The organism is Agrobacterium sp. SUL3, assembly GCF_001263295.1.
Lineage (GTDB): Bacteria > Pseudomonadota > Alphaproteobacteria > Rhizobiales > Rhizobiaceae > Agrobacterium > Agrobacterium tomkonis.
Window position 1 is genome coordinate 7,320 of sequence record NZ_KQ414506.1, and the last position, 110,360, is coordinate 117,679.

A 110,360-nucleotide genomic window follows, 5' to 3' on the forward strand; every position below is an offset into this window, starting at 1 on the left:
CACGCTCATCACCGCCGCATGGGCGCCGAGGGTCGAGACGATGTTTTCCGGCTTTGGCGACCAGCCGTTCTGGGAAAGCCAGCGAACGCCCGCCATGCACCAGCTGTCGGGGAAGGAGCGGGCATAATTGGTGATGTCGTAGGTGTGTTCCCTGGTGACCGCCTCGATGTGCCGGGCGATCAACGGGCTTTGGCCGACATCCGGTGCTGCGGTCGTGTTCAGCCGGAATTCGGCGCTGGTGTCGATGGCGTGACGCGTGCTGCCGAAGGCCGCCGCTGCCGGTTCCATGGGTAAAGACGGGGCGGGGGTCTTGCGTTCATTGACATAGGTGCCGCGGCCCACTTCGCCGCTGACGAGGCCGCGCTCGTGGATGAGCGCATAGGCCCGGCCGATTGTGCCGATTGTAACACCCAGATCATAGGCAAGATTGCGCTGCGGCGGCAATTTCGAGCCGGCCTGCAGGGTGCCGTCGGAAATCGCGCCTTCGATACTGTCGGCGAGGCGAAGATAAATCGGGCCGTCGCCCTCGGTGATATTGGGAAGCCAATTTGTCATGGTGACAATTTATGCATTGTATCTATCGTCAAGTCAATTGTATTTATTGATTGCAGTCAATCAAGACAAACGCACGGAGACAATAGGTGCAATATGCGCAAGATGGATCAATACCTTTCGACAGCGGATACGCTTTATCCTGATGGTTACGAACGGGAACGCGTGTTCCGCGATGCCGGCGACATGGTCGCACCGGCGCCCTTTCCGGCCGAGATCGCCCGCACGCTTATTGGTCGCCTGATTATGGGCATGTTGCGCTGGCAGCAGAAACGACGGGGACGGCTCGCTCTGCGGGAATTGCCTGACGATCTTCTGGAGGATATCGGCGTTACGCGGGACGAGGCCTTGAAGGAGGCCGCGAAATCGCAGCTTTTCTCCTGGCCGTCGCGGTCTTTATAATTTTGTCGAAGAGCGGTGCCTTCTTTCCCCGGCGCCATCAAGCCATTCGGCAGCCCGCCACGCCAATCCCAACCGGCGTTGGCGGGTTTTTTATTGGATTTGCGCGGGAATGCAGGCAAACGGCCCCCGTCATCCTCGGGCTTGTCCCGAGGATCTGCGACGGATTGATTTTATTCGAGGTGATCAGATCCTCGGCACAGGGGCGAGACTGACGTCTTTAAAGTAGACGTATCTAGATCAGCAGCCTTTGCCGCCCTTCGCCCAGCGCTTGACGTCGGTTGCGATGCGGCCGGAGATGGCTTCGTTCATGACGGGTCCGAACGCGTCGAGCTTTGCCGGATTGCCTTCTGCCTGGACGACCAGCATGGGGCGGGATTCCGGGCTGTTGCGCGGCACGAGCAGGATGCGTGGACGGCCGGAGAAAGAATTGAGTTCCGGGGCCAGACGATAGGCCTTGAATGCTGCATCACCCGATTTGAACCAGCAGGCATTTGCGCCAAGAGCAATCCGTTCCATCGTCGGCAGGGCAGCACGGGAGACGGAGGCAGCCGGTTGCGATTTCGGCTGGCAGGCGGCGAGCGCGGCTGCCGCGAGCAGCAATGCGGTGGCTTTATAGGCATTGTGGCGAAGAAGACGAGGCATCAGGTCATCCAGAAGAGAAGCCGAAACTGAGCCGGAAGCCGGCATTAAAAAAGGCGGGCTCGAAGCCCGCCCGGTCTATCAGGCTGCGATGACGCCGAGCGCCGACGCAAAGAGGCCACGCCCGTCATTGCCGCCATGGGCGGCTTCGATGAGGTTTTCCGGATGCGGCATCATGCCGAGAACGTTGCCCTTGGCGTTGATGACGCCGGCGATGTCGTTCAGCGAGCCGTTGGGGTTGGTGCCTTCAGCATAACGGAACACGACCTGACCGTTGTCTTCCACGGACTTCAGCTCATCCGTATCGAGGAAATAATTGCCGTCATGGTGGGCAACGGGGCAGCGCAGAATCTGGCCCTTGTCATAAGCGCGGGTGAATTCGGTGTCGTTATTGGTGACTTCGAGCTTCACTTCGCGGCAGACGAATTTCAGCGAGGCGTTGCGCATCAGCGCGCCCGGCAGCATGCCGGCTTCGACCAATATCTGGAAGCCGTTGCAGACGCCGAGAACCTTGACGCCCTTTTCCGCCTTTTCGCGAATGGCCTGCATGACCGGCATGCGGGCGGCAATCGCGCCGCAACGCAGATAGTCACCATAGGAAAAACCGCCCGGGATGACGATCAGGTCGACGTCCGGAATATCCGTTTCCGTCTGCCAGATGGTGACGGGCGCGCTTCCGGAGATTTTCGTCAGCGCGGCGATCATGTCGCGGTCGCGGTTGAGGCCGGGAAGTTGGACGACAGCGGATTTCATCGGGACGGCTCCTGCGGCTTAGAGCGTTTCCAGTAAAAGCGGAAACGCTTTTACGTCCGGACAACGCGCAAAATCAAAGAGATAGATCGGTTTGGCGATTCGAAGAAAAGCCAAAACGATCTAGAGGATGGCGATAGCGTAGTTTTCGATGACCGTATTGGCCAGAAGCTTTTCACACATTGCCTTCAGGTCGGTCTCGGCCTTGGCCTTGTCGGCGCCTTCCAGTTCCAGATCGAAGACCTTGCCCTGACGGACATGGCCGACGCCACCGAAACCGAGGCTGCCGAGCGCGCCTTCGATTGCCTTGCCCTGCGGATCGAGAACGCCGTTCTTCAGCGTAACAGTCACCCGTGCCTTGATCACCTGATCTTCTCCTGATTTTACCTTAAGAGGCCAATATTACGTCACGAGGCCGATATTACTTTACCAGGACTGGGCCGGTGCCGCGGATCGGTTCGTTTTCATTGATGATGCCGAGACGGCGCGCCACTTCGGAATAGGCTTCCACCAGCCCGCCCATGTCACGGCGGAACAGATCCTTGTCCATCTTTTTCTGGGTCTCGATATCCCACAGGCGGCAGCTGTCTGGCGAAATCTCGTCGGCGAGAATGATGCGCATCATGTCGCCTTCGAACAGCCGGCCGCATTCGATCTTGAAATCGACGAGCTGGATGCCGACGCCGAGGAAGAGGCCGGACAGGAAGTCGTTGACGCGGATGGCAAGCGCCATGATGTCGTCAAGCTCGGCGGGGTTGGCCCAGCCGAAAGCCGTGATGTGCTCTTCGGAGACCATCGGGTCTTCCAGCTCATCCGACTTGTAATAAAACTCGATGATGGAGCGCGGCAGGACCACGCCCTCGTCAATGCCGAGGCGCTTGGAGAGCGAGCCGGCGGCGACGTTGCGCACGACGATCTCAAGCGGGATCATCTCCACTTCCTTGATCAACTGCTCGCGCATGTTGAGGCGGCGGATGAAGTGGGTGGGAATGCCGATCTTGTTCAGATGCGTGAAGACATATTCGCAGATACGGTTGTTCAGCACACCCTTGCCGTCGATGACTTCGTGCTTCTTCTTGTTGAAGGCGGTCGCATCGTCCTTGAAGAACTGGATAAGCGTGCCTGGCTCCGGACCTTCGTAGAGGATCTTGGCCTTGCCTTCGTAAATACGGCGGCGACGGTTCATAATGGCAGGTCTCTTGGTTGACGCCGATTCTGGTGGCGTTACGTTTCTGTCTTTGAGCGGTCCCATAAAGGAAAAGAGTGCATTCTACAATGCAGCTCGCATATCTTCCCTTCAATTCTTGTGTCGGGCCGGAAGGTTGTCCGGCCGGAAACCGGCCGGTGCGACTGGCAAGTGGCGGGACGGGTCTTGCCCGAACCTCCTGTCAGGGTTCGTTCGCCTTCAGTCGGCTCAGGAACTGGGCGAAGACCATGCCGCCCTCCGGCCACGGGCCATGGCCGGACTCGGCGTTGATATGGCCGGACATGCCGGCATCGATCAGCAGCGAACCCCAGGCAGCGGCAATGTCATCGGCATGTTCGTAGGTGCCGAAGGGATCGTTGCGGCTGGCGATGGTGATTGTCGGAAATGGCAGCGGATCGCGCGGATAAGGCCCGAAGGTCATCAGATGTTTCGGCCGGATATCCGGATTGGCGACATCCGGCGGCGCAACCAGAAGCGCGCCGGCAACCTTCTTGCCGATTTCCGGCAACGCATGGATGACGGTCGGCACACCCAGCGAATGGGCAACGATGACCACGGGCTTGGTCGAGGTGTTGACCTCTTCCACCAGCCGCGCCACCCAATCGTGCCTCACCGGTTTTGTCCATTCCGCCTGCTCGACACGGCGCGCGGTGGAAAGCTTGCGCTCCCAGCGGGTCTGCCAGTGGTCGGGGCCGGAATTGGTGTAGCCCGGTACCATGAGGATATCTGCTTCTGAAACTTTCATGCGCCCATATCTGTGTTGTGATGCCGCCGCGATCAAGGCCGCGGCGGTATTAACTTTGGAGACCCTGCCTTACGCCTTGCCGAAGACGCGCGCGAAGATCGTGTCGACATGCTTGGTGTGGTAACCGAGGTCGAATTTCTCGCGGATTGTCTCTTCGGGAAGGGCGGCGCGCACTTCCTCGTCACCCAGCAGCTCCTCAAGGAAATCTGCGCCCTGTTCCCAGACCTTCATGGCGTTGCGCTGTACCAGGCGGTAGGCGTCTTCGCGGGAAACACCGGCCTGCGTCAGCGCCAGCAGCACGCGCTGCGAATGCACGAGGCCACGGAACTTGTTCATGTTCTTCAGCATGTTGTCCGGGTAGATCACCAGCTTTTCGATGACGCCGGCCAGGCGGTTCAGCGCGAAATCCAGCGTGACGGTCGTGTCGGGACCAATGGCGCGCTCCACGGAGGAGTGGCTGATATCGCGCTCATGCCAGAGCGCCACGTTTTCCATGGCCGGGACGACCGACATGCGCACCAGACGGGCAAGGCCGGTCAGGTTTTCGGTCAGAACCGGGTTGCGCTTGTGCGGCATGGCCGAGGAACCCTTCTGGCCGGGAGAGAAGAACTCTTCGGCTTCCAGAACCTCGGTGCGCTGCATGTGGCGGATTTCGATGGCGACGTTTTCGATCGACGAGGCGATGACGCCGAGAACGGCAAAGAACATGGCGTGGCGGTCACGCGGGATGACCTGCGTGGAGACCGGCTCGGGGATGAGGCCGAGCTTTTCGCAGACATGCTCCTCGACGCGTGGGTCGATGTTGGCGAAGGTGCCGACGGCGCCGGAGATCGCACCCGTGGCGATTTCCGCACGAGCATTGACGAGGCGCTCGCGGTTGCGGTGCATTTCGGCATAAAAGCGGGCAAAGGTCAGGCCCATGGTGGTCGGCTCGGCATGAATGCCGTGGCTGCGGCCGATGCGCACCGTATTCTTGTGCTCGAAGGCGCGGGTCTTCAGTGCCGTCAGTACCCGGTCCATATCGGCGAGCAGCAGATCGGCGGCGCGCACGAGCTGGATGTTGAGCGTGGTGTCGAGCACGTCGGAGGAGGTCATGCCCTGATGCACGAAACGGCTGTCGGGACCGACGAACTCGGCAAGGTGGGTCAGGAAGGCGATGACGTCATGCTTGGTGACAGCCTCGATCTCGTCGATGCGGGCGACGTCGAAGGTGGCGCTGCCGCCCTTTTCCCAGATCGTCTGGGCCGCCGATTTCGGAATGACGCCGAGGTCTGCCAGTGCGTCACAGGCATATGCCTCGATCTCGAACCAGATGCGGAACTTTGTTTCCGGCGACCAGATGGCGACCATTTCCGGCCGGGAATAACGAGGGATCATGGCAATGACTTTCTTCGTAGAGAGGCTTGGCTTGGTGGAGGAACTTGGCTTTGTGGGAGTTTTGCTGCCCGTTTAGCAAAGTGTTCCGGTAATCTCAATCTAAAGCTACATGGCTATGTCGCTCGATACGCCCGTCGGCAAAGGATTGCGCCCGCCAGCGCCAGCGGAACGGCTGCAAACGGAAAATAGAGGCCGAGGCCGAGAATGCAAAATTGGTAGATCGCGCCGAGCGAGGTGAAAATCTGCTGAAAAAACCAGATGCGGGAAAAGAATGGCGCATGCCACTGCGCATAAAAGATGCGGTACTGGAAAGCGAAAAATATCGCTGCGACCGCCAGAGTGAAGAATGCGATGGCGAGACAGCTTAGCGCAAAGCGCAGCGTCAGGCTGGCAGAAGCGGGCAGGAAGCGCAGCGCCACCATGGCCAGCGGCCAGCCGAGAAGACCGCCGCAGAAGAACAATATCCCGATATCAGCGGCGTGGTCGGTTTCCAGCCGGTTTCTGAGATAGAGACCGAGGGCGGCGGTGGCCGCCGAACAGGCGGCCCAGACGAGCGGAGCGAGGAGCGGAAACAGCGATGCCGATACTGTATTGCGGAAATCCTGCCTGTCGCTGTCCATCAAGCCCTCATCCAAACGCCCCGTAGTCCTGCCTCCGGCGTGTTCGCTCCGTGGGTCAGGACCTTCCGGCCTCCGCCGCCGTGCGCAGCAACGACACCGTCTTGCGGTAGTCCTCGACGCCATCGCCCTTGAAGACCGCTGAGCCTGCCACCAATGCATTGGCGCCGGCGGCAATGATTGCACCGGCTGTCTCCGCCGTTACGCCGCCATCCACTTCAAGCTCGATCGGCCGGTCGCCGATCATCGCCTTTGCCGCGCGGATCTTGTCGAGCATGGCGGGGATGAATTTCTGGCCGCCGAAACCGGGATTGACGCTCATGATCAGGATGAGATCAACATCATCAAGCACGTTTTCGATGACGGAAAGCGGCGTGGCGGGATTGAGGGTCACGCCGGTCTTCCGGCCGAGTGTGCGGATGGTCTGCAGCGAGCGATGCAGATGCGGTCCGGCCTCCGCATGCACGGTGATGCTGTCGCAACCGGCCTTGGCGAAGGCTTCGAGATAGGGATCGACGGGGGCGATCATCAGATGGCAATCGAAAAAGGCGTTGCTGTGCGGGCGAAGTGCCTTGATGACGTCAGGCCCGAACGAGATGTTGGGCACGAAATGACCGTCCATGACGTCGAGATGGATCCAGTCGGCACCCGCTTCCGTGACATCGGCGACCTCCTGTCCGAGCTTGGCGAAATTGGCAGCCAGGATCGACGGGGCTATCCGGATAGGCAGGGACATGGGGCAAACTCCTCTCGACGCGTTGCGTAAGCTGCCTTTAGCATCAAGTATCCGGGTTTGAAACGGCCCGCCGCGCTGTTGCCGGCGGTTTTCAGACCCGCTTCCTCAAATTTCCCGCCGCACTGGCTCTGCCTATTGTTTTTCGGCCTTGTCCGCCGGTTCGAAGCGCTGGCCGTTCCAGCGCTGCAGGCGGTAGGGATTATCCGCAAGTTCGTGCGAGGGATTAAAGCTCAGATCGCCGATCACGGTTTTGAAGACGGTGCCGGTCGTCAATATTTCCGGCGTGGGTTTCGACTGCGCCTGCGCCGCCTCCGTGAGCGCTGCCGTCAGTTCCGCTGCCGCATAGGCGGGCAGGACATAGCCTTCCGGTTCAATGCCGGCGGCGCGCAATTCACCGGTGACGGCCTGGGCCGATGGCAATGTGTCGTAGGCCGGGCGGGTGACGGCGAGCACATTTGCCGTAAGTGCTACCGGCGCGTTGGCCGCATTCATGGCGTCGCCGCCCATGATGGTGAGGGGGGAATTCTCCGAGGCGGCGTCGCGGGCGACAATGGCGACGTCGTTGCGTTCCGCGCCGATGAAGACATGGGTGATGCCGGTTCGCGCCAGCCGGCGCACCAGCGCCACCTGTTGTTCCTGGTTGGGGCGCATCGTGTCGGTGAAGGTGGGTTTCAGCCCGTTTTCCTCCAGCTTCGAGCGAATCCTGTCGACCAGTTCGCGGCTGTAGATCGTGCCGTCATCCACAAGTCCGATGGAATGTCCTTTCCAGTCACGCAGGATGATTTCCGCTGCCCTTTCCGATTCGGCCCTGTCCGATGGGGCGAGGCGGAAAAGCGGCCAGCCGTATTTCAACGCATCTTCCATAAGGATAGGTGCGCGGCTGGAGAGCGTGATGACCGGGATGGCGGCCGCTTTCAGTGGCGGCAGAACATCCTGGAGCGTTTCGGTGCACAGGAAGCCGATCGCGGCGCTGACTTTGGCGGCCACGAGGCCATCGGCGATGGCGCCGCCGCTGCCATCCTCGCAGCTTTCATGGATTTCGACGACATCAAGCCCAAGTTTGGCGGCAGCGGCCTTCGCGCCCTGCCGCACCTGCTGCCCCAGAAGCTCATATGGCCCGTTTTGCGGAGCAACAATGCCGATCGACGCCGCGCTTGCTGAGCCCGCAAAGGCAAAACCGGCGATGATCGTTAGCAGGCGAAGTGAAAGCATGACGTGAGCGAAATCCTGTTGTCCCGCTTGATGTTTATCGGCAACAAACGGTTTTCCAAAGGAAAAATCGCCTGAACCCCAGCATAATCGCATATCGCGGTGCGCGAGACGGCGGATTTGATCGCCAATTGTTCGATTCAAGGAAACAGGGCCTCAAGACACGTTGTAGTTGCTGCCATTCAATATAATTGTGCGCTACTGTCTTCATTGCGGATTCATTTTTGCGGATCGGCAAGTCGCTCTTGAAATGCGTGAAAGGAGAAGTAACTCCATCGCCTGTTCAGAGGATTTTTACTTTATAAAACTGTAACATGCGATGCGTATAAGCACAGTTTAGCAACGGCCTGTGCGCTGTTTTGCCCTTTAAAGTGCAGCCGCGAAAAGTGCACATTTTATTTTCATATATTTAAATTATTGATATTTAAAGAAAAAATCCATGCTTTTCGCCCAACGTCGATTTTTCTTAGTGTCTTTTTTCGCATTTGCGAGAAGATTTGCTTGACGGAAAGTAAATGTTTAGCTTAGATATACGTGTTTCAGGGGACGACTGAAATTGGCTGTAACCAGCCTCGGAAAGTGTTCCGATTATAAGCACTGCCAGACTATATTACATTCTATATTCTATTATTTTCATTACGTATAAACCGCTTCGGGAAACTGGGGCGGTTTTTTACATGGAGCTAATTTAAGCAATTTAAAATTGAATCTGAAAAGCTTCACGCAAAGCTATTCTCTTATTATTATATTTACGGAAAAGAAATCGCTCTGCCAGGTTGCCTTCATTGTAGGCAGGCGAGGCTTCGCCCCCTTTTTTTGACGCCCCCGTTTCAGAGTGGAAGACGCCCGGTCTGCGGCAATGTCGCACTTGCCGGTCCCTTGTTCGGATTTATTTCAGGGCGGCCAGCGCGTCCTTCGCGAAGGCGGAAATGGGTGCGGGAAGATTGTCGGGATAAAACCAGCCTATATCGGAAAGCTTGTCCGGTTCGGTCAGTGCCGGCTCGCCACGCGTATCGCGGGCGACGAAGATCAGCGACACCCAATGGTGCCGCTCTTCGGTATCGATATATTCACTGTGGCAGAGAAATTCGACATCGCCGATTGTCAGCCCGGTCTCTTCTTCGGCCTCTCGCCTTGCGGCGGCGAGGGAGGATTCGAGGTGATCAACCTTGCCGCCCGGAATACTCCAGTATCCGGCTTCCGGCGCTTTCAAGCGCCGGCAGAGAAGCAGCTGGCCATCGCGCAATATGGCAAGGCCCACGCCGACACCCGGAAAATCAAGCCCTGGTTTGATTGTCGGCGTCATATTTGTACTGGCCTCAGCCCTTGGCGTTGGCCACGATCAGCATGAAGGCGGGAATGTCGTCGCCGAAGCCGACCGGGGTCGGGCCGTCATCATGGTCGCGATAGTGGCGGCGGCGCTCGCGGTTGTCGTCATTGGCGTGCAACGGATTACGGCTGTTGCGGTCGGAATTGCGCGGGGTCTTTTCCGGTCTGCGTTCTGCTTTCACCTTGTCGTCTCCGTGAGCCACGATCTCGGTAACCGCAGCGGATTGTGCATCCTGATTGATGTTTTCGACCGGAGCCGCATCACGACGGTTCCTGTCGCGACCCCTGCCGCCCCGTTCCTTGTTACCCCGACGGCCGGAATTGCTTTCAAAGCTTTCCATGGGCGCGGGCAGCGTGGAGAGGTCGCCATTCAGCCACTCGATCTTTTCGCCGATCAGCTTTTCGATCGCGTCGAGATATTTTACGTCGTTTCTGGTGACGATGGTGAAGGCCTTGCCCGAACGGCCCGCACGGCCGGTACGGCCGATGCGGTGGACATAGTCTTCGGCATGAATGGGAACGTCGAAGTTGAAGACGTGGCTGACATCGGGGATATCAAGTCCGCGCGCCGCAACGTCAGAGGCGACGAGCAGCGTCAGATTGCCGTCCCTGAAGTTCTGCAGCATCGTCGTGCGCGAACGCTGGTCCATGTCGCCATGCAGCGCGCCGACGGAAAAGCCGTGACGGTCGAGCGAACGGAACAGGTCGGCGACATCCTTCTTGCGATTGCAGAAAATGATCGCGTTTTTGAGTTCGGCCTCTTCGGCGCGGACGAGATCGCGCAGGACAGCGCGCTTCTCATAGTCCTTGTTATGCGCAGCGACGATGTTCTGCGTAACGGTTTTCGCCGTGGAGGAGGGCTTGGCGACCTCGATGCGTTCGGGGTTCTGAAGGAAGCGGTCGGCCAGCTTCTGGATTTCCGGCGGCATGGTGGCCGAAAAGAACAGCGTTTGCCGGGTAAAGGGAATCATTTTCACGATACGTTCGATATCGGGAATGAAGCCCATGTCCAGCATGCGGTCGGCTTCGTCGATGACGAGGATTTCAACGCCGGTCATCAACAGCTTGCCGCGCTCGCAATGGTCAAGAAGACGGCCGGGGGTGCAGATGAGAACATCGGCGCCACGCTCGAGCTTGCGATCCTGATCTTCGAACGAAACGCCGCCGATAAGCAGGGCGACGTTCAGCTTGTGATTCTTGCCGTATTTCTCGAAATTCTCAGCCACCTGCGCCGCAAGCTCACGGGTGGGTTCAAGGATCAGCGTGCGCGGCATTCTGGCGCGTGCGCGACCCTTTTCAAGCAGGGTCAGCATCGGCAGCACGAAGGACGCGGTTTTGCCCGTGCCGGTCTGTGCGATACCGCAGATATCACGCTTTTCCAGCGCGGGCGGAATGGCGCCGGCCTGAATGGGTGTCGGCGTCGTGTAGCCGGCATCTGCAATAGCGGAAAGAACTTTTTGGCTCAGGCCAAGATCAGAGAATGTTGTCAAAGGAAGAACTTTTTCCGTTCTGGTTCGGTAAGAACACCTGCGTGCCGCTGCGACACTTGCAAAGACTTGGCGCGGGGATATGCCCAAATTGCCGGAAAGTCAAGGAAACAACGGGAAAAGCACGCGAAACGTCGTGGTTCTGACGAGGCTTTTCAGCCTGTGGCGCAGTTTCATGCGATTTATCGTAAAAAGCGCAAAAAAAGCGTTAAATTTGGCCTGTCATTTCAAATAGGTTTTAAGCTCGGCGCCGGCGATCAGGAACCGCATCGGATCGACCGGCGTATCGTTGCGGCGCACCTCGTAATGCACATGGGGGCCGGTTGAACGACCGGTGCTGCCGGCGCGACCGATGATGTCGCCGGCCTCCACCTTGTCGCCGGCCCTGACGAGGATCGCGGAGAGATGGCCGAATCGCGTCGAGACGCCCTGACCGTGATCGATCTCGACCATATTGCCGTAACCGCCGGAATTTTCCGCCACCGTCACCTTGCCTGCGCCGGTGGCTTTGACGTCAGCACCGGTTTCGGCGCGAAAATCGATGCCGGTGTGCAAAGCCGGCCGTCCGAGAAACGGATCCATGCGATTGCCGAACCGGCTGGTGATCGTTCTGCCGGGAGCCGGGTTGCCGAAGGGCAGGGCGGTTGCACTTTCCTTGACGATATCCAGCCGGTTCAGCGCATTGTCGAGATTGGTCAGCGACAGGTTGAACGGATCGGTTTCGCTGCGCTGGGGAGCCGCATAGGGGCCGCCGATATCGTCCGCGCCGCTTTCGTCGATCTTCAATCCGGCCTGCCGGATGATGTCCTGCATCGCGCTTGCCTTGTCTTCGGCATCGTTGGTCAATCTGGCGATGCGCGATATCTGCTGGCGCTCGATATCCTTCAGCGAAATGGTCACTTTGGAAAACACCCGATCGGCCCGGTCCGAGGGTGTTTCGCCGGATTGAGGCACGTAAGCGGCGCGTCTGTCGGGTGCGGCTGGCTTTTCCGGCTGCGGCGCGCGCGGCGCCATCAGCTTTTCAATTGCTGACAGGCCGCCCGTCAGCTCCGCGCGCTTTTCCGGCGCCATGGCGTTCGAAAGGGAAGAGGGCGCGGCGGGTGTTGCTGCGACGCCGGAATTTTCGGCGCGTTCCAGCAATTCGCTCATGCGCCCGTGCCTGGAGGTCAGCGCCGCCTGCTGTTCCAGCAGCTTTTCCACTTTCTTTTCAACGACCTGCTGGTCAAGCAATTGTCGGGAGGTGACCCGGTCCACCTGAGCCCTCAGTGCTGCGATACGGTCTTCATAGTCGTTCTGCATGCGGGTCTGGCGCGCCATGGTCGCACCGATCAGGTCGTCACGCAAAATGAGGTAGCCGGTAGCGCCGAGATAGCCGAGCGAAAACAGGCCAATGGTGCAGCCGGCCAGAGCGGCCATCCACGGCCGAATGGTCATATGCCGAACTTTCTCGCCGCTCGCCAGAATGAGGACGTGCTGCGGCCGCTTTTTGCCGAATACCCGGTTTTCCGCTGTATCAGTCAAAATCTCTCTCCGGACTGGCCGATTTCTCACAGGAAATCATAATTCGTTAAGGTTAACGAAGTTTTGCCGGAAGCATCTATCTGCGCTTATGCCGTGTTGCCTGGTGCGGTTTTAGCTGTGGCTGACGGATGTCAGCGAGCGGTAGAAGGACGGCGTCAGGCCGGCCTCGGCGCGGGCGAGGTCGTTGAAGGGCGGTTTCAGGGGACCGCGAAAATTGGCACGCACCAGTTGTTTGAAGGTTGCGGCCGGATCCTTCTTTTCACGGGCGCAGAGGAACCGGAACCATTTGGCGCCGATGGCGACGTGGCCCTTTTCGTCGTTATAGATAACATCGAGAACGGCGGCGCTTTCGAGATCGCCGGTCTCCCGCATTCTCGCCTGCAGGGAAGGTGTGACGTCCAGTCCGCGCGCTTCCAGAATGAGCGGCACGACCGCCAGCCGGGCGGTCAGGTCGTTGCGGGTGGAATGCGCCGCCTGCCAGAGCCCGTCATGGGCCGGCAGATCGCCATAATCCGCTCCGAGGCTTCTGAGCCGGTCGCGCACCAGCCGGAAATGTTTCGCCTCCTCGAAGGCGACCTGCATCCAGCCGTCGAAAAAGGAATGCGGCACCGGTTCGCTCGCATAACGCGCGACGATGTCGAGCGCGAGATCGACGGCGTTGAGTTCGATATGGGCGATGGCGTGCAGCAGGGCGATGCGGCCCTTCACCGTGTGAAGCGAACGGCGCTCGACGGCGGTCGGCGGCACGAGCTCCGGCTTTTCCGGTCTGCCCGGACGTTCGGGCAAGGGCGGATCGAGCGGCGAGCGCAACGACAGGCGACGCTCGAACCACCGTGTCGCCGTTTCCTGTGCCAGCGCGGTTTTACGGTCGAGATCGGCGCTCGCAACAGCATCCGTCGCCCCGCCGCGCAGCGAGATGATTTTGAACGGGGGCGTCACATCGGATCCGTTTTTTCAGAGCTTCTTTGCAGCCTCAAGAACGGCCTGCGCGTGGCCCGCAACCTTCACCTTGTTCCAGATTTCCGCGATTGTGCCATCCGGTGCGACGAGGACAGTGGTACGTTCGACACCCATGTATTTCTTGCCATACATGCTCTTTTCCTTCCAAACCCCATAGGCTTCGAGAGCCTTGCGGTCTTCGTCGGAGGCCAGCATGACGGAAAGCGCGTGTTTTGCGGCAAATTTGTCGTGGCTTTTGACGCTATCGGGCGAAATGCCGATGACGACGGCGTTGGCGGCCTCGAATTCTGCGCCCAGCGCGCTGAAGTCGATCGCTTCTGCTGTGCAGCCTGAAGTATCGTCCTTAGGGTAGAAATAGAGAATGACGGCCTTGCCTTGAAGTTTGGACAATGTCACCGTTCCTTCACCGTTGCGGGGCAAAGTAAAGTCGGGAGCCGGGCTGCCAATCGTCAAGTCTGTCATAATCTACCTTTCTTTCGCCGGGATGTTGAGTGAAAGTCGCCACATTCGATATATAGCGAAACCGCGCGTCGTCCAGATCACGATTGAGATTTCAGGTCGAATTCACCTGTAATCTGAATCGTCATCTGGGTTAAAGAATTTGGAGCGGGGTTCCGGACGAAAACCGCTTACACTTTTCGCCATCCCGCTCCGGTGTTGCGGCGAAACAAAAGCTATTCAGGGGCAAGCACGGGCGTATGGCTGAAGTCAGGGGTGAAAAGGTCAAGTTCGGCAGGCGCGATATCATTGCCCTGCATGATCTCCCTTCGGCACAGGCCGAAGATCCCATCATCGTGCATTGCCCTGCGCCGCGTTCCATGGCGCGCGCTCTTATCAAGATTTTCGCGGCTCTCTTTGTGCTGGCGTTCCTGTCCATCGGCGGCATTATTCTTTCCGTCGAGACGGGATCGATCGACAAGACGCTCTCCAGCCAGGCGCAACAGGCGCTGGAGAGGGCGCTTGGGCCACATTACAGCGCCCGGATCGGCTCTTCGGCCATAAGGTTCTCCACCGGGCTGCGGCTGGCGCTGGTGGCCGAGGATGTGGACATCGTCGAAAAGGACTCCGGCCAGCATCTGAGCAGGGCCCGGGCGATCGGCATGGCGCTTGATCCGCTTGCGCTGCTGACCGGCCGCATCTCGGTACAAAGCCTCGAAGCCGATGGTATGGAGCTCGACACGGCGCTTTTGCCCAAGGGTAACGGTTTTGATCTTTCCAGCATCAAGCTTGACGCCGTACCGCAGCAATTGCAGGCCGCCTTCGGACAGCTCGACAAGCTCGCCCAGGCTTTTCTGAGCAGCGGCACAGAGGAAATCGATATTTCCAGTGTTTCGGTGCATCTGCCGCCCGGTGAGCTTGGAAAACCACGTACCATCGAGATACGCGAACTGTCGCTCACACCCGACCAGCAGGGTGGATATTCGCTTGATGGCGAGACGCTGTTTAACGGTGAGATCGCCAGCCTATCGCTGACGACATCCGGATCCGGCGGCGTGATCGACGGTTTTCAGGCGCGGATCGACGGTTTCGATATCGGGCCGTTTCTGGAAAAATTCGATCCGCAGGGCAATCTGCATGAGGGGCTGAACGTCAAGACCGGTGTCAGCATTGTCGCCCGGCGTGCTGCGGAAGGGCAGGAGCCACAGCTGGAAGCTTCGGTCGGCATGGGCAACGGAACGCTTCTGATTGGTGGCGAGGCCCAGCCTTTCACGGCAGGCAGCGTCAATGCGCGCTATGATTTCGAAAAAAGTACCCTGGTAATCGCCAATTCGCGGCTGGAGCTGGGACGTACGATCATACCGGTTACCGGTGAAATTCGCGATACGGAGGAAGGTTTCGGTCTTTCGCTCCGGGTCGACAACGGGATTGCTTCGGCCGAAGCCTCTGGCGAGGAGCCGGTTCCCTTCAGCCTGAAGGCGGATGGGCAATATACGGCGGCGACAAAGCAACTCGACGTTCCCTCGCTTTACGTTACTGGCCCGCTTGGAGACATGGCGGGCTCGCTGAAAGTCCGCTTCGGTGAGGGCTCGCCGGAAATCAGCTTTGGCGGCCAGATTCCGAAGATGGAGGCCACGGCGGTCAAGCAGCTCTGGCCGTTCTGGATGGCGCACAAGCCGCGTGACTGGGTGGTAACCAACCTTTATGGCGGCACGGTCACCAATGGCTCGATTGCGATATTCATTCCGCAGGGGCGAATGTGCGGTCCCGGCTGCCCGCTGGTGCTCGGCGAGAGCGAAATGCAGATCCGCTTCGATATTGACGATACGCGGCTGAACACCACTGGCGATATTCCGCCGCTTCGGGATGTCGATGCACATTTCAACCTGGTCGGCGGCGGCATGACCGTCGACATCGAGCGGGCGACATCCTATTTCCCCTCCAACCGGTCGCTTGCGCTGGAGAACAGCCGGTTTCTGATCTCCAACGTTTATGACAAGCCGCTGCTTGGAAATGTCGAGTTGAATGTGGCCGGCTCTGCGGATGCCGTTGCCGAGCTTGCGACGCTGAAGCCGATCAATGCGTTGAAGGATACGCAGTTCAAACCGGAGGATTTCACCGGTGACGTGAAGGCCAGTGCAAAACTGACCGTCGGACTGCTGTCCAGCCAGAACCCGCCTCCGCCGGTGTGGACGGCTGATCTGGACCTGAAGAACCTGTCGCTGACGAAGCCCTTTGCCGGCCACAAGGTGGCGGCGCTTGACGGTTTCATGGCTTTGAACGACCGCCAGCTCAAGCTTCAGGGCAAGGGCCGCGTGGACGACGTGCCGATGGATATCGAGATGACGGAGCCGGTGCGCAAGAATGGCGATGTCCCCTCGACGCTGTCGTTGAAGGCGACCCTGAACGAGACACAGGTTGCCAAGCTTGCGCCGGAACTGTCCTCGGTTCTTGGCGGCACGACGGTGATGGAAGTCGATGGCGCAGACCCGAAACGGCAGGACATCCGGCTCGATCTGACCAGGGCGTCGATCATTCTGCCGGGGCTTGGCTGGAGCAAGGGCATCGGCATTCCGGCAAAAGCCGCCTTCACCACCGAGACGGTGGATGGCCGCACGACGATCAGTGATTTTTCCCTCGACGGGGACGGTTTCGGCGCCGCCGGCGATATCGCCTTCAGCAAGAACGGGTTGATTTCAGCCGATCTCAGCCGAGTGCAGCTGTCGCCCGCCGACAATTACGCCGTTTCCGTCGCGGCCTCCAAAAACGGCTATATCATCAATGCCTCGGGAAAATCCGCGGATGTCCGGCCGTTCCTTTCGAAACTGCGCAGTTCTTCCGGCGGCGGTGACGGCACATCGCGTTCGCAACCATCGCTTGCCATCAAGACACAGTTCGACAAGGTCTATGGTTTCAACGACGAAATCCTCGCCAATGTCAGTTCCGATATCAGCGTGCGTGACGGCAAGGTGCGTTCGATCGATTTTCGCGGGGTCACCGGCAACGGCCAGGCGGTGGTGGCGCAGACCACCAATCGCGGCGCGACGGGAACCGTGACGCTGACCAGCAGCGATGCCGGTTCGCTTGCCCGTTTCGCCAATATCTACAGCCGTATCCGCGGAGGCCTTCTCAATCTGGCGCTGACGACCGCCAATGGCAGCGACTGGAGCGGTTCGCTGGACCTGCGCAATTTTGCCGTGGTGAACGAAGCGAAATTGCAGGATATCGTTGCCACCCCCGCTGGTGAAGACGGCAGAAGCCTCAACAACGCGGTTCGCCGCAATATCGATGTCAGTTCTGAGAAGTTCCAGCGCGGTTTTGCCCGGGTGGTCTACGTTAATGGCTCGGTTGCGGTGGAAAACGGCGTGGTGCGCGGTGAACAGATCGGTGCGACCTTCCAGGGATTGCTCAAGGACCAGAGCGGCCGCATGGACATGACCGGCACCTTCATGCCCGCTTATGGCCTGAACCGGCTGTTTGGTGAGTTGCCTTTCATAGGCATCTTCCTCGGCAACGGCCGCGACCGGGGTCTGCTCGGCATTACTTTCAAACTGTCCGGCCAGACGGACCAGCCGAAGCTGACGATCAACCCGCTGTCGCTGATCGCGCCGGGTGTTTTCCGACAGATTTTCGAGTTCCAATAAAAAGGGCCGCTTTCGCGGCCCTCGATAACAGGTTTTGCGTGGGTTTTTCAGGCCGGGCGCACCAGAACATGCTTCTTCTTGCCGACCGACAGCTTGATGACGCCGTCGCCGGTCACTTCACCGGTGCCGATCATCTGGCGCTCATCGGAAACGCCCTGGTCGTTGATCTTCACCGCGCCGCCCTGAACGTGGCGGCGGGCTTCGCCGTTCGAACCGGCAAGGCCGGCGCGGACGATGAGGGAGAGGACGCCAAGGCCGGCTTCGAGTTCGGATGTCGGAACCTCGATGGAGGGCAGGTTTTCAGCCAGCGCGCCTTCCTCGAAAGTCTTGCGGGCGGTTTCGGCAGCTTCTTCGGCCGCAGCACGGCCATGCAGGATCGCCGTCACTTCTGTTGCGAGGATTTTCTTCGCTTCGTTGATTTCCGAGCCGCCAAGCGCCGCAATGCGGGCGATTTCGTCCATCGGCAGCGTGGTGAAGAGCTTGGCGAAGCGGACGACATCGGCATCTTCGGTGTTGCGCCAGTATTGCCAGAAATCATAAACCGGCAGCAGGTCCTTGTTCAGCCACACAGCGCCGGAGGCGGACTTGCCCATCTTAGCACCCGAGGAAGTGGTCAGAAGCGGCGAGGTCAGCGCATAGAGCTGCGGTGTCCCCATACGGTGACCGAGGTCGATGCCGTTGATGATGTTGCCCCACTGGTCCGAGCCGCCCATCTGCAGCCGGCAGCCGGTGCGCTGGTTCAGCTCGACGTAATCGTAGGCCTGCAGGATCATGTAGTTGAATTCGAGGAAGGACAGCGACTGTTCGCGGTCGAGGCGCGTCTTCACGCTGTCGAAGGATAGCATGCGGTTGACCGAGAAATGGCGGCCGACATCGCGCAGGAATTCGAGGTAGTTCAGACCGCGCAGCCAGTCGGCATTGTTGATCATCAGCGCCGGGTGATTGGCGCGGTCGTAATCGAGGTAATTGGCGAAGACGTGCTTGAGCGAGGTAATGTTGTCCTCGATCATGTCGATCGTCATCAGCTTGCGGGCCTCTTCCTTGAAGGAGGGATCGCCGACCATGCCGGTGCCGCCGCCCATCAGCGAGATCGGCTGGTGGCCGGTCTTCTGCATCCAATGCAGCATCATGATCTGGGTGAGGTGGCCGACATGCAAACTCGAAGCCGTCGGGTCATAGCCGATATAGGCGGTCACGGTTTCCTTGGCGAACAGTTCGTCGAGACCTGCCTCATCGGAGATCTGGTGAATGAAGCCGCGCTCATCGAGCGTGCGGAGGAAATCGGACTTGAACCTGGACATAACCTTTTACTTTCTGGTTTGATCTTTGCCGTCGCTGGAGCGCCGCACGTCCTTTCGGACGCGCAAAGGACGCTCCACAATGCTGTAAGCAGCCAATGAACGTCGCGGCTTTATCATTGTTTTTTGAAATGTGCACCCGTTTCGGCCATGAATATCGGGATTCACATCATCATGATTCGATATTGCAGGGGAGCGGCAGGTGGGCGAGATCAAAACGGCGATCGGGCTGATGAGCGGCACATCGATGGACGGCATCGATATCGCCCTGTTACGCACGGATGGCGAAAGCGTGGTACGGCACGGGCCGAGCGGTTATTTCCCCTACGATCCGGGCCTGCGCGCCATCTGGCAGAAGGCGCTAACGACAGCCAAGGCCATCCGCGAACGGCGTGAGCGTCCGGGCGATTTGGGCGAGGCCGAGCGCAAGCTGACGCTTGCCCATGCGGCGGCGGTGAAATCCTTCCTGCACCGTCACCGGCTTGAAGCCGGCGATATCGACGTCATTGGTTTTCATGGCCAGACGGTGCTGCACCGGCCGGATGAGGCACTGACCGTGCAGATCGGTGACGGACTGCTGCTGGCAGAGGAAACCGGCATCGATGTGGTCTATGACATGCGCGCCAACGACATGGTACATGGCGGGCAGGGCGCGCCGCTGATCCCGGCCTATCACATGGCGCTTTCCGCCAATCTGCCTGACGGGTTCGAAACGCCCGCCGTTTTCGTCAATATCGGCGGTATCTCCAATCTGACTTATATCGGCGAGGCGGGGCGACTTGCCGCCTTCGACAGCGGCCCCGGCAATATGCTGATCGACCAGTGGATCGAGGCCCATACCGGCAAAGCCTTCGACAAGGGCGGCAGGACGGCGGCGGGCGGCAGCGTCGTTGCCTCGCTGGTGGCGCGTTATATGGAAAGCCCGTTTTTTTCAGCCAATATCCGCCGCTCGCTCGATCGCGGCGATTTCGTGCCGCCGAAAAAGGGTGAGGTTTCCCTCGCGGATGGGGCGCGGACACTGGCTCATCTGACGGGGGCTGCCATTCTGAAGTCGGCGAGCTATCTTCCGGAGGCGGCAAAGACCTATGTCGTTTGTGGTGGCGGTCGGTTGAACCCGGTGATCATGGAAGAATTTGCGGACCTTGCCGCAAAGGTTGGGGCGCGCGTGATTGCGGCGGAAGAGGCGGGTTTCGATGGCGGGGCGATGGAGGCGGAGGCCTGGGCCTATCTGGCAGTGCGATCGCTTAAAGGTTTGCCGCTGACCTATCCCGGTACCACGGGGGTGAAGGAGCCGGTGATGGGTGGGGTTTTGGTGCGGCATAAGGGATGACGGTGGGTGTGGCTCACCCCCCTCTGCCCTGCCGGGCATCTCCCCCTCAAGGGGGGAGATCAGCATGAGGCTTACTCTTCGTCTCAGCTGGAACGTTCAAGATGGCCGAAAGGCTGTGCTACGATTCGATCTCCCCCCTTGAGGGGGAGATGCCCGGCAGGGCAGAGGGGGGTGAGCCACACCCGCCATCGATCATTGCAGCCAGATCAAGACCGACCTGAAAACGCGCGGCCAATCACCGAATGCGTTTCGCCGCCGGTTCCGGAACCAGTTCGCCGTTCAGGCGGCGGTCGAGGTAGTCCTCGCATTCGCCCATCAGCTCATCCACCTTGCCATTAAAGAAGTGGTTGGCGCCGGGAAGCGTGCGGTGGGTGATGAGGATGCCCTTCTGGGTCTTCAGCTTTTCGACGAGGCCGTTGACGTCCTTCTCAGGTGCGACCTTGTCGGAATCACCATTGATGATGAGGCCGGAGGACGGGCAGGGAGCCAGGAAGGAGAAGTCGTAGGTATTGGGCTGCGGCGCAATCGACATGAAACCTTCGATTTCCGGACGGCGCATCAGCAGCTGCATGCCGATCCAGGCGCCGAAGGAATAACCGGCAACCCAGCAGCTTTTCGAATCGGGATGCAGGCTCTGCACCCAGTCGAGGGCGGAAGCGGCATCGGAAAGTTCGCCGGCACCATGGTCGAACTCGCCCTGGCTGCGGCCGATGGAGCGGAAATTGAACCGGAGCGTCGTGAAACCGCGCTTCTGGAAAAGATAGAAGAGCTGATAAACGATCTGGTTGTTCATCGTGCCGCCAAACTGCGGGTGCGGATGAAGGATGATCGCTATCGGCGCGCTCTTTTCCTTGGAGGGTTGATAACGGCCTTCGAGGCGACCCGCAGGGCCGTTAAAGATGACTTCGGGCATTGGTACTCCGGTCGTGTTTTTTCATTCTCCAACCGCATTCTGCCTATGAGAAGACTTGACGAACTCTGTCATCTTTTCTAGAACGCAGTTTAGAATAATTCGAAACTTTGCGTGTGCTTAAGCACTCGGGTCGTGTCATAAGGCAAGCGCAACTGTAATTTCAAGAAAAATGCGTTTTTACGCATTGAAGATTGGATAAAGCCTCACCGCCATGACGGTTTTGACGCGCACATATATGGACTGGAACGCCACGGCGCCGCTTTTGCCCGCCGTGCGTGATGTTCTTGTGTCTGCGCTCGACCTTTCGGGCAACCCGTCTTCCGTTCATCGGGAAGGGCGTGCGGCCCGCGCCGCCATTGAGACCGCCCGCCGCGAGGTTGCAGCGCTTGCCGGTGCGCAGGCCGCCCACGTTACCTTCACCAGCGGTGCGACGGAAGCCGCCAATCTGGTGCTGACGCCTGAATTCAAGATGGGGCGCGCTCCCGTGCGTTATGGCCGTCTTTACGTCTCCGCTATCGAGCACCCTGCTTTTCGCGAAGGCGGCCGGTTTGGCAAGGCTGACGTTACGGAAATTCCCGTTACGTCAGCGGGTGTCATCGATCTTGCCGCACTAGAGGCGCTTCTATCTTCGCATGATGCTTCCACCGGCCTGCCGATGGTTGCCTGCATGTTGGTGAACAATGAGACCGGCATCATTCAGCCGGTGGCGGAAGCGGCGCGGCTGGTGCATGCGGCGGGCGGATTGATGGTGGTCGACGCCGTGCAGGCGGCAGGTCGTGTCCCGCTCGATATCAATGCGCTCGATGCCGATTTTCTTGTTGTCTCGTCCCACAAGCTCGGTGGTCCCAAGGGTGCGGGCGCGCTGGTGTCGCGCGGCGAGGTGATGATGCCGAAGCCGCTGATCCATGGCGGCGGGCAGGAGAAGGGGCATCGTTCCGGCACGGAAAATACCCTCTCGGTCATTGGTTTAGGTGCCGCTGCTGCTGTGGCGGCCCGAAATCTCGAGATTGAAGCGGCGCGTCTTGCCGCTCTGCGGGCGCGGCTGGAAGACGGCATGCGGGCGAGCGCGCCTGACGTGATCATTCACGGCGAGGATGTCGCACGCGTCGGTAATACGACCTTTTTCACCCTTCCGGGCCTGAAGGCGGAAACGGGGCAGATCGCATTCGATATTGAGGGCATTGCGCTGTCGGCCGGTTCGGCCTGCTCATCCGGCAAGGTGGGGGAAAGCCATGTGCTGAGCGCGATGGGGCGTGACCCCAAGCTCGGCGCGCTCAGGATTTCTCTTGGCCATGCGACCGACGAGGCGGACATAGAACGGACGCTTGCGGCGTTCACGAAAATTGCCGGGCGGCGCAAGCTTTCCGGTCAGGCCGCGTAAAATGCGGCAAAGAATTGCGGAATCGCAAATTTCCGCTTGCCGGGATGTGTGAAAAGCGCCATCCCGCACCTACATGGGTATAAGCTCCGCCCCGGCTGACGGCTCGGAACGATTTGCCCGAAGATGAATAAGGCGGCTTTCCGCCTTGATACGTTGACAAGCCACCGGACCTTGGCTCCGGCGAGATTGGAGAACGACATGGCAGCGGTTCAGGAAACGATCGATCAGGTACGCCAGATCGATGTGGACCAGTATAAATACGGCTTCGAAACCAATATCGAAGTCGACAAGGCCCCGAAGGGCCTTTCGGAAGAGGTGATCCGTTTCATCTCGGCCAAAAAGCAGGAGCCCGAATGGATGCTGGAATGGCGTCTTGAGGCTTACAAGCGCTGGCTGACGATGGAAGAGCCGACCTGGGCGCGCGTCAGCTATCCGAAGATCGACTTCAACGATCTCTATTATTATGCTGCGCCGAAAAGCACGCCCGGCCCGAAGTCGCTCGATGAAGTCGATCCGGAGCTTCTGAAGGTCTATGAAAAGCTCGGCATTCCGCTGAAGGAACAGGAAATCCTCGCCGGTGTTGAAAAGCGCCAGGTGGCGGTGGATGCCGTGTTCGACAGCGTCTCTGTCGTCACCACCTTCAAGGCGGAACTGGCCAAAGCCGGCGTCATCTTCATGTCGATTTCGGAAGCCGTGCGCGAGCATCCGGAGCTGGTGAAGAAATATCTCGGCTCTGTCGTTCCGACGACGGACAATTTCTACGCGACGCTGAACTCGGCTGTCTTCACCGACGGTTCCTTCGTTTTCGTGCCGAAGGGCGTGCGTTGCCCGATGGAGCTTTCCACCTATTTCCGCATCAACGAAAAGAACACCGGCCAGTTCGAGCGCACGCTGATCATCGCCGAAGAGGGTGCTTACGTCTCCTATCTGGAAGGCTGCACGGCGCCTCAGCGCGACGAGAACCAGCTTCACGCCGCCGTGGTCGAGCTTGTGGCGCTCGATGATGCCGAAATCAAATATTCCACCGTCCAGAACTGGTATCCGGGCGACAAGGAAGGCAAGGGCGGCATCTACAACTTCGTGACCAAGCGCGGCGATTGCCGTGGCGACCGTTCGAAGATTTCGTGGACGCAGGTGGAAACCGGCTCGGCCATCACCTGGAAATACCCGTCCTGCATTCTGCGCGGTGACGACAGCCGTGGTGAGTTCTATTCGATCGCTGTTTCCAACGGCCATCAGCAGATCGACAGCGGCACCAAGATGATCCATCTCGGCAAGAACACGTCGAGCCGCATCATCGCCAAGGGCATCGCCGCCGGTTTCTCGGAAAACGTCTATCGCGGCCAGGTTTCGGCTCACCGCAAGGCGACCAACACGCGTAACTTCACGCAGTGTGACTCGCTGCTGATCGGCGACAAGTGCGGCGCGCATACCGTGCCCTATATCGAGGCGAAGAACTCCTCCGCGCATTTCGAGCACGAGGCGACGACGTCGAAGATTTCGGAAGACCAGCTGTTCTATTGCCTGCAGCGCGGCATCCCGGAAGAAGCGGCCATCGCGCTCATCGTCAACGGTTTCGTGAAGGAAGTCATTCAGGAACTGCCGATGGAATTTGCCGTGGAAGCGCAGAAGCTGATCGGCATTTCGCTGGAAGGAAGCGTGGGATAAGTTTTCCTCGTCATCCTCGGGCTTGTCCCGAGGATCTGCTGCGGTAGCTGTTAGAATGAGTGGCTTCGTCTACATGATGTCTGACAAACCGCGCGGGGTAATTTACACCGGTGTCACTAGCGATTTATCGGGACGGGTATGGGAGCATCGAAACGCTGAACGGAAGGGTTACACAGAAAAATACCAGGCGAAAAATCTCGTCTGGTTTGAAACCCACCCGAACATTGTGTTGGCAATCCAGCGGGAGAAATCGTTGAAGCGCTATCTTCGTGAGTGGAAAGTCAATTTGATCGAAGAGCTGAACCCAACGTGGCTCGATCTTTTTGAGCGCATTGATGAGATCGAAAATGCTTATGTGCCGCACCCGAATACGCTGGCGTCGGATGACTATAATTGATGTGATTAGATCCTCGGGACAAGCCCGAGGATGACGGATGTGAAAGTTGAGACGGGCCCTCAGGGGTCTTCGAGGCGGTCCTTGAAACCGCACCATGAACAGGAACAAAACCATGCTTGAAATCATCGACCTGCACGCAAAGATCGCCGATACCGAAACCGAGATCATCAAGGGCCTCAACCTGAAGGTTGCCGCTGGTGAAGTTGCGGCCATCATGGGCCCGAACGGTTCCGGCAAGTCGACGCTGTCCTACATCCTGTCGGGCCGCGAAGATTATGAAGTCACCTCCGGTGACATTCTTTATAACGGCGAAAGCATTCTGGAGCTGGACGCGGCCGAGCGCGCGGCCAAGGGCATCTTCCTTGCATTCCAGTATCCGGTCGAAATTCCCGGTGTCGCCACCATGCAGTTCCTGAAGGTCGCTATGAACGAGCAGCGCAAGGCGCGCGGCGAGTCTGAACTGACGACGCCGGATTTCATCCGTCGCGTCAAGGAAGCCGCTGGCGACCTGAAGATCGACATGGAAATGCTGAAGCGTCCGCTCAATGTCGGCTTCTCCGGCGGCGAGAAGAAGCGCGCCGAAATCCTGCAGATGGCGCTCCTGGAGCCGAAGCTCTGCGTTCTCGACGAAACCGATAGCGGCCTCGACATCGACGCGCTGAAGATCGTGGCTGACGGCGTCAACGCGCTGAAGTCGCCGGATCGCGCCACCGTCGTCATCACCCACTATCAGCGCCTGCTTGATTACATCGTGCCTGACAGCGTTCACGTTCTCTACAAGGGCAAGATCATCCGCTCGGGTGACAAGGCTCTGGCGCTGGAACTGGAAAACAACGGTTACGCCGACATCATCGGTGAAGCGGCCTAAGTCGGGCCAGGAGGTGATGTCCATGAACATTCAAGCTACCAACCGGCTGACGCCAGCGGAAACCGCGCTGGTCGACGCTTACACCGCCAAGTTCAGCGAATTGCCGGGCGACGGCGCTGTTGTTGCCGCGCGTGACGTGCTGTTCGACGATCTGAAGACCGGTGGTCTTCCGACCCGCCGCATCGAGGCGTGGCACTATACCGATCTGAAGAGCCTGCTGCGCGCCGTTCCGGAAGACCGGCCTGCGCCTGTTATCGAAAAGCAGACACCCACGGTTGCCGGTTCGCTGGTCGCCTATGTGCAGCATGGCACGGCCGATATCGGCAAGATCGAAGACATCCGCGTGTCGCGCTTTGCCGAAAGCCTGCTCGATGGTTCCGCTGCCGCCGGTCTTGCCGAAGCCAGCAAGGATGATGCGATTGGCCGCATCAATGGCAGCTTCGTGCGCGATGGTCTGGTGCTCGAGATTCCTGATGATGCCGAGATCGAGAAGCCGATCGAATTGCAGGCGGTCCATGGCGCAGGCCAGGTTCACAGCCGCTTTCCGGTCCGTTTCGGCAAGGGTTCCAAAGCGACCGTCATCGAGCGTCACCTTTCGGTGACTTCGGATGCAGCCTTGGTTTCCTCCGTCAGCGATATCGTTGTCGAGGATGGCGCGGAAGTGACCTGGATCATCCTGCAGCAACAGGGTGCGGCCGATATCCATCTTGGCCAGCTGCGCATGAAAATCGGCGCGGATGCCAAGATTCGCCTGTTCATTGTCAATGCCGGCGGCAAGCTGGTGCGTCAGGAACTGCGCATCGATGTGGAAGGTGAGGGCACTGATCTCATCGTTCGCGGCGTCAACCTCCTGGGCGGGGAAACCCATACCGACGTGACGATGGTTCTCGGCCACAACGTGCCGAACACGACCTCGACGGAAGTATTCCGCAACGTGGTGTTCGACCGTGCAAAGGGGATTTTCCAGGGCATGATCCGGGTGGCGCCCGATGCCCAGAAGACCGACGCGAAAATGGCGTGCAATACGCTGCTGATGTCCGACGATGGCGAGTTCTCGGCAAAGCCGGAACTGGAAATCTTCGCTGACGACGTTCAGTGCGGCCATGGCGCGACGGTTGCTGATATCAGCGACAACCATCTCTATTACCTGATGGCGCGCGGCGTGCCGCGGGCGAAGGCGCGGGCGATGCTCGTCAACGCCTTCGTCGCCGAGATCGTCGAGGAACTGGAAGAAGAAAATCTGGTAGAGGCGCTGGAGACGATCATCTCCGGCTGGCTGGAAAAACACGCTTAGCAACTTCTCCGTCGTCATCCTCGGGCTTGTCCCGAGGATCTACGCCGGTTCGACAAACGTGGACGTGGATAGATCCTCGGGACAAGCCCGAGGATGACGTAGAGCGGCGGTAACGCCGCGCGAAACCCGGAGCTCTTTTGAAGAGCGCCATGAAAGGGCCTGAGAAATGGACCAGACCGCAATGGCGGCCCCCTATGACATTGAAGCCGTGCGCAAGGATTTCCCGATCCTGTCGCGCGAGGTCTATGGCAAGCCGCTGGTCTATCTCGACAACGGCGCGTCCGCTCAAAAACCGCAGGTGGTGATCGACGCCGTTTCGCATGCTTATGCCAATGAGTATGCGAACGTGCATCGCGGCCTGCATTTCCTCTCCAATGCCGCAACCGACGCCTATGAGGCGGCGCGCGAAAAGGTGCGTCGTTTCCTGAATGCCGGTTCGGTGGACGAAGTAGTCTTCACCAAATCCTCCACGGAAGCGATCAATACGGTCGCTTACGGTTATGGCATGCCTGTTATCGGCGAAGGCGACGAGATCGTCATCTCGATCATGGAGCACCATTCCAACATCGTGCCGTGGCATTTCATCCGCGAGCGGCAGGGCGCCAAGCTCGTCTGGGTGCCTGTGGACGATGATGGCGCGTTCCATATCGAGGCTTTCGAGAAGAGCCTGACGGAACGCACCAAGCTCGTTGCCATCACCCATATGTCGAATGCGCTCGGCACCATCGTGCCGGTCAAGGAAATCTGCCGTATTGCCCATGAACGCGGCATTCCGGTGTTGATCGATGGTTCGCAGGGCGCGGTTCACATGCCGGTCGATGTGCGTGATATCGATTGCGACTGGTACGTGATGACCGGCCACAAGCTTTACGGTCCCTCCGGCATCGGTGTGCTCTATGGCAAGGCTGACCGCCTGCGGGAGATGCGACCGTTCCAGGGCGGCGGCGAGATGATCCTCGAAGTTTCCGAGGACAATGTCACCTATAACGAGCCGCCGCACCGTTTCGAAGCCGGCACGCCACCCATCGTGCAGGCCATCGGCCTCGGTTATGCGCTTGATTACATGGACAATCTCGGCCGTGCCGCGATTGCAGCGCACGAGGCCGATCTTGCGGCTTACGCTGCCGAACGGTTGCGCGACATCAATTCGCTGCGCATCATCGGCAACGCGCCTGACAAGGGCGGCATCTTCTCCTTCGAGCTTGCGGGCATCCATGCCCATGATGTCTCGATGGTGATCGACCGGCGCGGCGTTGCCGTGCGGGCCGGCACCCATTGTGCCATGCCGCTCTTGAAACGGTTCGGCGTCACCTCCACATGCCGGGCATCGTTCGGCCTTTACAATACCCGCGCCGAAGTAGACTCTCTTGTTGAGGCGCTGGACTATGCGCGCAAATTTTTCGCCTGATATCGGCATAAAGAGATCAGGATTGAGGATCAGACCATGACTGCGGAAGCCACTGCAAAGACACCCGATGCAACCGAAGAAACGGCGAAGCCGTCTTCCATTCCGCCTGACGAACTGGCGCGTCTCAGCGACGACGTGATCTCGGCGCTGAAGACCGTCTACGACCCGGAAATTCCGGCCGATATTTTCGAACTCGGTCTGATTTACAAGATCGACATCGAGGATGACCGGATGGTCAAGATCGTCATGACGCTGACAGCACCCGGCTGCCCGGTGGCCGGTGAAATGCCGGGCTGGGTGGAAAACGCGGTCGGCGCCGTCGAGGGTGTTTCCGGCGTTACCGTCGAAATGACCTTCGATCCGCCTTGGACACCGGACCGCATGTCGGAAGAAGCACAGGTCGCTGTCGGCTGGTATTAAGTCTGACGCGATTTTGACAGGTGTCATCTCTTGATGACATTGTCGGGTGCACTTAAATTGAATTCCATAAGCATCGAGCCTTGAACTCGATTGTCGAAGGAGAATGGGCCCATGGGCTTTGCGATCATGACCATGACCGGGGCTGCCGCCTCGCGTGTTAAAGCAATCGTCGAAAATTCCGGCCCGGACGCCAGGGGCGTGCGCGTCGGCATCAAAAAGGGCGGCTGCGCGGGCATGGAATATACCATCGACCTCGTGACCGAGCCGGATGCGAAGGACGATCTGGTTGAATTCGAAGGCGCCAGGGTCTGGGTTCAGCCGTCCGCCGTGCTTTATCTGCTTGGCACCCAGATGGATTTCGAAGTGACCAAGATGCGCTCTGGCTTCACCTTCAACAATCCGAACCAGACATCCGCCTGCGGCTGCGGTGAATCGGTCGAGCTGAAGCCCGCCGATCTGGCGGCGCTGGCGAAGCAGCGTGAGGCTGAAGCCAGCGTTTGATTGGTTACGCTATCTCTGCGATGGAGAGGCAGACCTTTCTTATGCACACAGCGCTCCCACAAACGCGACGTCATCCTCGGGCTTGACCCGAGGATCCATCCCCGTCAAATCCCTTGAGACGTTTGTAGATCCTCGGGTCAAGCCCGAGGATGACGGATGAGAGGTTTCAGATTCTTTTTCGCAGACTGCGCCCCGCGCAAATCAGCTTTCGAAGGATCATGACTGCTGTTTCAGCGTATCGATAAAATCCGCCAGCGGATGGATTGATGGCGTCGTCATCAAAAGCGGTTCGAGAGTGGTGGCGATCATCCGGCAATCGTCTGCGGAGAGCGGCCGAAGGCTCGAGTTGACTTTATTATAATCGGGCGTCCCGCGTGACGCGAGGGAGCGATTGATCACAAACAGCTCCGTCTGTCCGTCAATCCGTTCGACGAAGAGGGCGAGCGAACCGCCGTCTGCCGCAGCAGCGCTGTCCGATACCGATTTGAACATCCAAACTCCATCCGGTAAACTTGAGGGTGAACCTATCCGATTGACGCCCTGACGCAAGATCAGCAAGGTTATCGGATATTCCGCGAGGTTTGGCGGGAGGTGCGGGACCGCCTGCCGCCCATGCTGAAAAGGCGTGTCGCCGGCTGGATTGATCGTGGGGAGTGAACCGGCATGGACATCAGCAGCGCCTCGACTGATATCTGGACGATAGGTCTGATCGTCGCCAGCGTCGTGGCGGGCCTGACGCTGATCGTCGGTATTATTTGCCTTGCGTTTTATTGGGAGGAGAGAGCGGGATCTGCGGCATCCAAGGGTGACACGTTGAATAGTCCCCCGCTCGAACGGACCGAGGGTGGAGACTGGCCGACAGTGCATGGTGACGGGAGTGGGGGAGCCCATCATTGAACAGGCAGACTATGTGATGAGGTCGGAATCCGATAATATTGCGAATGCGAAAGCTGCGGTGCGAGAGGCATTCGCGGGTGTTACGCTGGGCGGCGGCGTCGGCCTCTCCGAGGCGCAGGCGCTTGACGATTATGCGAGCAATGAGGTTCGCGCCGCATGTCGCGCTGGCGATGAGAAGAATGATTGGGCCGCGATCCCGCTGAAGGACCTCAACAGACATTCCGGCAGCCCCGCCTTCCTTGATGCTGAAGGAATGCGATTTCATCTGCCCGCCTATATGATCGCTGATCTCGATGGCGACTACAGGCACGAATTCGCACCCTATTTGTGCGGACGCCAGGAGACGTTTTCCTTACTGACCCCGCTGCAACGGAATGCCGTGGAAGCGTATCTCCGCGCCATCAGCGAGAAGGAAAATCTGCCGTCCTATCAGTACGACGTAGAGCGCGCGCTTGAAGAGTGGGTGGATAGTGCGCGCTCCCCGGCCAGCGATTAAAGCGGATCGGGTCGATGCCTGGGAAGGGTTCTTCGCACGCAAGGCCGGTTGCGGCTTGAACTCGACCCTTCATTCATGCCGCAGCGCCTCGATCGGGCTCAGGCTCGCTGCCCGTCGTGCCGGGAAATAGCCGAAAATCACCCCGATGGCCGCCGAAAAGGCGAAGGCGAGGAAGATGATCGACGGGCTGGTGACGAAGGGCACGTTGAGATAACCGACGACGGCATAAGCAAGGCCGAGGCCGGTGAGGATGCCGACAAGGCCGCCGAAGGCCGACAGCATGACGGCTTCCACCAGAAACTGCGTCAGCACCTGTTTTTCCAGCGCACCGATGGCGAGACGAATGCCGATCTCGCGGGTGCGTTCGGTCACAGACACCAGCATGATGTTCATGATGCCGATACCGCCGACCAGCAGGCTGACGGCGGCAACCGCGCCCAGAAGACCGGTCAAGAGCGTCGTTGTGCCGGTCATGGCCGAGGCGATCTGCGTCATGTCGTTGACGGTAAAATCATCCTCGCGGCCGATGTTGATGCGGCGGCGCTCGCGCAGCAGGTTTTGCAGGTCGCTCTGTACCTTGGCGGTCGAAACGCCATCCTGCGCCGACACCATGATCGAGGAGATGGTGGTGGTGCCGCCGATGCGCCGCTGGTGGATTTTCAGCGGCATGATGATGGTGTCGTCCTGATCGTCGCCGAGGCCGGACTGGCCTTTTCGGGCCAGAACGCCAATGACCGGACAGGAGATGTTGCTGACGCGGACCGTCTGCCCCACCGGGTTTTCCGCGCCGAAAAGTTCCTGCCGCACCGTTTCACCGATGATGCAGCCGATCTGGCCGCCGCGATCTTCGGCCGGCTGGAAATCGCGCCCGAGCGCGATGGTCCAGTCCTGCGCGATCAGATAATCGTTGGTGGTGCCGATGACGCTTGTCTGATGGTTCTTGCCGCCGAAGATGACCGTCGCGGCCGAGCTGCGGTTTTGCGGCGCAACGGCGCGAATGCCTGATATCTGGTTGCGGATGGCTTCGACATCGCGGTCGTCGAAACGTTTCGCCTCAGTGCTGGCGCGGCCGGGGCCGAACTGGCCGGGGCGCACGAACAGCATGTTGGTGCCGAGCCGCGACAATTCCGATTTTACCTGTTCTGTCGTGCCGTTACCGATGGTGACCATGGCGATGACGGCGGCCACGCCGATGACGACGCCGAGCACGGTGAGGAAGGAGCGCAAAAGGTTGCGGCTGATGGCGCGCAGCGCCAGACGCGACGTTTCAAAGAACATCGGAGCTCTCCTTCTTTTCCGCCGCGCTGTCTGAGGCGAGATGCCCGTCAACGAAGCGCAGCAGGCGCCCCGCATGGGCGGCAATATCCTCTTCATGCGTGACCATGACGACCGTGATGCCCCTGTCCCGATTGAGCGCGGTTATCAGTTCCATGATCTCGTTGCTGGTTTTCGTATCGAGATTGCCGGTCGGCTCGTCGGCCAGAAGCAGGGCAGGGCGGGTGACGATGGCCCGTGCGATGGCCACACGCTGCTGCTGGCCGCCGGAAAGCTCCTGGGTGGTGTGATCCTCGCGGCCCGTCAAACCGACCTGTGCCAGCGCCTCCATGGCGCGGGCGCGCCGTTCAGACGCTTTCATGCCGCGATAGACCAGCGGCAGCTCGACATTTTCCACCGCCGAGGTGCGTGACAGAAGGTTGAAGCCCTGAAACACAAAACCCAGCATGTGGCGGCGCAACAGCGTCAGGTGCTCATTGTCGAAGCCGCTGGTCGGCACGCCCTGAAACAGATATTCGCCGGCTGTCGGCACATCCAGACAGCCGATGATGTTCATCGATGTGGATTTGCCCGAGCCTGATGGACCCATGATGGCGACGAATTCCCTCTCGTGGATCGACAGGCTGACGCCATCGAGCGCGCGGATGGTTGCTTCGCCGCGGCCATATTGCTTGACGACGTTGCGGAATTCGATGAGCGGCGGCTGTTGCATCAGGTTTTCCTCCGTCAGCCGGCGTTGCGGGCCGTTGCGTCGGTAATCACCAGATCATCGGCTTTCAGCTCGCCCGATTTTACCACGGTGTGCTGGCCGTCGGTGGAACCGGTTTCGATGGAGACGGAGACCGGATTGTTGTTGCGCAGCACCCAGACCGTTCTTTTGCCGGTCGCGGCCTGACCGGCGTCGCGGTTCTGTGACCGGCCCATGCGGGGCGGGCGGAAAAGGCTCATCAACCCGCCGCCACGGGAGGCGGATTCGCGCGGCGGTGTATAACGAAGCGCTGAATTCGGCACCAGCAGCGTATCCTTGATTTCCTCGACGATGATATTGGCCGTCGCCGTCATGCCCGGGCGCAGCAACAGCTCCTGATTGTCGACAGTCAATATGCCCTTGTAAGTCACCACATTGGACACGGTTTCCGACGCGAAGCGCACGGTTTCGATCTCGGCCGGGAAGCTGCGGTCGGGATAGGCATCGACATTGAAGGTCGCTTTCTGTCCGGTTTCGACCTTGCCGACATCGGCCTCATCCACCGACACCTGCAACTCCATATGCCGCAGATCGCCGGCAATGGTGAAGAGAACAGGAGCATTCAGCGAGGAGGCGACGGTGGCGCCGGGATCGACGCTGCGGGTGAGGATGACGCCATCTATGGGCGAGACGATCTTGGCCTTGCCGAGATTGACTTCGGCGAGCCTGAGGTCTGCCTCGGCTGAAAGCACGGTCGCCTCGTTCACCTCAAGCGTGGCGGCGGCGGCATCGTGGGTGAACTGCGCAGCGTCCAGATCCTGTTGGCTGGAGACCCGGTTCTGCACAAGCGATCTCAGCCGCTCCATGGAGGTTTTTGCCGAGCCAAGATCGGCGCGCGCCTTCAGCACATTGGCCTTGGCGGAGGCAAGCTTGGCGCGGGCGCTCTGCACGTCGGCTTCCAGCTTGTTGGTGTCGAGTTCGGCAAGGATGTCGCCGGATTTTACCGGGGTATTGTAGGTGACGTTGACCTTGCGCACCGTGCCGGACAATTCGCTCGATATATCGACCTGATCCGTCGGCTGAACCGAACCGGTGGAGGTGACGATGACGGAAAGATCGCCCTGACGTGCCGCTTCCGTGGTGTAGTTATAGGCAACGCCTGCTGCACGGGACTGGTAATAATAGCCAAGTCCGCCGCCGATCAACACGATAGCCGCTGCGGCATAGAGATACCGGCGCGACTTCTTCTTGCGGCCGGATCTGTTCGTACCCAGAATCTCCCGCAGATCGGGCTGGTTGTTTTCCGTGTCACGGCCTTGGCTGTTGGCGTCATTCATTCTCGTTACCCGCAAAATTCAAAACACGACAGGGGATTGGTGCCACCCCGTGTTTTCCGCTCGGTTCATTGCTATTTATATTCCTCTGATTGTGGGAAGTGACATAGCTTGCCCTAAGGGTGAAGTGAAAACTTGGTAATATTTATGATAGTTCTGGTCTGTTAGAGATAATTCCGGAAAGGCCGATGCCAGCTATAAAGCGGAGGCTTCGCAGCGAAATTCAGGACGATGATAGAATGAACGACAATGTGGTGAAGTTCCGCAAACCGGTTCCGCCGAAAAAACCGCGCGAACCGCTTGGGCCGAAAGCAAAAAAGGCGCTGACGATTGTGGCTGTCATCGTATTTTTCGCAGCTGTCTGGGGTTACTTCACGCTGTTCGGGCAGGGGTAGCTGGATGCGCTGCGTTCATCGCATCCCCTGTGCAGGTTTTGCGCGGAACAGGGAAGCAGCTAAAACACGACCTTCCAGGCTGATTTGACCCACACGGTAGGATCGTCGCCCTTGGTCGTGGCGTTGAGGGTGAGGGATGCGGTGCCCCCGGCGATGTCGACTTCTGCGCCAAATCCGCCACGCAGCCAGAACTGATCGATATCCTGTCCTTCGAAGCGGAAGCCGGACAGGCCGATCATATCGCCGGTGATGGGCGCCGACTTGTCCTCGAAACGGTAAGCTACTTCCGCGCGTGTCAGCAATCTTGATTGCCCGCTCAGCGGTACAACCCCATCGAGACCGACGCGCATCACCGTTGCTTGGTCTGAGATGGCGTCGAAACTTGCCGGGAAGCTGCCGCCGCTTTCAAAATAGGCTTCCATGCGCGCCTTGACCCAGGTGAGGCTGGCATAGGGCGTGAAGACCGCATCGCTGAGGGTGAAGGCATCCTTCCAGTCGAGCCTGAATTTTGCGCCCCAGTTTTCCACATCCGTCTTGCCGCGCGAATAGTCCATTACGTCGCCGTTCCTATAGCCGCGCTGAATGGAAAGATGTTGGGGAGCGTAGAACGTGCCGAATGTCGCATGGATCGGCCCGGCAACGGAGGCGGTTACTTCCGGCGCGATATAAAAACCCGTCTGGTTGAAGTGGCCGCCGGCTTCGAGATCCTGTCTGTTGTAAAGCCCGCCTGCCGCGAAACGTGCGGTGATATCGCCTTCGAAGCCTTGGGCATAGGTGATGTCGGATGCAAAAATCCCGCCCCTGGAGGACGAGCCATTGTCATAACCGGTGTCGGAGGTGACCATAAGGGAGTGCTGGCCGGGTGTGAGCAGGTTACGCATCGGATCGCCATGCGCGCCATTGAGGATCGTGCCGGTAATGTCGAGGCCGTGCTGGACCAGCGGAAGGCCGGCAAGGCTATGCGCATATTGCGTGAGGTCGACGATGCCGGATTCGGCCACGGCGGGAGGAGGGGACGTGGCGACGGTTTCATCGGCCCCTGAGGCTGTCGACTGGTTCGTTGTGCTTGTGGCTGGTGTCGGGGGCGAAATCCCGGCGCCGGTTGTGTTCATGCCGCCTGTTGCGCTGCTATCGGTTCCGGTGTCGGTTTGCGTCGGCGCGACGCCATTGTCCGTTGTTGTCGACGGGTTAGCCACAGGTTCCGAATTCTCGTCCGTGGCTGGCGCAGGGCGGGTTTGCTCCGGAGACACGATGCGCGCCAGGAAGATGCCGCCGCTTACCGTGTTTCCCACGATGACGTTACCGTCGCCGCTCACGCCTTTTGCGTCGCGGACAAAATCATCCGCGATGGTCACGCCGCTGTTTCTCAGCCATTCCTCTATGGATATCATGCCGGTCGCCTCTGACCAGCGAAACCCATGATCGCCACTAACGCGACTTGAAAAGCCGACTATAACCGAGCCATCGGCGTTGACGCCGTTGGCATTGGAATTGGTGCCACCCGGGAGCACGCCGATATCCGCCATGCCCGCCGTTTCCGTCCAGCGAAATGCGCGGCGATATCCGTCTGCGGTTGTCGCTGTGCCAACGACGACATCGCCGTTGGCGCTCACGGCGCTGGCGCTGGAGTGAATGCCGCCAGGGAGCGTGCCGAGGCTTTGCATCCCGGTTGCTTCTCTCCACCGAAACGCGCCTACCGCAACGGCTGATCTCGTCCAGCCGACAATAGACCCGCCATCGGCACTGATTGCCCCTGCTTGTGCTTCCCCAGCCAAAAGCGGGTCCAGCAGTGTCATCCCCGTCGTTTCACTCCAGCGGAAGGGGCGATAACCATCGATGGTTTCAGTGGAGCCGGCGACAACGGTACCGTCTGCGCTGACCCCGGAAGCATAGCTGTACCCGGCGGTTCCAACATCGATGATATGCATCGTCTGCGATGCTTCCTTCCAAAGAAAAGGACGCATCGAAGTCCCGGCTTCGGTAATCCCGACAATGATTTGGCCATCCACGTTCGTCGCGAGGGCGGCAGCCGACAGGTCGCCCAGTGGCCGGATGTTCGGCGAGCCTGCTGTCCAGGCGAAAGCCCTTTCGCCATCTGGCGTAGTCGACCAACCGATGACAACCCTGCCATCCGCACTGACGCCGCGGACGTCCAGCGCCTGATAACTCGCATCCGGTTCCATCGTTTTATAACCGGTGGCTTCCGCAGCCAGCGCTGTCGTGTCTCCAAAATCGACGGCAAGCGTCAGAACAGCCAGCGCGATCAAGAGAATATTATTGCGCGCAACGGTTGATTCTTGAATGAAACGATAATAACCACGGATTTTCATGCATATATCCAAATATAATAAATAAAACAATAAGAGAATCGGCATTTTTATTTGGATATATTGTCATGAATTATGGTTAATAAATCTCTATTTTTTGTATATTGTATATTTATAGAATATTATAGTTCTGATATTTGCCATGAGGAAATGGTTGGTTTTGCCGTGTTTGGGCCGAATCTCCACGCCTGACGATCGCTTTTAGAGGGCGTTCAGGGGAGCAAGGACTGATGAAGGGCAAAAGCCGTACAGTCGGAAAATATGGATAGGGAAATATCTAATTTATTGGTTTTTGGCGACCCCTGCAGGACTCGAACCTGCGACCTACTGCTTAGAAGGCAGTTGCTCTATCCAGTTGAGCTAAGGGGCCGTCACACCGGGCAATCGATGCTCCGGCAAAAACTTTGGTCGTCGTGTTTCAGTGCGTCCAGGGCTGGGTGCGGTTGAAACGGAAATTGTCGGTGTAGGAAACCACCTTGCGGGTCGCTTCCTTCGGCAGAATGACGCGGTATTCGATGCCCTTGCGCTGTGCATAGGCTTCGGCCTGTTCCTGTGTCTCGAATGTCAGCTTGACCTGCTGCTTCATGTCGGAACTGGAGGTGTAGCCCATGATCGGGTCGATCTTGCGCGGAACTTCGGCGTCGAATTCCAGAACCCAGACATTGGTCTTCGCCGTGCCGGATTGCATGGCGGTTTTTGCAGGGCGGTAAATCTTCGCAGACATGTCGAAACTGCTCCGGTTGGGCGGCGGGGCATGGCACCCCGGATTATTCTTCACGTACCTGAATAGAATAACCAAATCGTGTCAGGAACGTTGAATTTGGAATGGACTGACTTCCCGTAAGAGTCAAGATGATTATCCCCTCGCTTTCCCCTGGCGATCTTCCCACGTCAGCACCGCGCTCTGTTGATCGAGACAATGGCTGAACAAAGATGAATTTCCCTGTTGCGGACTTCAGGTGAACCGTGTATTCCCCAGCCATCGCCTCGGCGGAGTGTAGCGCAGTCTGGTAGCGCATCTGGTTTGGGACCAGAGGGTCGGGAGTTCGAATCTCTCCACTCCGACCATTTTAAAGCAAAACATCAGCTTTACGGCGTAACCCCTTCAAACAAGCGTCTGTTCAGTCTGTGGATGGTCCGGCCAATGTGCTTTCGGCCGTGCCGATTGTCATGACATTGCCGCGCCAGGCCACTGCGCTGCCGATCCAGCTGCGGGCCCAGACGACGGGCATGATCATATCCCGGGCGATCATGGCGGGCAGCGTATGGAGGGATAGCGGCCAGCGGTTGAGGGCTGCGAGCACCAGTTCCGGGACATACATGATGGCAAGCACGGCAAAAGCGGTGATGGCGAGGTTCATGTCCATCATCGCAGCGGCAGCGAGCGCAAGGAGGAGCGGGGGAAGCGCGCCGGTCAGGATTTCCGGTGCGAAATATTGCGGGAAGGTCACACGCCTCAGTCGCGCCCAGCGGGTCTGGCGCGACCAGATTTCACTGGGGTGGCGCTGGCCGAGCGGTTGTTCGAAAGGCTGCGAGACCAGATGCACCCTGCGGCCGGCGTTTCGGACCAGTTTGGTCGAGGCGGCGTCTTCGGCGATTTCGGCGGCGAGTGCCCGGATGCCGCCGTGGTCTTCCAGGAAGGGCTTGTTCCACAACATCGACTTGCCCTGTGCGAAACCGATGCCGATCGCTTCCGCGGCATATTGCCAACGGCCCTGCGAACCGTTGAGGAAGGCGCATTCCACATGCGCCCAGAAGCCCGCCGGACGTGAGCCGAGGGGCGGCGAGCAGACCAGCCCGCTATCCGGCCGCCAGGCCGACATCATGGTCGCTATGTAGGATTTCGGCATCAGCACGTTCGAATCGGCAAGGATGACCCATTCATGCCGGGCGGCGCGCCAGCCCTTGACGCAATTGTTCAGCTTCGGATTGGCGCTGATACGGTCGTCGCCGAGGAGCACCTGCGCCGGGATCGCCGGGAAGGCGGCGCTCGTCCGGCGCACCTCGTCGATTACCGGATCGAATTCATCGGCAACGCAGAACAGCAATTCATAATCCGGCCAGTCGAGTTCAAATGCCCGCAACAACGTCAGCGACGTGAAGTTTTCCACGCCGCGCAGGGGCACCACGATCGAGACAGGCGGCTTTTGTCGCACAAGCGCGTTTTCCGTGTCGCGCCGCCTCAGGCGCCAGCCGGCGAGAACAATGCCGAGAAGATTGAAGGCAAGCAGCAGAATTGCGCAAAGGGCAAAGACAGTTTCCATGCTGGCCAGTTCCACTCCCTAGCTTCCGGCGGTTCACCCCGCCAACCGATTCCATGGAATTCGTCTTTGCCGATTATAACGTTTAGGTGACAGTTACATGTCATCATCGGCAGGGCGGGCAGGCTATGTGGTGCGGGAAACGGCGCTCAAGCATCTGGCGTGCCGCAAAGAAAAGCCCTTCGCGGAGAAGGGCCCAATCGTCACCATGGCATGAACTTTAGTGGATGTTCAGAATATGTGCGTGACTGCTTGCGACGAGAAACGATTCCCGGGCTTTTTCGATGTCGCACCTGCCGGCGATCGCATCGAGGCAGTTTCTTCGCGCTTCTTCATATTCCGGCCCATGTTCTTCTGGCCAGCGGTACATCAGCATGTCCAGCGCCACCAACGGGCTGTAGATTTCCACGGCTACGCACAGCGGCAGGTGGATGGCAACGGGCTTCATCCACGAGGCATGGTGACACGGCTCCGTTCTGTTAATCAGCATGTCATTCCTCCCTGTTTTCCGCGCCTTCATGGCGGTTTTCATTCCCATGCGCGTAATGCCCGCCTCACGAAATGGTTCCCGATCACCTAAAATGTGATCGATTGGGGGGTTCCAATTTTCCAAGATGAATGGAAGATGAACAGAATGATGAACCGGAGATGAACAAAACCGCTATTGGCGCGTTGTAATGTCCATAAGAAGGAGAACCCACATGTTCAATTTGTCAGGCATTCAGGAAAGCTTCTTCGGAGACCGCATGGCGGGTGTTTGCCAGGCGATCACCTCGGCTCTGGCCTTCGAAACAGGTCTCGAAAAGTCGCGTATTTCGGCAAGTGTTGAAAACGACGTGATCTATCTGGAAGGCACGGCTGATTCGGTCGAGGCGATCGATATCGCCATCAACCTTGCCGCTTCGATCTCCAATTGCCGGATTCTGAGCCATATCGAGCCGGTTTACTGAACATTGCACCAGCCGGGCGAAACATCGTCCGGCACTATTCAGATGCAATAACGCGGCAACGTTATTTCCGGTTGCCGATTTGCCCACTGCGGACCACATCGCCCGGCTTGATGCCATAACGTTTTGCGGTGCCGCCATTCAATTCAAGCACAAATTTAACCGGACCACGGGAGCTGATGATCGCTTCCGAATGCGGAACTGCGTTTTCGTGAATATGGGTGATACGCCCGTCGCGGGCGATGAACAGCATGTCGAGCGGGATGAGCGTGTTGCGCATCCACATGGCCACGTCGCGTTCCTGGCCGAAATCGAACAACATGCCGCTTTCAAGCGGCATGGCTTTGCGGAACATCAGCCCCTGTTCGCGCTGGGCATTGCTAAGGGCCAGCTCCGCCGTGAAATCGTGGTTTTTTCCTGAGGCGGTTTCGATCGTCAGTGGCTCGGACGTGAAGGTCTGTTGCTGAGCCTGAACAATGCCTGCGAGCGAGAAAAAAAGAAGCGCCATAACGGCGCTCTTCATTATTTTAGGCAACAGGCGGGCCATCAGTGCGACATCCCGACTGAGACCGGGTTGTCGGGGTGAATTTCAGCCGCCATCAAACCCTTGTCGCCATCGCCGAAACGCACCAGCACCACCTGGCCCGGGCGCAGTTCCGTCAGGCCGAAACGACGCAGCGTTTCCATATGCACAAAAATGTCTTCCGTTCCTTCGCCACGCGTCAGGAAGCCGAAACCCTTGGTGCGGTTGAACCACTTGACGATGGCGCGCTCCAGCCCGCTTGAGGGTGTGACCTGCACATGGGTGCGCACCGGCGGCAGCTGCGAGGGGTGAACGGCGGTCGATTGATCCATCGACAGGATGCGGAAAGCCTGAAAGCCGCGGTCACGACGCTGGATGAGGGCGACGATGCGGGTGCCTTCGAGAATGGTCTGGTATCCGTCCCGGCGCAGGCAGGAGACGTGCAGCAGCACATCCTGCGTGCCGTTATCGGGCACGATGAAGCCGAAACCCTTGGCGACGTCGAACCATTTCACGACGCCGGTAATTTCGGTCAGGTCCACGGCATCGCCCGAAAGGTCCTCGACATCGACTATCGTTTTCGATGACATCCTATCAGCCATATCCTGCCAACCCCTCGATTACGCGCCATACACCGGTCAACTGATTCCTGTGTACCAGATTAACATCTTGGTAACGGTTCCACGCAAGCCCTAGTTTTTGATTTGCGCAGCTGCTTTTATGTCGCCGTCCTTGTCCGGGGCTTGCGATCATGCGTTTAACGGCTCCGGACCCGTGTATTGGAGAGGAAGAAAATGCGGTATCTGCACACAATGGTTCGTGTCAAAGACCTTGGCGAATCAATGAAATTCTATTGCGACCTCATGGGTCTCGAGGAAATACGCCGAATCGAAAACGAAAAAGGCCGATTCACTCTGGTTTTTCTTGCCGCGCGTGATGACATTGCTGTGGCCAGGGAAAAAAAGGCGCCGAGCCTCGAACTCACGTATAATTGGGATACCGAGGATTACACCGGCGGCCGCAATTTCGGCCACCTGGCTTACGAGGTCGACAATATCTACGACTTCTGCGCCAGGCTCCAGCAGAATGGCATCGTGATCAACCGGCCGCCGCGTGATGGGCACATGGCCTTCGTCCGTTCGCCTGACGGTATTTCTTTCGAGATTCTGCAGAAGGGCGAAAGCCTCGCACCAGCCGAACCGTGGATATCTATGCAGAATACCGGTTCCTGGTAAGGGATTTTCCCGGCCAACAGCGGCGTTTTCGGGCGCTCTTGCCTTATCCTGATGGGATGAGGCATATTCCGCGAATCAAAACGGCCCGTTCCGTTTTGGGAAAGCACACGATTCCGTTCCCGTGCTGCTGTTGGAAATGCAAGATACGGAGGCCACTCATGAAAACTGTCGAGGGCGCGAAAGGACGCGTTTCCTGTCAGCGTCTCGTTATTGCGGTTTCGTTGCTCGGGCTTTCCGGCTGCGTTTCGGCGGTGACGGATGATGAGATGGCCGCCAATACCAAGAAGCCGGAAATTGCCGCGCAACAACCGTCACAGACGGCCGCAACGGCCGTCGCCGCGACCGCGGCTGGCGCTCGGCCGGGGCATTATGTGGACCCTGCCGTTGCATCGGCGTCCGGTGGCGCCGTGCCGGCTCAGCCGCAGGCGCCGGGTGGCCCGGCGCAGGGTTATGGTGCCGCCGCCGATATTGGCGGGCTGACGACGCAGCCAACAGCAATTTCCGCCGGCACATCCAGCATCTATTCCACCGCTCGTGCGGCAACCCCTTCCGTAGCGGCAGACGGTTCCGTCGCCGCCCCATCGCAGAAGATCATTCCCGCCGTCAGCAGCGTTTATTCAGCGCCGGCGCAGCCGCAACTCCAGCCGCAGCCTGTCTCCGCGCCAGTTCCGGTGCCGGAACAGCACAGCGAAAACCGCCAGCCTGTTCCCACACCCGCGCCGCAACAGCTTGCAGCCGCCGCCGCTGCGCAACCCGCGACAAACGTGGTGCCCGCAGGTGAGAAACAGGAAAGCGAAGGCACAGGCGTAACGCTTGCGGCATTTTTCGCCGGAGCCGCCAAAAAACGGCTGCCGAAAATGATCGAGAACGGCACCGCTGCAAATACCGAGGTTGCGGCGCTATCGGGCGCAACGGACCGAACGATGGGCATTGCGCTTTCGGGTCGCTCGATGATGTCTGAGGAATTCGACGATGCGCATCTCGAAGATGAGGATGACGAACCGACCGGCCTCATGAAGCTGGCGTCGCTTTCCGGCCTGACCCGTGTTTCCCCGAACGGTCTTTTCCTGCAGACGGATCGCGTCGAGGTTGGCTGCTTCAAGCCGGAACTGGTCCGCATGATCAAGGATATCGAGCGGCATTATAACAGCCCGGCGATCGTCACTTCGGGCTATCGTCCGCCAAAGGGCGTGAGGCAGGGTTCCAAGCACTATACCTGCGATGCCGCCGATATTCAGATCAAGGGCGTCTCCAAATGGGAGCTTGCCACCTATCTGCGTTCCCTGCCTGAACGCGGTGGCGTCGGCACCTATTGCCACACCGAATCGGTTCATTTGGACACGGGCGAGCCGAGAGACTGGAACTGGCGCTGCCGCCGTACCGCCGCGCGCAAGTGAATACCAGCGACCCCATGTGTTTCGGGTCTGAAACCCCCTGCTGCCGCAAATCCCTGTATTCCACCTGACGAGATCGCGCCTTCTGGGTGTCCGAATGGACGTCGCACGCGCCTTGCTGTAGGAGACGGTCTCCCGTCTTCATGCGCATGGTGTGTTCTGAATGCTGCCGATTTCCACTTTCCCCATCTACATCATTTCCATTGCCCGGGCGCGTGCGCGGCTTGAGAAGATGCTGGAGGGCGCTGCCGGCCTCGGGCTGGATCTGCGCCCGGTGGAAGGCGTCGACGGCAAGACTGTTCCACCCGCCAAATGGACGGATTTCGACCGGCGCGGTTTCGAGCAACGCAACGGCCGCCATGCGCTCGCCGGTGAATATGGCTGCTATGCCAGCCATATAAAGGCACTGGAGATATTCCTTGCCACCGATGCGCCGGTGGCGGTGATCGTTGAGGACGACGTCGCCTTCACCCCGGAGTTTTTCGAACGGGTCAAGGCAACGGTTGCTGTAATGCCGGAAAATGCAATCGTCAAACTGACCAACCACCGCCGCAGCGGTTTCAAAGGCCGGAAAACCAGCGCGCTTGGCGATACGCTTGGGCGCTGCATCTACGGTCCGCAGGGATCATCCGCCTGCTACATCATCTCGCGGGGCGGGGCGGCGCGTTTTCTCAAAACGGCAAGGGTGATGACGCTGCCTTTCGACCGCGCCCTGGAATGCGGCTGGGGCTACGGCACGGAAGTTTATGTAACCGACAAGGATTTCCTGCCGTTCGGCGACCCGGACACGCTGGTCGGCACCCGGGCCGAATATCGCGGCAGCAAGTTCGCCCGTATTAAACGGATTCCGGCCTATCTCTCCAGCTTCTATGACAATGTTGCGCGGTATGTGTATGCGTATCGCTAGCGCGGCTGTCATGGCTGTTCGCGCGCAGGCTGCATGATCGGGTTTTGCCGCAGAGGCTGAATTGGAAAAGAACGGTGGGGCGAGCGCGGTTACTTCTGCGCCGTGAAACTGCTGGCGGAGATTTCCAAGTCACGACGGCGCTTGGCTATCGGTATCGACAAACTCTTGTAAATTATTGGGAAAATAAATCTGAGGTGGTGAGAGCGCAGGGATTCGAACCCTGGACCTACTGATTAAAAGTCAGTTGCTCTACCGGCTGAGCTACGCTCTCCCATGTCGGGGCTGATTTGCCCTTCGGAAGTGCGCGGAACATATGTAGAGCGATCCGTTCGGTCAACCCAAAAAAAGCGCTTTCTACAATCAATCTGGTTTTTTTTGTCGCACCCCCAAAAAGGTGATTGGAGAGAGGGGGCGGCTGGGGATAAAACCGGCTTCAGGCGTGTCGCGCAAACGGGTGAAATCGTTTTGCAGCAATGACATGCGCGAAAATGAAGCGTGAAGTGGCGGCGAATCCTCAAAATCGTCGCGGCTTTGCGGGATGCGGAGTTCTTCTTGTCGATTGCCGATATTTCCCTGTTCAGCGCGCTCCTGGCCGGCGCTCTTTCGTTTCTGTCGCCCTGTGTGCTGCCGCTGGTGCCGCCCTATCTCTGTTATATGGCGGGTGTTTCCGTCGAGCAGTTCAAGACGGAGGAGACCGCGCCGCGGCCGGAGATTCGCAGAGCCGTGATGTTTTCGGCTTTCTTCTTCACCCTCGGTTTCGCCACTGTTTTCGTGGCGCTGGGGGCAGGCGCTTCGACGATCGGCACGTTGCTGCGGCAGAATATCGATATTCTCGCCAAGATCGGCGGTTTCATCATTATCCTCATGGGCCTGAACTTTCTCGGCGTTTTCCGTATCGGCCTGTTTTCGCGTGAGGCGCGGTTTCAGGGGGCGGGCAAACCCGCCACGCTTTCCGGGGCTTATGTCATGGGCCTTGCCTTCGCCTTTGGCTGGACGCCCTGCATCGGCCCGGTTCTGGGCGCCATTCTCGGCGTTGCCGCCGCGCGTGACACGGTGGGTGACGGTGCAATGCTGCTCGCCGTCTATTCACTCGGTCTTGCGGTGCCGTTCTGGATTGCGGCAGCTTTTTCCGGCTCCTTCATGCGTTTCCTTGCGCGTTTCCGCCGCCATCTCGGTCTTGTAGAAAAGGTGATGGGTGTACTTCTGGTGTTGACCGGTATCGCTTTCATGTCCGGTTTTATCACCAATGTGGCGATCTGGTTCCAGGAGACCTTTCCGATCCTGATGAAAATCGGTTAAGCCTCCCGCGGAGATTATAGGCGGGGGAAAGATCGTGGCCGATATCGTGGGATTGCTGTTGCCGTTTTTCGGCCTGATCTTCATCGGTTACGGCGCGGCGCGCATCACGAAGCAGCCGGTCGAGGCGATGGGCTGGCTGAACACCTTCATTATCTATGCGGCGCTGCCGGCGCTGTTTTTCAAGCTGGTGTCGAAAACCCCGGTGGAGGAACTGGCGCGGATGGATTTCGTCGCCGCCAGCCTTGCCTGCACCTATGGCATTTTTCTGCTGGTGTTCCTGATTGGCCGGTTCGTACGCAAGAACAGCTTCGCCGAAACCACGATCCAGAGTTTCGCGGCAAGCTACGGCAATATCGGTTACATGGGGCCGGGGCTTGCGCTGCTGGCGCTTGGCGAAAAGGCGGCAGTGCCGGTGGCGCTGATCGTCTGTCTCGAAAACGCCGCCCATTTCATCGTCGCACCGGCGATGATGGCGGTGGCTGGGGGCGACAAGCGATCGACTGCGAGGCTTGCGCTGGATGTGGCGCGCAAGGTCATCACTCATCCGTTCATCGTCTCGGTAATTGCCGGATTTCTTGCCGCTTCGCTGTCATGGCAACCGCCGGAGGCGGTGCAGCGGCTGGTGGATTATCTGGCGCAATCGGCCGCCCCCTGCGCGCTGTTTGCCATGGGCGTAACGCTGGCGCTCAGGCCAATGAAACGGGTGCCGGTGGAAATCAGCTATATCGTGCCGGCAAAGCTGATCCTGCATCCACTTGCCGCCTATCTGGTCCTGTCGTCGCTCGGGCGGTTTGAGCCGGTGTGGATCTATTCCGCCGTTCTGCTCGCTGCGCTGCCGACCGCGACGAATGTCTTCGTCATCGGCCAGCAATATCATGTCTGGCAGGAGCGGGCGTCGGCGACGATCCTGATCTCCACGGTGCTTTCGGTCTTCACGCTGACCGGCGTGGTGTATTTCATCCAGCCTTTTTGAAGCTGCCGAACAGCAGCGAGGGCAGGGCCTTCAGCCCGCGCCCCGGCTCGATGCCTTCGCGCATGACCATGCTTCTGAGCGTGCCAATGCCGGAGAGCACATGCAGGCCGGCCGCGCGCACCATCTGCACCGGCAGGAAATCCGAAAGCAGCGAGCGGTTCAGGAGATCGACGCTCAGGGTGCGGCTATAAACATCCGCCCGCCGTTTGCGGTCGAAGCTGCTGCCGGCGTCCGCCGCAATCGGCCGGTCGGAGACGGCGCCCAGCAGTTCCGTCAGCACGATGATGTCGCGCAGGCTGAGGTTCAGTCCCTGCGCGCCGATGGGTGGAAAACCATGCGCCGCCTCGCCGATCAGCGCCACGCGGCCCTTGCCGAAGCGGTGCGCCGTCATGGAAGACAGCGGCCATGCCTGGACGCTGTTTTCGACGGTAACCGCGCCGAGCATGGATTGCATGCGTTCCTCGACCTTCAGGCTCAGGGCTTCCAGCGGCAGCGCCGTCAGTTCCTCGGCCTGCTGTGGCGTGACGACCCAGACGAGGCTGGAACGGTTGCCGGGCAGGGGAACCTGGGTGAAAGGTCCGGTTGGCGTGTGGAATTCCGTCGAGACGTTGCCGTGCGGCCGGCTGTGGCCGAAATTCAGGACGACGGCTGTCTGCGGGTAGGACCAGGATTTGACACCGATACCGGCCGCATCCCGCACCATCGATTTCCTGCCATCCGCGCCGATCAGAAAATCGGCCGATAGTGTTTCGCCATTCGCCAGCGTCACCGTTATGCGATCGTTACCGATGTCGATCGTTTCCGCCGAGGTATCGAGACGGGTAATATTGTGTTCCTGCTCGACCGCCTCTGCGAGAACGCCAAGCAGCGCCTCATTGGGAATATTCCAGCCGAAAGCATCCAGCCCGATTTCTGAGGAGCGGAACTGTACCGTCGGCGCGCGCAGCAGCCGGTCGGTCCCGTCGATGATCTGCATGGTGGAAAGGCGCGCGGCGGCAGGCGCGATGCGTGACCAAAGGCCGAGGCGGTCCATGAACCGGATGGACTGATCCATCAGCGCGGTGGTGCGCTGATCCTTCCTGTCGCTTGAAGGAGCAACGAGCGCCACGTGGCGGCCGGCCCGGGCGAGCGCAATAGCGGCAATCTGGCCCGCAAGTCCCGCACCTGTTATGGCGATATCGAAGTGTCTCATGGTCCTGATCCGTTGTTATTTCCACAGCATCATAGAGGCTTTGCGCAGGTAAATCCACTTGGACGCCGGAACATCCGGGCGCAAACATTCGTTGGTTGCGCCACTATATTAGTCTTAGGATAAGCGGATTGAGCCGGTTGCAAAGCGTGGTGAATGGCCGCATACCGGAATGAACAGGGCGGATGAAAAGCGGGGCGCAGACGCTGACCATGAAAATTTTCAACTACAAGCGTGTTCCCTACGCGGAAATCCGCGCCTTTTCCGTGCATATGCTCACGGCATCCGGTTCGTTTCTGGCTTTTCTCGGCGTCGTCGCCGCTGCCGAGCATCGTTTTGTCGATATGTTCTGGTGGCTGGGGCTTGCGCTTCTGGTCGATGGTATCGATGGACCCATCGCCCGCAAGGTGCGGGTGAAGGAAGTTCTGCCCAACTGGTCCGGCGATACGCTCGACAATATCATCGACTATGTCACCTATGTGCTTCTGCCAGCCTTTGCGCTTTACCAGAGTGGCATGATCGGCGAGCCGTTATCCTTCGTGGCGGCTGGCATGATCGTGGTCTCGAGTGCCATCTATTATGCCGATATGGGCATGAAGACGGACGAATATTTCTTCTCGGGATTCCCGGTGGTGTGGAACATGGTTGTTTTCACGCTGTTCGTCATGGATGCGAGCGCAACCACGGCCATGATAGTCGTCACCGTCTCGGTGTTCCTGACATTCCTGCCGATCAACTTCCTGCATCCGGTGCGGGTTAAGAGGTTGCGGCCGCTCAATCTGGCCGTCGTGTTCGTCTGGTGCGCGCTTGGCGGTTATGCGCTGCTGACGCATTTTGAAACGCCGACATGGGCAGTGATCGCATTCGTGGCGAGCGGCATCTATCTTTATTGCATCGGTGGAATCTTGCAGTTCTTCCCCTCGCTCGGCGCGAAGTAAGAAAAATCTAAAGCCGTTTATTGCTTGTGCAAATTGCATTTAAGCAGTTTCTTTTTCGGTTGTGCGCAGCAGCAAAACGGTTATCAATAAATCATGGTCCCGTAGCATTGCATACGCATTGCCACCGGATTGGGAACAATGACCACGGTTGTTGAAATGCTTCAAAGAAAGCATGGACAGCCGGTGAAAGAGGGGATCCGTGACTGGAAATCTGGCGCCAGAGGCCATGCCTCTTCTGTCCGTTCGCAAGCTGACAAAGCTGTTCGGCAATTTCGCCGCCTGCAACGGCATCGATCTCGATATTGCGCCGGGCGAAATCCATGCGCTTCTGGGTGAAAACGGCGCCGGTAAGTCCACGCTGGTCAAGATGCTGTTCGGTGTCCTTTCGCCGACGGAAGGCGACATCATCTGGCAGGGTCAGCCAGTTTCCGTAGGTTCGCCAAGCGAAGCCCGCAGGCTTGGTATCGGCATGGTGTTCCAGCATTTCTCGCTGTTCGAGGCGCTGACGGTTGCTGAAAACATCGCCCTGTCGCTTGACCCGAAAATCTCTCTGAAGGAAATCGCCAGGGAAGCCGAAACGCTGTCGCGCGCCTATGGCCTGCCGCTCGATCCCAATGCGCATGTGGCCGATCTTTCGGTTGGCGAGCGTCAGCGGATCGAGATCGTGCGCGCGCTGTTGCAGAACCCGCGTCTCATCATTCTCGACGAGCCGACCTCGGTGCTGACGCCGCAGGAGGCCGACAAGCTGTTCGAGACGCTGGAAAAGCTGAAGGCCGAAGGCCGTTCGGTGCTTTATATCAGCCACCGCCTGGAAGAGGTGCAGCGCATCTGTGATCGCGCCACCGTCCTGCGTCACGGCAAGGTGACGGGTGCGTGCGATCCGCGCAAGGAAACGCCGGCATCTCTGGCGCGCATGATGGTCGGCAGCGATGTCGCAAGCGTTTCGCGGTCAACGGGCGAAGCGCTCGGCGTGCCGCAGATAGAGGTCATGGCGCTTTCGGTCGCGCCGCGCACGCCTTTTGCCGTGGCCTTGAAATCGATTTCCATGAATGTGCGTGCAGGCGAGGTGCTGGCGATTGCCGGTGTGGCCGGCAACGGGCAGGGCGAACTGTTCGATGCGCTTTCGGGCGAATATCCCGTCTATAATAATGACGCCATCCATCTGCGCGGCAAGCCGGTTGGCCGCACCGGTATTAATGGCCGCCGGCTGATGGGCGCGGGTTTCGTGCCGGAAGAGCGCCACGGCCATGCCGCCGTTCCCGGCATGAGCCTTTCCGACAATCTTCTGCTGGCGCGGGCGCGTTCCGATCGCAAGGCGTTTCTGACCGGCGGTTTCCTGCGCATCGTCAGGGGGTCGGCCATCAGGGCGGCGGCGCGGCGCATTTCGGAAACCATGGATGTGCGCAAGAGCGGGGCCGATCCGCTGGCCGGATCGCTTTCCGGCGGCAACCTGCAAAAATTCATCGTCGGGCGCGAGCTTGACCGTCAACCCGCCGTGCTGGTGGTCAACCAGCCGACCTGGGGCGTGGATGCCGGTGCCGCAAGCCGCATTCGCCAGGCGCTGGTCGATCTTGCCAAGGCCGGCTCGGCCGTCATCGTCATCAGCCAGGATCTCGATGAAATCTTCGAGGTCGCCACCAATATCGCGGTCATTTCCGACGGCAAGCTCTCCGAGGCCCATCCGGTGGAAGAGATGACGCTTGAAAAGATCGGTCTGTTGATGGGTGGCATCCATACGTCACATTCGGGAGCCGCCCAGCATGCGCATTGAGCTTGAAAAACGCGCAGGGGTCTCCCGGCTTTTCACCCTGCTGTCGCCGCTTCTGGCGCTGGTGCTGACTCTCCTCGTCGGCGCTGTCATGTTCGCCATGCTCGGCAAAAATCCGGCTCACGCGCTTTACGCCTTTTTCGTGGAGCCGCTGCTGGAGGTCTGGTCGCTGCACGAGCTGGCGATCAAGGCCGCACCGCTGATCCTGATCGGCGTCGGACTGTCGATCTGTTATCGCTCGAATAACTGGAATATCGGCGCGGAGGGGCAATTCACCATCGGCGCGATCACCGGTTCCATCCTGCCGGTGCTTTATCCGGACTGGCATTCGCCGCTCATCCTGCCGCTGATGATGGTGATGGGCGCAATCGGCGGCGCGCTTTATGCGGGTATTCCGGCGCTGTTGAAGACGAAGTTCAACACCAATGAAATCCTCGTCAGCCTGATGCTGGTCTATGTCGCGCAGCTTTTCCTCGACTGGCTGACGCGCGGTATCTGGCGGGATCCCGGCGGTTACAACTTTCCGCAGACAAAGCCATTCAACGACAGCGCCGTTCTGCCGGAAATGCTGGCCTCGGGCCGGGCGCATTGGGGCTTCGTTTTCGCCATCGTCGCGGCCGTCGCGCTGTGGTTCATGATGCGCTACATGCTGAAAGGCTTTGAAGTTACCGTGCTTGGTCAATCGGCGCGGGCAGGGCGCTTCGCCGGTTTCTCCTCCAGCCGCATGGTGTGGTTTTCTTTGTTGCTCTCCGGTGCGCTAGCGGGGCTTGCAGGCATTTCGGAAGCTTCCGGTTCCATCGGCCATCTCCAGCCCAGCATTTCGCCGGGTTACGGTTTTACCGCCATCATCGTCGCCTTTCTCGGCCGCCTCAATCCGCTTGGCATCATCCTTTCCGGGCTGGTACTGGCGCTGACCTATCTCGGCGGCGAGGCGGCGCAGCTTTCGATCGGCGTCTCCGACAAGGTGACGCGGGTGTTTCAGGGGTTGATGCTGTTCTTCGTATTGTCCTGCGATACGTTGATCTTCTATCGCATCCGGGTCGTTTTTGCCGGCAAGACACATCGTAAAGAAGGAGCGGCATGATGGATATGCTTCAGGCCATTCTTCTCACCGTCATCACCGCCGCCACCCCGCTTGTCATCGCCGCTTCGGGCGAGCTTGTGGCGGAGCGTTCGGGCGTGCTCAATCTCGGCGTTGAGGGCATGATGATCATGGGCGCGGTCTGCGCCTTCGCCGCCACGCATATGACCGGCTCTCCCTATCTCGGCATTCTGGCCGGTATCGCCTCCGGTGCGGTGTTTTCGCTGCTGTTCGGCTTCCTGACGCTGACGCTTGTCACCAACCAGGTGGCGACGGGTCTTGCCCTCACCATTCTCGGCCTCGGCGTCTCCGGCATGCTGGGTGAGAGTTTCGTCGGCCTGCCGGGCATCAAGCTACAGCCCATCGTCTTTCCGGTTTTGTCGGAGATTCCCTTTTTCGGTCCGCTGCTGTTCCGGCAGGATCTAATCTTCTACATGTCCATCGCGCTGGTCTTCGGCATCAGCTGGTTCCTGTTCAAAAGCCGCACGGGCCTGAAAATCCGCGCCATCGGTGACAATCACGCTTCGGCCCATGCGCTTGGCATCAACGTCATCCGTACGCGGTATCTGGCGGTCATGTTCGGCGGCGCCTGCGCCGGTCTTGCGGGCGCACAGCTCTCGCTGGTCTATACGCCGCAATGGGTGGAAAACATGTCGGCCGGGCGCGGCTGGATTGCCCTGGCGCTCGTTGTCTTCGCCTCCTGGCGTCCATGGCGCCTGCTGGCGGGCGGTTATCTGTTCGGCGCGGTCACCATCGGCCAATTGCATGCGCAGGCATTCGGTATCGGCGTGCCGTCGCAGCTGCTTTCGGCGATGCCTTATCTCGCAACTATTGTCGTGCTGGTCATCATCTCGCATAATCGCCGCACGACCTTGATCAACACACCGGCATCGCTGGGCAAATCCTTCGTGCCGGACAGGTAGAGCATCGGACCGAAAAGTGTAATGCGGTTTTCGGAAAATCCGATGCTGAGTCAGTCAATCCTCAAGTCTCCAAACCAACAGGGGTAAAAATGAAAAAACTGGTCATCGCACTTGCCGCTTCCGTCGCGGCGCTCGGCGGCGTCGTTTCCTCGGCTGAAGCCGCCGACGCCAAGAAGGTCTGCTTCATCTATGTCGGCAGCCGCACCGATGGCGGCTGGACACAGGCGCATGAAATCGGTCGCGAAGAGCTGCAGAAGCACTTCGGCGACAAGATCGAAACGCCGTTCCTCGAAAGCGTTCCGGAAGGCCCGGATGCCGAACGCGCCATCGAGCGTATGGCCCGTTCCGGCTGCGAACTGGTGTTCACTACCTCCTTCGGCTTCATGGATGCGACCGTGAAGGTTGCCCAGAAGTTCCCCAAGGTGAAGTTCGAGCACGCCACCGGCTTCAAGACCGCTGAAAACGTCGCGACCTACAATTCGCGCTTCTATGAAGGCCGTTACATTCAGGGCCAGATCGCCGCGAAGATGTCGAAGAAGGGTCTTGCCGGTTACATCGCTTCCTTCCCGATCCCGGAAGTGGTGATGGGCATTGATGCCTTCGTGCTCGGCGCACAGTCGGTCAACCCGGACTTCAAGCTCAAGGTCGTATGGGCCAATACCTGGTTCGACCCCGGCAAGGAAGCCGATGCCGCCAAGGCGCTGATCGACCAGGGCGTCGACATCCTGACGCAGCACACCGACACGACAGCACCGATGCAGGTTGCAGCTGAGCGTGGCATCAAGGCCTTCGGCCAGGCTTCCGACATGATCAAGGCCGGTCCCGAGACGCAGCTCACCGCCATCAAGGACACCTGGGGTGCTTATTACATCAAGCGCACGCAGGCTCTTCTCGATGGAACGTGGAAGTCCGAATCCGTTTGGGACGGCCTGAAGGATGGCATCCTGACCATGGCGCCCTACACCAACATGCCTGACGACGTGAAGAAGATGGCTGAGGAAACCGAAGCCAAGATCAAGTCGGGCGAGCTGCATCCCTTTACCGGCCCGGTGAAGAAGCAGGACGGCTCGGAATGGCTGAAGGCTGGTGAAAAGGCTGAGGACAAGGTTCTGCTCGGCCTCAACTTCTATGTTGCCGGCGTGGACGACAAGCTGCCGCAATAATCGGTGATTTCGCCAAACTCAACGTCATCCTCGGGCTTGACCCGAGGATCCACGCCTTTGACGGTCCATGGATTCTCGCCTCAAGGGCGAGGATGACGCGGGAGAGGCTAACCCCTATCAAGGTTCTGGCCGCGCATGAAATTCATGCGCGGCCTTTGTTACTTTCATATGTTTTACGCCGGGGATGCAGTTTGCCTTTGCTTTTCATGCAACTTGATGTTTTTCACTATAATCTGACTTGAGATACACACGTCTGGCGCGATTTTTTAAGGTCGCCAACCGAACGGAAGGACATGGCACTTGCAGCGCGGAATGCTCGATGCGGCGATCGGTTTTCGAAAGCTGCGGACAAATCATGCACAGGTCGTTCACAAGCTCGGGCTCGATATCGTCTCCGGCACCTTCAAGACGGGTGACATCCTGCCGGGCGATGCCGAGCTTATGGAGCGGCTGAAAGTATCGCGCACGGTGCTGCGCGAAGCGATGAAGACGCTGACCGCCAAGGGCATGATTTCCCCCAAGGCACGCATCGGCACCCGGGTGACGGAGCGCGAAAGCTGGAACATGTTTGATAGCGAAGTGCTTCTCTGGCACTTCGAGGCGGGCGTCAGCGACGAGTTCCTGCTGCATCTCTATGATATCCGTCAGGCTTTCGAGCCCTATGGCGCGGGGCTTGCCGCTCTCAGGGCAAAAGATGCCGATATCGCCAAGCTCGCCGCTTACGCCAACGAGATGGGCAACACAGCCTATTCCAAGGAAAAACGGGCGCTGGCGGATATGAATTTCCATGTGCTCATCACCGAAATGTCTGGCAACCCGTTCATGCGCACCGTCGGTTCGCTGATCAAGGCGGCGCTGGCGGGCATTTTCCGGATGAGCAACCCGGAAGCCGATCCCAACGAGATTTCCGATGTGTCTGCCTCTCATTTAAGGCTGGTCGAAGCGTTTCGCCTGCGTGATGAGGCCGCGGCGCGCCGCGAAATGGGCAGGCTGATTGAAAATGGTCGCCAGCAAATCTTGCAATTCACTGCCCGTCACCCGCTCTGAATAAATCACCTCATCCCGCCGCTGATCACGTTTGATGAAAATCGGTGCGGAAATTTGGTGCGGGTTTGCATGGTTTCTTAAGTGGGCCGCCGTTATAGCAATGCCGGAACGCAATTACCGAAGCGCCTGTCTGTTCAACCGGCTGGCGTAAAGTCAAACATATGCCACTGTTCCGGCTGCCCTGCGGCCGGTAACGGGGTGTTGGAGGTCTTATGGAGCGCAGCTCTCTAGCCGTTATTCTCGCTGCGGGCGACAGCACGCGCATGAAGTCGTCGAAATCCAAGGTGCTGCACACGGTTGCCGGGCGACCGATGATTGCGCATGTGGTGGAGGCTGTGGCTGGATCGGGTGTCGGCGCGGTGGCGCTGGTGGTCGGGCGTGATGCGGATAATGTCGCCGCGGCCGCGAACCTTAGGAATGTTCAGGTTGAAGCTTTCCTGCAGACGGAACGCAAGGGCACCGGCCATGCGGTTCTTGCCGCACGCCCAGCCATCGAACGCGGTTTCGACGACCTGATCGTCGCTTATGGCGACGTGCCGCTCATCACTTCCGCGACGCTCGATCGGGCGCGCGAGGCGATTGCCGCCGGTGCCGATGTGGCCGTGATCGGCTTTCACACCGAGCGTCCGACCGGCTATGGCCGGTTGCTGGTCGAGAATGGCGAGCTGGTAGCGATCCGCGAGGAAAAAGACGCAACCGACGAAGAGCGCAAGGTGACCTGGTGCAATAGCGGCCTGATGGCGATCAACGGCCGCAATGCGCTTGATCTGCTTGACCGGATCGGCAACGGCAATGTGAAGGGCGAATATTACCTCACAGACATCGTTGAAATCGCCCGTTCGCTTGGCCGCCGCGCCGTTGCCATCGATGCGCCGGAAACCGAGCTGGTCGGCTGCAACAACCGTGCCGAACTGGCTTTTATCGAGAGGTTGTGGCAGGAGCGCCGCCGCCATGAATTGATGGTGGACGGCGTTTCGATGATCGCGCCCGAGACGGTTTTCCTCTCCTTCGATACGAAGATCGGGCAGGATGCCCTGATCGAGCCGAATGTCGTGTTCGGTCCCGGCGTGACGATCGAGCCGGGTGCTGTCATTCATGCATTCTCGCATCTGGAAGGGGCATATGTCGCTGAAGGTGCGACGGTCGGTCCCTATGCGCGACTGCGTCCGGGCGCGAACCTGCATGCCAATTCCAAGGTCGGTAATTTCTGCGAGGTCAAGAAGGCCGAGATCGGCGAGGGTGCCAAGGTCAACCATCTGACCTATATCGGTGATGCCTTCATCGGCGCCGGCAGCAATATCGGTGCGGGCACCATCACCTGCAATTACGACGGTTACAACAAGGCTGAAACGCGGATCGGTGCGAACAGCTTCATTGGCTCGAACTCGTCGCTGGTTGCGCCCGTAACGATTGGAGAAGGCGCTTACATCGCATCCGGCAGCGTGATTACCGATGACGTGCCTGATGACGCGCTGGCCTTCGGGCGGGCGCGTCAGGAAGTGAAGCCGGGCCGGGCAACCGTGGTGCGTGAGCGGGCGAAAGCGCTGAAAGAAGCCAAGAAAAAGGCCTCTTGAAAGACGTTACCGAGCGATACCGAAAGTGACCGGCGAGATAATTGCTGATTTCGGGGAAACGGTTAGTAGTTTCGGCGAAGAGATCGCCGTCTGGAGAAATATATGTGCGGAATTGTCGGAATTGTCGGAACCCAGCCTGTTGCTGAACGGCTTGTCGATGCGCTGAAGCGTCTCGAATATCGCGGCTATGATTCGGCTGGTGTCGCCACCATCGACAATGGCGCGATGGACCGCCGCCGGGCGGAAGGCAAGCTGTTCAACCTGGAAAAGCTGGTTTCGGAAAAGCCGCTGCCGGGCGTTGTGGGTATTGCCCACACCCGCTGGGCGACCCATGGCGTGCCGAACGAAACCAATGCCCACCCGCATTTCGTCGAAGGCGTTGCCGTCGTCCATAATGGCATCATCGAAAACTTCGCCGAACTGCGCGAGGAACTGACCGCCGGAGGTGCGACCTTCACCACCCAGACGGACACCGAAGTGGTGGCGCAGCTTCTGGCGAAATACACCCGTGAAGGCCTTGGCCATCGCGAAGCGATGCTGAAGATGCTGAACCGGGTGACGGGCGCCTATGCGCTCGTGGTGATGTTCCAGGACGATCCCGGCACGCTGCTTTCGGCCCGTTCCGGCCCGCCGCTTGCCGTCGGTTATGGCCGGGGCGAAATGTTCCTTGGTTCCGACGCCATCGCGCTGTCGCCCTTCACCAACGAGATCACCTATCTGGTGGATGGCGACTGCGCCATCGTGACCCGGCAGGGTGCTGAGATCATCGATTTCTCCGGCAAGCCGGTGAAGCGTGAGCGACAAATCTCGCAGGCGACGGCTTATGTGGTCGACAAGGGCAACCACCGCCACTTCATGGAAAAGGAAATCTACGAGCAGCCGGAAGTCATTTCCCATGCGCTCAGCCACTACGTGGATTTCGCTTCCAAGACCGTGAAGCAGGCCGACACCGCAATCGATTTCGCCAAGCTTTCCGGCCTTGCCATTTCCGCCTGCGGCACGGCCTATCTGTCCGGCCTGATCGGCAAATACTGGTTCGAGCGTTATGCGCGCCTGCCGGTGGAAATCGATGTCGCCTCGGAATTCCGCTACCGCGAGATCCCGCTTGTTCCCACGCAGGCGGCCCTGTTCATTTCGCAGTCAGGCGAAACCGCCGATACGCTGGCGGCCCTGCGTTATTGCCAGCAGGAGGGGCTGAAGATCGGCGCGGTGGTCAATACGCGTGAATCGACCATGGCGCGCGAATCCGATGCGATCTTCCCGATCCTTGCCGGTCCGGAAATCGGCGTCGCCTCCACCAAGGCCTTCACCTGCCAGCTTGCCGTGCTCGCTTCACTGGCCGTTGCCGCCGGCAAGGCGCGCGGCACGATCACGCTCCAGCAGGAAACCGAACTGGTTCGCCATCTGACCGAGATGCCGCGCATCATGAGCAAGGTTCTCAACAGCATCCAGCCGCAGATCGAGGCGCTGTCGCGCGATCTGTCGCGTTTCAAGGATGTGCTTTATCTCGGCCGTGGCACCAGCTTCCCGCTGGCGCTGGAGGGCGCACTGAAGCTCAAGGAAATCTCCTATATCCACGCCGAAGGTTATGCCGCCGGCGAGCTGAAGCATGGGCCAATTGCGCTGATCGACGAGAACACGCCTGTTATCGTCATTGCGCCGCATGACCGCTTCTTCGAAAAGACCGTGTCGAACATGCAGGAAGTCGCCGCGCGCGGTGGCCGCATTATCTTCATTACCGATGAGAAGGGGGCTGCCGCCTCCAAGCTCGACACCATGGCGACGATCACGCTGCCTGATGTGGACGAGCTGATCGCGCCGATGGTCTTCTCGCTGCCGATCCAGCTGCTTGCCTACCACACCGCCGTCTTCATGGGCACGGATGTGGACCAGCCGCGCAATCTGGCGAAATCGGTGACGGTGGAATGATCATCCGGCCGGAACGGCAGGATGATGAAGGTGCGATTGCCCGCGTTACGGAAGATGCCTTCCGTAACGTCGATTACAGCGACAAGACCGAACATCTGATCGTCGAGCGGCTGCGCAAGGCGGGTGCGCTCACCGTTTCCCTGGTGGCGGAGGATAGTGAAGGCATCATCGGCCATGTCGGTTTTTCGCCGGTGACGCTCACCAGCGGCGAGGCCGGCTGGTTCTGCCTCGCGCCGCTTTCCGTGATACCGGAGCGACAGGGGCAGGGTGTCGGTTCAAGGCTGGTGCGGGACGGGCTTGCCGTTCTGGAGCGTCTGAATGCTTCCGGGTGCGTCGTGGCAGGTGATCCGGACTATTATGGCCGCTTCGGTTTTCGCCATGTCGAAGGGGTGAATGCGGAAGGGATTCCTGACGAATATTTCACAGTTCTTCGCTTGCATGGCGGAACTCCATCCGGCATTGTCGGTTTTCATCCGGGTTTCGATGGCGACAACGCTTAATTCCGAACGGTAAATGACTGAAATTCCAGTAAAAATATCCTTCGCAGCCCGTCTGCGCAACAGCTTCCTCACGGGCGTTCTCATTCTCGCGCCCGTCACCATCACCATGTGGCTGGTGTGGAGCTTCCTGCAATGGGCGGATAGTTGGGTTAAACCCTATATTCCCGCCCGTTATGATCCCGAGCAATATTTCGATGTGGCGATCCCCGGCTTCGGGCTGCTGATCGCCGTCGTTGGCATCACACTCATCGGTTTTCTCGGTAATAACCTCATCGGCAAATGGATCGTCGGCGTCGGCGAGTCCATCCTCAACCGCATGCCGCTGGTGCGGCCGATTTACAAGAGCATCAAACAGCTGTTCGAATCCGTTCTGAAGGAGCATGCGAACTCCTTCAAGAAGGTCGGCCTGATCGAGTTTCCATCCCCCGGCACCTGGGCGATGGTCTTCGTTGCCTCTGATGCCAAGGGCGAGCTTGCTCACCGGTTCAACGAGATGGGCCAGGAGATGGTCGCCGTCTTCCTGCCGCCGACCCCGGTACCGACGGCGGGTTTCCTGCTGTTCGTGCCGAAAGACAAGATCGTGATGTTGGACATGACGCCGGAAGATGCGGCGAAACTGCTGATATCAGGCGGTCTGGTGGCGCCGGATTTCACGCCGCCGAAGATGATTGCGCCGGTTTGATGATATTCGCGCCTATACGATCCCTTGCTCCATTGTCACTCAGGGGTGAAATGTCGCGCGGTTGACGAACCAATGTGGTTCACCAATAATCACAGTGAACCGAAATAGGCTGCAACCATGACTGCGTTTACAGTACGCCTGCCGGACGAGGTGGCTGTCAAGCTTGATCAGCTGGCAGAAAAGCTCGATCGCTCACGGTCCTACATGGCGGCGCGGGCGATTGAGGACTTTGTCGCCCGCGAAGAGTGGCAGCTTGCCGAGATCGAGGCAGGATTGGCGGAGGCCGATCGCGGCGAGTTCGGGACGCCGGAAGAACTGGCAAACATCGTCGGAAAATACGTCAGGTTTACGCGGTCGTCATGAGCGGTCGAAAAATTCGATGGACATTGCGGGCGTTGCGACGGCTCGATGAAATCGGTGCGCATATCGAAACGGACAATCCAGCCGCTGCGGCCCGTGTGATTTCCCGCCTTGTCTCGGCAGTCGATATGGTGCTTGATCAGCCTGTTATGGGACGGGTGGGGCGGATCAAGGGAACGCGGGAAGCCGTGCTTTCCGACATTTCCTGCATCGTTGCCTATCGCGTTGGCCGGGATATCGAAGTTTTGACGATTATCCACACATCGCAGCGGTGGCCTTCGGCGCTTTAGCCAAACAGTCCCTCAGACTTCATGGTCAATCCTCGTCATCCAGATCATCAACCTCTGTGCCCGTCGTTGTGGCGTGAAACACGGGAACGAAAAGCCGCATATAGACCAGCCGCACGCTCCAGCCTTCCTCCAGCGCTTGGCCCCACGCTTTCTTGCGGCCGGGTTTCTTGAAGGCCTTGCCGATCGCCTTTTTTTGGCTTTTTGCAAAGGTCTCGGGTTGCAGGATATTCTGCGGCGAACACAGCGCGTAGCCCTTGCGGAAGGCGGGTGGCGGGCGGCGTGGGTCGATCATGTTCATGAAGGTCAAAACTTTCAGCCGGCGTGCAGGAAGCGGATCGCTTCGTCGCGGCGGTGCAGATAGAGCAGGGTGCGCAGGCTTTCGCCGCGCGGGCCTGTCAGTTCGGGATCGCGCTCGATGACATAGGCTGCGTCCTTGCGGGCGATTTCCAAGAGGTCGGCATGGGCCTCGAGGCTGGCGATACGGAAACCGGGCGTGCCGGACTGGCGGGTGCCGAGCAGCTCGCCTTCACCACGCAGCTTCAAATCCTCCTCGGCGATCAGGAAGCCGTCCTCGCTGTCGCGCAGGATGGAAAGCCGGGCGCGGCCATTTTCGCTGAGCGGTCCTTTATAGAGCAGGATACAGGTAGAGGCCTCGTCGCCGCGTCCAACCCGGCCGCGCAGCTGGTGAAGCTGGGCGAGGCCGAAACGTTCGGCGTGTTCGATGACCATGATTGTCGCATCCGGTACGTCGACGCCGACTTCCACCACCGTCGTTGCCACCAGCAGCCGGGTTTCACCGCTCTTGAAAGCGAGCATGGCGGCGTCTTTTTCCGGGCCGCTCATGCGGCCATGGATAAGACCGATATTGGCGCCGAGCATCTGCGAGAGAACCGCATGGCGCTCTTCCGCCGACATCAGGTCGGATTCTTCCGTTTCCTCCACTAGCGGGCAGATCCAGTAGGCCTTCTTGCCATCCTTCAGCGCTGAACGCAGTCGCTCGACAATATCGCCGATCCGTTCGGTTGGGATCGTAACGGTCTGGATTGGCTTGCGACCGGCGGGTTTTTCTGTGAGTTTCGACACATCCATGTCCCCGAAGGCGGCCAGAACCAGCGTGCGCGGAATGGGCGTGGCGGTCATGACCAGCATATGCGGCGTGATGCCCTTGGCGGTGAGGCGCAGGCGCTGGTGCACGCCGAAACGGTGCTGTTCATCCACCACGGCAAGCACGAGGTTCTTGTAAGCGACGCTGTCCTGAAACAGTGCATGCGTGCCGATGACGATCTGCGCTTCGCCGGAGGCGACGCGCTCCTCGATCTCGCGACGCTCCTTGCCCTTGGTGCGACCTGTCAGCACTTCGACGGTGATGCCTGCTGCGAGAGCGAGTTTGGAGATGGTGGCATAGTGCTGGCGTGCAAGGATTTCGGTCGGGGCCATCAGCACCGCCTGTCCACCAGCCTCCACCGCCGTTGCCATGGCCATCAGCGCCACCAGCGTCTTGCCCGCGCCGACATCGCCCTGCAGCAGCCGCAGCATACGGTCTTCGCCGGCCATATCGGTCAGGATGTCCTTCACCGCAGCGCTCTGGCTTGCCGTCAGCGAGAAGGGCAGCTGCGACAGAATTTTTGCGGCAATGTCACCTTTGGCGCGGATCGGCTGGCCCGCCACCTTGCGCAGCCGCTGGCGCACCAGCGCCAAGGACAATTGCCCGGCGAGGAATTCATCATAGGCAAGCCGCCGGCGCGCCGGTGCCTGCGGCTCGATATCGGCGCTGTCGCGCGGATCGTGCAGCTCGCGGAAGCTCGATGCCACATCGCCAAAACCCTGCCGGGTTTTGAGCGTTTCGTCGATCCATTCGGGAAAGGCGGGCAGCTTTGAAAGCCCGCCTTCGATTGCCTTGCGCAGCACCTTGGCAGACAGCCCGGCAGTCATGGGATAGACCGCTTCCACCAGCGGCAGGTTCTCGGCCTCGGAAAGCTTCACCATGAAATCCGGATGCACCATGGAGGCGCGGCCGTTGAACCAGTCCACCTTGCCACTGACGAGAACCTCTTCATCGACAGGCAGGGCCTTGGACAGCCAGTCGCCCTTGGCGCGGAAGAAGGTCAGCGCCAGTTCGCCGGTCTCGTCATGCAGGAAAACCCGGTAGGGTGCGGAACGGTTGCCCGATGGCGGTGGCTGGTGGCGGTCGACGCGTCCCTGAATGGTGACAATGGCGCCGGGGGCCGCCAGCGCAATGCCGGGGCGGTTGCGGCGGTCGATGACATTTGACGGCGCATGGAACAGAAGATCGATGACACGGGTGTCGTCCGCGCTTTCCCGGTTCAAGAGCTTGGCAAGAAGATCGGCAAGCTTCGGCCCCACACCCGCAAGGGTGGAGACGGAGGCAAACAGCGGATCGAGAATGGCCGGGCGCATGGGTCAGCAAAATCGGGGAAGGGGACGCGTTATGCAAGACTTGGGGGCGGACAAAGGCGGGTTATCACCGGCAGATTTTCACTACTGCGGCATTATTTCGATAAAAACCGGTTCCCAAGCGTTCGCCTCCTGTTCTATAGGAGGTCGCAGTCAACATCCTGTTGAATAGCCAACCGAAAGGTGAATGCGATGACTGGACTGGTGCGCACAAGTGCCGACCTCGATCCGAGACGCCGGCGGATCCTTTACCGCTGCTGGCACCGGGGCATTCGCGAGATGGATCTGGTGCTCGGGCAATTCGCGGAAGACAATATTGCCGGACTTTCCGAAGACCAGCTCGATGAGCTGGAAATCATCATGGATGAAGAGGATAACGACCTCGTCAAGATGGTGACGGGCGCGCTTGCCATACCGGAAAAGTTCCAGACGCCGCTGTTTGAGAAGATCGCTTCCTATCGTCCCGATTTCGATCTCGTCACAGCCGAAACCCTGAAAGCCTGAAACATGATAGCCGGATTCGATGCAAAGCTGGTGACGTCGGCAGATACGCCGCTGACCATCGGAAATGTGCCTTCCGGCATGGAAGCCCTGCTGCTTGCAGATATGGCGCGGGCGGGCACATCGGTGGCTTACGTGATGTCGGATGGCCAGCGGGTTGCCGATCTCGAACAGATCCTCGGTTTCGTCGCGCCGGATATTCCGGTCATGACGCTGCCGGCCTGGGACTGTTTGCCCTATGATCGCGTGTCACCGAGCGCCGACACTTCGGCGCGCAGGTTGGCTGCGCTCTCCGGCCTCATCAGCCATGCGAAGAAACCGCATCCGGCCATCGTGCTTGTTACCGTCAACGCCATGCTGCAGAAGATGGCGCCGCGCGACATTATCGAAAGCCTCGGCTTTTCGGCCAAGCCCGGCAACCAGATCCGCATGGAAGAGATTGCCGCGCGGCTGGAGCGCAACGGTTTCGACCGGGTGGCGACGGTGCGCGAAGTGGGTGAATTTGCCGTGCGCGGCGGCATTCTCGATGTTTTCGTTCCCGGCACGGAAGAGCCGGTGCGGCTCGATTTCTTCGGCGATACGCTGGAAAGCATCCGCACTTTCGATCCGGCCAGCCAGCGCACCATTGCCCAGGCGCGTTCGCTTGATCTCAACCCGATGAGCGAAGTGACGCTCACGCCGGATACGATCGGCCGGTTCCGCAAGAATTACCTGTCGCTGTTTGGCGCTGCGACCCGCGATGATGCGCTTTACCAAGCCGTGTCCGAGGGCCGCCGTTACGCCGGCATGGAGCACTGGCTGCCGCTGTTTTACGAGCAGCTGGAGACCGCCTTCGACTACTTGAAGGGTTTCCGTATCGTCACCGACCACACGGCGAAGGAGGCGGCGAAAGAGCGCTCCAAGCTGGTGCTTGATTATTACGAGGCTCGCCGGGCCTCTGGCGAAACCAAGGGTTCGACGCAGGGCGCGCCCTATAAGCCCGTTTCGCCCGGACAGCTTTATCTCGACGGCAAGAGCTTCGATGCGATGCTTGCCGGCGTCAACGCGGTGCGCCTGACGCCCTTCAACGAACATGACAGCGAAGGCCGCCCGGTCGCGACGCTCGATGCCCATGTCGGCCCGCGCTGGGCGCGGCCTTTAAGCGAAGGCGAGAGCGAAGAGCGGGTCAATGTTTTCGATCTGGCGGTGAAGCATATTGCGGATCGCCGCGCCAAGGGCTGGAAGGTGCTGATCACGGGCTGGTCGGAAGGCTCGCTCGACCGGCTGTTGCAGGTGCTCAACGAACACGGGCTTGAAAACATCAAGCCGGTAACATCGCTGAAAGAGGTGGAAAAGCTCGGCAAGGGAGAGGCGGCAGCAGCGGTGCTGAGCCTTGAAGCCGGCTTCGAGACCGGAACGCTGGCCGTCATCGGCGAGCAGGATATTCTCGGCGACCGCATGGTGCGGCGCTCCAAGCGCCGCAAGCGCGGCGCGGATTTCATCTCCGAAGTGGCGGGTCTGGACGAGGGTTCGCTTGTCGTCCACGCCGAACATGGTATCGGCCGCTTCGTCGGCTTGCAGACCATCGAGGCAGCGGGTGCCCCGCGCGCCTGCCTCGAACTGCATTATGCCGATGATGCCAAGCTGTTCCTGCCGGTCGAAAACATCGATCTTCTTTCCCGTTACGGCTCTGACGCAGCGGAAGCGACGCTCGACAAGCTGGGCGGCGGCGCATGGCAGATGCGCAAGGCCAAGCTCAAGAAGCGCCTGCTCGACATGGCCGATGAGCTTATCCGCATTGCGGCGGCTCGGTTGGTGCGCCACGCGCCGGCGCTGGTTGCGCCGGACGGGCTTTACGATGAATTTGCCGCCCGTTTCCCCTATGACGAGACCGAGGACCAGCTGAACGCCATCGAGGCGGTGCGTGAAGATCTCGGTGCTGGCCGGCCGATGGACCGCCTCATCTGCGGCGATGTCGGTTTCGGCAAGACCGAAGTGGCGTTGCGCGCCGCCTTCCTTGCCGCCATGAATGGCGTGCAGGTGGCGGTGGTGGTGCCGACCACGCTGCTGTCCCGCCAGCATTTCCGCACCTTTTCCGAGCGTTTTCGCGGATTGCCTATCCGCGTGCAGCAGGCTTCGCGGCTTGTCGGTTCCAAGGAACTGACGCTGACAAAAAAGGAAGTGGCAGACGGCAAGACGGATATCGTCGTCGGCACGCACGCGCTGCTTGGCGCTGGAATAAGCTTCGCCAATCTCGGCCTGCTCATCATCGATGAGGAGCAGCATTTTGGCGTCAAGCACAAGGAACGGCTTAAGGAGCTGAAAAGCGACGTCCACGTTCTGACGCTGTCGGCCACGCCCATTCCGCGCACGCTGCAACTGGCCATGACGGGTGTGCGTGAACTCTCGCTCATCACCACGCCGCCGGTGGACCGCATGGCGGTGCGCACCTTCATTTCACCCTTCGATCCGCTGGTGATCCGCGAAACGCTGATGCGCGAGCATTATCGCGGCGGCCAGAGTTTCTATGTCTGCCCGCGCCTTGCCGATCTCGCCGATATTCATGCTTTCCTGCAATCGGATGTGCCGGAGCTGAAGGTGGCGGTTGCGCATGGCCAGATGGCGGCGGGCGAACTCGAAGATATCATGAACGCCTTTTATGACGGCAAATACGACGTGCTGCTGTCGACCACCATCGTCGAATCCGGTCTCGATGTGCCGACCGCCAACACGCTGATCGTGCATCGCGCCGATATGTTCGGTCTCGCCCAGCTTTATCAGCTGCGCGGCCGTGTCGGCCGTTCCAAGGTGCGCGCCTTTGCGCTGTTCACCCTGCCGGTCAACAAGGTGCTGACGACGATGGCGGAGCGGCGGCTGAAGGTGCTGCAATCGCTGGATACGCTGGGGGCAGGGTTCCAGCTGGCGAGCCACGATCTGGATATTCGCGGCGCGGGCAATCTGCTTGGCGAGGAACAGTCCGGGCATATCAAGGAAGTCGGTTTTGAACTTTACCAGCAGATGCTGGAAGAAGCTGTCGCCGAGGTGAAGGGTGACGAAGAGGTGCGCGACAGCGGCTGGTCGCCGCAAATCTCTGTTGGCACCTCCGTGATGATCCCGGAAGACTATGTGCCGGATCTGCATCTGCGCATGGGTCTCTACCGCCGTCTCGGCGAGCTTGCCGATATCAGCGAGATCGACGGTTTCGGCGCGGAAATGATCGACCGTTTCGGCCCGCTGCCGAAAGAGGTGCAGCATCTCCTCAAGATCGTTTACATCAAGTCGCTCTGCCGCGTTGCCAATGTCGAGAAGGTGGATGCCGGGCCGAAGGGCGTGGTGCTACAATTCCGTCATAAGGAATTCCCGAACCCGGCGGCGCTCGTCGCCTATATCGGCAAGCAAGGCTCCATGGCGAAAATCCGGCCCGACCACAGCCTGTTCCTGACGCGCGATCTGCCGACGCCGGAAAAGCGTCTGGCGGGTGCGGCGATGATCATGACGCAGCTGGCGGAATTGGCGCGGTCCTAGATGTGAGCCTTCGGCGGGCATTCACAACGGATTGAGGGTGCGTGGGGCTTACCCCCCCTCTGTCCTGCCGGACATCTCCCCCTCAAGGGGGGAGATCGATCTGCGGCAAGGTCTTGCTCATCTCGGCGCTTGAGAATGAAGTGACGGCAGCGCCTCTTGCCGATCTCCCCCCTTGAGGGGGAGATGCCCGGCAGGGCAGAGGGGGGTAAGCCCCACACGCCTCGTCCGCTGTCAATCGACAACCTCCCCAAAGCCAACACCCCAAGGCTCTGCAAACATTACCGGGATGTAATGAAACGGACATGCGCCGGTAGCTTCGGCGGGCGTAGTCTTGTTTTCATCTCCTGCACTGCGCCTAATATGATGCGCGAGTGGGAAGACGAAGGAGCAAGACAATGTGGACCAGGATGAACAGGTTCGTCTCCGCAGGTCTGGTTGCTTTGACAATTGCGGGCACCACAATTGCCACCACCAGTCAGGCGGAAGCACGCGGCCATTTCGGACACGGACATGGCGGCGCCGGCATTGCCGCAGGTATCGCCGGAGCAATTATCGGCGGCGCCATCATTGCCGGGGCGCGGCATTCCTATGGCGGCCCTTATTATGGCGAGCCTTTTTACGGCCCGCCGGTTTATGGCCCTCCAGTGATCTATCAGCCGGCCTATCCGCGCTGCCACGTCGTCTGGCGGCAGAATGGCTGGGGCGACATGTATCGCGCACGGGTCTGCGACTGAGTTCGCTGCCAACAGTATAATAGCTATGGAAGAACGCGCCGGGACTAAAGCGGTCGCGGTGCTTCTTCCGGCGTGATGCCGACTGCGACGTTCTGGTCGGTGGCCGCGATCGAGGCTGGCATCGGCACTTTTCGCTGCTTTTCACGGATGAGCGTCAGCATTCCGGAACCAACGATGAGGGCGATGCCGACCAGCATCCAGCCATCGATGTGGTCACCGAAGATCAGGTATCCGAAGAAGATCGCCCAGAGCATCTGGCTATATTGCGTCGGGCCGATCATGGCGGCGGGCGCATAACGGGCGGCATACATGACCAGCACGTTGCCGACGGCGGCAAACAGGCCGTAACCGGCCAGAAGCAGCCATTGCTGACCGCTGGGCGGCACGAAGGTGGGGATCATGGCAAAGCCACTGATCGCCAGACAGCCCAGCACGCCCGCGCCATACAGTGACACATTCTTTTCGGAGGGCCCCATGGCGCGGAAGATGACGATGGACAGCGCGCCGCTCATGCCACCGAGGATGGCGCCCAGATGGCCGATGCCCAGCTCGCGGAAACCTGGTCTGAGAATGATCAGCACGCCGATGAAACCGATAATGACTGCCGACCAGCGCTTGATGCCGACCTGTTCCTTCAAAAATACCACCGACATGATGGTGACGAAGGAAGGAAGCAGGAAGATCAACGCAAAGGCTTCGGCCATGGAGAGGTGCGTGAAGGCGGTGACGCTGCCGACCGCGCCGATGCCGGAGGCAAAAAAGCGGATGAGCCAGAGCGGGCGGTTCGTCGTCTTGATGACATCCGCCCAGCGGTCGTTGCGCTTGCGGATGAAGGGCAGGGCGGTGAGGCCGAAGACGGCGCCGAAGAAGGCCGATTCGATCGGCGAAATCTGGCCTTCTATGAGTTTAACGCTCGCGTCGCTCCATGCGTAGGCAGCGAAGGCGGCAAAGGCAAGCAGAATGCCTTTCAGGGTCTGGTCCGACACGGGAAAACACCAACAGTTTATCGGTTAGGGTAAGCTGCCGGTGGTTCGACCGTCAGTTCATCGACTTATGCTCGTCCGTCTTGATTTTTGCAATATCCCGCAGTGCAGCAATCAATACATCAGGCGTTTGCGCGCCGCTGATGGCATATTTCTGGTCGAGGATGAAAAACGGCACGCCTGCAACGCCCATTTGTTGCGCCGCATCAATTTCAGCGACAACCGTATCCTTGTCCGCGTCGGATGCCAGGAGCCGCGCCACGACCTTGGCGTCCATGCCGGCCTTTTCGGCTATATCGGTCAGCACGGCGTGATCGCCGATATTGCGACCTTCCTCGAAATTTGCCTTGAACAGACCGGTGACGATCTTTTCCTGAATGTCGCGGCCTTCCGAATGGGCCCAGAGCGACAGGCGGTGTGCGTCGAGTGTATTCGGGCCGATCTTGATCGCATCGAAATCATAGTGGATGCCGACTTCCTTGCCGAGCTGCACCAGGCTGGCATGCGCCTGCTCCAGACGCTCCTTGCCGAGCTTTTCCTCGAGAGCGGCTTTCTGGTCGACGCCCTCAGGCGGATAGTCTGGATTGAGGCGATATGGACGCCAGTTCACGTCGACGCTGATCTCGTCCTGCACCTCGGCAATGGCAAGATCGAGCCTTGCCTTGCCAAGATAACACCAGGGGCAGACCATATCCGATACGACGTCGATAACGATGCGTTCCATGGTTTTATCTTCCCTTGTCTGGACCGGTTATTGCGCCCGCGCATCCCACCAGGTCTGTTTCTGATTGCCTGATATCGGGGTGATATCCGGGCGGTCGATATATTTCCAGCGGGCGATCCACTGCGCACCGATGTAATAGAGCGGAATGACGTAGTGACCGGCAACCAGCAGGCGGTCGTAACCGCGCACGGCTGCCTGGAAATCTTCCGTCGAACGGGCCTGCAGCAGGGCCTCGATCATCCGGTCTATATCGGGATTAGCGGCCCCCGCATAGTTGAAGCTGCCCTGCGCATCCCGCGAGAGCGAACTCCAGCGGTTGAGCTGCTCCGCCCCCGGCGAAAGCGAGGAGGGCAGGGAGCGGATGATCATGTCATAATCGAAGCTGTTTGAGCGGGCCTGATATTGGCCGTCATCAACCGAGCGGATGCCCATGGCGACGCCGATCAGGTTGAGGGAGCGCTGATAGGCAAGCGCTATGCGCTCCTGCGCCGGGTTCTGCGTCATGATCTCGAAGGCGAGCTGACGGCCATTGGCGTCGGACATCCTGCCGTTCTTGATGCTGTATCCGGCCTCTTTCAGCTTATCGACGGCCAGTTTCAGCACCTTGCGGTCCGCACCCGTGCCGTCGGTGGTGGGCATGGCATAGGTTCCCGCCAAAAGCTCCGACGGCATGGTTTTCGCCGCATCGCCCAGCAGTGCAAGTTCGCGCGCATCAGCGGCATTGCCGAAGGCGCCGAGCGGCGAATTCTGCCAGTAGCTCTGCGTGCGCTTGAACGCGCCACCGAGAATGTTCCTGTTCATCCACTCGAAATCGAGCACATAGGACAGTCCCTCGCGCACCTTTTCATCGGCAAAGACGGCGCGGCGGGTGTTGAACACCAGGCCGAACATGCCTGAAGGCAGCCGCGGCTGGAACACATCCTTGACGATATCGCCGCGATGAACAGCGGGGAAATTATAAGCCTGCCCCCAATGCGAGGTATCGGAGGTGCCATTGATGGCGTCGCCTTCGGGGTAAATGTCGATATCGCCCTTCTTGAAGGCCTCGAACATGGTGGTGACCTGAAGGAAATAGGTGACGGTTATCTCGTCGTAATTCTCAAAGCCGACCTTGCTCGGAATATCCTTGCCCCAATAGTCCGGGTTCCGCTCCCAGGTGATTCGTTCTCCCGGCCGCAGCGTCTTGATTCGGTATGGACCCGAGCCGACGACCGGCCCGAGGCCCGCCTGTTCGAATTTTTCCGGGTCGATTGCATGTTTCGGCAAAATGGGGGTGGAGGAGGCGAGAATGAGCGGCGTTTCGCGGTTCGCCTTCTCATTGAAGGTGAAACGCACGCCGTGATCGCCGATTTTTTCCATCTTCGCCACGCCGTCGAGACGGCTGTTGAAGGGGGGGCGGCCTTTCTCCTTCAGGAGATTGAATGTGAAGATCACGTCGTCGGGCGTCACCGGCTCGCCATCCGACCATTTCGCCTTCGGATTGATGTTGAACTGGATGAAGCTGCGCTCCTCATCCCACTCTGCCGTTTCGGCCAGCAGGCCATAAAGGCTGAAGGGTTCGTCGCTGGAACGTTGCATCAGCGGTTCGTAGAGCAGGTTGCCGAATTCCGGGTCCCACACGCCGCGCGCGGTGGTGCGCATTCCCTTGAGAACGAAGGGGTTGAGGCTGTCGAAGGTGCCGACGACGCCATAGGAGATGCGGCCGCCTTTTTTAACGTCCGGATTGACGTAAGGGAAGTGCCGGAAGTCCGCCGGCAGCGCCGGTGTGCCGTGCATGGAAATGCCGTGAAGCGGCTGCGCCTGGGCGCTCCCGGCGGGAAGCAGGGATGAACCCAAAAGAAACAATGCGGGGATGAGGGCCGCAAGGTTGCGCATGTTATTATCCTGTCTCAACTGTCCGTCCGATTTGTCATGATGATCGGTTTATCGTCATGATTGGTTTTTTCGTTATGATTGGTTTTCGTTATGATTCTGGCAAATATGTAGCACAGGCCCATGGCTGGACCCATGCGCGGGCGGGAAATCTTGGCCCACCTCAAGAAAAAGTTAAAGAAGTGCTGGATATCGCCGCGATCGGCATGTAACAGGGTGGCCGGAAGAGACGGGTCACGCATTTGCCTCATTTAAACGACAGTTGAACGGGCAGAAGGATACCGCCATCGGCGAACAGGACCTTAGCGGTTCTGTTCTGGCAGACATTCAGGAGACGGAACTCTTATGATGCAAAAGGCAAACACATTCACCCGGACGGCTCTGTCCGCTCTGGTCCTTTCTCTCGGCGCAGTGTCCGCTCCGGCCATCTCGCAGGCACAGGATGCTGCTCCCGCCGCTCAGGGCGCCGGCGCTCCGCCGCTCGGCTGGTTCAAGACCTGCTCCAAGCAGGAAGACAACGATGTCTGCGTCGTGCAGAACGTGGTTCTCGCCCAGAACGGCCAGATGATCACCGCTGTCGGCCTCATCACCGTCGAAGGCAAGGTCAACCGCAAGCTGCTGCAGGTTTCCGTTCCGACCGCGCGTCTCATTCCTCCGGGCGTGATGATGCAGATCGACGGCGGCAAGGGCCAGAAGCTCGATTACGCCGTTTGCCTTCCCGACAAGTGCACGGCTGAAGTTCCGCTGACGGACGCCATGATCGCTTCCCTGAAGAAGGGTAGCGAGGTGGTCTTCACCTCCATCAACTTCCGCCGCGCGCCGAACCCCATCAAGATCGCGCTGACCGGTTTCACCGGTGCTTATGATGGTGCTGCCATCACTCAGTCGCAGCTGGCCGAAAGCCAGCGCAGCCTGCAGGAAGGCATGCAGAAGAAGGCAGAAGAGGCCCGCAAGAAGCTGGAAGCCGCTCAGGACGCCGCCAAGACCGCGCCGAAGCCCTGATCGCTGCACCAGCGTCAAGAATAATAAAACCGGTCTGGCGACAGACCGGTTTTTTTATGCCCTGGGAGGGGTAGGGATTTCAGACTTGCGTCAATGCGCCGTCGACATCTTCGGACGCCATTCACCATTCGGCGCCTTGTCAAAGATGCGGCCGATATTGGGATTTCTAAGCGGCGTCTCGTTTTCGTCGTGGACGAGGTTCTGCTCGGAAACATAGGCGACATATTCCGTCTCCTCGTTCTCCGCCAGAAGATGATAGAAGGGCTGGTCGCGATCCGGCCTGATATCGGCGGGAATGGCGTTCCACCATTCCTCGGTATTGGCATATTCCGGGTCCACGTCGATGACCACGCCGCGGAACGGAAACACCTTGTGGCGGACGATCTCGCCAAGCGTGAATTTTGCGTCTCTTTGTTTCATGGCATGAACTTCCTTTCCCACTAATAGTTGGGGGCGGAATGCGAAATATCAAGGGCTAGGGGGTATCCCGCCCATATTGCCGTCCGCCGTTCAGGCCCTTCGGCCGATTGGCGCGGTGGCGATGACCACGCCGCCGGTGACCAGCACGATGCCGATGGCGTGATAGGTCTCGAAGCTCTCCCCAAGGAAAAACGTTGCCATGATGATCGAGACCGGCGGCATCATATAAAGCGTGATGCCGGCCGTTGCCGGGCCGAAAACGCGCACCGTATGGGTGAAGCAATAAAAGGCGAGCAGCGAGGCGAAAAGAATGATGCCGCCAATCTTCGCCCAGGCCATCGGTGTGGCGGGCAGCATGCCGCCCTGCGCCAGTTCGAGGGCCGCTGGCGGCAGAAGCACCAGCGCGCCGGAAAGCGCAATCAGGCCGAAGAGGCTGAAGGAGGCCATCTGCCGGGCCGCCGGGTCGCGCAGCAGCAGCGAATAGATCGCAAAGGCGATGGCTGCCGTGAGGATCGCGAAATCGCCGATGTTGAAATTCATGTGCCAGAGAGCGGACATATCGCCCTTGAGCACGATGGCCGCCACGCCGGCAAAGGCGATGATCATGCCCGCCACTTCGAGCTTTCTGATGCGACGGCCCTGAAAGATGCGCTGGAACAGGATGATGAACAGCGACGATGTCGTGTAGATCAGCGTGCCGTTGGCAGCCGTCGTCATGGTCAGGCCCCAATAGACCACGCCGCCGCAGATGCCCATGCCGAGAATGCCGAGTACGAGCCACAGCAGCGTTTTGTGGCGCAGGAAAGCCAGGCAGTTGCGCCAGTCGGCGATCATGAACGGCGCGATGATGAGGGTCGATCCGATCCAGCGGATGAAGGCGGCGATGAAGGGTGAGACCTCACCGACGACGCCGCGGCCGAAAATGACGTTGCTGGAGAAAAAGAACGGCACAGCCAGAAAGATGAGCCAGTCCGTGAGGCGGGTTTGCTGAGAGGCTGGCTTGTTTGACATTCTTCGCGATATGGCTGGGCTTCAAAAGCAAACGGCGGCTTTCCGGGGAAAACCGCCGAGATGAATCGAGCGCCCCGGGGAGCGCTCGATAGGCCGATCAGGCCGAGTAGTACATGTCGAATTCGACCGGATGCGGGGTCATTTCAAAACGCATGACTTCCTGCATCTTCAGCTCGATGAACGAGTCGATCTGGTCGTCGTCGAACACGCCGCCGGCGGTCAGGAACTTGCGATCCTTGTCGAGGCTTTCGAGCGCTTCGCGCAGCGAGCCGCAGACGGTCGGGATCTTTTTCAGTTCCTTGGCAGGAAGGTCGTAAAGGTCCTTGTCCATCGGCTTGCCGGGGTGGATCTTGTTCTTGATGCCGTCGAGGCCGGCCATCAGCATGGCCGCAAAACCGAGATAGGGGTTCTGGGTCGGGTCCGGGAAGCGGACTTCGACGCGCTTTGCCTTCGGGTTGGAGCCGAAGGGAATACGGCAGGAAGCCGAACGGTTGCGGGCGGAATAGGCCAGCAGAACCGGCGCTTCATAACCCGGCACCAGACGCTTGTAGGAGTTGGTGGTCGGGTTGGTGAAGGCGTTGATGGCCTTGGCGTGCTTGATGATGCCGCCGATGTAGAAGAGGCAGTTTTCAGACAGGCCGGCATATTCGTCGCCTGCGAAGGTCGGCTTGCCGCCCTTCCAGATCGACTGGTGAACGTGCATGCCAGAGCCGTTATCGCCGAAGATCGGCTTCGGCATGAAGGTTGCCGTCTTGCCATAGGCATTGGCGACCTGGTGCACGACGTACTTGTAGATCTGCATCTTGTCGGCGCTGGAGACCAGCGTGTCGAATTTCACGCCCAGCTCGTGCTGCGCGGCAGCCACTTCGTGGTGGTGCTTTTCGACGACGACGCCCATTTCGGCCAGAACCGTCAGCATTTCGGAGCGCATGTCCTGCAGGCTGTCGATCGGCGGAACCGGGAAATAACCGCCCTTGACGCGCGGACGGTGGCCGAGGTTGCCGGTTTCATAATCCGTGTCGTCGTTGGACGGCAGTTCGGACGAATCCAGCTTGAAGCCGGTGTTGTAAGGGTCGGCCTTGTACTTCACGTCGTCGAAGACGAAGAATTCAGGCTCGGGGCCGACGAAGACGGTGTCGCCGATGCCAGATGCCTTGAGGTAGGCTTCGGCCTTCTTGGCGGTGCCGCGCGGGTCGCGGTTATAGGCTTCGCCCGAGACCGGGTCGAGAATGTCGCAAAGGACGACCAGGGTGGACTGGGCGAAGAACGGGTCGATATGGGCGGTGGCCGGATCGGGCATCAGCACCATGTCGGACTCGTTGATGGCCTTCCAGCCGGCGATCGAGGAGCCGTCGAACATGACGCCATCGGCGAACATGTCTTCGTCCACACAGACAATATCCATGGTGACGTGCTGCAGCTTGCCCTTGGGGTCGGTAAAGCGCAGGTCCACGAACTTGATGTCGTTATCCTTGATCTGCTTCAAGATATCGTTTGCGGTCGTCATTTAAACGTTTTCCTTGAGTGTGATGATGACGAGGTGAAAAGCCTGAGCCTCCCCGGCCCGGGACCTTCTTGATTATATGGCGTCCACGCCTGTTTCACCGGTACGGATGCGGATGACTTCCTCGATATTGGAAACGAAAATCTTTCCGTCGCCGATACGTCCGGTCTGGGCCGCATTGCGGATCGCCTCAATGACGGCTTCCGCATTCTCGTCCGCCAATACGACTTCGACTTTCACTTTCGGCAAAAAGTCCACAACGTACTCCGCACCGCGGTAAAGTTCCGTGTGGCCCTTCTGACGACCAAAGCCTTTTGCTTCCGTGACCGTGATTCCCTGAAGTCCGACTTCCTGAAGGGCTTCCTTCACTTCATCGAGCTTGAAAGGCTTAATGATCGCTTCGATCTTTTTCATGAGAAAATATCTCTCCGCTTCTCCCGTTAAAGCAGGTTCTTCCCGCTCTGCCACAAGAATGCACGTATTGTGCCAGATCGGAAGCGGGCTTGAAGAAAAAACTTCGCCCGGTCGGCTTTCCGGGACAAAATGCATTCGCTTTTGGCGGGTTTCCGGCGAATTTCTCTCGGAAATCCCAAAAATCCATCCGCATTTCTATTGATTTGTATTATTTTAGTAATCTCTTATATTTTGAGTTTCGGCACGGGTGTTTTGCCGGTCTGTTTATATTTTGTGCATTTGACTATTATTCAGTCACGCGGATCTGCTTATTTTTGTATCGATTGCCTTTCCGGCGTTTTGAAGGGATGATCGGCCCATGACATCCCTTCCACAGCTCTTCCTGATCGACCCTGACGTGATGGCCCGCATCGATGCGGCGGCCGGGCAATCCGGCATTCCGCTGTATGACCTGATGGAGCGGGCGGGGCAGGCGGTTGCCGCCTCGGTCCTGCGCCATTATCCGCAGGCGCTGCGTTTCGTCGTGCTTTGCGGTGGCGGCAATAATGGCGGAGATGGTTATGTGGCGGCGCGGGTGCTTTTGCAGAGCGGCGCGGCCGTTGCGGTTTATCATCTCGGTGATACTGCCGCGCTGAAGGGCGATGCGCGAACGGCATTTGAGCGGAGCGGGGTAACGCCGTTGCCGCTTGGCGATTATGTGCCTCTTGGCGGCGACATGGTGATTGATGCGGTTTTCGGGGCCGGATTGTCGCGTGATATTCCAAGCGAACTTGCCGATGTGATCGAGGCGGTGGCAAAGGCGGGCGTTCCTGTGCTTGCTGTTGATCTGCCTTCGGGCCTTTGCGGCCGCAGGGGTGCGCCTCTCGGTGCCTCATTCAAAGCGCAGCGCACGGTGACGTTCATGGCGCACAAGCCCGGCCATCTGCTGATGCCGGGGCGGGAGCTGTGCGGGGCGCTGGAAGTCTTCGATATCGGCATTCCCGCCCGCATCCTTGCCGCACATGCGGGATCGGTGGCTGAAAACCATCCGCTTGTCTGGGGGCACGCCTTGCCGCGCGCCGATATGGAGACACACAAGTTCCGGCGTGGGCACCTGACCGTCTTTTCCGGCCCGGCCCATGCGACGGGCGCAAGCCGCATGACGGCGCTTGCGGCGCTGAAGGCGGGGGCGGGGATCGTCACTGTCACTGCCCCGAAAGCGGCGCTCGACGTGCTTTCGATGACGCTGACGGCGGTGATGAACGCGCCCATGGACAATAGCGACGATCTTCGGCTTTGGCTGGAGGATCGGCGTCACGGCACTTTCGTTCTCGGTCCGGGTTTTGGTGATCTGGACAAGGCGCGGCAATTCGTGTCGCTGCTCGGAGACAGGGCAGTGGTGCTGGATGCCGATGCGATCACGGCTTTCAAGGATCATACGGAGGCGCTGTTCGAGCGCGTCACGTCCGGCACGGGAAAATTTGTCCTGACGCCGCATGAGGGCGAGTTTGCGCGGCTGTTTCCCGATCTTGCCGCAGATGCCGGATTGAGCAAGATCGAGAAGGCGCAGGTAGCTTCGGCGCGCAGCGGTGCGGCGCTGGTCTACAAGGGCGCGGATACGGTGATCGCCGCGCCTGACGGGCGGGCGCTGGTCAATACCAATGCGCCGGCGAGCCTTGCAACGGCGGGTTCGGGAGATGTGCTGGCCGGTATCATCGGCGCGTTGCTGGCGCAGGGCGCGCCTGCCTTCGAGGCGGCGGCTGCCGGGGTCTGGCTGCATGGTGAGGCGGGCCAGAGGGCGGGCATTGGCATGACGGCGGAGGACCTTGCCCACGCGGTTCGGCCGTTTAGGTGAGTTCCTCTGATGGTGTTGGGGTAGGGATTTGGGTCGGGTTTCTGCGGGCAGCTAGCAGCTCGTTGAACTTGTGTTTTTTTGGCACAGTTCCATCATCCGTACTCCGTCACCCCGGACTTGATCCGGGGTCCAGCGCGATCAAGTCCTTGATCGCGAGAGACTCTTTCACGGCGCAGACGCGCCGTGGCTGGATGCCGGATCAAGTCCGGCATGACGGAGGTGCTTTGTCTTCGATCTGCCTGCCATCGTGCCCGAGGCTTAAGGCCGCGTCTTCAATGCGCGGCTTTGCCACCCTGGCTCGCCATCGCCATTCGCGAGGCGCTGATCAAGAGCTTGCGTTCGGCGCGTTCCTGTTGCGGCGTGCGATTGTAGATTTCGCGATAACATTTGGAAAAATGCGAGGCTGAGACGAAACCGCAGGCGACGGCGACTTCGACCACCGGCATGGCCGATTGCACGAGCAGGTGGCGGGCGCGGTCGAGGCGGATTTCAAGGTAATAGCGGGCGGGCGAGCGGCCCATTTCCTGACGGAACAGGCGCTCCACCTGCCGGCGTGACAGATCGGCGGCATCGGCTATGTCAAGCAGCGACAGCGGCTCGGCGAGATTGCCTTCCATCAATTCGATGATCGACAGGACCTTGCTGTTCTGCACGCCGAGGCGGGCGCGCAGCGGCAGGCGCTGGCGGTCATTGGGGCTGCGCACCCGGTCGGTCAATTGTTGTTCGCAGACGCGGTTGACGAGGTTTTCGCCGAAATCCTGGCCGATCAGGCTCAGCATCATGTCAAGCGAGGCCGTGCCGCCGGCACAGGTGTAGATGTTGCTGTCGACTTCGAAAAGGTCGGCATAAACTTCCACCTGCGGAAAGGCTTCTGAAAAACCTGGCAGGTTTTCCCAGTGGATTGCGCAGCGCTTGCCGTTCAGCAGGCCAGCCTGCGCAAGGATATGGGCGGCGGTACAGAGGCTGCCGATGGCGATGCCGCGATTATAGGCTTCGCGCAGCCAGGCGTTGACTGACTTGTTGATGTGCTGATCCACATCGATACCCGAACAGATGATTGCCATTTCTGCGCGGTTCTCGCCGGTAACATACCGACGCTCATCAGCGAGACAGGTGTCGACCTCGAGACAGATGCCGCTCGATGACATGACCTTCTGGCCATCGAGTGAAGCGATGCGCCATTCATAGGCTTGATAGCCCAACATTCGATTGGCGATGCGAAGCGTTTCAACCGCTGCGGCAAAGGGCAGCATGGTAAATTGCGGAATGAGAAAAAAGACGATTGAGCGTTTCTTCTGGGAGTTTTTGCTCATTTGCCCGTGCTCCGTTGCGAATACGCAATTCCTCCCTTGGAATCGGTCTTCTGGATGTCCTGTTTCCGACATCTTTAACGAAAAATACGCCGTGGAATCGGGGCTGTCAAAAAATCGCTTTTGAAATATGCAAAATTTGCGACAAGCCTTTTAAAAAGGCGTCGTGTCGCATGTAAAACAGGCAGGCTTTTTTACGCCGTTGCCGGAGCGTATTGGCACGGGAAGAGATGGCTCGCAAGTCTTAAAATGGCTGCGAGCCACCGGTCAGAGGTCATTTGCGGATGGCGTTTGTGCGGTAATTGTCTGTCGTCGGCCATCCGATATCCTTCAATGTTTCAGGCGGCAATGCCTCAAGTGCGCGCAGCATCCGCGCACGACGCCATGATCTGTAAAGAGCGGAAACGTGGCCTGACAGGCGGTGAAGCCAGCCGCCGGAAGAGGGACGATGCGGAGAGCGGTTCGCCGCCGGGAGATAGTGTATCATGGTCATGTCCTTGATCCTTTCCTGAACCACGATTGATTTGCGCCTTCGATATGCGCCTGCATATTTCATCAAACAAGAGAATGAATTTCATATCATTCATCAATTATCGTAATGACTTACTGGCATGGCCTGCCGGCTGCGCGTCATCACATAAGGGGAGTTCGGCGCTTCATGACAGCAGGGCTTTTTTCGGTCCTGTCATTCGATGTCCCGGATGGTGCGCGCCAGTTGACATTCAATCAAACGAAATGATATCCATCTATAAATCAAAATATTTGAAGGTACGTGCCATGACCGTAACTTTCCGCCAACCGCTGCCGTTGCTGGATAACGACATATTGAGAACCTTCGTCGCGATTGCGGAAACGGGAAATTTCTCCACCGCTGCGGAAGTGGTGTTCAGGACGCCCTCGGCCGTTTCCATGCAGATCAAGAAGCTTGAGGAACAGTTGAAGACGACATTGTTCCTGCGCGATGCCCGCTCGGTAACGTTGACCGCGCATGGGGAGACGCTGCTGACCTATGCGCGCCGCATGATCGCGCTCTCCAATGAAGCCGTGTCACGTTTCGTCATGCCGGAGCTTTCCGGTGTGGTGCGTCTCGGCGCGCCGGAGGATATCGGGGAGCGTGGCCTGCTGCCGGGCATTCTCAAGCGCTTTGCCGAGGCTTTCCCCGGCATCATGATCGACGTCACCATCGATTCCAGTTCCAATCTCTACAAGCGGATGGACGAGCAACGGCTTGATCTTGCGCTCGTCAACTGTGCCTCGCATCCGCTCAGGGATACGGGCGAGGTGTTGATGCGCGAACGCCTCGTCTGGGCGGGTGCAAAATGCGGCACCGCTTATCTGCGTGACCCTCTACCGATTTCGATCTGGGAAGAAGGCTGCATCTGGCGTTCGGAGGCGATCAATTCGCTGGAGAGGCGCGGGCGCAATTTCCGGGTGGCTTATCTCAGCGGCCATACGATGGCGCAGCGCGCGGCGATTGCCGCCGATCTTGCCATCGCACCGCTGCCGCGATCCTATGTGTTAAACGACATGGTCATTCTGGGCGACAAGGAAGGCCTGCCGGAACTCGGCTGTTTCGATATTCGCCTGATCATGGGCGACAAGGCGTCGCGTCCGGTGCTTGCGGTGGCGGAGAGCATTCGCAGCGCCTTTGTCGAGGTTGCCAAGGCGGCGTAACATGGCCGGGCCCGCGCGGCCTTGAAGCGGGGCGCAGGCGGACATGGTGTCAAACCGCGACGGAATCCGGCGATGCCGAACGGTCGGCGCCGCCCGTTTGCCAGCTTCCGCGATTGACCAGCCAGTCGGCCGAATTCTGCAAGCCGCCAAAGGGAAAGACGTGAATTTGCCGGATCGGCCCTTGCGGATTGGCCTGCCAGTGCCGCTCGATCGGTCCGACGATGCTTTCCGGCGAATGCCCCTTCGCCAGCGTCGTGAGGGAGAGCGCGTTTTTCTTCAGATAAGCGATGGAATTGCCGACACCGCAAAGCGCTGCATATTTCAACAGCGTCGTGATCTTGGCCGGGCCAGAAACGCCGATATGCACCGGCAGGTCGATGCCTGATGCAACAAGCCCTTCCGCCCAGGCGATGAAACGGGCCGCATCGAAACCGAACTGGGTGACGATGCGCATCGTCGCATCGCTTCTTTGCGCAAAATCACGCTTCAGCCGCAGCGCGGCAACTGCCGTCTCCTCGCTGAAATCCGGGCTGCCTTCGGGGTGGCCGGCAATGGCGATCTGCTTCATTCCATAGCGGTCGAAAATGCCTGACGAGAGCATATCCATGCTGGAAGCGAAGGGACCGGCCGGCCTGTCGACGCCGCCGCCGACAACCAGCACATCCGATACGCCCGCTTCGCCCGCCAGCCGCTTCACCTGTTCCTCAAACTCCACGCGCGACGGGATGCGCCGCGCCGCAAGATGCGGCACGGGCTCATAACCGAGATCGCGCAGATGTCTCGCCGCATCAACGAGCCTGACCTGTGAGACCGCGCCGGTGTCGGTCAGATAGACACGCACGCCCTGCGGAAAGAGACCGGCAAGGCTTGCCGGGCCAAGCACCTGTGCGGGCGAGGCTTCGATGGAGGCGGGGATGATGGAGGAGGCGGAAATGTCGGGCAATTTGTGCATGATCCTTTTGATTATCATGCACCATTTTTTCGACGCCGTCTGTGCCTGATGCGGCAAGACAGCCCTGCATCTGCGACGAAGCTTGGCACCGCGGTGCAGCGAAGGATCACCAGATCCGTTTCGTCAGGCCGTTCCATAGCCAGGTCCAGATCGTCGGCGGAAAGCGCAATACCGATTTTCCGGGTGAGGGCGGCTGTGGTGCGAGGCTGCCGGATAATGCATCTTCGACGGCGTTGACGGCAATATCCACCGAGGCGGCGGTGAGAAGCAACGGGTAGGTGGCAATCGTGTCTGAAGGTGAGGGTTTCAGCCGTTTTTCGTAAAGCGTGGCGCCGGTATCCACGCCCTTGTCAACCAGATGTACGGTTGCACCGAAATTGCCACGGTCCTTTTCAACCAGCGCCCAATACCCGCCCATCTGGCCGCGATAGGCGGGATTGATGCCGGCGTGGAAATTGATGACCGGGCATTGCAGGGCCTGCAGCGTCGCGGGCTTGAGAAGGCGGCAGGAAATGGTGAAGATCGCCGCCGGCTTCAACTGATTGGCGGCCTTGTGGCATTCCTCGTCGTTCAGCGAGGCAAATTGCGTGATGGGAACGGTATGGCCCAGTTCGGCGGAAAGGCCATGCTCGGCGATGATCTCATGGCTTCTTCGAACCGTGAAACGTTTGCCGAGGCGAGAGGCGACCATCGTCGCCATCTGGCCGGCGGCGGAAATCCAGCCCAGCCGACGCGCCCGCCGCCTGAGAATGACGGATTTGCTTTCCGGTTGCTCGACAAAGACGTGAATATCCGGAAAATGGGCGGCAAGCGCATTGATCATGATATTGGGGTTCACGCCACCTGCCGTCATCACCAGAAGCCGATTGTTGATCTCAGTCATATCACCCACGATATTTTCCTCAGCCATGATCCAGGTGTGGAGTTTCCCTCGTGAACTTCAAAACCCTGTTAATTTTCATCGACTGGATTTTTTGAAATGCCGCTGGAACCGATTTTCGGGACTCACGTTATTGTGACGCATATCACATCGGCGCTTGCCTTGGACGGCAAGTCATAGGGGAGTTATTTCAATGATTACACGCATTCTTTCGACCGTTTTCGTGGCCTTGTTGACCGTCGTGACGCTCAGCTCTTGCGGCAACACCATCCGTGGCATGGGTCGGGATACGGCGAATGCCGTTGATGCAACGCAGGACGCCGGCCGCAATGTGGACCGCGCTGCCCGCCGCTAAAGGCACTCCCCTTAAATGTTCCGGCGTCACCCTGAAGCGGGGTGACGCCTTTTCTTTGACTGAATTTCCCTGCGAATGTTCCCCTGACGAGAATCACGGGGTGGGCATGAACGGATCAATGAAAAGACTGGCGAAGCTGCTGTTGCCATTGTTGTTGCCGTTTTCGGCGCAGGCCGGCGGGCAGGCGGATTTTTGCAAAAGCATGGACCATGCGGGCGGTCGCTACACCGTGTGCAGCTTCGATCCGGCAAAGAATACCGTCCGGATCTATGATCGCGATCACGTCTCCGGGCAGGGGTATCGCTCCTTCGCCGACCTGTCCTCCGCGCTCTGGCGGCAGCATATGTTCAGCATCTTCGCGATGAATGGCGGCATGTATCATTCCGACTATTCGCCGGTTGGCCTGTTTGTCGAAAATGGCGTGGAACGTTCGTCAATCAGCACCCGGGGTGGCTGGGGCAATTTTCACCTTCTGCCCAATGGCGTGTTCTATCTGAAAGGCACGACGGCCACCGTGCTGGAGACCGAGGCCTATCTGGCGGCTGACCCGAAGCCGGATTTCGCCACCCAGTCGGGGCCGATGCTGGTTATCGACGGAAAGCTGCATCCGCGATTTTTGCCCGACAGCGACAGCCTGAAGCGACGCAACGGCGTCGGCGTCTCCCGCGATGGCATGGTGCATTTCGCCATTTCGGAAAATACCGTGCGCTTCTACGATTTTGCCACGCTGTTTCGGGATGTGCTCGATGCGCCCAACGCGCTTTATCTCGACGGCACCATATCCAGTGTCGATATTCCCGCAATGAAGCGGCGCGACATGCTGTTTCCCATGGGGCCGATCATCGCCGTTGTTGACCGGGTGCCGGATTAGATGTTCGCTTTCAGGAGGTTGTCCATTGGCAACGGGTCAAGGGTGCGTGGGGCTTACCTCCCTCTGTCCTGCCGGACATCTCCCCCTCAAGGGGGGAGATCGATCTGCGGCAAGGTCTCGCCCATCTCAGCGCCGGCGAATGAAGCGGTGGTAGCGCCGCTTGCCGATCTCCCCCCTTGAGGGGGAGATGCCCGGCAGGGCAGAGGGGGGGAAGCCCCATGCACCCTCGACCCGTTGTCAATGGGCAACCTCGTGAAAGATCACGACCAGAACAGGTTTTCGCCCGAAATCCCGCTCCAATCATCATGCTCCGCCGGAAGATCAGATCGGCGCTTTAGGGTAGGCCTTTTCAAGACCTGCCGATGCTGTCAGCCCCTTGCGGAAGGCCAGATAAGCGGGGTGCTGGCTGGTTCTGGCGGTTTCCGCGAGGCGAATCTGCAGGCGGGCGGGGGCGTTGGCGCCAAGCCATTCACCGGCGGCCTCCAACTTAAGACTGTTGAGGAAGCGGGCATTGGCCTGCTGGTCGAGATAAAGGTTAAGGCCGGCCAGCAGGTTTTCATCCTGCAAGGCATTTTCCATCAGCAACGACACCCATGCCTTGTCGTCGCTTGCAAGCGACGTCAGTTTCGAGGCGACCGTTTCGCGATCGGGAAAGGAAGATGCCTGCTGCATGAAGTGAGTCCCGTTGTCGTTATCCGTCGTCGATAAAGCAGAGGTGTTGTGCTTTCAAGGCGCGGCGGCGGCGGAATAAATTCGACTGCAACGTGTTGGCGACGACAGTTTTCAACAGGTGTTTGTGCAAAAGCTTTAAATAACGGTTACACTTTAGCCTAAATTGAGGCGAAGGCCGAAATGTCGGTTTTGGAAGCCGCGCTCTAACACCTTGTTTTTTCATGCACCTATGCGCGGGGCGAATGGCAGCCCGTCGAAAAAGCCTTCATTTAGCCGCTTTTTGCATTTGCCTTCGTCGCCGGATTTTAATAAATGCTTCTTCCAACGGGCCGGGTCTTGAAGATCCCCCGGAGAGTGAATAGCTGGAGTAATCATGGAAGAAACCGCTCAGAAATCCTGCTGGGGCGTTACCTTGCGCGCACTTGCAGGCTTTGCCGCTTTTCTCGCATTGACGTACATTTTTGGCAGCCCATAAGCACTTCTCCTGAATTGACGGGTTTTGAAACGGCGCGGTTTCCTCTGGAAACCGTGCTGTTTTCGTTTCTGCGACCTGCATGTCGCAGCCGCAAAAGCCGGTGACGCTCTTCGTTCTTGCCGAAGCGCCGGATTTCTCCGAAAATCCCGATAGATTTTGCATCCTATGCTGTGGTGGCGATCCGTCGCGGCTTTGGATATGATGATGGTGGAATCCATCAGTCAGGAAAAACTTCATGTTTCTTTCGGTCTTTGACGTCTTCAAGATCGGTATCGGTCCCTCAAGTTCCCATACGATGGGTCCGATGACGGCGGCCAATCGCTTTCTGGCGCTGATCCTCAGCGATGAGTGGCCGCGCCCTGCCGGTGCCAGCGTTTCGCGGCTGAAGGTCAGCCTGCACGGCTCACTCGCCTTTACCGGCATTGGCCATGGCACCGGGCGTGCCGTCATTCTCGGTTTGACCGGCGAGCGGCCGGACCTTGTTGATCCCGACGCCATGGATGCGATCATCGAGATGGTGGAAAAGGCCGGAACGGTAACGCCGCCCGGACATCCGACCTACGAATTCCGGGCAGCCGAGGATCTGGTGTTCGACAAGAAAAACCCGCTGCCTGGCCATGCCAATGGCATGACCTTCTCCGCCTTCGACAATCAGGGCAGGCTGCTGATCAAGCGCATCTATTATTCGGTCGGCGGCGGTTTCGTCGTAACCGATACGGAACTGGAAGCGATCAAGCAGCGCGGCAAAACCATCGATAATGGTCCGCGTGTGCCCTATCCCTTCGCCTCGGCAAAGGAAATGCTTGATATGGCGACCCGTTCCGGCCGCACAATCGCCCAGATGAAACGGGCGAATGAGGAGACGGTGGTTTCCCGCGACGAGTTGAACGACCGGCTTGACCAGATATGGGAAGCGATGGACGGCTGTATCGAGCGCGGGCTAAAAGTCGACGGCATCATGCCGGGTGGCCTGAAGGTGCGCCGTCGTGCCCGTTCCATTTACGAAAAGCTGAATGCGGAATGGCGCAGCAACCGCTTCAATCCTGTCATGGCGAATGACTGGCTGAGCGTCTATGCCATGGCTGTGAACGAAGAAAACGCCGCCGGTGGCCGGGTGGTCACCGCGCCGACCAATGGTGCGGCGGGCGTCGTTCCGGCCACTGTCCGGTATTTCCGGCACTTCCATGAGGATGCAACGGTTGACGACGTGCGTGACTTCCTGCTGACGGCGGCGGCGATTGGCGGCATCATCAAGCACAATGCCTCGATTTCCGGCGCGGAAGTGGGCTGTCAGGGCGAAGTCGGGTCGGCGGCGGCCATGGCGGCAGCGGGTCTTGCAGCGGTCATGGGCGGATCGCCCGAACAAATCGAAAATGCCGCTGAAATCGCGCTCGAACATCACCTCGGCATGACCTGTGACCCGATTGCCGGGCTGGTGCAGGTGCCCTGCATCGAGCGCAATGCGCTGGGCGCCGTGAAAGCTGTGACGGCGGCGTCGCTTGCGCTGAAGGGTGACGGCCAGCATTTCGTGCCGCTTGATGCCTGCATCGAAACCATGCGCCAGACCGGCAACGACATGAGCGATAAATACAAGGAAACCTCCACCGGCGGCCTTGCCGTCAACGTTGTGGAGTGCTGAGCGGGCAGGGCGGCCGGCATCGTCCAGATGCTTGACGCCTGCCGCAAAAAGGCATTGATAGGGATATGCCTTTACATCTCATCAAACTTTGCGTTGGCGCGGATTCACTCCAGGATTTGAGAGACTGGGTCGCGCAGCGCTCGCTGACCGCAATGGCCGCAGGTCTGGAACCGCACAGTGTGCATACCACCCGCATGATCCCGAAAAGGGCCGAGGAATTGCTGGATGGCGGCTCGCTCTACTGGGTCATCAAGGGGCAGGTGCAGGCGCGGCAGAAGCTTCTTGATCTCCGTTCCTTCAAGGGGGAAGACGGGATTACCCGCTGCGATCTCATTCTCGGCCCCGAAGTGATTGAGACCTCACCTGCGCCGAAGCGGCCGTTTCAGGGCTGGCGTTACCTGAAGGACGAGGAGGCGCCACGCGATCTCGGTGGCGGTGGTTTCGGCGGTGAGGACATGCCATCCGACCTGAGGCGCGAACTTGCCGAGCTTGGCCTGCTCTGACGCTTGTGGGTCTCTACGAAAATGAAAAAGCCGGCCTCCTTGCGGAGCCGGCTTTTTCATTGGGGAGACGGTAGTGGGGTTCGCTGGTGTTACCGGATGCCGCCAACCGCATTGGTGGCGCGACCATCCTGAATTTTCACCCAGCGACCGGGGTTGGCGGTGTCCTGGCGCTTCAGGTAGGTATATTCGGTTTCCGACCAGTTCATGACCTTGTTGCGCATGTTGTCGAGTACGAAATCGCCGCGATCGGTACGAACGGTCAGAACGGCATGGCCTTCGCCATTCGGCTGCAGAACGACGGTGATAAGCAGGTTGGAAGCGGAGAAGCCCTTGTTCATCAGCATCTTGCGCTTCAGAAGCACGAAGTCTTCGCAATCACCAACCGTGGTGGGGTAGGCCCAGCGCTCTTCAACACCGTAGATTTCCATGTCGGTCATCGGTGTGATCGTGGTGTTGGCGGTGTAGTTGACGTCGAGCATCGCCTTCCAGCGCTCTTCGGTCAGCTTCATCGGGCCGGTGTCCACCGAGGTCGCCTGGCATTCGCTCTGATAGGTCTGGCAGAACTCATAATGGCCGATCGGCGGGTTGGCCTTGCCGATGACGCGCATGACGGCAGCCGGCGAAGCACTGGCCTGCTGGGCGAAGGCGCTGACGATGAATGCGATCAGGACGAAAACGATACGGTTGTTGTTCATTGCTTGTCTCCCCGTGTTGAGGAGACATTCGCAGGTATATTTTGATCCGGCGGAAATTTGCGAGAGGCAATTTGAGCTTAAATTTCAGCAAATTAGCCGTTGTTTTGAACTGTATTTGAGTCAAATTTTACGGGTATTCGAAGCAAATTTTATTACAATTTTACGGATCGCGGCCTTAGGTTTTTGGTAGCCATTTATGCCGCTGTATTGACAGCGATTTTCTGCGCGGCGTGATTTTCACAGCCGCGTGAAGTGTTCCGGAGAAGCCGGGCAGGCGAGAGGATTTCCCGTTTTGGGATGGATGTTTCAGCTTGGGACGCCCTGAAAAAGCGGCGAAAAAAACTTCAAAAAAACTGCTTTTTTCTGGGAAAAATGTTTGAGCGGGCGCTTTCCGTCTCGATGTGCGGCCATTGCCGACCCGGAAATTGAAGAGTTTGGCATGCCACGCCGCGCATCCGGAGGGATGGAAAGTGAAGGCTGGGACGGTATCCCGCGCTGAGGTGTTTCAATCTCGCCTTTTCACCCCTGCATCGGAAGCCCGTGGAAACGGGGCGACGCGAGAGGGAGACTTCTGCGAGGTCAAGGGCTTGGCTGGCTGGATTCTGGCTAAAGGCCGGGCGACGAAAAAGACAGGCCGCAACAGATGCCCATCAATACCGGGGGCACAGCCGTCGCACATTCAGCGTGACGGAAGTCGGGGCGCAGGAATGTTGCGCATTCCTGATATTATGGATTTGCGGCTGTTAGTGGCTGCGCACGTTTCGAGGCGGTTCTTTAGAGAAATTCGATCAGCGCGTCCGGTGACTGGACGCGGTCGAATTCGACCGCGACGCCTTCCATGAAGTGGCGCACGATCTTGCCGCTCATGTTCTTGCCGAGCTGGACCCGGCTGCCGAGCGGCGGACGGTTTTCGACTTCGATGGCCGCGCCGGACAGGGAAAGGTCGATCAGCCGACAGGAGATGAGTACGCCATCTTCCAGAACCAGATGCGCCTTGGCATTGCGCGGCGTCAATCGGTCGTGGCGGCGGTCTTCCGGCAGGCCGAGCAATTGGCGTTTGGCGATCCATGCCAGCTGCGCGGCGAGCTTCTCCCGCTTTCGCTCCGGTGCATTGATGGTGATGACGAAGCCGGAGGCGGTAAGCGACGTCACCGAGCCTTCGATCCGGCCGATATGCTGGAGATAAGCGATAACGCGGTCACCATTGCGAGCCATGCCGGAGCAGGTGAACTGCGCTCTTTCGGCAGTCATCTCGGTTGCGGTGCAATCATATTCTTCGTGGTCGGGCAACATGAGGCGGCCGGAAAAGGACACGACGACGGCGGCGTCGAGGGAGACCTCTTCAACCGGACGCAGGATTTGGGCAGTGTTGACCGAACGAGATGAAAACATGGACAGCGCAATTGTAACGGATGATGATGAGAAATCTCTACTCTGCGCGGGTTAACAGACTGTACTTCTTGATATCTACAATTCTTACTATCGGCGATATCGTTACAGTTTTGACCTATTTTTCAGCAAAGATTCCGGGTTGCCGGGCACCGTCTGTCCTTGCATTGAAGGAGGAACGGACCCGTCAACAGCTGCCTGCAAACGGTGTGACAGCAGCATGTGCGTTTGCCGAATATTGCGTCTGCGCGATATCCATTTGCAGCAGGCGGCTGCTCTTCATCCAAAGGCAATGGATGGGGGTAGCGAATTCATGACGTGGATGTGCCGGAAGCAAGGCCCCGAGCAGCCGCGGGGCGGCGCCTTCGTCCGTGCGCAGCGGCAGCAACAGCATCTCGAATGTCAGCGGTGCTGCGCCGAAGTCATCCTCCGCCTCGACATCGAAGACGACGGGCAATTGATGTTGCAGGATACCGCGCGCGACGCGGCAGGGGAAAACGGCTTTTGCCGCCGGCCACAGTTCCGAAAACGGGCGGTCGCGCAATTCCCGGCCAAACAGGTCGCAGATGCGCGTGCCGGCGAGACGGAAGAAGGGCGCTTCCTCTCCCTTTTCTGTCAGGATGAAGAGATCACCGAGATGATGTTTCAACCTTGCGGGATCGATGTCTTCTCGACGGGGGGCGGGCCTGTTGCCGCGCAGCTCGTCCCAATAGTTATATATGTCCAGTCCGGCCATGCTTTTCATAGCACCGTTCTCCATGTTCGCTTTTGGGACATCATGTCCATCCGAACGCCTGTATTGGGAGGTGTAGCGATTTTCGTGCCAGCCGGTTTTGTTAAGGTTAACAAAGGGTTGATATTGGGCGACGACAAAGCCCGTGGCATCGGTGCGGCCATGTCGGGGACAAGCTCCGGTCAGTACAATTGATGGCAGCGCTCGTGGTTTAACGGCGTCGCCGCAAGCCGGACTGCCTTTGGCGGCGGCGCTTGAACCGGCCCCGGTTCTGGCGTCAGTTGCCTGAAAGGCAGGACGGCTTTTTTTTCGTCCGGGCTTCCTATATTGCTCGGAAGATAGAAATTTCGACAAGACAGGGATGCGATCATGTCCTACGGGGACGGCGAACAGCCGCCGGTTTCGGAAACGCCGGAGCCGAAAGACGACACGAACAATCCCGTCTTCAACCTGCCGCCGCTTCTCGTCGGCATATTGGCGGCGCTCCTGGTTGCTTATGTGGTTCCTGCCTATCTGCTGTCGGAGGATGGCAGCAACTGGTTCATCTTCACCTTTGGCTTCATTCCACTGCGGTATGCCGTGCCTTTCTCCCAGCAGGGTCTGGAATGGCTCTGGACGCCGGTAAGTTATTCTTTCCTGCATGGCGGCATCGAACATATTCTGTTTAACGGATTGTGGCTGATGGCCTTTGGTGCACCGGTTCTGCGCCGGATCGGAACATTGCGCTTCGTGCTGTTATGGTGCATTTCCGCCGCCGTTTCGGCCTTCGGCCATGCGGCGTTGAACTGGGGCGATGTCACGGTGCTGATCGGCGCGTCCGGCGTCGTCTCGGCACTGATGGGAGCAGCCTGCCGTTTTGTTTTTCCCGCCCGTGGTGGCTACAACGCCTCTTTCGGCCATCTGATGCCGCGGCAGGGTGTTCTGGAGGCGCTTTCCAACCGTACCGTGCTGATCTTCACGCTGATGTGGCTGTTCGGCAATGTGCTTATCGCGGTCGGAATACCATTGTTCGGCGATGTCGGTGGTGAAATCGCTTGGGACGCGCATGTTTTCGGGTTCCTGCTGGGCTTCCTGTTCTTCGGCCTGTTTGATCGCCCACAGCGCTAAAGCCGAGCAGAGGTGTGCCACGGCTTGTGGCGGCGCATCGAAGCGATCACGCTCCTTGTCGGCCATGGCGCAAATTTGCTTGGGTGCGTCCCATCCGGGATTGCATTCACACGGGCCTCAGCGCACCATGGTTCATGATTTGCAACCGCCGGGGGAGACTGCGGCGTGCTGTAATCGCTGAAAAGAGGAGGAAGGCATGGCAACATTCGTAAAGGATCTTCTCGACCGCAAGGGCCGGGACGTCGTGACTGTGGGTCCAGAGGTCAGCATCGGCGAAGCAGCGGCAACGCTGCATACGCACAAGATCGGTTCGGTCGTCGTGACGGATGCCGACGGTGTGGTTCTCGGCATTTTCACGGAACGCGATCTGGTGAAAGCCGTGGCGGGCCAGGGCGCCGCTTCCCTGCTGCAATCCGTTTCGGTGTCCATGACCAAAAACGTCATCCGCTGTCATGGTAATTCCACCACCGACCAACTGATGGAAATCATGACCGGCGGGCGGTTCCGCCACGTTCCGGTGGAAGAGAACGGGCGTCTCGCCGGTATCATTTCCATCGGTGACGTGGTGAAGGCGCGGATCGGCGAGATCGAGGCCGAGGCGGAGCATATCAAGGCTTATATCGCAGGATGACCTTGCGTCCCGGTTGGAGGCTGCCGGGAAATGCGCAAACACAAAAAGGTAGAGCGTTTTCGCGTTTCGCAGAAAAGCGGAAATGCTCTAGCCGGAACTCATGCGTCGTCTTGCGTCACAAGCCGCCATTGAAGGAAGTCGGCTATTTTAGTGGATATTTCCACGTAGAACTCTTGCCGCTCATCATCGGTGCAGACAATTTCAACCCGATTGAACTGCGAAATGAATGTGCCATTGCTGGACCAGTTGCTCTCGGCCGTTCCTTTCACAATGGTGATGTCGATCCACGGCTGACCATCTGCCGATCCAAAACTGACGGCGTTTCTGCGTCTGAGTTGAGGCTGCCCTTCCAGAAATCCGATCAGCAGAGCCGTGTCGCATAGTGTGCTTTGCGCGGCTGGACGCAGGATTGAGATATACCAATACATGGGCTCACGACAGCTCCGCGTTTCATCCGTCCGTTTCGCATGATTTATGAACCTGGAGACGTTTCAGCTGTGGCCGGCGCTAACGCCGGAACGCCTGCTGCATGCGCTCCAGTTCGGGAATGCGCGCACGCGTTTCCTGATATCCCCTGTCGATGGCTTCGCTGGCGCGATGGAATTCCGACAGGCCGATATCGTTGATGCGCGGATGCAGCATGAGGTCGGGCGGATCGCCGGCGAGGCGCGAGCGTGAAATCCGGTCCTGAATGATGTTGAAGGCCTGCACCATGACGCCTGGCAGGCCGGGACGCGGCGCGCTCTCCATGGGCGGAGCGGAACCTGCATGTGGCGAGGCTGCATGCTTGACCACGGCGGAACGGCCAAAGAGATCGTAATTGAGATTGACGGCAACGACCAGCGCCTGCTCATAGGCCCGGCAGACAGAAACCGGCACGGGGTTGACCAGCGCGCCGTCGATCAAAGTGCGGCCATTGCATTGCACCGGTTCGAAAATTCCCGGCAGCGCATAAGATGAGCGAAGCGCCGTGACAAGGTCACCCTGATGGATCCAGACCTCATGGCCCGTGCGCAGTTCGGTGGCGACGGCGATGAAGGGATGGTCCAGGTTTTCGACGCGCAGGCCTTCCAAATGCTCTTGCATACGCTTGGTCAGCCGCATGCCGCCAAACAGGCCGCCGCCGCCGATCGTCAGATCGAGCAGGCCCGCAATGCGGCGCATCGTCAGAGAACGGGCAAATTCTTCCAGCTCATCGAGCTTGCCGGCGAGATAACAACCGCCCACCAGAGCGCCGATCGAGGTGCCGGCAATCATGCCGATCTTCACGCCTGCCTCGTCCAGCGCCCGCAGGACGCCGATATGGGCCCAGCCGCGCGCGGCGCCGCCGCCAAGCGCCAGAGCGATGCGGCGCGTATCGACGCGCTCGGTGACGATGGGCGGCTCCATGTCTTCGGGGTTTCCAGCCGCGAGCTGATTGCGACGATTTCCCCATCCCAACATGATCGCACTCCCTGCCAGTTCCGTGAGGCTCCGTCCTATCCCCGGAACCTGCTATATTGGTAGCAAATTGGTGCGGCCGATGGAAGCCGGCCGTTTATGTGCCGGAATAGGTGGTTGCCGGATCGAAATGGCGGGTATCGTCGGTGATTTTGGTCACGGCGTTGCCGTCAGACATTTCCACGGTGCGATAAAAGCAGGAGCGGCGGCCAGTATGGCAGGTCGCATCGTGGCCAGCGACGGAGACTTTCAGCCACACCGCGTCCTGATCGCAATCGGTGCGGAATTCCTTCACCGTCTGCAGGTTGCCTGATGTTTCGCCCTTCTTCCAGATCTTGTCGCGTGAGCGGCTGTAATAGTGGGCGATGCCCGTTTCCAGCGTCAGCGACAGGGCCTCGGCATTCATATGGGCGACCATCAGCAATTCACCATCGCGAGCGTCGGTGACCACGGCGGTGACGAGGCCGTGGGCATCGAATTTCGGCGAAAAAAGGCCTGCGTTTTCGAGCACTTCCTTATCCGCAGACGCGGATGGAAAGGGAATGGACATGGTAACCCCGGAAACTGAACTGGCGGAACGATCAGAGCGGCGAAAGAACGGAATCGGTTCCGCCACTCCAAGTCTTATCTGATCACCGGATTTTCCGAAAACCGCGCTGGCGATTCGGTCCGATGATTAGCGGTTCCGCACCATGGTCATGAAGCGGACCTGCTCGGCCGGGTCGTTCTTGAACGTACCCGTGAAGCTGGTGGTCAGCGTTGTCGACCCCTGCTTGTTAACGCCGCGCATGGACATGCACATATGTTCGGCGTCGATCATGACGGCCACGCCGCGCGGTTTCAGCGTTTCCTCGATGGATCTGGCGATCTGCGCGGTCATGTTTTCCTGCGTCTGCAGGCGGCGGCCGAATATTTCGACAACGCGGGCAATCTTCGACAGGCCAAGCACGCGGCCAGCGGGAAGATAGGCGACATGCGCCTTGCCGACGATCGGCACCATATGGTGTTCGCAATGGGAGAAGAACGGGATGTCGCGCACCAGCACCACATCGTCATAACCGCCGACTTCCTCGAAGGTCGTGCCGAGCACGTCCTGAACATTCAGCTCATAACCGGCGAAGAGTTCGCGATAGGCCTTGGCGACGCGCTTCGGCGTATCCAGAAGTCCTTCACGGGCAGGATTTTCTCCCGCCCAGCGCAGAAGAACGCGTACTGCTTCTTCAGCTTCCGCCTGGCTTGGGCGAGCCTCGGCCACGTCGGGTTTTGTGCCAGCGCCGGGGAAATTCTTCACGATCGCATCCATTTCGTCTCTCCCGATGCGGGTAAAGGCCGCACCTGAACTCGTTTTTCATCGCGAACTTGTGTTCGCAGTTGCTGCTATCTGGTTGTTTTACAGCATTTTGGCAAGGCCGCTGCTAATAATTCGGTATCGAAGCCGTTAATTTCATCATGGCTTGATGTCCAGAAAGCTCGTTAGCATATAATGAGAATGAAGGGCAGGAAAGCTTCACTGCGACAAACGCTGTGTTTGAAAAATATGACCTGTCCCGTTTTGGGCATTTTGAGCGCGCCGGACACCTGACGATGGATGACATCTATAATAACCGCATTCTGGACTTTGCCGGGAATATTCCGCTGATCGGTGTTCTTGAGGATGCCGATGCCAACGCCGAAAAACACTCGCGGCTATGCGGTTCGAAACTCAAGGTCTATCTGAAGGTAAAAGACGGTGTCGTGACCGGATTTTCGCATGAGGTTCGTGCCTGTGCGCTCGGTCAGGCGTCGGCCTCCATCATGGCCCATCATGTCATCGGTGCTTCCAGCGGTGAGATCCGCCAGGCGCGGGAAGATATGCTGGCCATGCTGAAACAGGGCGGCGAGGGGCCCACGGGCCGCTTTGAGGATATGCGGGTGCTTTCCCCCGTCCGGGACTTCAAGGCACGTCACGCCTCCACCATGCTGACTTTCGAAGCGGTGGTCGATGCGCTTGACCAGATCGAAGGCCGGCCGGTCCTGAATGCTGCGGGTTAGACCATGTGCGGCGAACCGGGCTGCCGGCACCAGCAGACGGCGGCGAAAGCGGGCCGATCCCGCAACTGGACAGGCAGCTTTGCCAAAACGCCGGGACGGCTTTTAGGCGTCGGTCTCATCAGGTTTTATCAGCTCACATTTTCCGGTTTCATCGGCAATTCCTGCCGCCATATCCCCACCTGTTCCGAATACGGCTATGAAGCCATCGCCCGCCACGGGCTTTGGGCAGGTGGGTGGATGACGCTGTTTCGCGTTGCGCGCTGCGGTCCGGGCGGCACCAGCGGGCTGGACCCGGTGCCGGAAACTCTCGGTGAAAAGCGACGCTGGTGGGCACCCTGGCGTTACTGGAGCCTGCGCAAATGAGCGAGTATGTGGCGCTGCTGCACAGCATCGTTCTTGGCGCCGGCAAGCGGCTTGTGATGGCCGATCTGCGGGCGATGGCCGAGGAATTGGGATTTCAGGACTGCAGAACGCTGGTTGCCACCGGAAATCTGGTTTTTCGTGGTGAGGCAGTTGCCGCTTGCGAGATCGAGGACAGGCTTGAGCGCGCTTTTGAGGCGCGGTTCGGCAAACATGTCGATATACTCGTTCGGGCGGGCGGCGACTGGCTGAGGCTGGCGTCAGACAATCCGTTCCCGCATGGCAATTCTCCTGACGTCTGCATTCGGGTGATGCGGGAGCCGCTTGGTGAGGACGTTCTTGGATTACTGGAGAAATATCGCCAGCAGGAAAAGATTGCCGTCGTCGGCGGCGATCTTTGGATCGACTTTCAAGGCAAGCCAAGCGAGAGCCGGTTGCTGTCAGTCCTGACCACGAAGAGGCTCGGCATAGGCACGACCCGCAATGCCAATACCGTCAACGGGCTGGCGAAAATGCTCGGCTGAAATGCCCTTCACCTTTGACTGGAATGGCAAAAGCCTTTATCAGCCTGCCTGTTCGCTTATCGCGGGCAAATCATTATTCCAACACCACCCGCATTCGTTGGCGGGACTGGACAGGAGCACTAGACGATGTCTGAAGCCATTTCCCTTACATTTCCCGATGGATCCGTGCGCAGCTACCCCGCCGGTACGACCGGTCGCGAGGTCGCCGAATCCATCTCCAAATCGCTTGCCAAGAAGGCTGTCGCCATTGCGCTTGATGGCACCGTGCGCGATTTGTCCGAGACCATCACCGATGGCAAAATCGAGATCGTCACGCGTGAAGACGGGCGTGCGCTGGAGCTCATTCGCCACGATGCCGCCCACGTCATGGCGGAAGCCGTGCAGGAACTGTGGCCCGGCACGCAGGTGACCATCGGTCCGGTGATCGAGAACGGTTTTTATTACGACTTCGCCAAGAACGAACCTTTCACGCCGGAAGATCTGCCGAAGATTGAAAAGCGGATGAAGGAAATCATCCAGCGCAACAAGTCGTTTACCCGAGAAATCTGGTCGCGCGAAAAGGCCAAGGAAGTCTTCGCCGCCAAAGGCGAGAACTACAAGGTCGAGCTGGTTGATGCGATTCCGGAAGGCCAGGACCTGAAGATCTATTATCAGGGTGACTGGTTCGATCTTTGCCGTGGCCCGCATATGGCCTCCACGGGCCAGATCGGTACGGCCTTCAAGCTGATGAAGGTGGCCGGCGCCTATTGGCGCGGTGACAGCAACAATGCAATGCTGTCGCGCATCTATGGCACCGCCTGGGCGACGCAGGAAGAGCTGGACAATTATCTCCACATTCTGGCCGAAGCTGAAAAGCGCGACCACCGCCGCCTCGGCCGCGAAATGGACCTGTTCCATTTCCAGGAAGAGGGTCCGGGCGTCGTCTTCTGGCACGGCAAGGGCTGGCGCATGTTCCAGACGCTGACGGCCTATATGCGCCGTCGGCTCGCCAATACCTATCAGGAGGTCAACGCACCTCAGGTGCTGGACAAGTCGCTGTGGGAGACCTCCGGTCACTGGGGCTGGTATCAGGAAAACATGTTTGCGGTGAAATCCGCCCATGCCTTTACCCATCCCGATGACGAGGAAGCCGATCAGCGCGTCTTCGCCCTGAAGCCGATGAACTGCCCGGGTCACGTGCAGATCTTCAAGCATGGCTTGAAGTCTTACCGCGAAATGCCTGTCCGCCTTGCGGAATTCGGCAATGTCCATCGCTACGAAGCATCCGGCGCGCTGCATGGCCTGATGCGCGTGCGTGGCTTCACGCAGGACGATGCGCATGTCTTCTGCACGGAAGAGCAGATGGCGGCTGAATGCCTGCGCATCAATGATCTGATCCTCTCGGTTTACGAGGATTTCGGCTTCAGCGAAGTCGTCGTCAAGCTCTCCACGCGCCCTGAAAAGCGCGTCGGTTCCGACGATCTCTGGGATCGCGCCGAAAGCGTGATGATGGATGTTCTGAAGACCATTGAGGAGCAGTCCGAAGGCCGCATCAAGACCGGCATTCTGCCGGGCGAGGGCGCTTTCTACGGACCGAAGTTCGAATATACGCTGAAGGACGCCATCGGCCGTGAATGGCAGTGCGGCACGACGCAGGTGGACTTCAACCTGCCGGAACGCTTCGGCGCCTTCTATATCGACCAGAATTCCGAAAAGACGCAGCCGGTGATGATCCATCGCGCCATCTGCGGTTCGATGGAACGCTTCCTTGGTATCCTGATCGAGAACTTCGCCGGCCATATGCCGCTGTGGTTCGCGCCGCTTCAGGTGGTTGTCGCCACCATCACCTCGGATGCCGACGATTACGGCCGCGAAGTGGCCGAAGCGCTGCGCGAGGCGGGCATGGTGGTGGAGACCGACTTCCGCAACGAGAAGATCAACTACAAGGTCCGCGAACATTCGGTGACCAAGGTTCCGGTCATCATCGTCTGCGGCCGCAAGGAAGCGGAAGAGCGCACCGTCAACATCCGTCGCCTCGGTTCGCAGAACCAGACGCCGATGTCGCTGGAAGACGCGATTACCAGCCTCGTGGATGAGGCAACGCCGCCGGATGTGAAGCGCAAGCTTGCGGCGAAGAAGCAGGTTGCCTGATAAATGACGACGGCCCCTTCGGGGGCCGTTTTCGTTTTTGGGCAAGGTCCTGAAAGCTCTCTTCCGTCATGCTCGGGCCTGTCCCGAGCATCTGCAACGTCTCGATTGAGTTGAACGTGTTTAGATCCTTGGGACAAGCCCAAGGATGACGTCGCGCGTAAGACGGAGAGTCATCATCCTCAAGGCTGAGGATGACTTCGAGAGCGGTGACGTTTACTCAAAGTCCCCGGTCATGTCTTCCGGCGCCTGATCCTTCATCAGCACTTCCACATCGGAATCCCGACCGGACGTGACCTTGAAGTTGCGCTGGAATACCTTGTCCTTGTTGCGGGCGATGGCGGTGTATTCGCCTTCCGCCAGCACCATGGTCGAAAAGGCGCTGACGCTTTCATTCACCACGTCGCCGCCGCCGTTCAGAACCGACCAGGCCGTGTCGGCAATCGCCTCGCCGCCTTCTTCGGAGACGAGCTTGAGGGTAATCTGCGCTGCCTGGTGCTGGAGGGTCGCTTCGGTGAGCTTGCCGGCTTCCACCTGGATATCGGCGCGCACCACCGCATTGACGTTGCCATATTCGGAAACTACGTGATAGGTGCCGGCGTTGAGGCGAACGACGGTATTGGGCTTGATGTCGGCCATCACGAGACCGCGCTCACCGTCCGGGCGGGCATCGGAGGAGTAGACGGAGAATTTCAGCTGGTTGCCGGAAATCTGCTTGTCGGACCCCGCAACCGCATTCAGCACGAAACCGCCGGCATCGAGAATCAGCACCTGCTTCTGGACGTTGCCTGATGTCGGAATATTGAGTTTCTTGGTGACGCCGGCGCGGCCGAAGGCGACGTTGACGAAATATTCGCCGGGCACCAGATGGAATTCCGCCGAGCCGCCCTCCGAGCTTGCCAACATCGGCAATTTGCCATCGGCACCCGGAATGGGGCTGAAGACGCGCCAGGACAGACCTTCCTTCACCGCTTCGCCCCCGCTCGTCAGCTTGGCTTCCATGGCGATATCGCGGGCGGTGCTTTCCGGGGCATTGGGTGCTGTCGGTGCAGTGAAAGCATTGAGCTTCGGCATTTTCGGGGTGCCGCCCAGCTGCTTGAAGTCTTTAAAGGCGTCCTGCGAAAAAGCGGCTTGTGATAAAACGCCGAGCGTGGCGCATGCAATGGCCAGACGTGTCGCGAATTTCGCCGCGAATTTGATTGCCGACATTTTCGATACCGATTGACTTCTTGATTTTCCCGGATCACTTCAAAACCAATGCCATGGCTATTTCAAGGCCCTAGTTTCGCGATGACAGCAGAATGGAAGATTTTTGATCATGACTAGCGATATCAAGCTCCTCGACTACCTCAAGGTTCGCCGCTCCACGCCCGCTTTGCAGCTTGCCGAGCCGGGGCCTTCGAAGGGGCAAATCGAGGAAATCCTGCGCCTTGCCGTACGCGTGCCTGACCATGGCAAACTCGCCCCCTGGCGTTTCGTGGTTTATCGCGGTGAAGATCGTGTGCGTCTCGGTGAGACAGCGCTCCGGATCGCGCTTGAGAAAAACCCGGAACTGGACCTGCAGCAGCAGGATGCCGAGCGCACCCGCTTTACCCGCGCGCCTGTCGTCATTGCCGTCATCAGCACCGCCAAGCCGCATTTCAAGATCCCGGAATGGGAACAGGTGATGTCGGCTGGCGCGGTCTGCCTCAATGTCATCTTCGCCGCCAATGCCAACGGTTTTGCGGCGAACTGGCTGACGGAATGGCTTGCCTTCGACACGGCCTTCCTGGCGGAAATCGGCGTCAGCGCGGAAGAAAAGGTGGCGGGATATATCCATATCGGCTCGACCACATTCCCGCCGGTGGAACGGCCTCGGCCGGAGCTTGCCGATGTCGTCACCTGGGTTGGGGACGTGTGATGTTCTACACCACGGACACCAACCGGCATGGCCTGCCGCATGATCCGTTCAAGGCCATCGTCGCACCGCGGCCGATCGGCTGGATCGGCTCGAAGGGCAGGGACGGTTCGCTGAACCTCTCGCCCTATTCCTTCTTCAACGCGATTTCGGACCGGCCGAAGCTTGTCATGTTTTCCTCCAGCGGCAGGAAGGACAGCCTGCGCAATGTCGAGGAGACCGGTGTTTTCACCGCCAACCTCGTCAGCCGCCATTTGATCGACCGGATGAATGCCTCTTCCGCGCCGGTTGCTTACGATGTCGATGAATTCGCCCTGGCCGGCCTGACTGCCGTTGATGGCCGGGTGGTGGATGCGCCCTTTGTGGGCGAGGCGCTGGCGGTGCTGGAATGCCGCGTGACCCAGGTCCAGCAGCTGAACGATATCGACGGAAAGCCATCGGAGTCGTGGATGGTGATCGGTCAGGTCATGGCTATCCATATTGATGATGCGATCATTCGCGATGGCCGCATCGATATGGGGCTTGCGCGTCCCGTGGCGCGCATGGGTTATATGGATTACTGCGATGGCGGCAGCGATGTATTCCAGCTGCAGCGTCCCTCTACTGCGCCGTAAATATATTCCTTCGCCGGCAAGGGTTAAATTTTATGGTGAACCAAACGTAAACTATTTGCGCCTAGAGTTTTATACATGGTGGCGGCGATGATGCCGTCATCCATTGTTGCGAATGTGTTTCGAGGCTCAGGTGATCGTACAGGCATTTCTTCGCTGGTCTGAAAAGGCTGGATCGACCGAGCGGGCGAAGGCCGCCAATGCTCTCGGCCGTGCCTATCTGCATTCCGACATGGCGCGGGAAAACCGCGACGCTGCCTATATGGCGATGACCTATCTGCTCGACGACCCATCGCCGCGTGTGCGGCTGGCGCTTGCCGAGGCGCTGGCGGATGCCACTGATGCGCCGAGAGCCATTCTCGTTTCACTTGCCGAAGACCAGCCGGAAATCGCCTGTACGGTGATTGCCCGTTCGCCGGTCCTTACCGAAGCCGATCTGGTTGACCTTGCCGGGCGCGGTGAGAGCCTGACGCGTGCCCTCATCGCCGCAAGGCCAGGTCTGCCGCGCGGGGCCTGCGCGGCGCTTGCCGAAGTCGGCGATCTCTCGGAAACCATCATTCTTCTCGAGAATGTCGACGCCTTCATCACGCCGTTCTCGCTGCGGCGCATTGCCGAGCGCCATGGCTCGGACGCCGACATTCGCGATCTCTTGCTTTGCCGTGAGGCGCTGCCGGCTGATGCGCGGCACCTGTTGATGGCGCGTGTCAGCGAAGCTCTGGCGGGTTCGGCGCTGGTTCATGCGCTCATCGCACGCAACCGCGCCGACAGTATTTTCCGCGAGGCGGAGGATTCTGCCACAATCCTCATCGCAGCAGCCGTTGCGTCGCCCGAATTGCCGGCGCTGGTGGAGCATCTGCGCCAGCGGCTGGAACTGACACCGGCGCTGCTCATCCACGCCGTCTGTTCGGGGCGTCTGGAATTCTTTACCGCGGCCATGGTCAATCTCTCCGGTCTCGAAGACCGCAAGGTGCGCGCCATTCTGGCAACCGGGCGGCCGCATGCGTTGAAGGCCCTGTTCCAGTCGATCGGTCTTTTCGGCGACGTTGTTGACGTCTTCATCGAGGCGACGCTGATGTGGCGGCGTGCCGCCCGCTCGCAGCTTTCAGAGGCGGCCGCTTCCGTCTCTGCCGAGTTGCTGGCGCATTTCCGCGACGTCAACGGTTCCGAAACATTGTTCGAACTGCTGCATGCCGTGCGCAAGCTGGCGATTGCGGAAGAACGGCAGAAGGCCCGGTATTACGCCGAGGCACTGACGGTTGAGGCTGCCTGAGTTTTATTTCTCTAGGCGTTTGGCAATCCACGAATAGCTGTTTTCGACCACTCTGACCGGCGTGCCCAGCAGATGCTTTATGCCTTCGGTAGATGGCAGGATGCGGCTGACGCGGCTGATTGCCTGTTTTGTCAGGCTTTCTTCCTCTTTCTGCGTCACCTCTGCGCTTGCCTGCGGCGTTGTATCAGCCGGTGCCGTTGCGGCAGGGGGCTGTGTGCCGGCCGTCTGCGGCGTCTGCTCGCCCGGTGTCTGGCACACAGCCACCACGACCGGATAGGAGGCGTTGGCGTAGCGCTCCAGCTCCTTTTCCGACACGGCGTCGCAAAGCTCGATGCTTGTCCAGCGCTGCTGCGAGGTGGCAAGGTAATGGCAGTCGGTGGCGCTGTCGTCGCAACCAAGGAAGGTCATGAGAACGAGGGCTGTTTTCATGGGGTGTGTTGCCTCTGTCGGGAATAATGCTCTAGAAACTCATCTATCCGGATTGCAGTGACATTACGACGAAATACGCATTTTTTGAGAGAAAGCAGGCATTCCATTGGCCATCGAAATCAAGCTTGAAACACCCCGGCAGGAAGCGGTTCTGCGCCTCATCGATCTTTCCAATGCCTATATGGCGTCACTTTATCCCGCCGAGAGCAATCATCTGGTCGATATTGGTCAGCTGGAGAAGGATAATGCCTCGTTTTTTGTGGCGCGCCATGAGGGGCGTGTTGTCGGATGCGGGGCGCTGGTGGAAGCGGGTGACGGCACGGCGGAAGTCAAGCGCATGTTCGTTGACCCTGACGCGCGGGGACTGAGGATCGGCAAGTTGATCATGGATACGCTTGTTGCGCGTGGCGTCGAACTTGGCCTTACCGCCATCCGGCTCGAAACCGGTATCAGCCAGCCGGAAGCGATCGGTCTATACCGCAAGGCGGGGTTTGTGGAAATCGAGGCCTTTGCGCCTTACAGGCCGGATCCGCTCAGCCTGTTCATGGAAAAGGCGCTTTAGGGCGAAGGCATGGATTTTCCGGATGGACTGGCGATGGGGACGTTTAAGACGTTGCCATAGCATTCACCCACGTCACCCCGGACTAGATCCGGGGTCAAGCGCGATCAAGGACTTGATCGCGATAGACTCTTTTCACGGCGCAGACGCGCCGTGACTGGATGCCGGATCAGGTGTAGCGCGCAAAAACTCTTGGCAGGAAATGCAAAATCACTTGGCAACAATTTTGCTGCGCTTGGAGCGCTCATTTATGCGGATCGTTTCCCAATATCGATAGGCCGATTTGAGGGATGGCGTCCGCGCCGTTCCGAACCTCTTTTTGCACTCTTTAAGTAGACTTGCAACGGGCTTCAATCCGAACCCGTTTGCCAAGAAAATAGCAACTTCAGGATCGCGGGCAATTGAGGAGCGAGACGGCTTGATGAGTTGCTGATTATTGACGTGCCATTCCGCCAGTTGGCGGCTTTCATCGAGCAAGCGGGCGTAGTCATCGGCAGGGATCGTCACCACGGCGATACCGGAGATGGTGGCGAAGATCGGCTGCAAGGGTTTCTTGTCCGCTTCCGCCTCGCTCACTGTGGCAACATCCCGGTTTCGAAATGGCGGGCCATGGCGGTTTCAACAATCGCTTCGACGGACTGGCCCCATCTGTCGATTGCCGTCCGCTGCTCATCAGTGAGGCCGGGGCTGGAGAGAAATACGCCAATCAAGGCGCGGTCGCAAAGTGTAAGCTGGCCGATAAGATCGCTGTAGAAGGCTGCAACCTCCTGCGCCGATACGTTCTCATCAGGGAATTGAACCTGCATAAAAGCCTCCTGAAAGATAGCGCGGCCCGGAGGTGAACACGTCCCCGAGCCGCGCTGGTTGCGAAGGTGGCGACTCCTTCGCGAGAGAACGGCAGTGCCGATTTCAAAGCCGCTGCCGTCCTTATCCCGCCCTGCCCCTGAAACAGGGCGGAAAACCGTTTAAGCGATGGCGTTCTGAATGATGCAGCCGAGCGACTTGGCGCAAACGATCTCCTCGACCATTTCCGCAACACGAACCTGCAAGCCGCCCTTGATGCCAACATTCGGGTTGATGATCGTCCCGGCCATCCTCTTGCCGTTCTCGGCAGTAAAGCCCCACGTCAGAACGTTGTCGGTGGCGTTTTTCTTCGACATGTCGATATGCAGGAACTGGATCGACTTGCCCCATGCATAACGAAGATCGACAGGCTGGCCCTTTGCCGCGACGTTGACCATGCCCGCGCCGATCAGGAGGTTTTCCGGCTTGATCTCCATGAGCTCGGCAAACTGCTGGCGGTTGATTGCGCCGTCCTCGGCCAAGCCGCCTTTGACGGCCTTAATCAGCCTTGGATGTCGCTTGATCTTTTCCCACACGTCCTCACCCATGGAGATTGTGTTGGCGCGGTAAATCAGCGGCTTGCGCATGCAGTCGTTCATGACCTCGAACGGATCGGAGTTCGCAAAGTCGCTGAACTGCTGATTTCCCGCGAGTACCATCCGCCGTGCCGCGTCATAGTTGTCCGGATTTTGAACAACCTTTGCGGCCCGGACTTCGCGGCCAAGCTGGATAAGGCTGGTCAGACCCTCGACGGAGTTGCCTTCCGGGTCGAACGTGCTGACCTTGCGTTCTCTCGCCGCTTTCGCTTCATCGATATCTGTGATCGGAATCACGTCATCAAGGCCGTAGTGCTTGATGCGGCCTTCTTCTTCGGTCGCGGGGAACGAAACCTGTCCGGGCTGGCTGGTTCTGCCAACCTGCAATTCCGGCACGGTAAAAGCCTCAGCAATCGGAAAGCTTAGCCAGTTGAATTTTTCCGAAGACACCGGAACGGTTGGCAAAACCTTGTCGTAAATCAGCGAGGCGGCGGAGTTCCGGTAGCCGATTGCAATTGCAGTGAGTGTAGCGCTGATAGGGAATGGGCGGTTCATGCTCATTGGAGGTTCTGTCCTTCGGGTTCAGGTGTTTGCAAAGAGGCTGGTGGATTGCACCGATCTGACAGCCTCGGTAATCGTGACGAACCGGCCATGTGAGGCCTGCTCGGTTTGATAGGTGCGCGCCGCACTGGCGAGCGCGACGGCGGCGAGCTGCACGCGCTGTTCATCAAAAACCGGCGTTTGCGCGTCCAGCGGCGGCAGGTACAAGGCGGGCCGGTTCACCAGTCCAGCGCCGTTCAGGCCGACGATATGACCGTCTGCGAGGTGCTGAAGGCTGGGCGAGATAAAGCGGTATTCGCGATTGGCGATGGCCGCGCGGGCGTTTTCGGCCCATTCGACCTTGCCCCACAACGCACCGTCGCGGCCTTCCATGCCGACAATCCAGCCCGCGACAGGGGCTTTCTTGCCGGACGCTGCGAGCAGTTCCTGCGCATGCTCGTAATCGATGACCAGCGGGCCTTGATTGGCTGCGAAGGCATGAACGATCTCTGCCGGATCATACGTCCATTTGCGCCCGTCGCGGGTTGTCAGGTCAGGGCCAGCCGGAAGTAGCATGATGAATTCGGGAACGGTTGCAGCGTCCATCATCAATTGCCTCCATCATGCAAGCCACTGGATTTGATGGAGCCGATTGCCTGCGCGGCCCGCATATTCGCTTCACGCGCCACGGCCTTCGGATCGCCAACGCCGCTGATGTTCTGCGTCAGGTTGACCACAGGCGGGCGCGTATCTTGAATGACGGCCTTGACCGATTTTTGCAGATCGCCATCCGTCACGCCGGGGCCAGCCGCACCGGCTGCGGCGGGCCTGTAGGGTTCCATCTGTGGTGGTTGATCGCCACTGCCAAACCAACGCTGCAACGGCCCCCAGCCGGTAATCAGGTCGCTGACATCGATGTTGCCAATGGCCGCACGAATGCGGGCCGGTACACCGGCAAACCACTGATAGACGGCCTCGAAACCGGCCTTGATGCCATCCAGCATGTCGGTAGCAAGCTGCCGTCCAGCGGCATTCATGCCCGCTTTGGCGCTGTTGGACAGCTTTTCCTGCGAGAAGAAACCGGAGATCGTATTCCAGAAGTCCTGGAGCTTCGCCTTGGCGGCGTCGATCAGGCCGGAGAAGTCCAGCGCGGATTTGATGCTGGCCTTGAATGCCTCGATCTTGCCGGGATCGATGCCGAAGGCACGGCCCACCATGTCGATGAAGTCATTCAACGCCGTGCCGAGTTTGGCGAGGCCGGAACTGAACAGGTCGATGAACGGCCCTGCGAAGCCGGAGACAAAGGAGGATACGCGGTCCCAATACTTCCAGATCGCAAAGCCAGCGGCGGCAAGAAGGGCAACCAGCGTCCAGACCGGCGCGGAGATCGCAGCGACAGCGCCCGCAATGCCCGCCGCTGCGGCCTTGAGAACGGCGACGACAGCGACCATTGCCCCGCCGAGACCGCCGCCAGCCGATGCCGAAAGCATGGCAAGACCGGCAACCGCGTTGCGCAGCGGACTGAGCATGAACAGCATGGCGCTTCCAAGGCTGCGCGCCGCACTGGCGGCAAACGTCCAGCTTCCGGCAATGATGCGCCAGCCGGTCGCAACATTCTTGCCATCCTGAAACTTGAGGAACGCCGAAGTCAGGCCGATTGCGCCGAGACGCAGCGCCGCAAGCCCATAGGCCGCCGTGCGCATGGCGATGGACGCGGACATGAGGCCAGCCGTTACCTTGACAATCGTGCTCGTCAGCTTCGGATTGGCCGTGGTCCAGTCATTGACCTGCCGAAGAAGGCCGGTCAGGCGCTTGACGATATCCTGCACCACGGGCAGCAAGCCGCTGCCAGCCGAAAACAGGTTATCGACCTCCGTTACAAGCCCCTTCATCTCGGTTTTAAGGCCCGCGACAACGTTCGCGAAATCCTTGTCGATCACGCCGCTTGCGCCGCCCGCCTCGTTGCGGATGCGCTGGTATTCCTGCAAATTCGGGATCAGGGCGCGCAGGAAGTCGAGAACCTGCTTATCCGCGAACAGTTCGCCCATCTTGAACTGGTCGCCGCCTGTGGCCTTCTGGATCAGTTCCAAGGAATGCAACAGCGGATCGGTGCCGTTCGCAGCCGCCGTCTTCATTTCCTTTTCGATGTCGATGCCCATTTTCTTGAAGTTCCGCACCGTCTCCGGCGACGTAATCTTGCCAAGGAAATTCGACATGTTGTTTGCGGCCTGATCGGCGGAACCTGCCGACTTCATGGCGATTTGCAGCGCGGCGGCAAGCGAGGCGACGGCGGGAACGCCCTTCATCTGCAAGGCGGACGCGTTGGCCGTCAGTTCGGGGAAGTTGCGGGCCATGTCCTTCAGTTCGAAGGAACCCTGTTTGCCGGTCGCGGCCATCACGTCGAAAGCCTTCGCAAGCTCTGCCGCCCCAACCTTGAGGTTGTCCATCACCGCGAAACCGGCGTTGCCCATGTCGGAGATTTCCGATTTGGTGGCCGTGGATGCGCGGCCCGTCGCCTCGATTGCCGCAAGGCTCTCGTCAACGCCCATGCCCTTGCCGACATAGGTTGCGAGGATCTGTAACAGTTCGGACTTGTTCTTGCCGGTGGTGCGGGTCGCGGCGATAAGCTTCGCCTCGATCTCGCCCATGCGCTCGACCGGGATTTCCGCGACGTTGGCGAAGTCGATAAAGGCATCCTGAAAGTCAGCGGCCTTGATGACCGGCGCGGCAAGCGCAATCGCCTGTCCCACCGCGCCCATCATGCGGCTGCGCGCATCGCGCAAGGCGGCTTCCGCGTTCTTGGTCGCCGTCTCGATATTCTCGACCGAAAAGCCTTCCTTGAAAGCGCCTGAAAGGCCCTGCTTGGCGGCTTCGCCAATGTCGAGCATGCCCTTTTTGACCTTTGCGGCGGGGCCGGTCAGTTGGTCAACAAGCCGGATGACGAAAGAAAGGTCCATTAGCGGCGGCCTCTTTCCTTACTCATATCGATACGCTTGATGACCGACTCCAGAATGGCTTCTGGCATGTTGGTTTGTTTGGCGATGTCTGGATGGCTTTTGCCGTCTCTAAGCATCTGCTTGATGGTCTGGCCGTGGATGCGCAAACGCTGTTCTACGAACTTGTTACGCGCCCGGAACACCGTTCTCACATGGAGGTTGAGTGCAATCGCCACCGCTGGAGTGCTTACGCCCTCATTCAACAATTCTGCGATATGCAGATAGTTTTCCTTTGCTCGGTGGATATCGCCTTTGGGCAAGGTGAGCCGATAACCCGACTCCCCGAGACGGTAGTGTTTGCAAAGTTTTTGGGCAGGTCCGTAACCTACCACCTCGCCAAGCCAATGATTTGCAGCGATGTACGCCGGGATATAAACAACCTTCCCGCCATAGATATTGCACAGGCGTCTTGTCAGCTTCGCGCCGATTATCGCCTCTAGAGTCTCGTAGGTGGTCAGACCCTCGAAATCCTCTTCTTCATCAGTGTTTTTGGCTTGGGAAGTATTCACGAAATTGCCCCGCTCGCTTGGTCGAGGCAAATCTAACTTGTAGTGACAGTGTCATGCAGCGTGACAGTGTCAGGCTTGACAAATTGCGGAAATCACTGGGAGGAAAACGAAGCGCGGAGGGGCGGCACTCCCTCATTGATCCGGTAAAACCGTCCAAGTAAACCTTGCTCGCGCAGGGCATTTATCTCACAACAGGCCGAAGCTCACAAGAGGCCACAGAACGCGCTCAATGCGAACGCGGCGGGGATAACGCCAGCCAACCCCGCAAATCGCGTCCACGGCCTTCAATTATGCTTCAATTTTGATGTTGCCGCTTAAAGCTCGCCCCGGCTTGCCAGTTCGACAGCCTGTTGCGGGTCAAAACCGCCCTTGATCCGTTCCGCAACCTCTTTCTGTTTCTCCGGGCTTAACCGGGAGAGAACAAGCAGGCCGTCCGTGTCGTCGGCAACCGGCGTCGTGCGGATGACCTCCCGCAAGTGAGGATGGATATTCTCCGCGATCCGTAACATGACGCGGGTTTCCTCCGGCAGATAGCCAAGTGTGTCTTTCACGAACTGCTCAAAATCACTGCCAGACATGCCGCGCTCCTTACTCAAACAAAAAATCGGCCCGTTATTCATGGGCCGATTCGCTGTTACTGGCTATCCTTGTATGTTCAACCGGCGAGGCCGAGATCGACAAGCACCTTTGCGGCTTCCTCGACAGTCGGCAACGCAATGCCGGGAGGCAGTCTTTCCGGCAACAGGTTCCATGCTTCCGCGATATCGCCCGCCGCTTCCGTCTTGAGTATTCGCATCAGCGGCAGCACCCACGGCGGCGCAGTGTTCTCCGCTTCCGGTTTGTCCGGCGCGGGCATATCCGGCAGATCGGGAAGCACCGGCACCACCACGTCAAGTCCCGGCATTGCGAGGATGCGCGACAGCAGATCGTCAAAGGCGCGGGCAGGCAAGCTCGTCACATGATAGGAATTGGACCATGTGTTGCGGAATTTGGCCCTGCGATACCGCCAGCCCTCTTTGCGGGCCTTCCTCGATACGGCTTCCGGCGTCGTCGGCAAGCCGCTCAAGCGCTTCGCCGCCAGTTCCGGCGCGGCGAACCATTCCTGAATATTGCGCTTGTCACGCACCACGCGAATTAGCATCGCCTCAAGATACTTGAGACGACGCTCCATGTAGGAAAACTCCTCGACCGGGACCGGGATCGTCAAATAAAACTCACTCATCTACAAACCTGTTTTATGTGCGCTCTGGCGGCGCGTTGACGCATAGGTGAGCGGCCCGGCTCCGAAAGGAACCGGGATGCTCATTCGCAATTTGGTGGAAAAGCCTATCTGGAGCGCTTTGGCTTGGCGGCAGGCTTCGGATCGGTGAGCGCTCGAATTTGCTCTTCCAGTTTAAGGACTTCACTCTCACCAAGCGCCACGCACAGCTTGGCGCGGGCAAAACGATCAAACACCCGATCAAAGCCGGGGCGGCGTGTGGCCGCGCCAAGTGCATAGTAAGCTCGCACGTCCATCAATATTCGCTGGAATGCGGAAAGCGGCGGCATTTCTACTTGCGCAATCGATCTGGTCTCAACCGCCAGTGCGATAACCGTTTCTCCAAATTCATCGATACACAGCCGCCGAATGACGGCGGCTGTGGCGTCTGGCTGAATAAGGTGAGTGCGACGAATGAATGCAAAGAGCTTGCCACCCTCCGCCGTCTCAATGACGCTTACACCGCCTCGGAGTTTGCCGCCGCGCAATGCGACGGCATCCAGCGCTGGTGGAACCAACGAAAACCGCGTCTCGTAGTCAACGATGGCCTCCGGTGATAGCGCCATGTAATGGTAATCGAGACCGCCGCCAAAGCCGGTGTGAGCGCGGACAAGCCGATCAATTGATGTGACTCCCACTCTCTTTAAATAGCGGATCATGGCACTTTTGGTGTGAGGGACACCGCGAAGCTTTAAGTCCGCCATTTCGCGTGCGTTCATCCAAGCCTGAGCGCCGGACGCTTGCGCCGCAGCCCTATCATCCATTTTTTGCTCTCCTCGGGGACTGTACAGCTTCATTCCCGAGCAACTTACCCATGACTTTCTCAACCGTCGAGCGCTTGAGATTGCACGCTTGCGCAAGTTCGCTTGCGTCATAGCCTTCGGCGATTTTTTGCGCGATTATATCTCGCCGCAGCGCCATTGGATCGGCTGAGTGTGCTTCTTCGGTGATGTGATCAGGCATCGAATCTATGAAAATTCGGACGCGCTCACGGGCCAAACCAGTCAAAACGCTGATTTCTTCTGCAGTTTTGCCAGCAGTGTGCAGACGCGCAATCAAAAGCTGGTTTTCGCGGTAATAGTCCGCGCCGGGAACCGCCTCCGGCGCTTTGCTAATTGGTGCAGAGTTTGCACTAATTGTTTCCAGCCGTGTTTTTAGGGATGAAATCTCTGTGCGTATCTCGCTTTCTGCCTTAGAAAGGGCATCTACTTGCGTATCCAGAAGGATGAAGACGCCAGCCGCGACGGACGACATATCCTCGCCCTGATTGAGTGCGGCAGTAATGAGATCGTTAAAGGCGCGAACGGCAGAGATCGACGCCTCTAGTTTGAAGAGGGGATTAGACATATCTGACTCCTGTAGCGCTTATCACGGCGCTTAATCCTGCGGGCGGCGCAGGACCGGGAGTTGATAACCGTACAGGACGGCAGCATGCCCTTTAGGCTTTCGCCCTGGACATTCGACATGCCCTCCCGGCCACATCACAAAATGCGACCGCTTCCGGCAGATGCCAGATATAGTGCGCCGTTAGGGCAAGATCGAAGGGGGAACGCCGAGTAGCATGAACGCCTCGGACTTCTTCATTCGCACTTACCTTGGTGGCGCGTCACCACCTGTAGGAGTTATCACGCTCCGTCAATTTGCATACGCTGATTTCCGGTGTATGCCAAGGGGAATTTTCATGCCCGATATGTTGCAACTATGTTTGAACTGTTGTCGGTACTTTTGCTGCAACACATGCCGTTACTCTTCGTCAGACTTTTCATACTGTTGTGTTCCCGCTTTCCCGGCAATAATTTTGCGGCTGCTTTTTGATTTTCGCTCATATATTTCAATAAGTTGGATTGTTTCTCACGTGCGCGGAAATCAGTGGGAACGTTGTTTCCACTTGACTGACGCCGCGTCAGTGGCAGAGTTGGCTAAGTTTGTCACTTTAAGCTCGCATGCCTTCGCGAAACGCTTCTTTTTTTCCAGTATTTCCTTTTGTAAATAAGGCTTTAACAAAATTTCTCGGCAGAGGCTGGATACTCACCCCGAGAATGGTAAAATCAGTCTTGTTAATTGTCGGCAAGCAAGTCTTCCTGCCATTTGATCTTGTTTCGGCCCGCACGGATACCCAACCGTCTATTATCGGCTAATC

Annotated in this window: 114 protein-coding genes, 3 tRNA genes and 1 pseudogene; 54 read left to right on the forward strand and 64 right to left on the reverse strand. The window is 59.1% G+C overall.

Annotated features, from left to right (window positions below; all coding sequences use genetic code 11):
• Positions 1–555, reverse strand: a 555-nt coding sequence (locus tag AKG12_RS31030) for a GntR family transcriptional regulator (protein WP_285277754.1), incomplete at its 3' end; no start/stop codon positions are given.
• Positions 556–648: 93 nt separating this feature from the next.
• Here AKG12_RS31030 and AKG12_RS16565 point away from each other — a divergent pair.
• On the forward strand, positions 649–954 hold the full coding sequence (locus tag AKG12_RS16565; protein WP_052819706.1) for a DUF1127 domain-containing protein: 306 nt from the start codon (positions 649–651) through the stop codon (positions 952–954).
• Between the two features lie 237 nt (positions 955–1,191).
• On the opposite strand, the gene AKG12_RS16570 is transcribed toward AKG12_RS16565, so the two are convergent.
• The 14 genes and pseudogenes from AKG12_RS16570 to AKG12_RS16635 all read right to left on the reverse strand — a co-directional run bounded on the left by AKG12_RS16570 (position 1,192) and on the right by AKG12_RS16635 (position 13,993).
• Positions 1,192–1,641: a hypothetical protein gene (locus AKG12_RS16570; protein WP_502688809.1), complete on the reverse strand. Its 450-nt coding sequence runs from the start codon at positions 1,639–1,641 to the stop codon at positions 1,192–1,194.
• Positions 1,642–1,674: 33 nt separating this feature from the next.
• Positions 1,675–2,346 carry a phosphoribosylformylglycinamidine synthase subunit PurQ gene (gene purQ, locus AKG12_RS16575; RefSeq protein WP_052819707.1) on the reverse strand — a complete coding sequence of 224 codons (672 nt, stop codon included), beginning with the start codon at positions 2,344–2,346 and terminating at the stop codon, positions 1,675–1,677.
• A gap of 120 nt (positions 2,347–2,466) precedes the next feature.
• Entirely contained in the window at positions 2,467–2,709 is a 243-nt protein-coding gene (gene purS / locus AKG12_RS16580; RefSeq protein ID WP_003507918.1) for a phosphoribosylformylglycinamidine synthase subunit PurS, read from the reverse strand.
• A 55-nt stretch (positions 2,710–2,764) separates the two neighbouring features.
• The gene (gene purC / locus AKG12_RS16585; RefSeq protein WP_003516002.1) at positions 2,765–3,529 is read right to left on the reverse strand and encodes a phosphoribosylaminoimidazolesuccinocarboxamide synthase; all 765 of its coding nucleotides are present in this window, start codon (positions 3,527–3,529) and stop codon (positions 2,765–2,767) included.
• A gap of 202 nt (positions 3,530–3,731) precedes the next feature.
• Positions 3,732–4,295, reverse strand: coding sequence for an alpha/beta hydrolase (locus tag AKG12_RS16590; protein ID WP_046798236.1), 564 nt, complete (start codon positions 4,293–4,295; stop codon positions 3,732–3,734).
• Positions 4,296–4,364: 69 nt separating this feature from the next.
• Positions 4,365–5,672 carry an adenylosuccinate lyase gene (gene purB, locus AKG12_RS16595; protein ID WP_052819708.1) on the reverse strand — a complete coding sequence of 436 codons (1,308 nt, stop codon included), beginning with the start codon at positions 5,670–5,672 and terminating at the stop codon, positions 4,365–4,367.
• A 113-nt stretch (positions 5,673–5,785) separates the two neighbouring features.
• Positions 5,786–6,292 carry a hypothetical protein gene (locus tag AKG12_RS16600; RefSeq protein ID WP_046798238.1) on the reverse strand — a complete coding sequence of 169 codons (507 nt, stop codon included), beginning with the start codon at positions 6,290–6,292 and terminating at the stop codon, positions 5,786–5,788.
• Between the two features lie 55 nt (positions 6,293–6,347).
• Positions 6,348–7,025, reverse strand: a complete 678-nt coding sequence (gene rpe, locus AKG12_RS16605) for a ribulose-phosphate 3-epimerase (protein WP_046798239.1) — start codon at positions 7,023–7,025, stop codon at positions 6,348–6,350.
• Positions 7,026–7,157: 132 nt separating this feature from the next.
• Positions 7,158–8,284: pseudogene (locus AKG12_RS16610) on the reverse strand (ABC transporter substrate-binding protein).
• Positions 8,285–9,123: 839 nt separating this feature from the next.
• On the reverse strand, positions 9,124–9,540 hold the full coding sequence (locus tag AKG12_RS16615; protein WP_052819710.1) for an NUDIX domain-containing protein: 417 nt from the start codon (positions 9,538–9,540) through the stop codon (positions 9,124–9,126).
• A 13-nt stretch (positions 9,541–9,553) separates the two neighbouring features.
• Complete coding sequence (locus AKG12_RS16620; protein WP_052819711.1) at positions 9,554–11,053, reverse strand: DEAD/DEAH box helicase; 1,500 nt, start codon at positions 11,051–11,053, stop codon at positions 9,554–9,556.
• Positions 11,054–11,272: 219 nt separating this feature from the next.
• Positions 11,273–12,571, reverse strand: a complete 1,299-nt coding sequence (locus AKG12_RS16625) for a M23 family metallopeptidase (protein ID WP_052819712.1) — start codon at positions 12,569–12,571, stop codon at positions 11,273–11,275.
• Between the two features lie 111 nt (positions 12,572–12,682).
• Positions 12,683–13,510 carry a ferritin-like domain-containing protein gene (locus tag AKG12_RS16630; protein ID WP_046798244.1) on the reverse strand — a complete coding sequence of 276 codons (828 nt, stop codon included), beginning with the start codon at positions 13,508–13,510 and terminating at the stop codon, positions 12,683–12,685.
• A 15-nt stretch (positions 13,511–13,525) separates the two neighbouring features.
• Entirely contained in the window at positions 13,526–13,993 is a 468-nt protein-coding gene (locus AKG12_RS16635; protein WP_046798245.1) for a peroxiredoxin, read from the reverse strand.
• A 236-nt stretch (positions 13,994–14,229) separates the two neighbouring features.
• Between AKG12_RS16635 and AKG12_RS16640 the strand changes: the two genes are divergently transcribed.
• Complete coding sequence (locus AKG12_RS16640; protein ID WP_052819713.1) at positions 14,230–17,613, forward strand: YhdP family protein; 3,384 nt, start codon at positions 14,230–14,232, stop codon at positions 17,611–17,613.
• 47 nt (positions 17,614–17,660) lie between these two features.
• Here the strand turns inward: AKG12_RS16640 and tyrS are convergent, their stop codons facing one another.
• Positions 17,661–18,914, reverse strand: coding sequence for a tyrosine--tRNA ligase (gene tyrS / locus AKG12_RS16645; RefSeq protein ID WP_052819714.1), 1,254 nt, complete (start codon positions 18,912–18,914; stop codon positions 17,661–17,663).
• 199 nt (positions 18,915–19,113) lie between these two features.
• On the opposite strand from tyrS, the gene AKG12_RS16650 reads away from it, so the two are divergent.
• The gene (locus tag AKG12_RS16650; RefSeq protein WP_052819715.1) at positions 19,114–20,241 is read left to right on the forward strand and encodes an anhydro-N-acetylmuramic acid kinase; all 1,128 of its coding nucleotides are present in this window, start codon (positions 19,114–19,116) and stop codon (positions 20,239–20,241) included.
• A gap of 235 nt (positions 20,242–20,476) precedes the next feature.
• On the opposite strand, the gene AKG12_RS16655 is transcribed toward AKG12_RS16650, so the two are convergent.
• Positions 20,477–21,154, reverse strand: coding sequence for an alpha/beta hydrolase (locus AKG12_RS16655; RefSeq protein ID WP_020012833.1), 678 nt, complete (start codon positions 21,152–21,154; stop codon positions 20,477–20,479).
• 211 nt (positions 21,155–21,365) lie between these two features.
• On the opposite strand from AKG12_RS16655, the gene AKG12_RS16660 reads away from it, so the two are divergent.
• The 8 genes from AKG12_RS16660 (at position 21,366) to sufA (ending at position 29,091) form a co-directional block, all read left to right on the forward strand.
• A complete protein-coding gene (locus AKG12_RS16660) occupies positions 21,366–22,535 on the forward strand; it encodes a cysteine desulfurase family protein (RefSeq protein ID WP_052819716.1) in 1,170 nt (389 codons plus the stop codon).
• A 198-nt stretch (positions 22,536–22,733) separates the two neighbouring features.
• The gene (gene sufB / locus AKG12_RS16670) at positions 22,734–24,203 is read left to right on the forward strand and encodes a Fe-S cluster assembly protein SufB (RefSeq protein WP_046798251.1); all 1,470 of its coding nucleotides are present in this window, start codon (positions 22,734–22,736) and stop codon (positions 24,201–24,203) included.
• A gap of 55 nt (positions 24,204–24,258) precedes the next feature.
• Positions 24,259–24,600, forward strand: coding sequence for a GIY-YIG nuclease family protein (locus AKG12_RS16675; protein WP_052819717.1), 342 nt, complete (start codon positions 24,259–24,261; stop codon positions 24,598–24,600).
• A 112-nt stretch (positions 24,601–24,712) separates the two neighbouring features.
• The gene (gene sufC, locus AKG12_RS16680) at positions 24,713–25,468 is read left to right on the forward strand and encodes a Fe-S cluster assembly ATPase SufC (RefSeq protein WP_003522658.1); all 756 of its coding nucleotides are present in this window, start codon (positions 24,713–24,715) and stop codon (positions 25,466–25,468) included.
• A gap of 22 nt (positions 25,469–25,490) precedes the next feature.
• Entirely contained in the window at positions 25,491–26,762 is a 1,272-nt protein-coding gene (gene sufD, locus AKG12_RS16685; RefSeq protein ID WP_052819841.1) for a Fe-S cluster assembly protein SufD, read from the forward strand.
• 166 nt (positions 26,763–26,928) lie between these two features.
• Positions 26,929–28,170, forward strand: a complete 1,242-nt coding sequence (locus tag AKG12_RS16690) for a cysteine desulfurase (RefSeq protein ID WP_052819718.1) — start codon at positions 26,929–26,931, stop codon at positions 28,168–28,170.
• A 36-nt stretch (positions 28,171–28,206) separates the two neighbouring features.
• Positions 28,207–28,590: an SUF system Fe-S cluster assembly protein gene (locus tag AKG12_RS16695; protein ID WP_046798253.1), complete on the forward strand. Its 384-nt coding sequence runs from the start codon at positions 28,207–28,209 to the stop codon at positions 28,588–28,590.
• A 111-nt stretch (positions 28,591–28,701) separates the two neighbouring features.
• A complete protein-coding gene (gene sufA, locus AKG12_RS16700) occupies positions 28,702–29,091 on the forward strand; it encodes a Fe-S cluster assembly scaffold SufA (RefSeq protein WP_035224262.1) in 390 nt (129 codons plus the stop codon).
• A gap of 216 nt (positions 29,092–29,307) precedes the next feature.
• Here the strand turns inward: sufA and AKG12_RS16705 are convergent, their stop codons facing one another.
• Positions 29,308–29,583 (reverse strand): hypothetical protein, encoded by a 276-nt coding sequence (locus AKG12_RS16705; protein ID WP_052819719.1) that lies wholly within the window; start codon positions 29,581–29,583, stop codon positions 29,308–29,310.
• A gap of 171 nt (positions 29,584–29,754) precedes the next feature.
• Between AKG12_RS16705 and AKG12_RS16710 the strand changes: the two genes are divergently transcribed.
• Entirely contained in the window at positions 29,755–29,988 is a 234-nt protein-coding gene (locus tag AKG12_RS16710) for a hypothetical protein (protein WP_052819720.1), read from the forward strand.
• A 16-nt stretch (positions 29,989–30,004) separates the two neighbouring features.
• Positions 30,005–30,484, forward strand: a complete 480-nt coding sequence (locus AKG12_RS16715) for a DUF6714 family protein (RefSeq protein WP_197283331.1) — start codon at positions 30,005–30,007, stop codon at positions 30,482–30,484.
• Between the two features lie 69 nt (positions 30,485–30,553).
• Here AKG12_RS16715 and AKG12_RS16720 read toward each other — a convergent pair whose 3' ends face one another.
• From AKG12_RS16720 to AKG12_RS16730, 3 genes are read right to left on the reverse strand one after another with little or no spacing between them, the layout of a single operon-like run.
• A complete protein-coding gene (locus AKG12_RS16720; RefSeq protein ID WP_052819722.1) occupies positions 30,554–31,762 on the reverse strand; it encodes an ABC transporter permease in 1,209 nt (402 codons plus the stop codon).
• Positions 31,752–32,471: an ABC transporter ATP-binding protein gene (locus tag AKG12_RS16725; RefSeq protein ID WP_052819723.1), complete on the reverse strand. Its 720-nt coding sequence runs from the start codon at positions 32,469–32,471 to the stop codon at positions 31,752–31,754. Before AKG12_RS16725 ends, AKG12_RS16720 begins: the two co-directional genes overlap by 11 nt.
• Positions 32,472–32,485: 14 nt before the next feature.
• Positions 32,486–33,784, reverse strand: coding sequence for an efflux RND transporter periplasmic adaptor subunit (locus AKG12_RS16730; RefSeq protein WP_052819724.1), 1,299 nt, complete (start codon positions 33,782–33,784; stop codon positions 32,486–32,488).
• A gap of 236 nt (positions 33,785–34,020) precedes the next feature.
• On the opposite strand from AKG12_RS16730, the gene AKG12_RS16735 reads away from it, so the two are divergent.
• A complete protein-coding gene (locus AKG12_RS16735) occupies positions 34,021–34,176 on the forward strand; it encodes a hypothetical protein (protein ID WP_052819842.1) in 156 nt (51 codons plus the stop codon).
• Between the two features lie 59 nt (positions 34,177–34,235).
• On the opposite strand, the gene AKG12_RS16740 is transcribed toward AKG12_RS16735, so the two are convergent.
• The 3 genes from AKG12_RS16740 to AKG12_RS16750 all read right to left on the reverse strand — a co-directional run bounded on the left by AKG12_RS16740 (position 34,236) and on the right by AKG12_RS16750 (position 37,227).
• A complete protein-coding gene (locus AKG12_RS16740; RefSeq protein WP_052819725.1) occupies positions 34,236–36,506 on the reverse strand; it encodes an autotransporter domain-containing protein in 2,271 nt (756 codons plus the stop codon).
• Between the two features lie 290 nt (positions 36,507–36,796).
• Positions 36,797–36,873, reverse strand: a tRNA-Arg gene (locus AKG12_RS16745).
• Positions 36,874–36,921: 48 nt separating this feature from the next.
• Positions 36,922–37,227, reverse strand: coding sequence for an ETC complex I subunit (locus AKG12_RS16750; RefSeq protein WP_010971882.1), 306 nt, complete (start codon positions 37,225–37,227; stop codon positions 36,922–36,924).
• A 267-nt stretch (positions 37,228–37,494) separates the two neighbouring features.
• On the opposite strand from AKG12_RS16750, the gene AKG12_RS16755 reads away from it, so the two are divergent.
• Positions 37,495–37,571, forward strand: a tRNA-Pro gene (locus tag AKG12_RS16755).
• Between the two features lie 53 nt (positions 37,572–37,624).
• Here the strand turns inward: AKG12_RS16755 and AKG12_RS16760 are convergent.
• Positions 37,625–38,767, reverse strand: a complete 1,143-nt coding sequence (locus AKG12_RS16760) for a ceramide glucosyltransferase (protein WP_052819844.1) — start codon at positions 38,765–38,767, stop codon at positions 37,625–37,627.
• A gap of 217 nt (positions 38,768–38,984) precedes the next feature.
• On the reverse strand, positions 38,985–39,254 hold the full coding sequence (locus AKG12_RS16765) for a DUF982 domain-containing protein (RefSeq protein WP_035224285.1): 270 nt from the start codon (positions 39,252–39,254) through the stop codon (positions 38,985–38,987).
• A 211-nt stretch (positions 39,255–39,465) separates the two neighbouring features.
• On the opposite strand from AKG12_RS16765, the gene AKG12_RS16770 reads away from it, so the two are divergent.
• On the forward strand, positions 39,466–39,714 hold the full coding sequence (locus tag AKG12_RS16770) for a BON domain-containing protein (protein WP_052819726.1): 249 nt from the start codon (positions 39,466–39,468) through the stop codon (positions 39,712–39,714).
• Between the two features lie 61 nt (positions 39,715–39,775).
• Here the strand turns inward: AKG12_RS16770 and AKG12_RS16775 are convergent, their stop codons facing one another.
• Positions 39,776–40,219, reverse strand: a complete 444-nt coding sequence (locus tag AKG12_RS16775; protein WP_080842025.1) for a DUF192 domain-containing protein — start codon at positions 40,217–40,219, stop codon at positions 39,776–39,778.
• A 38-nt stretch (positions 40,220–40,257) separates the two neighbouring features.
• Complete coding sequence (locus AKG12_RS16780; protein WP_046798259.1) at positions 40,258–40,836, reverse strand: cold-shock protein; 579 nt, start codon at positions 40,834–40,836, stop codon at positions 40,258–40,260.
• 192 nt (positions 40,837–41,028) lie between these two features.
• Here AKG12_RS16780 and AKG12_RS16785 point away from each other — a divergent pair, with 192 nt between their 5' ends.
• The 3 genes from AKG12_RS16785 (at position 41,029) to AKG12_RS16795 (ending at position 43,770) form a co-directional block, all read left to right on the forward strand.
• Positions 41,029–41,469: a VOC family protein gene (locus AKG12_RS16785; RefSeq protein WP_046798260.1), complete on the forward strand. Its 441-nt coding sequence runs from the start codon at positions 41,029–41,031 to the stop codon at positions 41,467–41,469.
• A gap of 158 nt (positions 41,470–41,627) precedes the next feature.
• The gene (locus AKG12_RS16790; protein ID WP_052819728.1) at positions 41,628–42,866 is read left to right on the forward strand and encodes a YcbK family protein; all 1,239 of its coding nucleotides are present in this window, start codon (positions 41,628–41,630) and stop codon (positions 42,864–42,866) included.
• Between the two features lie 160 nt (positions 42,867–43,026).
• Positions 43,027–43,770, forward strand: coding sequence for a glycosyltransferase family 25 protein (locus AKG12_RS16795; RefSeq protein ID WP_052819729.1), 744 nt, complete (start codon positions 43,027–43,029; stop codon positions 43,768–43,770).
• Positions 43,771–43,965: 195 nt separating this feature from the next.
• On the opposite strand, the gene AKG12_RS16800 is transcribed toward AKG12_RS16795, so the two are convergent.
• A tRNA-Lys gene (locus tag AKG12_RS16800) sits at positions 43,966–44,041 on the reverse strand.
• Positions 44,042–44,322: 281 nt separating this feature from the next.
• Between AKG12_RS16800 and AKG12_RS16805 the strand changes: the two genes are divergently transcribed.
• A complete protein-coding gene (locus tag AKG12_RS16805; RefSeq protein ID WP_052819846.1) occupies positions 44,323–45,069 on the forward strand; it encodes a cytochrome c biogenesis CcdA family protein in 747 nt (248 codons plus the stop codon).
• 34 nt (positions 45,070–45,103) lie between these two features.
• On the forward strand, positions 45,104–46,042 hold the full coding sequence (locus tag AKG12_RS16810) for an AEC family transporter (protein WP_052819730.1): 939 nt from the start codon (positions 45,104–45,106) through the stop codon (positions 46,040–46,042).
• Here AKG12_RS16810 and AKG12_RS16815 read toward each other — a convergent pair.
• Positions 46,026–47,234 (reverse strand): UbiH/UbiF family hydroxylase, encoded by a 1,209-nt coding sequence (locus tag AKG12_RS16815; RefSeq protein ID WP_052819731.1) that lies wholly within the window; start codon positions 47,232–47,234, stop codon positions 46,026–46,028. The genes AKG12_RS16810 and AKG12_RS16815 overlap by 17 nt on opposite strands.
• A gap of 209 nt (positions 47,235–47,443) precedes the next feature.
• Between AKG12_RS16815 and pcsA the strand changes: the two genes are divergently transcribed.
• The 12 genes from pcsA (at position 47,444) to AKG12_RS16875 (ending at position 59,486) form a co-directional block, all read left to right on the forward strand.
• Positions 47,444–48,169 carry a phosphatidylcholine synthase gene (pcsA, locus tag AKG12_RS16820; protein ID WP_052819848.1) on the forward strand — a complete coding sequence of 242 codons (726 nt, stop codon included), beginning with the start codon at positions 47,444–47,446 and terminating at the stop codon, positions 48,167–48,169.
• A 211-nt stretch (positions 48,170–48,380) separates the two neighbouring features.
• A complete protein-coding gene (locus AKG12_RS16825) occupies positions 48,381–49,940 on the forward strand; it encodes an ABC transporter ATP-binding protein (RefSeq protein ID WP_052819850.1) in 1,560 nt (519 codons plus the stop codon).
• Entirely contained in the window at positions 49,930–51,021 is a 1,092-nt protein-coding gene (locus tag AKG12_RS16830) for an ABC transporter permease (RefSeq protein ID WP_046798265.1), read from the forward strand. The genes AKG12_RS16825 and AKG12_RS16830 overlap by 11 nt, the downstream gene beginning before the upstream one ends.
• On the forward strand, positions 51,021–51,941 hold the full coding sequence (locus AKG12_RS16835) for an ABC transporter permease (RefSeq protein ID WP_052819852.1): 921 nt from the start codon (positions 51,021–51,023) through the stop codon (positions 51,939–51,941). The genes AKG12_RS16830 and AKG12_RS16835 overlap by 1 nt, the downstream gene beginning before the upstream one ends.
• A gap of 89 nt (positions 51,942–52,030) precedes the next feature.
• Positions 52,031–53,104, forward strand: coding sequence for a BMP family ABC transporter substrate-binding protein (locus AKG12_RS16840; RefSeq protein ID WP_046798267.1), 1,074 nt, complete (start codon positions 52,031–52,033; stop codon positions 53,102–53,104).
• Between the two features lie 312 nt (positions 53,105–53,416).
• Complete coding sequence (locus AKG12_RS16845) at positions 53,417–54,151, forward strand: FadR/GntR family transcriptional regulator (RefSeq protein ID WP_046798268.1); 735 nt, start codon at positions 53,417–53,419, stop codon at positions 54,149–54,151.
• Between the two features lie 212 nt (positions 54,152–54,363).
• The gene (gene glmU, locus AKG12_RS16850) at positions 54,364–55,725 is read left to right on the forward strand and encodes a bifunctional UDP-N-acetylglucosamine diphosphorylase/glucosamine-1-phosphate N-acetyltransferase GlmU (RefSeq protein WP_052819732.1); all 1,362 of its coding nucleotides are present in this window, start codon (positions 54,364–54,366) and stop codon (positions 55,723–55,725) included.
• A gap of 102 nt (positions 55,726–55,827) precedes the next feature.
• On the forward strand, positions 55,828–57,654 hold the full coding sequence (gene glmS / locus AKG12_RS16855; protein WP_052819733.1) for a glutamine--fructose-6-phosphate transaminase (isomerizing): 1,827 nt from the start codon (positions 55,828–55,830) through the stop codon (positions 57,652–57,654).
• Positions 57,651–58,154, forward strand: a complete 504-nt coding sequence (locus AKG12_RS16860) for a GNAT family N-acetyltransferase (protein ID WP_046798271.1) — start codon at positions 57,651–57,653, stop codon at positions 58,152–58,154. The genes glmS and AKG12_RS16860 overlap by 4 nt, the downstream gene beginning before the upstream one ends.
• Positions 58,155–58,167: 13 nt before the next feature.
• The gene (locus AKG12_RS16865) at positions 58,168–58,836 is read left to right on the forward strand and encodes a DUF502 domain-containing protein (protein WP_046798272.1); all 669 of its coding nucleotides are present in this window, start codon (positions 58,168–58,170) and stop codon (positions 58,834–58,836) included.
• 117 nt (positions 58,837–58,953) lie between these two features.
• Positions 58,954–59,199, forward strand: coding sequence for a CopG family ribbon-helix-helix protein (locus AKG12_RS16870; protein ID WP_052819734.1), 246 nt, complete (start codon positions 58,954–58,956; stop codon positions 59,197–59,199).
• A complete protein-coding gene (locus tag AKG12_RS16875; protein ID WP_052819735.1) occupies positions 59,196–59,486 on the forward strand; it encodes a type II toxin-antitoxin system RelE/ParE family toxin in 291 nt (96 codons plus the stop codon). The genes AKG12_RS16870 and AKG12_RS16875 overlap by 4 nt, the downstream gene beginning before the upstream one ends.
• A 25-nt stretch (positions 59,487–59,511) precedes the next feature.
• Here AKG12_RS16875 and AKG12_RS16880 read toward each other — a convergent pair whose 3' ends face one another.
• Complete coding sequence (locus tag AKG12_RS16880; protein WP_052819736.1) at positions 59,512–59,784, reverse strand: hypothetical protein; 273 nt, start codon at positions 59,782–59,784, stop codon at positions 59,512–59,514.
• A gap of 14 nt (positions 59,785–59,798) precedes the next feature.
• Complete coding sequence (gene recG, locus AKG12_RS16885; protein ID WP_052819737.1) at positions 59,799–61,904, reverse strand: ATP-dependent DNA helicase RecG; 2,106 nt, start codon at positions 61,902–61,904, stop codon at positions 59,799–59,801.
• A 189-nt stretch (positions 61,905–62,093) separates the two neighbouring features.
• Between recG and AKG12_RS16890 the strand changes: the two genes are divergently transcribed.
• The 3 genes from AKG12_RS16890 (at position 62,094) to AKG12_RS16900 (ending at position 66,640) form a co-directional block, all read left to right on the forward strand.
• Complete coding sequence (locus AKG12_RS16890) at positions 62,094–62,405, forward strand: succinate dehydrogenase assembly factor 2 (RefSeq protein WP_046798276.1); 312 nt, start codon at positions 62,094–62,096, stop codon at positions 62,403–62,405.
• 3 nt (positions 62,406–62,408) lie between these two features.
• Entirely contained in the window at positions 62,409–65,906 is a 3,498-nt protein-coding gene (mfd, locus tag AKG12_RS16895) for a transcription-repair coupling factor (protein ID WP_046798277.1), read from the forward strand.
• Between the two features lie 395 nt (positions 65,907–66,301).
• Positions 66,302–66,640: a hypothetical protein gene (locus AKG12_RS16900; protein ID WP_052819738.1), complete on the forward strand. Its 339-nt coding sequence runs from the start codon at positions 66,302–66,304 to the stop codon at positions 66,638–66,640.
• Between the two features lie 44 nt (positions 66,641–66,684).
• On the opposite strand, the gene AKG12_RS16905 is transcribed toward AKG12_RS16900, so the two are convergent.
• Genes AKG12_RS16905 through AKG12_RS16915 form a run of 3 tightly spaced genes read right to left on the reverse strand, consistent with a single transcriptional unit; the run spans position 66,685 to position 70,222 of the window.
• Positions 66,685–67,626: a DMT family transporter gene (locus AKG12_RS16905; RefSeq protein WP_052819739.1), complete on the reverse strand. Its 942-nt coding sequence runs from the start codon at positions 67,624–67,626 to the stop codon at positions 66,685–66,687.
• 52 nt (positions 67,627–67,678) lie between these two features.
• The gene (locus AKG12_RS16910) at positions 67,679–68,347 is read right to left on the reverse strand and encodes a DsbA family oxidoreductase (RefSeq protein ID WP_046798280.1); all 669 of its coding nucleotides are present in this window, start codon (positions 68,345–68,347) and stop codon (positions 67,679–67,681) included.
• 27 nt (positions 68,348–68,374) lie between these two features.
• Positions 68,375–70,222: an extracellular solute-binding protein gene (locus AKG12_RS16915; RefSeq protein ID WP_052819740.1), complete on the reverse strand. Its 1,848-nt coding sequence runs from the start codon at positions 70,220–70,222 to the stop codon at positions 68,375–68,377.
• Positions 70,223–70,278: 56 nt separating this feature from the next.
• On the opposite strand from AKG12_RS16915, the gene AKG12_RS30300 reads away from it, so the two are divergent.
• Entirely contained in the window at positions 70,279–70,431 is a 153-nt protein-coding gene (locus AKG12_RS30300; protein ID WP_156316070.1) for a hypothetical protein, read from the forward strand.
• 133 nt (positions 70,432–70,564) lie between these two features.
• Positions 70,565–71,221 (forward strand): invasion associated locus B family protein, encoded by a 657-nt coding sequence (locus AKG12_RS16920; RefSeq protein WP_046798282.1) that lies wholly within the window; start codon positions 70,565–70,567, stop codon positions 71,219–71,221.
• Between the two features lie 90 nt (positions 71,222–71,311).
• Here the strand turns inward: AKG12_RS16920 and hspQ are convergent, their stop codons facing one another.
• From hspQ to AKG12_RS16940, 4 genes are all read right to left on the reverse strand, one after another.
• On the reverse strand, positions 71,312–71,641 hold the full coding sequence (gene hspQ / locus AKG12_RS16925) for a heat shock protein HspQ (RefSeq protein WP_046798283.1): 330 nt from the start codon (positions 71,639–71,641) through the stop codon (positions 71,312–71,314).
• Between the two features lie 90 nt (positions 71,642–71,731).
• Positions 71,732–72,652 (reverse strand): DMT family transporter, encoded by a 921-nt coding sequence (locus AKG12_RS16930; RefSeq protein WP_052819741.1) that lies wholly within the window; start codon positions 72,650–72,652, stop codon positions 71,732–71,734.
• Positions 72,653–72,749: 97 nt separating this feature from the next.
• The gene (glnA, locus tag AKG12_RS16935; RefSeq protein ID WP_046798285.1) at positions 72,750–74,159 is read right to left on the reverse strand and encodes a type I glutamate--ammonia ligase; all 1,410 of its coding nucleotides are present in this window, start codon (positions 74,157–74,159) and stop codon (positions 72,750–72,752) included.
• Positions 74,160–74,231: 72 nt separating this feature from the next.
• Positions 74,232–74,570: a P-II family nitrogen regulator gene (locus tag AKG12_RS16940; protein ID WP_003508042.1), complete on the reverse strand. Its 339-nt coding sequence runs from the start codon at positions 74,568–74,570 to the stop codon at positions 74,232–74,234.
• A gap of 358 nt (positions 74,571–74,928) precedes the next feature.
• Here AKG12_RS16940 and AKG12_RS16945 point away from each other — a divergent pair, with 358 nt between their 5' ends.
• Positions 74,929–76,404 (forward strand): bifunctional ADP-dependent NAD(P)H-hydrate dehydratase/NAD(P)H-hydrate epimerase, encoded by a 1,476-nt coding sequence (locus tag AKG12_RS16945; RefSeq protein WP_052819742.1) that lies wholly within the window; start codon positions 74,929–74,931, stop codon positions 76,402–76,404.
• 272 nt (positions 76,405–76,676) lie between these two features.
• Here the strand turns inward: AKG12_RS16945 and AKG12_RS31300 are convergent, their stop codons facing one another.
• On the reverse strand, positions 76,677–77,717 hold the full coding sequence (locus AKG12_RS31300) for a GlxA family transcriptional regulator (protein WP_046798287.1): 1,041 nt from the start codon (positions 77,715–77,717) through the stop codon (positions 76,677–76,679).
• Positions 77,718–77,988: 271 nt separating this feature from the next.
• Positions 77,989–78,207 (reverse strand): DUF1127 domain-containing protein, encoded by a 219-nt coding sequence (locus AKG12_RS16955; RefSeq protein WP_046798454.1) that lies wholly within the window; start codon positions 78,205–78,207, stop codon positions 77,989–77,991.
• Positions 78,208–78,449: 242 nt separating this feature from the next.
• On the opposite strand from AKG12_RS16955, the gene AKG12_RS16960 reads away from it, so the two are divergent.
• Positions 78,450–79,388, forward strand: a complete 939-nt coding sequence (locus AKG12_RS16960; protein WP_170979853.1) for a LysR family transcriptional regulator — start codon at positions 78,450–78,452, stop codon at positions 79,386–79,388.
• Between the two features lie 49 nt (positions 79,389–79,437).
• Here AKG12_RS16960 and AKG12_RS16965 read toward each other — a convergent pair whose 3' ends face one another.
• Together AKG12_RS16965 and AKG12_RS16970 are read right to left on the reverse strand one after the other, a co-directional pair.
• Positions 79,438–80,358: a methylenetetrahydrofolate reductase gene (locus AKG12_RS16965; protein ID WP_052819743.1), complete on the reverse strand. Its 921-nt coding sequence runs from the start codon at positions 80,356–80,358 to the stop codon at positions 79,438–79,440.
• Positions 80,359–80,446: 88 nt separating this feature from the next.
• Positions 80,447–81,223 carry a formyl transferase gene (locus AKG12_RS16970; RefSeq protein WP_052819854.1) on the reverse strand — a complete coding sequence of 259 codons (777 nt, stop codon included), beginning with the start codon at positions 81,221–81,223 and terminating at the stop codon, positions 80,447–80,449.
• Between the two features lie 190 nt (positions 81,224–81,413).
• Between AKG12_RS16970 and AKG12_RS16975 the strand changes: the two genes are divergently transcribed.
• On the forward strand, positions 81,414–81,575 hold the full coding sequence (locus AKG12_RS16975) for an entericidin domain-containing protein (protein ID WP_003495552.1): 162 nt from the start codon (positions 81,414–81,416) through the stop codon (positions 81,573–81,575).
• Positions 81,576–81,693: 118 nt separating this feature from the next.
• The gene (locus tag AKG12_RS16980; protein WP_444567051.1) at positions 81,694–82,446 is read left to right on the forward strand and encodes a phosphodiester glycosidase family protein; all 753 of its coding nucleotides are present in this window, start codon (positions 81,694–81,696) and stop codon (positions 82,444–82,446) included.
• A 321-nt stretch (positions 82,447–82,767) separates the two neighbouring features.
• Here the strand turns inward: AKG12_RS16980 and AKG12_RS16985 are convergent, their stop codons facing one another.
• Both AKG12_RS16985 and AKG12_RS16990 read right to left on the reverse strand, forming a co-directional pair.
• Entirely contained in the window at positions 82,768–83,118 is a 351-nt protein-coding gene (locus AKG12_RS16985) for a hypothetical protein (RefSeq protein WP_052819745.1), read from the reverse strand.
• A 265-nt stretch (positions 83,119–83,383) separates the two neighbouring features.
• A complete protein-coding gene (locus tag AKG12_RS16990) occupies positions 83,384–83,830 on the reverse strand; it encodes a hypothetical protein (protein WP_162249004.1) in 447 nt (148 codons plus the stop codon).
• On the opposite strand from AKG12_RS16990, the gene AKG12_RS16995 reads away from it, so the two are divergent.
• Positions 83,829–85,232 (forward strand): L-serine ammonia-lyase, encoded by a 1,404-nt coding sequence (locus tag AKG12_RS16995; RefSeq protein WP_052819746.1) that lies wholly within the window; start codon positions 83,829–83,831, stop codon positions 85,230–85,232. The two genes, AKG12_RS16990 and AKG12_RS16995, sit on opposite strands and share 2 nt — an antisense overlap.
• A 65-nt stretch (positions 85,233–85,297) precedes the next feature.
• On the forward strand, positions 85,298–85,735 hold the full coding sequence (locus tag AKG12_RS17000; RefSeq protein ID WP_052819747.1) for a DUF1489 family protein: 438 nt from the start codon (positions 85,298–85,300) through the stop codon (positions 85,733–85,735).
• A gap of 89 nt (positions 85,736–85,824) precedes the next feature.
• Here the strand turns inward: AKG12_RS17000 and AKG12_RS17005 are convergent, their stop codons facing one another.
• The 3 genes from AKG12_RS17005 to AKG12_RS17015 form a co-directional block, all read right to left on the reverse strand.
• Positions 85,825–86,430, reverse strand: a complete 606-nt coding sequence (locus tag AKG12_RS17005) for a transglutaminase-like cysteine peptidase (protein WP_046798293.1) — start codon at positions 86,428–86,430, stop codon at positions 85,825–85,827.
• A gap of 774 nt (positions 86,431–87,204) precedes the next feature.
• Entirely contained in the window at positions 87,205–87,822 is a 618-nt protein-coding gene (locus AKG12_RS17010; protein ID WP_052819748.1) for a PilZ domain-containing protein, read from the reverse strand.
• 184 nt (positions 87,823–88,006) lie between these two features.
• Positions 88,007–88,564, reverse strand: coding sequence for a PAS domain-containing protein (locus AKG12_RS17015; protein ID WP_046798295.1), 558 nt, complete (start codon positions 88,562–88,564; stop codon positions 88,007–88,009).
• Positions 88,565–88,921: 357 nt separating this feature from the next.
• Here AKG12_RS17015 and AKG12_RS17020 point away from each other — a divergent pair, with 357 nt between their 5' ends.
• Together AKG12_RS17020 and AKG12_RS17025 are read left to right on the forward strand one after the other, a co-directional pair.
• Positions 88,922–89,659, forward strand: a complete 738-nt coding sequence (locus AKG12_RS17020; protein ID WP_052819749.1) for a rhomboid family intramembrane serine protease — start codon at positions 88,922–88,924, stop codon at positions 89,657–89,659.
• A gap of 196 nt (positions 89,660–89,855) precedes the next feature.
• Complete coding sequence (locus tag AKG12_RS17025; RefSeq protein ID WP_052819750.1) at positions 89,856–90,290, forward strand: CBS domain-containing protein; 435 nt, start codon at positions 89,856–89,858, stop codon at positions 90,288–90,290.
• Between the two features lie 98 nt (positions 90,291–90,388).
• On the opposite strand, the gene AKG12_RS17030 is transcribed toward AKG12_RS17025, so the two are convergent.
• The 4 genes from AKG12_RS17030 to folE form a co-directional block, all read right to left on the reverse strand.
• Positions 90,389–90,718: a hypothetical protein gene (locus AKG12_RS17030; RefSeq protein WP_052819751.1), complete on the reverse strand. Its 330-nt coding sequence runs from the start codon at positions 90,716–90,718 to the stop codon at positions 90,389–90,391.
• Between the two features lie 79 nt (positions 90,719–90,797).
• Complete coding sequence (locus AKG12_RS17035; protein ID WP_046798299.1) at positions 90,798–91,733, reverse strand: patatin-like phospholipase family protein; 936 nt, start codon at positions 91,731–91,733, stop codon at positions 90,798–90,800.
• A gap of 94 nt (positions 91,734–91,827) precedes the next feature.
• Positions 91,828–92,280, reverse strand: coding sequence for a phosphoribosyl-AMP cyclohydrolase (gene hisI, locus AKG12_RS17040; RefSeq protein WP_052819858.1), 453 nt, complete (start codon positions 92,278–92,280; stop codon positions 91,828–91,830).
• A gap of 126 nt (positions 92,281–92,406) precedes the next feature.
• On the reverse strand, positions 92,407–93,033 hold the full coding sequence (gene folE / locus AKG12_RS17045) for a GTP cyclohydrolase I FolE (RefSeq protein ID WP_046798300.1): 627 nt from the start codon (positions 93,031–93,033) through the stop codon (positions 92,407–92,409).
• A gap of 281 nt (positions 93,034–93,314) precedes the next feature.
• On the opposite strand from folE, the gene AKG12_RS17050 reads away from it, so the two are divergent.
• The 4 genes from AKG12_RS17050 to thrS all read left to right on the forward strand — a co-directional run bounded on the left by AKG12_RS17050 (position 93,315) and on the right by thrS (position 96,775).
• Positions 93,315–93,761, forward strand: coding sequence for an iron-sulfur cluster assembly scaffold protein (locus tag AKG12_RS17050; RefSeq protein ID WP_052819860.1), 447 nt, complete (start codon positions 93,315–93,317; stop codon positions 93,759–93,761).
• Positions 93,762–93,764: 3 nt separating this feature from the next.
• On the forward strand, positions 93,765–94,124 hold the full coding sequence (gene yidD, locus AKG12_RS17055; RefSeq protein WP_046798301.1) for a membrane protein insertion efficiency factor YidD: 360 nt from the start codon (positions 93,765–93,767) through the stop codon (positions 94,122–94,124).
• Positions 94,121–94,645, forward strand: a complete 525-nt coding sequence (locus AKG12_RS17060; RefSeq protein ID WP_052819752.1) for a DUF1697 domain-containing protein — start codon at positions 94,121–94,123, stop codon at positions 94,643–94,645. The genes yidD and AKG12_RS17060 overlap by 4 nt, the downstream gene beginning before the upstream one ends.
• A gap of 126 nt (positions 94,646–94,771) precedes the next feature.
• The gene (gene thrS / locus AKG12_RS17065; RefSeq protein ID WP_052819753.1) at positions 94,772–96,775 is read left to right on the forward strand and encodes a threonine--tRNA ligase; all 2,004 of its coding nucleotides are present in this window, start codon (positions 94,772–94,774) and stop codon (positions 96,773–96,775) included.
• Between the two features lie 213 nt (positions 96,776–96,988).
• Here the strand turns inward: thrS and AKG12_RS17070 are convergent, their stop codons facing one another.
• Positions 96,989–97,981: an RgsD C-terminal domain-containing protein gene (locus tag AKG12_RS17070; RefSeq protein WP_052819754.1), complete on the reverse strand. Its 993-nt coding sequence runs from the start codon at positions 97,979–97,981 to the stop codon at positions 96,989–96,991.
• A gap of 109 nt (positions 97,982–98,090) precedes the next feature.
• Here AKG12_RS17070 and AKG12_RS17075 point away from each other — a divergent pair, with 109 nt between their 5' ends.
• From AKG12_RS17075 to AKG12_RS17085, 3 genes are all read left to right on the forward strand, one after another.
• Positions 98,091–98,672, forward strand: coding sequence for a nitroreductase family protein (locus tag AKG12_RS17075; RefSeq protein WP_046798305.1), 582 nt, complete (start codon positions 98,091–98,093; stop codon positions 98,670–98,672).
• The gene (locus tag AKG12_RS17080) at positions 98,672–99,283 is read left to right on the forward strand and encodes a flavin reductase family protein (protein WP_046798306.1); all 612 of its coding nucleotides are present in this window, start codon (positions 98,672–98,674) and stop codon (positions 99,281–99,283) included. Before AKG12_RS17075 ends, AKG12_RS17080 begins: the two co-directional genes overlap by 1 nt.
• 112 nt (positions 99,284–99,395) lie before the next feature.
• Entirely contained in the window at positions 99,396–100,550 is a 1,155-nt protein-coding gene (locus AKG12_RS17085; protein ID WP_052819755.1) for a DUF2336 domain-containing protein, read from the forward strand.
• Between the two features lie 3 nt (positions 100,551–100,553).
• Here AKG12_RS17085 and AKG12_RS17090 read toward each other — a convergent pair whose 3' ends face one another.
• On the reverse strand, positions 100,554–100,979 hold the full coding sequence (locus AKG12_RS17090) for a hypothetical protein (protein ID WP_052819756.1): 426 nt from the start codon (positions 100,977–100,979) through the stop codon (positions 100,554–100,556).
• A 106-nt stretch (positions 100,980–101,085) separates the two neighbouring features.
• On the opposite strand from AKG12_RS17090, the gene AKG12_RS17095 reads away from it, so the two are divergent.
• On the forward strand, positions 101,086–101,541 hold the full coding sequence (locus AKG12_RS17095; RefSeq protein WP_052819757.1) for a GNAT family N-acetyltransferase: 456 nt from the start codon (positions 101,086–101,088) through the stop codon (positions 101,539–101,541).
• 207 nt (positions 101,542–101,748) lie between these two features.
• Here the strand turns inward: AKG12_RS17095 and AKG12_RS17100 are convergent, their stop codons facing one another.
• The 10 genes from AKG12_RS17100 to AKG12_RS17145 all read right to left on the reverse strand — a co-directional run bounded on the left by AKG12_RS17100 (position 101,749) and on the right by AKG12_RS17145 (position 109,567).
• Positions 101,749–102,114 (reverse strand): hypothetical protein, encoded by a 366-nt coding sequence (locus AKG12_RS17100; protein ID WP_052819758.1) that lies wholly within the window; start codon positions 102,112–102,114, stop codon positions 101,749–101,751.
• On the reverse strand, positions 102,111–102,344 hold the full coding sequence (locus AKG12_RS17105; RefSeq protein ID WP_052819759.1) for a hypothetical protein: 234 nt from the start codon (positions 102,342–102,344) through the stop codon (positions 102,111–102,113). Before AKG12_RS17105 ends, AKG12_RS17100 begins: the two co-directional genes overlap by 4 nt.
• 159 nt (positions 102,345–102,503) lie before the next feature.
• Positions 102,504–103,478 (reverse strand): capsid protein, encoded by a 975-nt coding sequence (locus AKG12_RS17110; protein WP_285277755.1) that lies wholly within the window; start codon positions 103,476–103,478, stop codon positions 102,504–102,506.
• 21 nt (positions 103,479–103,499) lie between these two features.
• Entirely contained in the window at positions 103,500–104,066 is a 567-nt protein-coding gene (locus AKG12_RS17115) for a phage protease (protein WP_052819760.1), read from the reverse strand.
• Positions 104,066–106,414 carry a phage tail tape measure protein gene (locus tag AKG12_RS17120; protein ID WP_052819761.1) on the reverse strand — a complete coding sequence of 783 codons (2,349 nt, stop codon included), beginning with the start codon at positions 106,412–106,414 and terminating at the stop codon, positions 104,066–104,068. The genes AKG12_RS17115 and AKG12_RS17120 overlap by 1 nt, the downstream gene beginning before the upstream one ends.
• Positions 106,414–106,962 (reverse strand): helix-turn-helix domain-containing protein, encoded by a 549-nt coding sequence (locus tag AKG12_RS17125; protein WP_052819762.1) that lies wholly within the window; start codon positions 106,960–106,962, stop codon positions 106,414–106,416. Before AKG12_RS17125 ends, AKG12_RS17120 begins: the two co-directional genes overlap by 1 nt.
• 314 nt (positions 106,963–107,276) lie before the next feature.
• On the reverse strand, positions 107,277–107,540 hold the full coding sequence (locus AKG12_RS17130) for a hypothetical protein (RefSeq protein ID WP_052819763.1): 264 nt from the start codon (positions 107,538–107,540) through the stop codon (positions 107,277–107,279).
• A 77-nt stretch (positions 107,541–107,617) separates the two neighbouring features.
• Entirely contained in the window at positions 107,618–108,184 is a 567-nt protein-coding gene (locus tag AKG12_RS17135) for a DNA-binding protein (RefSeq protein ID WP_052819764.1), read from the reverse strand.
• A 104-nt stretch (positions 108,185–108,288) separates the two neighbouring features.
• On the reverse strand, positions 108,289–108,984 hold the full coding sequence (locus AKG12_RS17140) for a hypothetical protein (protein ID WP_052819765.1): 696 nt from the start codon (positions 108,982–108,984) through the stop codon (positions 108,289–108,291).
• Positions 108,977–109,567, reverse strand: coding sequence for a hypothetical protein (locus tag AKG12_RS17145; protein ID WP_052819766.1), 591 nt, complete (start codon positions 109,565–109,567; stop codon positions 108,977–108,979). Before AKG12_RS17145 ends, AKG12_RS17140 begins: the two co-directional genes overlap by 8 nt.
• Positions 109,568–110,360 lie beyond the last annotated feature (793 nt).

What these genes read in the sequence shown, in the direction of transcription:
- AKG12_RS17120 (WP_052819761.1), bottom strand. Translation starts at nt 106,414, where the DNA reads ATGGACCTTTCTTTCGTCATCCGGCTTGTTGACCAACTGACCGGCCCC.
- AKG12_RS16675 (WP_052819717.1), top strand. Translation starts at nt 24,259, where the DNA reads ATGAGTGGCTTCGTCTACATGATGTCTGACAAACCGCGCGGGGTAATT.
- AKG12_RS16735 (WP_052819842.1), top strand. Translation starts at nt 34,021, where the DNA reads ATGAACGACAATGTGGTGAAGTTCCGCAAACCGGTTCCGCCGAAAAAA.
- AKG12_RS17130 (WP_052819763.1), bottom strand. Translation starts at nt 107,540, where the DNA reads ATGTCTGGCAGTGATTTTGAGCAGTTCGTGAAAGACACACTTGGCTAT.
- sufC (WP_003522658.1), top strand. Translation starts at nt 24,713, where the DNA reads ATGCTTGAAATCATCGACCTGCACGCAAAGATCGCCGATACCGAAACC.
- AKG12_RS17030 (WP_052819751.1), bottom strand. Translation starts at nt 90,718, where the DNA reads ATGTATTGGTATATCTCAATCCTGCGTCCAGCCGCGCAAAGCACACTA.
- hspQ (WP_046798283.1), bottom strand. Translation starts at nt 71,641, where the DNA reads ATGAAACAAAGAGACGCAAAATTCACGCTTGGCGAGATCGTCCGCCAC.
- AKG12_RS16830 (WP_046798265.1), top strand. Translation starts at nt 49,930, where the DNA reads ATGCGCATTGAGCTTGAAAAACGCGCAGGGGTCTCCCGGCTTTTCACC.
- AKG12_RS30300 (WP_156316070.1), top strand. Translation starts at nt 70,279, where the DNA reads ATGATTGGTTTTTTCGTTATGATTGGTTTTCGTTATGATTCTGGCAAA.
- AKG12_RS16760 (WP_052819844.1), bottom strand. Translation starts at nt 38,767, where the DNA reads ATGGAAACTGTCTTTGCCCTTTGCGCAATTCTGCTGCTTGCCTTCAAT.
- AKG12_RS17140 (WP_052819765.1), bottom strand. Translation starts at nt 108,984, where the DNA reads ATGGATGATAGGGCTGCGGCGCAAGCGTCCGGCGCTCAGGCTTGGATG.
- AKG12_RS16660 (WP_052819716.1), top strand. Translation starts at nt 21,366, where the DNA reads ATGACGGTTTTGACGCGCACATATATGGACTGGAACGCCACGGCGCCG.
- folE (WP_046798300.1), bottom strand. Translation starts at nt 93,033, where the DNA reads ATGGATGCGATCGTGAAGAATTTCCCCGGCGCTGGCACAAAACCCGAC.
- AKG12_RS17050 (WP_052819860.1), top strand. Translation starts at nt 93,315, where the DNA reads ATGGATGACATCTATAATAACCGCATTCTGGACTTTGCCGGGAATATT.
- AKG12_RS16980 (WP_444567051.1), top strand. Translation starts at nt 81,694, where the DNA reads ATGAAAAGACTGGCGAAGCTGCTGTTGCCATTGTTGTTGCCGTTTTCG.
- AKG12_RS16635 (WP_046798245.1), bottom strand. Translation starts at nt 13,993, where the DNA reads ATGACAGACTTGACGATTGGCAGCCCGGCTCCCGACTTTACTTTGCCC.
- AKG12_RS16975 (WP_003495552.1), top strand. Translation starts at nt 81,414, where the DNA reads ATGATTACACGCATTCTTTCGACCGTTTTCGTGGCCTTGTTGACCGTC.
- AKG12_RS16690 (WP_052819718.1), top strand. Translation starts at nt 26,929, where the DNA reads ATGGACCAGACCGCAATGGCGGCCCCCTATGACATTGAAGCCGTGCGC.
- AKG12_RS16870 (WP_052819734.1), top strand. Translation starts at nt 58,954, where the DNA reads ATGACTGCGTTTACAGTACGCCTGCCGGACGAGGTGGCTGTCAAGCTT.
- AKG12_RS16920 (WP_046798282.1), top strand. Translation starts at nt 70,565, where the DNA reads ATGATGCAAAAGGCAAACACATTCACCCGGACGGCTCTGTCCGCTCTG.
- AKG12_RS16655 (WP_020012833.1), bottom strand. Translation starts at nt 21,154, where the DNA reads ATGCCCGAAGTCATCTTTAACGGCCCTGCGGGTCGCCTCGAAGGCCGT.
- yidD (WP_046798301.1), top strand. Translation starts at nt 93,765, where the DNA reads ATGTGCGGCGAACCGGGCTGCCGGCACCAGCAGACGGCGGCGAAAGCG.
- AKG12_RS17145 (WP_052819766.1), bottom strand. Translation starts at nt 109,567, where the DNA reads ATGTCTAATCCCCTCTTCAAACTAGAGGCGTCGATCTCTGCCGTTCGC.
- sufA (WP_035224262.1), top strand. Translation starts at nt 28,702, where the DNA reads ATGGGCTTTGCGATCATGACCATGACCGGGGCTGCCGCCTCGCGTGTT.
- AKG12_RS16715 (WP_197283331.1), top strand. Translation starts at nt 30,005, where the DNA reads ATGAGGTCGGAATCCGATAATATTGCGAATGCGAAAGCTGCGGTGCGA.
- AKG12_RS16970 (WP_052819854.1), bottom strand. Translation starts at nt 81,223, where the DNA reads ATGACTGAGATCAACAATCGGCTTCTGGTGATGACGGCAGGTGGCGTG.
- hisI (WP_052819858.1), bottom strand. Translation starts at nt 92,280, where the DNA reads ATGTCCATTCCCTTTCCATCCGCGTCTGCGGATAAGGAAGTGCTCGAA.
- AKG12_RS17135 (WP_052819764.1), bottom strand. Translation starts at nt 108,184, where the DNA reads ATGAGTGAGTTTTATTTGACGATCCCGGTCCCGGTCGAGGAGTTTTCC.
- thrS (WP_052819753.1), top strand. Translation starts at nt 94,772, where the DNA reads ATGTCTGAAGCCATTTCCCTTACATTTCCCGATGGATCCGTGCGCAGC.
- AKG12_RS16965 (WP_052819743.1), bottom strand. Translation starts at nt 80,358, where the DNA reads ATGATAATCAAAAGGATCATGCACAAATTGCCCGACATTTCCGCCTCC.
- AKG12_RS16910 (WP_046798280.1), bottom strand. Translation starts at nt 68,347, where the DNA reads ATGGAACGCATCGTTATCGACGTCGTATCGGATATGGTCTGCCCCTGG.
- AKG12_RS17025 (WP_052819750.1), top strand. Translation starts at nt 89,856, where the DNA reads ATGGCAACATTCGTAAAGGATCTTCTCGACCGCAAGGGCCGGGACGTC.
- pcsA (WP_052819848.1), top strand. Translation starts at nt 47,444, where the DNA reads ATGAAAATTTTCAACTACAAGCGTGTTCCCTACGCGGAAATCCGCGCC.
- AKG12_RS16890 (WP_046798276.1), top strand. Translation starts at nt 62,094, where the DNA reads ATGACTGGACTGGTGCGCACAAGTGCCGACCTCGATCCGAGACGCCGG.
- AKG12_RS16710 (WP_052819720.1), top strand. Translation starts at nt 29,755, where the DNA reads ATGGACATCAGCAGCGCCTCGACTGATATCTGGACGATAGGTCTGATC.
- AKG12_RS16815 (WP_052819731.1), bottom strand. Translation starts at nt 47,234, where the DNA reads ATGAGACACTTCGATATCGCCATAACAGGTGCGGGACTTGCGGGCCAG.
- AKG12_RS17110 (WP_285277755.1), bottom strand. Translation starts at nt 103,478, where the DNA reads ATGAGCATGAACCGCCCATTCCCTATCAGCGCTACACTCACTGCAATT.
- AKG12_RS16930 (WP_052819741.1), bottom strand. Translation starts at nt 72,652, where the DNA reads ATGTCAAACAAGCCAGCCTCTCAGCAAACCCGCCTCACGGACTGGCTC.
- AKG12_RS16770 (WP_052819726.1), top strand. Translation starts at nt 39,466, where the DNA reads ATGTTCAATTTGTCAGGCATTCAGGAAAGCTTCTTCGGAGACCGCATG.
- AKG12_RS16765 (WP_035224285.1), bottom strand. Translation starts at nt 39,254, where the DNA reads ATGCTGATTAACAGAACGGAGCCGTGTCACCATGCCTCGTGGATGAAG.
- AKG12_RS16775 (WP_080842025.1), bottom strand. Translation starts at nt 40,219, where the DNA reads ATGGCGCTTCTTTTTTTCTCGCTCGCAGGCATTGTTCAGGCTCAGCAA.
- AKG12_RS16880 (WP_052819736.1), bottom strand. Translation starts at nt 59,784, where the DNA reads ATGAACATGATCGACCCACGCCGCCCGCCACCCGCCTTCCGCAAGGGC.
- AKG12_RS16705 (WP_052819719.1), bottom strand. Translation starts at nt 29,583, where the DNA reads ATGTTCAAATCGGTATCGGACAGCGCTGCTGCGGCAGACGGCGGTTCG.
- AKG12_RS16865 (WP_046798272.1), top strand. Translation starts at nt 58,168, where the DNA reads ATGACTGAAATTCCAGTAAAAATATCCTTCGCAGCCCGTCTGCGCAAC.
- tyrS (WP_052819714.1), bottom strand. Translation starts at nt 18,914, where the DNA reads ATGTCCAGGTTCAAGTCCGATTTCCTCCGCACGCTCGATGAGCGCGGC.
- glnA (WP_046798285.1), bottom strand. Translation starts at nt 74,159, where the DNA reads ATGACGACCGCAAACGATATCTTGAAGCAGATCAAGGATAACGACATC.
- AKG12_RS16730 (WP_052819724.1), bottom strand. Translation starts at nt 33,784, where the DNA reads ATGAATGACGCCAACAGCCAAGGCCGTGACACGGAAAACAACCAGCCC.
- recG (WP_052819737.1), bottom strand. Translation starts at nt 61,904, where the DNA reads ATGCGCCCGGCCATTCTCGATCCGCTGTTTGCCTCCGTCTCCACCCTT.
- AKG12_RS16725 (WP_052819723.1), bottom strand. Translation starts at nt 32,471, where the DNA reads ATGCAACAGCCGCCGCTCATCGAATTCCGCAACGTCGTCAAGCAATAT.
- AKG12_RS16845 (WP_046798268.1), top strand. Translation starts at nt 53,417, where the DNA reads ATGCTCGATGCGGCGATCGGTTTTCGAAAGCTGCGGACAAATCATGCA.
- AKG12_RS17090 (WP_052819756.1), bottom strand. Translation starts at nt 100,979, where the DNA reads ATGAAAACAGCCCTCGTTCTCATGACCTTCCTTGGTTGCGACGACAGC.
- rpe (WP_046798239.1), bottom strand. Translation starts at nt 7,025, where the DNA reads ATGTCCCTGCCTATCCGGATAGCCCCGTCGATCCTGGCTGCCAATTTC.
- sufB (WP_046798251.1), top strand. Translation starts at nt 22,734, where the DNA reads ATGGCAGCGGTTCAGGAAACGATCGATCAGGTACGCCAGATCGATGTG.
- AKG12_RS16740 (WP_052819725.1), bottom strand. Translation starts at nt 36,506, where the DNA reads ATGAAAATCCGTGGTTATTATCGTTTCATTCAAGAATCAACCGTTGCG.
- AKG12_RS16960 (WP_170979853.1), top strand. Translation starts at nt 78,450, where the DNA reads ATGATATCCATCTATAAATCAAAATATTTGAAGGTACGTGCCATGACC.
- AKG12_RS17060 (WP_052819752.1), top strand. Translation starts at nt 94,121, where the DNA reads ATGAGCGAGTATGTGGCGCTGCTGCACAGCATCGTTCTTGGCGCCGGC.
- AKG12_RS31300 (WP_046798287.1), bottom strand. Translation starts at nt 77,717, where the DNA reads ATGAGCAAAAACTCCCAGAAGAAACGCTCAATCGTCTTTTTTCTCATT.
- AKG12_RS16795 (WP_052819729.1), top strand. Translation starts at nt 43,027, where the DNA reads ATGCTGCCGATTTCCACTTTCCCCATCTACATCATTTCCATTGCCCGG.
- AKG12_RS17020 (WP_052819749.1), top strand. Translation starts at nt 88,922, where the DNA reads ATGTCCTACGGGGACGGCGAACAGCCGCCGGTTTCGGAAACGCCGGAG.
- AKG12_RS17070 (WP_052819754.1), bottom strand. Translation starts at nt 97,981, where the DNA reads ATGTCGGCAATCAAATTCGCGGCGAAATTCGCGACACGTCTGGCCATT.
- AKG12_RS16615 (WP_052819710.1), bottom strand. Translation starts at nt 9,540, where the DNA reads ATGACGCCGACAATCAAACCAGGGCTTGATTTTCCGGGTGTCGGCGTG.
- AKG12_RS16990 (WP_162249004.1), bottom strand. Translation starts at nt 83,830, where the DNA reads ATGAAGTTTTTCCTGACTGATGGATTCCACCATCATCATATCCAAAGC.
- AKG12_RS17105 (WP_052819759.1), bottom strand. Translation starts at nt 102,344, where the DNA reads ATGCAGGTTCAATTCCCTGATGAGAACGTATCGGCGCAGGAGGTTGCA.
- AKG12_RS16565 (WP_052819706.1), top strand. Translation starts at nt 649, where the DNA reads ATGCGCAAGATGGATCAATACCTTTCGACAGCGGATACGCTTTATCCT.
- AKG12_RS16940 (WP_003508042.1), bottom strand. Translation starts at nt 74,570, where the DNA reads ATGAAAAAGATCGAAGCGATCATTAAGCCTTTCAAGCTCGATGAAGTG.
- AKG12_RS16955 (WP_046798454.1), bottom strand. Translation starts at nt 78,207, where the DNA reads ATGACCATGATACACTATCTCCCGGCGGCGAACCGCTCTCCGCATCGT.
- AKG12_RS16915 (WP_052819740.1), bottom strand. Translation starts at nt 70,222, where the DNA reads ATGCGCAACCTTGCGGCCCTCATCCCCGCATTGTTTCTTTTGGGTTCA.
- glmS (WP_052819733.1), top strand. Translation starts at nt 55,828, where the DNA reads ATGTGCGGAATTGTCGGAATTGTCGGAACCCAGCCTGTTGCTGAACGG.
- AKG12_RS17005 (WP_046798293.1), bottom strand. Translation starts at nt 86,430, where the DNA reads ATGAACAACAACCGTATCGTTTTCGTCCTGATCGCATTCATCGTCAGC.
- AKG12_RS16985 (WP_052819745.1), bottom strand. Translation starts at nt 83,118, where the DNA reads ATGCAGCAGGCATCTTCCTTTCCCGATCGCGAAACGGTCGCCTCGAAA.
- sufD (WP_052819841.1), top strand. Translation starts at nt 25,491, where the DNA reads ATGAACATTCAAGCTACCAACCGGCTGACGCCAGCGGAAACCGCGCTG.
- AKG12_RS16790 (WP_052819728.1), top strand. Translation starts at nt 41,628, where the DNA reads ATGAAAACTGTCGAGGGCGCGAAAGGACGCGTTTCCTGTCAGCGTCTC.
- AKG12_RS17075 (WP_046798305.1), top strand. Translation starts at nt 98,091, where the DNA reads ATGACTAGCGATATCAAGCTCCTCGACTACCTCAAGGTTCGCCGCTCC.
- AKG12_RS16875 (WP_052819735.1), top strand. Translation starts at nt 59,196, where the DNA reads ATGAGCGGTCGAAAAATTCGATGGACATTGCGGGCGTTGCGACGGCTC.
- AKG12_RS16945 (WP_052819742.1), top strand. Translation starts at nt 74,929, where the DNA reads ATGACATCCCTTCCACAGCTCTTCCTGATCGACCCTGACGTGATGGCC.
- AKG12_RS16720 (WP_052819722.1), bottom strand. Translation starts at nt 31,762, where the DNA reads ATGTTCTTTGAAACGTCGCGTCTGGCGCTGCGCGCCATCAGCCGCAAC.
- AKG12_RS16590 (WP_046798236.1), bottom strand. Translation starts at nt 4,295, where the DNA reads ATGAAAGTTTCAGAAGCAGATATCCTCATGGTACCGGGCTACACCAAT.
- AKG12_RS16750 (WP_010971882.1), bottom strand. Translation starts at nt 37,227, where the DNA reads ATGTCTGCGAAGATTTACCGCCCTGCAAAAACCGCCATGCAATCCGGC.
- AKG12_RS16695 (WP_046798253.1), top strand. Translation starts at nt 28,207, where the DNA reads ATGACTGCGGAAGCCACTGCAAAGACACCCGATGCAACCGAAGAAACG.
- AKG12_RS16995 (WP_052819746.1), top strand. Translation starts at nt 83,829, where the DNA reads ATGTTTCTTTCGGTCTTTGACGTCTTCAAGATCGGTATCGGTCCCTCA.
- AKG12_RS16640 (WP_052819713.1), top strand. Translation starts at nt 14,230, where the DNA reads ATGGCTGAAGTCAGGGGTGAAAAGGTCAAGTTCGGCAGGCGCGATATC.
- AKG12_RS16570 (WP_502688809.1), bottom strand. Translation starts at nt 1,641, where the DNA reads ATGCCGGCTTCCGGCTCAGTTTCGGCTTCTCTTCTGGATGACCTGATG.
- AKG12_RS17080 (WP_046798306.1), top strand. Translation starts at nt 98,672, where the DNA reads ATGTTCTACACCACGGACACCAACCGGCATGGCCTGCCGCATGATCCG.
- mfd (WP_046798277.1), top strand. Translation starts at nt 62,409, where the DNA reads ATGATAGCCGGATTCGATGCAAAGCTGGTGACGTCGGCAGATACGCCG.
- AKG12_RS17085 (WP_052819755.1), top strand. Translation starts at nt 99,396, where the DNA reads ATGTGTTTCGAGGCTCAGGTGATCGTACAGGCATTTCTTCGCTGGTCT.
- AKG12_RS17010 (WP_052819748.1), bottom strand. Translation starts at nt 87,822, where the DNA reads ATGTTTTCATCTCGTTCGGTCAACACTGCCCAAATCCTGCGTCCGGTT.
- AKG12_RS17015 (WP_046798295.1), bottom strand. Translation starts at nt 88,564, where the DNA reads ATGAAAAGCATGGCCGGACTGGACATATATAACTATTGGGACGAGCTG.
- AKG12_RS16835 (WP_052819852.1), top strand. Translation starts at nt 51,021, where the DNA reads ATGGATATGCTTCAGGCCATTCTTCTCACCGTCATCACCGCCGCCACC.
- AKG12_RS17115 (WP_052819760.1), bottom strand. Translation starts at nt 104,066, where the DNA reads ATGATGGACGCTGCAACCGTTCCCGAATTCATCATGCTACTTCCGGCT.
- AKG12_RS16785 (WP_046798260.1), top strand. Translation starts at nt 41,029, where the DNA reads ATGCGGTATCTGCACACAATGGTTCGTGTCAAAGACCTTGGCGAATCA.
- purC (WP_003516002.1), bottom strand. Translation starts at nt 3,529, where the DNA reads ATGAACCGTCGCCGCCGTATTTACGAAGGCAAGGCCAAGATCCTCTAC.
- AKG12_RS17000 (WP_052819747.1), top strand. Translation starts at nt 85,298, where the DNA reads ATGCCTTTACATCTCATCAAACTTTGCGTTGGCGCGGATTCACTCCAG.
- purB (WP_052819708.1), bottom strand. Translation starts at nt 5,672, where the DNA reads ATGATCCCTCGTTATTCCCGGCCGGAAATGGTCGCCATCTGGTCGCCG.
- AKG12_RS16840 (WP_046798267.1), top strand. Translation starts at nt 52,031, where the DNA reads ATGAAAAAACTGGTCATCGCACTTGCCGCTTCCGTCGCGGCGCTCGGC.
- AKG12_RS16860 (WP_046798271.1), top strand. Translation starts at nt 57,651, where the DNA reads ATGATCATCCGGCCGGAACGGCAGGATGATGAAGGTGCGATTGCCCGC.
- AKG12_RS16600 (WP_046798238.1), bottom strand. Translation starts at nt 6,292, where the DNA reads ATGGACAGCGACAGGCAGGATTTCCGCAATACAGTATCGGCATCGCTG.
- AKG12_RS17035 (WP_046798299.1), bottom strand. Translation starts at nt 91,733, where the DNA reads ATGTTGGGATGGGGAAATCGTCGCAATCAGCTCGCGGCTGGAAACCCC.
- glmU (WP_052819732.1), top strand. Translation starts at nt 54,364, where the DNA reads ATGGAGCGCAGCTCTCTAGCCGTTATTCTCGCTGCGGGCGACAGCACG.
- AKG12_RS16900 (WP_052819738.1), top strand. Translation starts at nt 66,302, where the DNA reads ATGTGGACCAGGATGAACAGGTTCGTCTCCGCAGGTCTGGTTGCTTTG.
- purQ (WP_052819707.1), bottom strand. Translation starts at nt 2,346, where the DNA reads ATGAAATCCGCTGTCGTCCAACTTCCCGGCCTCAACCGCGACCGCGAC.
- AKG12_RS16780 (WP_046798259.1), bottom strand. Translation starts at nt 40,836, where the DNA reads ATGGCTGATAGGATGTCATCGAAAACGATAGTCGATGTCGAGGACCTT.